Source organism: Litoribacter populi (assembly GCF_007483685.1).
GTDB lineage: Bacteria > Bacteroidota > Bacteroidia > Cytophagales > Cyclobacteriaceae > Litoribacter > Litoribacter populi.
This window is the reverse complement of the sequence record NZ_VMKN01000001.1, coordinates 2,702,235-2,817,577: the sequence shown is the minus strand read 5'-3', so window position 1 is coordinate 2,817,577 and position 115,343 is coordinate 2,702,235. Positions and strand designations below refer to the sequence as shown.

The following is a 115,343-nucleotide window of genomic DNA, read 5'->3' as shown; positions in this document are numbered from 1 at the left end:
TTCTTTGAACAGGAAGAATAGGCAGCGTATATTTACAAAATGGTGCACGCCTGTTGCCATTTTTGGTGCACTCCCATTTACCATTTTTGGTGCATTGTTGGTTACCGCTTACAGATTTACCAATTGAATGGTTATACCTTGAAGATTTACCCCTGTGCTACACTCATGATGTTTGTAGAATACCAGAATATAATCAAAATGGAATTGTAAATAGTTATATTCATAATCAAAGATTCAACTTCCTTGTTAAAAGTGATTTAATTGAAAAAACACTAATAATTCATTGTGCGTCTGAGAATGATGTAAACATGCAAAACATGTTCAATTTAATTGATTCATTTGAGGATAAATTTGGTTTTAAGAGTGTAAAATGTTTAACTGTCAAGGAAATAAAAGATGCGATAGACACTTATAAACCTGACTTTTTAATTATTGACAGCCACGGTAGTTTTGATAAATCTACGCTTTCAAGTTATTTAATTATCGATGATGAAAATAAAGTTTTTCTGACTGGAGATGACATAATTGAAAATAACATTAGTGCCCCTTTGGTTTTATTGTCAGCATGTTCAACTATGCCAAACAATGGCTATGTTAAGTTTCTGTCTGATGCATTTATGCAAGCTGGAGCATTTACGGTTACGGCAACCTTTATGCCCATTGATATGGTAGATGCTGCAAAGTCTATTATTAGATTATTAGGAAAATTAGCACAGTTAAAAGACAGAATAATTCATACAAATTGGCTTGAATTTATTTCACATGTTTTAAGGACAACGTTGATACATGAAACTATTCGGAAAGAACAAATAAAAGCAGGTATAAAAGACACCGATATTGACCACCAAAGTATTGCAAAAATATTAACTGAAACAATGGCGTTTCATAAAAGAAGAGAAGCTATAGAATCACTTAATACATTACTTAAAAAAGTAAACCCTGAATTCAAATTCGACTTTGAAAGTTTAAATAATGAATGGATATCTTATACGGTAATTGGAAGAGCTGATTTATTATATTTTGAAAATTGGATTAATAAATACAGGAAAATTAATATGAATTTTGACACGGATAATAAGAATAATAACACCTAACACCATGTATAAAACATTGGGGTTTAATTGGTTATTTGAAGCATTCTGCCCTGCATTAACTTTTGTAACGGCAGACAGGAACGAAGCCCGAAATCCCCAACGGTTCATATATGTGACCGTTAGTTGAAATTTTAAATTATGGAATATTTTGCACTTAAAAATCCCAACGGAAGTATTCTTCGGTTTGTTCAGTCATATAATGAAAGTAACGCAGTGAAGAGGGAATCAATGGTTTTAGATTGGTTTGACCATCAGTCGCCTGTTATAGGTAAAGCAAAGAAACAGCAAGTATTCAAAAAATATGACTCTCAACTTAATTTTGACATAAATTTAATTGATAAGATATTTTTAGAATTAGGATGGATGACTTATATAGTCAAGCCTTTACTTAGTGAGAGATTTGATGTTTTGGTAAAAAATAGATTATTGAAAGATGATTCTGGTGTAATAAAGCTTACAGAGCTAGGAGAATTTTTATTTCAACAAAATGAATATAACCAATATACCAAGTCGTTGACTTTTAAAGCAAATTTTTGGAAAAAAAACAATGTCAAGATTACTGATAATAATGAAATAGGTTCTGGTGCTTTTATTGGAAAAAATATAATAGTAACATGTAAACATGTTCTAGATGAGTTGAATAAGGAGAAATTAATTATAGAGGATGAATCGAAAAAAAGATACACTGTAAAAAATATATTAAGGCATCCAGACGATAATGTTGATTTAGTAAAAATTTTTACTGTTGAATATTTTGACTTTTTTACTTATGAAATAGAAACTTCAGTTAAACTAATTGAAAGTGTCGTGATATTTGGTTATCCTCCAATCCCCTTAGCAACTGAAGCATTTTTAATTGCAAATTTAGGAGAAGTGAGTAGTGAAGTAGATAATTATTTAGATGGTACGGATTGTATAATCTTATCAGTGATTACAAGACCAGGAAATAGCGGCGGACCAGTTATTAATGAAAATGGAAAATTGATTGGAGTTATGGTTCAAAATAGGCAGCATAAAATGTTAATTACTGGGGAAAATATTGATAATGTAGATTTTAATAAAGGACTTGGTTATGCTACTGCTTTAAAGGCTAAATACATTAATGAGTTTTAAGAATAACTTCAACTAATATTATGTAACAAAGAGCATCTGGTTCGTTGCTAGCGAATCTTTCGGTTTTTTTCGCTGGCTTCGGTATTATTGGATACTTAACTGCTTTAGAATCGCTTCTGTTTTTTATTAAATGTTAAGCTCCTAAATAAATAACTTTAATAAGCTGATTCAAAAATGTCCACCTTCACCCACCTCATCCCTATAGTAGCCGTACAGGAATGGGATATTGATTTACTAATTCTGGAGGAGCTGAAGTTCAATCCGGGTTTTGTCAAATGGATGGTGGGGGAGACTGTTGGGAATGGTGCCGCCATCGATTTTGTCAGTGCCTGGTATTCCCTCTGCCAGGAAAACCTGGGGGAAAGTGATGTGGTGTTTCAGGTGAAGATGGGGGAGGAGGATGTGCTGTTTTATTATGGGAACAATTCTATTAAGAACTTCAGCTACGTTTTCCTACCCTTAGGGTGGTAATGAGGTGAGATGGGCTGACAGTCCTTTTATCACTGAAGTGGTAAGGAAGGGAACCGGAATTAAAATACTGTGAAATGGGTTCAAGAGTAATAAGATTTTTTCGGACAGCAAAATTGTGACCATGAACATCCACCAGCCCACCGACCTCCATCACTTGACCTCTAAAATACCCTGATCAGGGTATTGCGGGGGGAGATTAATTTATGTAATTTTGAATAATAAATACGCAAAATCCTTATTAATTCTATAAAGCTAACCTATTTTCAGTACTAGCAAATAAATAAGAGAGAAACGGTTTTGAAGAAAATAATGAAGAATTTGGGGATTGGAGTGAGGGTGTAGATCACTTAATGATCTTAGAATGTTGCTACATTGAGATTAATTATACAAATTAAATTTTACCTCTATGGCTGTCTTTATATTATTTTGTGTAGCTCTTTTTACTGTTATATACTCGATAGTATACGCTCCAATTTATTTAATTTCTTATGAAATTTTTCATATTGATAGAATAATTAATGATAATAAACTTGTTTGGGTTTTATTATTTTTTGCTTTTCTGATAACCTTATTATTATTCCCCGTTTTCTTCAATTTGATCAAATGGTTCATCATTTGATCTTGTTCTTTTAGCTTTGTTCGCTTCTATGCTGTCTAATAGAATTTGATACTCTGTTTTTCTCCTGTGGCTGTTTTCTAAAAACTCATCTAGTGATTTTAAAAATCCGCCTCCTGACTTTCCTTCAAAATAAATAGAACTTCCTAATTGAATTCTAAGTTCAGGATTGTGGGAAAGAGCAAACAATACTCCAAGCCCTAAAAGCCCTACCGTTGAAATTGCTTTTAATACAAATCTCCCTTTTGACTGAACTTTAATTTTAATATAAAGTTCTTCGGAAAAATTTTCTGAATCGAACTCTAAGCAAAATTCACGGTAGAAGTAAGTTAAGCTATTTAATAATTTACTTAATTCAAATGCATTGATATCCTCGTCCTGGTTAACACTTATTGAAAGATATGCTTTTTCTCCTTTTATAAATAAACTTGAGATGTAACTTTCTATGGCCTCAGAATAATCACTGATGTTTGTAATAGCTTGTCTTGAACTGAATATACCATTGAAATCATTTCTAAAGTAGGATTTTTTTCTCGCAAGAATCCAATTAACCTTTCTTCTTCTTTGAGGAAGCATTTCTATCTTGTCTTTATAAGAAAAACTTCCAGGATTTTTTACTAATTTGACATCACTTTCTATGGTTCCTATTGCTAAGAAATCAGAGTTGTGGCTAGGAATAATTACGACATCATTTATTTTGATTTCATGCTGAAAGTTAATTATCTGGTTAGCCCATTTGGTAATTTCTCCTTTTTCATACGTCGTATGGATTTCTAAATATTTTTTTAAATTTTCTTTAGATTGTTCATTTTCCTTTTTTGCTTCTTGGATATAATTATAAGGAATGTCATTGAAGCCAATGCCGACGTAATTTTTCTGATAGAATTCTTCGAAAGTAATTCCTGAAAAAGTTCTGATAAACCAATAATTCCTATTAGGATTTACTTTCCTAATTTGGTCTACACTAGTTTCGAAATCTATATTCATAATTCGTGATATTAATAGCTGTTGCAATATAGGGAAAAAATCAAGCTATAATATAATGTATTTAAGGATTTCGTTGAATTTAATAGGACGAATTTTCAATGGTCCATTTTTGGGTTAAATTTTAGAAGGTATGCATCTTTCGATTTAAATAAAGGCTAATCCAGTTAGGTGATGAAATTATGTAAAGTTGAATTGTTAATGCCAGCAGATGCCTTTGAGATAAGTTATAGTCATTAAGAACACCGTGTTTATTAATAAATGGAATACCCCCTCAATAATACTCCTTAATATACCCATAAGCCCTATCAAACAGCACCTGGTCCTTGTGCAGCTGATACTTCAACAAGGCCTGGCGTAGGGATTTTTGGACCTCACGCTCGCCTGCGACAGTGTTTTGCCAGCCTTGGAAGCTGACGATGCGGACGATGGAGTCAATTTCGGTGACGATACGTTCCACTACCGCTGGGGTCTGGTCCGTTTTGAGTTCTAAGAACAATTCTGTCAATGCCGCTTTCGGGGTCTTGACGATTACCTCTTCCATCAGCTCCTTTTCGGCTTGCACGGTTTCTTTGGCTATCTTGCAGAGCTCCTTCACAAACTCTATGGAAGTAATCAAACCCAACTCTGCTTTGTCTCTCAATGCCTCCAGTCTTTCGCTCAGGGATTTGAATTTTGGCAGCCCTTCATGTTTCTTGAACCGCTTGATCAAGGCCTTTTCCAGCTTCTTGGTATTCTTGGGGTCCGGGTTATGGAAGATTTCCTCAATTACGTCTGCATCCAGGATAAATTCCTCCAAATGGTGCACCTGGCCTACGTGGATGTTCTCATGGATGAGTTTGGTGGTCTGGGCGCCAAGGGTAAACCAAAGTAGTTTACCTACTGTGTCTGATGCCGGCTTGACGGATTCGAAAACCTGGGACAGCCATTTGTAGTCCTTTTGGTAGGGGTCCAAAACCCGGTCAGGGGATAGGGACTCCCACAACTTCGACAGGTATTTGTAATCCTTGGCAAAGGCATCCTTCTTGTCATTGGTATTGATGGCATTCTGGGCTGCTTCCAGACCTTCAAAACCAACCATATCCCTGTCCACTCCTTCAAAGTGGCTCAATGCCTCCGCCATGGCTGCGGGTACTTCGGCCTTCAACTCCGATAGGTTGGAGATTATCTGCTGCATGGTCTTTTCGTCAAACTCCAATGCCTTGGCCGTGTCATCAAATACCCCAAAGTAATCAACTATCCTCCCGAATTTTTTCTGTGGGTAAAGTCGGTTGGTTCTACAGATGGCTTGAAGCAGCGTATGGTCTTTTAGTGACTTGTCCAAGTACATGGTTTGTAGGATAGGAGCATCAAAACCGGTCAATAACTTGGCGGTAACGATAAGGAATTTTAGATCGGAGTGGGCATCATTAAACTCATCGACGACTTTTTCCTGCTGACTTTTGTCCAATGCCCATTTTTGCTTGAACTCAGGTTTATCGTTGGCTGTGGTGGAGATCACCACCCTGCTGGCTTCAGTGGGAAAGTATTTATCGAGCTCCTCTTTGTATTGCACACAGGCATACCGGTCGGGCGTGACGATCATTCCCTTAAAGCCATGTGGCTCCACCTTTTCCTTAAAATGGGTGGCGATGTCTTCCACGATTTTGGCCACCCGCTCAGGGGATTTCAGGAAGGCGGCCATTTTAGCTGAGCGCTTGTTCAGGGCATCAGCATCTTCATCGGAAAGTGCCGCTTCTTCTTTAAATTCCTCGAATAACTTATCGATGGTTTCCTTGTCCACGTGCACATCCACCAGCCTTGGCTCAAAGTGGAGTGGGAGCGTGGCTTCGTCACGGATGGAGTCATGGAAGGTATAGCGGGACATGTAGCCCCCCTCATCCTCCTCTGAGCCGAAAGCCCAGAAAGTGTTTTTGTCCGCTTTGTTGACCGGGGTGCCTGTCAGGCCAAACAAAAATGCATTGGGCAATGCCGCACGCATTTGTCTGCCGAGGTCTCCTTCCTGTGTCCTATGGGCTTCATCCACCATCACGATGATGTTGTCCCGACCGTTCATGTTGGGTTGGGCATCCTTGAATTTATGGATGGTTGTGATGATGATTTTACGGGTATCCTTTAGCAGTAGGTCTTGCAGCTCCCTGATGCTGTCAGTAGTTTCGACATTGGCAATATCCGCGGCATTGAATGTGCCGGTGATCTGGGTGTCCAGGTCGGTTCTGTCCACCAGAATTACTACCGTGGGGCTTTTTAATTGAACAGAACGCCTTAGCTTTTGCGCCGCAAAGACCATGAGCAGGGATTTGCCGGACCCTTGGAAATGCCAGATGAGACCTTTTTTGATGTCCCCATCGATGACCCTTTCCACAATCTTGTTGGCACCCTCGTATTGCTGAAACCTGCAGATGACTTTGATGCGCTGCTTCTTTTTGTTGGTGGTGTATAGGGAAAAGTTCTGGAGGATATCCAACAACCTTTTGGGGTGGAGCAGGTCGGAGAGTTCATTGCCGATTTCACTCAGGCCCAATTGCCGGGCCAACTCACCTTCCTCGTCCTCCAATCTCCATGGGGCCCAAAACTCCAGGGGGGTGCGCACTGCTCCAAAGAACAACTGCTTGCCTTCCGTGGCAAAAGATAGGATGTTGGGGACAAAAAGCTGGGGAACCGCATCTTCATAAATCTTGTGGATCTCATGGGCCCCATCGAGCCAACTGATGGAGGAGCGGATGGGTGTTTTGGCTTCTCCCACCACTACCGGAATGCCATTGATGTAGAGGACAATATCCGGGATTTTGGTTTCCCGATGATGTACCCTCAGTTGGTTGGTGGCATAGTATCGGTTTTCCCGCAGGTTTACAAAATCTATCAGCCTCACCGGAACATGGCGGTGGTTTTTGCCGAAAGGCATGGTTTTCTCTCCCGTCAGCCATTTGGAAAATTCCTCGTTTGCCCTTACCAGTACCATTTGATTGACCGATATCAAAATCGCCCTCAGCTTGTAGATGACTTCATCCGCCAACTCTGGTCTTTCCGCTATTTCCGGATTCAGCCTTACCAAAGCGGCCTTCAGTTCGTCCTCCAGCAGTACTTCATTGACGGTCCTGGATAGTTCCGATGGTGCCCGGTACTCCCAGGAGGTGGTATAGGTGGTGCTTGCCGCAAAATCCGAAAGTTCCCCGTTCAGGTTGGTACCGGTGAGGCGATGAAGGATAAAATGTTCTACGCTGTTGAGCTCGGTAAAGGACATGGAGTAAAAGTTTAATCTTAACCATTAAGTTAAGGTTTTTTGTGAATTGATAAGTAGTAATCGCCAAAAAAAAATGTAAATCATTCCAAGGATGAGTAAATTATGTTGTGAAATGCTTACTAAATGGCAACTGGTTCTTGTTTTGCTTTTTTAATTTTGTCTTGATATTCTTTAATGGGAATAGTATTTTTTGAATAATATAAGTTTTTCCATACTTCCTTTTCTAGAACATTTAAATTGATTAAGTCAGCTATGAAATGGACCCAATCTTTTTGATAAAGGTAGTTGTTGTTTGGTTCGTCATAGTGACAATATTTGGTATTGGTATCAAATGGGTCTTTTGAAGGTTTTGTAGGTCGAATAGAAAATATATAGTATAAACAAGTATGATCATATTGGTTAATTTCTCCCTTAATCTTTTTGTTAACTTTTTCTACCACTTTAGCAGCTTTTAATTTACCTGTGTTTATTACCTCCTTTACTAATGTTTTTTCTTTTATAATCGTGACAATTTTTTTGTAATTTTCTTTTTCCTCATCAGATAGTTGATTCCAATTAACAAACTCTACAGCTAGATCAGATCGATTTGTATTGCTTATTTTGGGAATCGCAATTAATTTTACACTGTATTCTTGTGAATTAAATGTGTTATCATCAATAGAGGATCGATATTTTTCAATAAAATCTTTTAACTCTTTTACTTCTTTTGATAATAAGTTCTTCGATGCCTGTCTTTGTAAGTCAGTTCTAATTTTTGAGAATTGTAAGGCGAACGCTAAGCTCTCATTAAGAGCATATTCCTCTCCAAAGTTATCTATAACAAATGCTTCAAAATTGTTTAGCAATGATTGACATTCTCCAAATATAATTACTCCAATGTCTTCTTTGTTTATATAATGATGTTCAATCTTGTTTCGAAGTTTTATAAAGAAAGTTAAATTGGCTTTTACAGACTCATCTAAGTCTTTATTTTTGTCAATACATGTTTTTAATTCCCATGCTTTTTTCTCACCATCAATTCTAATATAATATCTTCCTCCTTTATCTTTATAAAAATATTTTTCACCAATCGATTGATGGTAATAAGCATGAAAAGCTCGAGTCCAAGCCATTATCATGTGTGTTATAAAAGTTTCTACCCTGAATGGGGCTCGAGGTTTGTTGTAAACTTCTACGGCTAGTAAGGAACAATCTATGGCGCTTTCTATTAATAATTTTGATTTACCTCTTCTTAAACTCATAGCTAAAAAATTTGATTTATAAGGGATTTTTGAAGGGATGTTGAATCAGAAATTCGTGAATTTATTAAGCTTTTACAATTGTCGATACGATCCAACTCATGTATTAACTGAGATTGCTTTGTCCTACTCGGAATGGGAATATTTACCTTCAGTGCTTTTTTTTGTGATATATTTACCATACTTAAATTGGTCCCATTACTGAGTGACTCAATCTGAGATCTAAATTGTTCAGTGGACATATAGTACCAAACTAATTTAGGAAAAATAATTTCTGACCTTATTTGAATTTGCCAAATCAAATCCGGACAATAAATATTAGGCAACTCATTTTCTACAAATTTGGAACTACCCACTAGTGCTTGAGTATTTTTTCTATTGAACAGAATGCTATTTGCTTTAATGTTTTTTTTAAGCTTGGACTCTTGAATCTTTAGAACTGTCTTTACCTCGGATGCTAAAAAATTCTCTCCTGTTATAGCACTAGTTTTTAATATGCCTTTTCCATTTGGGTCATAACCCCCATTATGACAATTTACACTTGAACCAGCCTCGAGACTTTCAATGATTTCTCCTAGGGGAATTTTATCTAGTTTTGAATCTTTGACTAAATTATCTTTTAAATAAGCTTTTAGATTAAAATTTAAACTTTCCTGTAACTCCCTCTCCCGCTCAATCACCTCATCCATCGCCCAAAGCAGTTCGGCCAGTTCGGCTTGCTGATCCAGTGGGGGGAGGAGGAATTTGTAATTGGCTAGGTCTTTCCAATTTACATAGGGATTTACAGAACCTTTTGAGTTCTTTATGGAGTGTTCACTAAATCCATCCGAAAGCATAATAAATGGAAGGAGTCTTTTGTCAAGCTTTTTTTCATTGGCTTTGATGACAAATGTTGTATTACTTGTAATCCCTTCGAAGGGAGCTATAACGACCTTTTTGAGGTAAGTCCTTCTTGAACCATAAAGGATGTCACCTTCTTCAAAATACCTTATAAATGCTGGGCCTAAATATTCATCCTGGAGTTCGCCCCACTCTCGAAGGTGAATATCTTCAGAACCCATATGCTCTCCTTTGACATACTTGGTTAATGATGAACTATCTCTATCAACGGTTTTTTTCTGTTGAATAGCAATCTCACCAAATTTAACAGGTGACCAATTTGATTTGTCTAAATTTAAATGTTTAACTGCTTCGCTGATTATAGCTTCCATTAGTTTATTGCTTTAAATAATTCATCTATTGAAGCCGCTAACTTCTCACTTGATTTTGCCCAGTCTTGATAAGCTTTTTCAAAAGAAATATCGTTTATAGTTTCTTTTTTAATATAAAAGTTAATATTCATGTTACCATTGTTTTCTAATAACCTTTCAATGGATACTACTTTTGAAAAATAATCAATATCACTATATGAACTATATGCATTAAATATTTTATCGATATTGGATTGTGTTAAATAAGCCTGTCCCTTGTTTTCATTTACATCATCCTTAGCATTAATGAATAATACCTTTCCTTTTTTATGCTTGGGTTTGTTGGTGTTGCCTATTAATACCATTGCTTCCATAGGTGAATTGTAAAATAGATTAGGTCCTAAACCAATAACACCTTCAATCCAATCTTCTTTTATCATATTTCGCCGCATTTCAGCCTCCATGTCCCTAAACAAAATGCCATGAGGCCAAAGAATTGCAAATCGACCATTTTCTGGATTTAAGCTTTTGTGAATATGCTGCTGAAAAGCATAATCGGCGCAGCCCTGTGGCGGTGTGCCCCACAGATTTCTGCCGTATGTATCGTTTTCAAAGCCTTTTCTGTCCCAGGCCTTGATGGAGTAGGGGGGATTGGCCAGGATCACGTTGAACTGCTTTAGTTCATCTCTTTCCATAAATGCCGGCCGTGCAAGGGTATCGCCACGAACGATGCTGAATTCCTCTATGCCATGCATAAACATGTTCATCCTTGCGATGGCGGAAGTTATCAGGTTGATCTCCTGCCCATAAAGCTTGAGGGTGCGGTATTCCTTGCCTTCCTCCTTGAGGTGCAGGGCACAGTTGAGCAGCAGGCCTCCCGAACCACAGGTAGGGTCATAGACCGACTCTCCCGGCTGGGGATCCATGATCATGGTCATCAGCTTCACCACCGTGCGATTGGTATAAAACTCCGCTGCGGTATGTCCGCTGTCATCTGCAAATTCCTTGATCAGGTATTCGTAGGCATTGCCGAGTTTGTCATCTGCGATGGCATTGAGGTTCAGCTTGTGTTTGGAAAAATGCTCAACCAGGTTGATGAGCGTTTCATCCGAAAGCCTGTTTTTGTTGGTCCAGCTGGCATCCCCAAAGATACCGTACAGGGTGTCCGGATTGGCTTTTTCGATTTCGTGCATGGCGTTTTGCAAAGCCAGCCCCACGTTGCTGGTGGTTTCCCGCACGGTGTTCCAATGGGCATGTTCGGGCACCTGGAAGTGATGGTGCTCAGAAAAGGCCGCATATTCCATGTCTCCGCCGCTTTCGGCAAGGGCGTTTTCAAACTCCTCGTCATAGACATCACAGATGCGCTTGAAAAACAGCAAGGGGAAGATGTACTGCTTATAATCCCCGGCATCTATGGTGCCCCTCAGTATCTTGGCTGCACCCCAAAGGTATTTTTCTAGTTCTTGTTGGGTCATTTCAGAAGATTTTCATTGAAAGCTTTTACTATGCGATTAAGTAAATTTACTAACCCAGTTAAATCAGATTTATCATTATCAATCGCCTTGAGCTTTTCAAAAGGAATGTTTAGGGAAATTTCATATCCAAAGGAAATGTCAAATTGATTTTTGCCTGAATTCATTATTTTGTCATTCCACTGACAATGCTTTTTCCAGTTATAATCCTGAGTAAATACATTGTCGAACAATACTTCAATTTGTTTCCAGTCTTGGCCTCTTTTTTTTCTTCCGGTATATTGGTTGAAATTTTTCTTTGTATATAAGGGTGAGCTTAAAACTTCCTCGGTGAAAAACAAGCCTGCAAAATACCTTTGGAAGCTTGTGAACTTGATATGATGGATTTGTTCCAGTGGGTATTCGATCCCATCAATTTCAATATGAGTGTTAAATTTGGGGTCATTTTGGAAGATAAAATGACCTTGTGATTTGGTGTTTCCAGGATAAATACTGGCGACTAAACTTCCTTCGTCAGTAATGGAAAATAAGATTTCCTGAGCCCAGGGCTTTTGAAATTGGATTCCTAGGCGATTACTTAATAATGGATGATCATCTATTTTACCTAGCTCTTGTACAGCAGATTCTATTCTTCTTTTAATAGCTTTTTTGTTATCAGAACTTAAAGAAGAGATAGGAGGCTCTGGAAGCCACCTGTAATTGTGGATTTTAATTAAGTGGATAAAATCATATAGGAACCTATTTATGTTCTGAGTAGCCTTTTCAAAACTGAGAATTTTTATTGCTAACTCCATTAATGAAGGCCAGTTTAAATCGATCGGAGTTACAGATTTTTTAAAGTCTAGTTCTGCTAGTTTGTTTTGTCTATGGAGATTATGAGCTTGATTAAAAAGTTGAGCTGTGCAATTCACGCCATTTCTTTTTGCTTCAATAATGATTACAACATCATTTATCCTAATTACTACGTCAACAATAGGGTCATTTTCCGTTCCGGGATGTTGTGACCAGAAATCCTCACAATCCATGAGGCTTTCAGACAAAGAAACCGCAAATAAGTGGTTGAACTCCCCAATTGCATTAACTTTTTTCTGTATCTCTACAGTAATTTCAGAATTCCTATCAATATCTTCAAAAAATTGGTTGTAATAATTTGATTCATTAAATAGGTGTTTTAGTACCTCATGAAAAAAAAGATTGTCTTCCTGAAGGCAAATTGCGAAAGCTCGGGTTAAATCATTCTCTAATTGATAATTTCTATCTTCTTTTGAAAAAAATTTGAATACGTTTAAATGGCGGTTCATCCTATATGAATTTTGTTAATATTTACTTTATAATGGTTCATTCTGAAGCCGAACTTTTTCCCGAACTCATTCCCGAACTTTTCCCCGAACTTCTGGGACGCTCTAAGACTTCGGTAAAAATACTGTCTGTTTTAAATTCCGGAGTTAAAAGGTACCCGGATTTTAAATCAGCATTGTAACCTTCGCCGCTGCGGTTGATGCTCTCTATGTCCTGGCTGGTCAGCATTTATCCTAAGAGGTGAATTTTTGGAGTATGGTAAGAAATTTCTGTTCTGCCTTTTGGCTCTCCTCCCAAGCGGTACGTAAATCCGCCATGGCTTCCTCTACCGATGGAAGGTTGTCTTCGATGATTTTCTCTACATAGAGGGGGATGTTCAAGTTGAAGCCGTTTTCCTCTATTTCCTCAAAGGAGGCTACCTTGACATAGTTTTCCACGTCTCCGTAGGATTTATACCAGTCGAATAGCTGCTTGACATGTATGGGTTCGAGGAAGTTTTGGGCTCTGCCTTGACGGATTTGCTCCGAGCCATCGATAAATAGTACTTTGCCTTTTTTGTCGGCAGGCTTGATTTGCTTGAACACCAATACACAGGCCGCCAGCTGGGTTCCGTAAAAAATATTTGGTCCAAGGCCAATCACCGCCTCCAGCAGATCCTGCTTCAACAGTTCTTCCCGGATTCTGCCTTCGGCACCTTTGCGAAAAAGGGCTCCATGGGGAAGTACCACGGTCATCCTGCCGGTACTGTTCATGGACTTGATCATATGCTGCACCCAGGCCATGTCGCCATTGCTTTTGGGAGGAACGCCGGCGATGTTTCTGCCATAGGGGTCATTGGCCCAGTTTTCATGTCCCCAGTCATCCAAAGAGAATGGCGGGTTTGCAATGACACAATCAAAGGTCTTCAGTCCATCAGCTGAAAAGTAAATGGGATTCCGGAGGGTGTCGCCTCTGTTGATCTGAAAATCTTCTATGCCATGCAGGAACATGTTCATCCGTGCAATGGAGCTGGAGGTAAGGTTTTTCTCCTGTCCATATAGGCTCAGGGTTCTGTAATCCTCCCCGGCCTCCCTAAGGTGATCGACACATTCCAGCAGCATTCCGCCCGTACCGCAGGCGGGGTCATAGATGCTTTCCCCTTCATGCGGGTCCAAAATCAATCCCAAGAGATGGACTACCGAACGGGGGGTATAGAATTCCCCGGCCTTTTTGTTGGTCAGGTCTGCAAAGTGCTTGATGAGGTATTCATAGGCATTGCCCAGCATATCCGGGTCTACCAGTTCGTTGGAAAGGGTGTACTGCGAAAAATGCTCCACCAAGTCTATGAGCAGCCGGTCGGAAAGCTTGTTCTTGTTGCTCCACTGGGCATCCCCGAAGATTCCGTATAGGTACTCCTGGTTGGCCTGCTCAATGCACCTGAGGGCATTTTCTATTTTCTGGCCCACGTTGGTGGTACTTTCCCTGACGTCATTCCAGTGACAGCCCTTTGGGATTTCGAAACGGTGGAATTCTGGAAGGGAAGCATATTCCTCATCCCCACCGGACTCCTCCAGCGCCTGTCGGTACTCCTCGTCATACACATCGGAGATCCTTTTGAAAAACAGGAGGGGAAATATATACACCTTAAAGTCAGAAGCATCCACCGGCCCCTTGAGTATCCAGGCAGCTTTGGAAAGGTACTGTTCGAGTTGGGAGAGGGTAATCTTTTTTTGGGACATGCTAAAAGCGGTAATCGGTTTTTGGGATTAAAGGGGTAAATATACGATTCATTTTGAATTGGAGTCCGGTGAGGAAGGGGCCTCAAGGGGTTTTATTTCGGTTAATCCGTTAATAATGCAATAGGTCACAAAATCATTTATTTGATCCAGGGCGCAGTCTGCATCTGCGAAGGAGGAAAGAGGGTAGGATTTGGCGACCAAAATTCCATACTCAAACACCTCAACTATTGGCCTCGCCCCTTTTTTATAAATCTTTTCAAAACCCTTAATATCATCAACCCATCCGTTTTTCCCGTAAACCAAAATCAATTTTGTTTCAGAATCATTTGGCTCGTTGTAATTTATCAACTTCTTTTTATTTTGATGATTGGGATTTGTTTCAAAATCATAAAAGCCTGTATCTGAAACTAATATAGCTGAGAATCTAAATGTTTCATTTTCTGAAATAATTTTATCCTTAAAGTTGAACCCGTAGCAATATATATTGAGCCAATCCCAGGCCCAGTTCTCCAAAGTTCCTTTCCCACTTCGTGGTGTCAGGTCACTGTATTTTGGGTGCCCGCCTTGATATGTGAAATTTAGCTCATTTCCGATAAATTTGATAATATCCAATACTCTGCTTTGGTAGGCAAAGAGTAGTCTATAAGCTTTGCGGACGTCCAGGAAAATGGTTTCTAAATCTTCTTTTGAGTTTTTCATTGTAATACATTTTCTGTAAAAGAGAGTGGATATAATTTAGAAGGGTCAGAACCTATTGACCTAAAAGGTTTAAAATTTTCATCAACCAACCATTTTCCCGTGTTGTATCCATGGATTTCAAAAGCCAGCATAATTTCCTCTAGTATGTTCAGCACTGAGTCAATGGAGTGCAGGTATCCTTTCGTCATATAAAGCCTGTCATGGACGAGGTTAACCTGACTGAGTATGGAGGTCCAGTTGACCTTTTTAACTTTCATAATTAGATCTTTTCCCAGGTCTACCTTTTCCTGCCCATCTTCCTTCAATCCACCTACAGCTAATAAAATCACCGTGCGCTCAGCTTCCTTATGCTCATTGAGGTAAGCGAGGTACTGGTTTCTCCATTGATTAGGGTCTTGTTGGTTTCGATCATACCGCTTGCATTCGACGATCAGGTCCAATTCAGAGGTTCGGATGAATATATCCGGCTCGACATGGCTGGTTTTGTCGGTGCCATCTGCATCCCATCTGGGCCAATATTGTACAGATTCAATATTAGGAGCAGTATGGGTAATGGTTCCATTCAGACAAGCATCGTTGAGGATTTTCCAGAAGAGTTCCTGCGGCAAATGGAACAAGGTGCCAAAGACGGAGCTGGTCAGCGAATCCTCGGAAGCCTTAAACAGTTGCCTCCAATGGACCTCAGCTGCAGCCAGACTGCGGCCCGCTTTGTTGGACGAAATGGCGTGAAGCATGATTAAAAGTTTACTGAATAAGGGATTGGTGTAAACCTACCGAGGGGAGAGGGGAAAAACAATACCGTGATTGGGGTATTTTTATCAAAATGTTTTAAATATTTTATTGTCAGAACCCGCCATCATGAAAATGTTAAAAACTGTTAAAATGTCATGAACTAGAAAATTCCTAGTATTAATTACACTTTTAAGTGAATGAGTGACACTGTGTCAGTGACAGGAATTTTGATCCAGTAAATTTTTTTAAAAAATAATTAGTTGATTATGGGATTATTTCCAGAAATAACTTGGTCCAAAAGAGAGGGTTTCAAGGCTTTTGGAGAATCTTGGGATGAGTGGTGAAAAGGGCGTTTTTTTGGTAATAAAATGGTATAAGTTCTGATGTGTTAGACATACCTTGCCCGATTCAGGAGATAAGAGCTCTCTGAGTTTGGCAATTAAAGGCCAAGGATTGCAAGTCTCTTGGTGCAGAAATTCTGTTTGGCCTCTTGGTCCAGTTTGAGAATGCAAAGGTAATAAGATTTATTTCTTTTGCAACAAAAAAACATGAACCAATTCCTTGTCCTGGACTTGCCGGCAAAAAGCTCCTAATCCGTCAAAATTTTGGAGCCAACTTTAATCCACATTTTACAATGTCTAAAGGAAAAAATCAACATGTTGTCAAACATCCTGATGGATGGGCAGTGAAAGGAGCTGGCAATTCAAAGGCCACTAAAGTAACATCAACCCAAAAGGAAGCCATTACCGCTGCAAGGGTAATTTCAAAAAATCAAAGCTCAGAGCTATTGATTCACGGAATGAATGGAAGGATTCGTGAAAAGAATTCGCATGGTAATGATCCACGAAACATTAAAGGATAGGAAATGTCAAGATGTACAGCACCCGTAAATGGGCATCGCACCGCAAGTGCAGCTGCGGCTTGTCCCGCCTGTAGTAGTCGCTCTCGAAGCTATGGATCATATAATCCATACCCATCCTACACAAGACCTTTCTACTCTTCTTCACCAAGTTCGGGTGGTCGAACTTCTAGGGGTGGATCCGGCAGAACAATTAAGCCTAGCTGGTCTCGTGCAGGTTCATCCATTCTTTATACCTCTGCCGAGGTACGGACGCTTACACCAGTCCGTGAAAACGTGGAGCTACGATCAGCCTTACCTGATCTTAGAGATGTTTTTCTTTGCCATGCCTGGGACGACAGGAAAGGTGCTGCCAAGGAACTTCACGATCTGCTCGAGAGGGAAGGTGTCTCTGTTTGGTTCAGCGAAAAGGATGTACTTCTCGGCTCCACCTTGCTTCGAGAAATTGACAAGGGGCTGGCAAAGTCACGAGTCGGAATCGTTTTGGTGACACCAGCGCTATTGCGTCGCCTCCCGATGGAAGGCATCGCTGACAAAGAGCTTTCGGCGCTTCTAGCCCGTGATCTTCTTGTTCCCATTCTTCATGACACAACCTTTGAGGATCTCCGCGAGGTTAGTCCTTTGCTTGGCTCGCGAAGTGGTCTGAGTACTATAGAGGAACCAATGACTGAAATTGCAGCCAAGTTAGCCGAGTTAGTCACCCCCTAACTCTAATCTATTTCTTAGGAATGATCTAAGAGATATATTAAGGTAAGGGTTAAAGTTACCAATGGCAAAGGTTGCCATCCTTGGTGTACAATAGATAATAATATTATTAAAAGACAGAAAATACAAAATCCCAAAGATTCAAAATCATTTGGGTGCTTTTAGAGATTGGAAAAGGTCATCGCACAAAGGCTCCAGTCATTAACGGCTAGTCAACCGGATTAAAGGAAAGTTAAATCAACAAGTTTAATTGTGATGCGGGAAATTGTCAACCCACGAAAGCGGAGACACAGATCAGTAAAAATTTATAAATGTACAATGGAATTAGAAATCTTCACACTTTGTGATTATGCAGTAGAAAGTCAACCAGGAAAGTTGACTTTTGTTGGAACTTTTGACACAATATTCTGTCAGAATATTCCAGTTATTCATCCTAGTTGTTCTTTAGCCTTGCGGTTAAGGGTAGCAAATAAGGAAGCAGGTATACATGCCTTAGAACTCATATTTCAAAGTCCCAGTGGCAATGAAATTTCGAAAATTGATGGGGAATTAGAATTTAGGGTTAATGAATTCGCTAATTATTCTACAACAAATTTCGTAATTAATTTTGGAAATCTTGAACTTAGTGAATTAGGGACTTATACCTTTGAATTAAGGATTGATGGAGAGTTTATGAGCGGCCTGAGCATGCATGTTACTAAAATTGATCCTTCACAGATAAAGAAAGTAGCATGATGAAAATTGGTGATCAAATTCAAGTAGAAATATCAGGAGGAACCGAAGGAGTCATATTGGGAAATCCTAGTGGTGGATCCATGACTATTGGTCCAGGAGCCTCTATGACTGTTTCAGGCAAAATAATGGCGGATTTGGGATTACATTGGGAAGTCCAGTTAAATATGAGCATAGGTGGTAAAAACATTGTCAATGTTCTTAAATAAAATGATGTAATTCAATAACAATCATAAAAAAAGGCGGGAATTATTCCCCGTCTTTTTTTGTGACTGAAAGGAAATTTTTTTAGTAAAAATTGAGTTGTAGGAGGGTTTAGAGGGGTAATAGCTTTTGCTTAATTCTTTGTTAAGTTACTCCTCCTCTCAATATTCCAACTAATACAATTTAACACCCCTCCATCATTGGCAATCTCATAACTGTCCACAGTTGCAATTTTATGTACGGGGAACAATCCTTCAAACTGCTTCCTCACAGCTTCATCCTCATCCAAACCGTAGGTTGGCAATATGATGGTTTTTTCCATCTGGAGGTAATTGATATAGTCCCCGTTGGCCTGGCTGTTGGATTTGTTTTGGTAGACGTTGTAGGGGATTTTGATGTGGTCCAGGCCGGTGTTGTGGATGGCGGTTTCGAAGGCGCGGTGAAACGATGCCTTTTCCCTGCTGAAATCATTGATGAGCACCGTGTTTTCATCGAGAAAGCGGACCATCCCGTCGGCATGGCCGGTGAAGTCTCCGGGCTGTTCGGGTATGAGTTGGATCCTGTCGACCTCCAACAGTTCGTGAAGGGTGGAAAGGAGTTTTTTCCTTTCATAAGTAGGGTTGTCCTGGAAGATCCGGTCGGTCATAATGACCTGATTGCTCCACTTGACCACATTGCCCCCGTCCAGGATGATGTCGGAAGGAACAGCGGCAATGCCGAGCTGCCTGCAAATTTCCGCGGTATCGGAGATGGTTTTGCGGTGTACGGCGTATTTGGTCAGGTATGGAGGCTCAGATCTGAAGCGGACAAACCTGTCGGTATCAATCTGGATTGGCATATAATCCACTGCCCATACGTCCTTGGTGCCTGGAAGTAGTGCATATTCAATCCCGCAATCCAGGAGGGTCTTCTCCAGGCGGGTGAAAAAAGTAGGGTACTTTTTAGGAAGGGTATCCGCCAGGTAAAGGAAATTAGTTTGGTCGTCCCGTATCAATTTTCAAGTCTTCTTTTCCAGATTTCTTTAATTTTATTGCCTATTTCCAAAAATTCTTCATCAGTAAAAGTGTCAGTTTTGGCGTTGTTGCACCAATAGCAGGCAAAAACAAGGTTCTCAAAATTGTCATACTCTAAATTGGGTTCTTTTCTATCCAATTCTAATTTCCTTCCTCTTGTTGCAAGTCTTTTTGTGGTAAGTCTACCGCTTTCTATCAGCTCGTTTATTTCACTTTCAGTAATTTCACAATAGAAGCATTTTCTTTCTTTGGACATGAACTTGGTGTAAAATTCAGAAAATGGCATAATAAATTTCTTCCTTTTCCAAAGAGTCCGTATAGCGGCAATTTTCAACCTTTCTTCTTTGAGTTCCTCATACCACTTGGATAAGGTGGACTTTTCTACCCCAAGGGTTTTGGAGATTTCATCGTATTTCTGTTGTTCGATAATGCAGAGTCGTAAAAATTCCTTCTGTTGTTGAGTCATATTAAATACTTTTTATTGAAAGTTCTGTGGAATTTATCCGTTTTCTAAAATTAAAAGGATCCGGTTAGCCAAACAATACCGTGATCAGTATTTTCTAGATGTTTGAAGGGTGATTTATGCTAATGGAAGGTTAGATAAAAATTACTTCAATCCTAGTCTTAGGTCACTGGCACATCATTATCTTATCAGTCACATTTTCACTGTTTTAGATTTTGTTTGCTTTAAAGAGTAAATTAGTTAAATTTCATAACTAAACTCGATTTTTCCTCCTTATGACAAAATTTCCACATCTTATTTATACTCGGCAACCGGAGAGAACCACTGGCTTTAAAAGAACCAGGGGAAGGGATCCTGAAAAAGAAGACAAGAAGAAAGAACCAGAAGAACCGATATCGGAGGAAAAGAAACAAAGGCTGGCCGGGAAGCTAAAGGAGTATGTGGAAGCAGTGGAAGCGAGGAAGAGAAAAAAGACCCTGAAAGTTCCAAATCATATCAACCTTATTAGGGTTGACTTTCATTGTACCTTTGATAAGGCATTGGAAAACCATTTTTTTAGTAATTATGGGCTTGAATCAATTGAGAAATCGAATTTTAATAAGAATGTGCTTTTTAGGATTGGAGATAAGGAGCTGTTTAATTCATTTTATGAACAGATAAGAGCAATATCCCAGCTTGAGCCAAGAGAGGATCACAGAAGAAAGTCTTTTTCGAGACTTGCGCTAATAAGTGACTTTTACCTGCTGGATGATATCGGAAGGAAGGGTGTCCTTTCCGGTCAAGAGGGATTCATAGTTAGCTTGTGTGATATAATTGAAAATCCAGAAGCAAAAGTACAGTTTGATTATTTAAAAGAATTTTTAAAGACTGAGAACGTACAGGTATCTGGGATCAATGAGGCAGATAACCTCCTTTTTCTTAAAAATGGATTTGCAGGACTTGATCAATTATTGGTAGATAACTTCGATATAATCAGACTGATTACTTCGGCAAGAGTTCCATTGGTTAAACCCGGAACGGTGGCTACTCCCATTAGATCATATGGTTTTGAATCATTAGTAAGTGATGACCTTCCCATTGTGTGCATAGTCGATACTGGAGTTCATGCTTCTCTAGAACCATTTAAAGGCTTAATTACACCAATTTCGATTGATCATACAGAAACTGCCGCACATTGGGACGAGGCAGGTCACGGAACGGCGGTCGCAGGATTAATTGCTTTTGGGACTGATTTTTTTGATGCCTCAATGAAAGAAATCGAGGCAAAGGCAAAGCTTGCTGTATTGAAAGTAATTCATCAGGAGAATGATGACCTTAATATCGTAGCATTGTTAAATGATATAAGGGATCTTCATCTCAGTTATGGTATCCGAATATTTAACATTTCTCTTAATCTTCCTGGATCAAAAACTTATAATGCATCCATTGGAAAGTTCGCGTACGAATTAGATAAGCTTGCCTATGAGTTAGACATTTTGATCATTAATTCTGTTGGGAATTATAGTTTTAAGGATTTGGACACAATGGTGATTTTGGGAGACTTAGAAATCAACACCCACTACCCCTCATTCTTCTATAAAACTCAGCCAGAGATCGTAGGCCATTCCTGCGAGTTTACTAATCTTCAAGAACCGTCCGAAGCCATGAATATCCTTTCCATTGGAGCTCTTCCGGGTAATTTCGAAGATGATGTGACTGATGGTATCTCTCCGGCCAAAGAGTATCCGGCGTTTTACACCCGAAAATTCCATTGGGATTTAGCTTTACCTATTAATGGGAAAAAGTTAAAAGAAACTCAATCCAATAAGCATTTGGTCAAACCTGATTTAGTCTTTGAAGGGGGAGATTATCTTTCTCAGCAAGCAGGTATGGAAGTGATTACCAGTCCGCTTGATGCCTCTTCTCCGTATTATGGTAGGATGGCAGGTACTAGTCTAGCCACCCCCTTGATTACATCTTTGGTGGCCCAGCTGGTGGGTCAATATCCAGACCTCAGGATGGCTACCATTAAAGCCATTATGATTAATACAGCAGAATCTCCCGCAGGGAAAAAACCGCCTCACTTCCCGAAAGAACAAATAAAAACTTATCGAAAATTGACTGGATATGGAAGGCCAAATCCCTTAAGATTTCTGACTAATAATGAAAATGCCATCTCATTTGTGATAGAGGATAAAATCAATTTTGATGAGTTTTATGCATTTAATCTTTCATTTCCTGATTGGGTTTTGACCACTTCAAATAAAATAGAGGTAACAGGTACCTTGGTTTATAATTTCCTACCCATTCCGAATAACCATTTGGCGTATTTGCCACTTCATATTTCCTTTGGTGTTTTTAAACCCAAAGATATTTCTACTCTTTCCCAGGAAGATTTGAAGAACTACCAATTAAAATCAGGTGTCAGTTGGGCTGAGGATCACTTTGGAGTGGAAGACCGGATCTTTTCCAATGTCCAGAAGATGAGTTTTAACATTTCCAGCCATCATTTTGAGCCTGAGAATCCCAATGTATCCATAGCAATGAGATGTTATGGCAAATCCAATATTCCGGAATGGGCCTCAAGACATTTAAAAGAGCAGGGCCATTCTTTCTCTTTAGTCATAGGTCTACGCGAAATCCCCAAAAACAACAAATCCAAATTGACAGGATCGCTTTATAATGATATCGAAATGCTAAACGGCTTAGAGGCAATAGCTGATTTGGAAGCAGGATCTTCCGTGGAGGGTGGGATTTAACCTTTACCGGAATTTAGAATTGCGGACCTTTCCTCCTCAATCAGTTTCTCCCAGATCGATTTGTCTATTTCTACTTTAGTTGGTACCAAGTCCGTGTTAAGTTGATACAGACTACGTTTCATGGCGGTGATAAGCGTTTTTTGGATGCTGTAGAATGACAACCCCTTGGCTTTCTGGATTATTCTTTTGATACCAGATCTAGATCCTAATGAAAACACACCCCGCTTAAGCGTCAATTGGATAAGTTCTTCTATTTCGGTTTCTCGTGGGAGTTCAAATCCTACCTGGGTATCAAACCTTCTAACAAGAGCGTCATCTAGCATGCCAACTTGATTGGTTGCAGCAATTACGATTGTGGATTGAGGTAGATAGTCAAACAATTGAAGGATAGTATTTACAACCCGTTTCATTTCTCCATGATCCTGGCTATAATCTCTCACTTTTCCCAGAGAATCAAATTCATCTAAGAACAAAATACAATCACCCGATGCGGCCATTTTGAATATCTTCGCTAGGTTTTTACTTGTTTCTCCGAGTTTGGATGACACAATTGCTCCGAGATTGACGACCATAAGCATTTTTTGCAACTCTCCAGCAATGACATAGGAGGCAAGGGTTTTGCCGCACCCAGATGGACCATAAAACAGGATTTTGTGGGCAACAGGAAGATCCAAGGCTTCAAGGAGTGCTTTTTTCCTATGCTCAAGAATAAAGTGGTTCAGGGATTCCTTGATCTGTAAATTACAGATGAGATCTGTTAGGCGATAGTCTGATGTGACTTGGTCAAGGATCAAATCATCTAAACCTTTATTGGATGGAGCATCGAACCGAATTCCGGAGCTGGTTTTTGAGGCTCCTGCAGATGCGTGTTGCCTTATTGCTTCTTTTAATATTGATTGCAGCTGAATTGCCAGGTTGGTTTTTTTGCTTTTTCGCGCATGCTCGATCATATCCTGAAGAGAGTCCTTAAGCCTTTCTTGGTCATTTTCAAGGCCAAAACGGGCAATATCTTTAATGAATTCGAACTGGCTCATATTCAGGTTTGAAAAATAAAAGTTAGTATTATACTAACAAAATAACAACTATTAAACCAAACTCCCATATGGATTACTAACTTTTGTTAGTATTTCGAGTAAAAAACAGGGTACCCAAATCCTTTCCTACATCGGTAATGCCTACATCAGCCACACGTTCTTACGGAAGCGGTTTTTTGGATTTGGATTCTGACATTGATTTATAGCAGGGAGGTTTCCCCCAAGGTCTACCTATCCCCAGCGTTACCCCAGCTTTACCCTAACGTTGCCCCTATACTGGAGGGGCTTTGCTATACCTCCCCTGCGGAGATTGTCGAGCAAAATGGCAGACACTGTCTGCCATATTTTAAAGGATGTAGCAATAGGTCTTTATGATTTACTCGAGGTCATTGTTGAATTTAGGAATATTTTCGATTCACCATCCAAGACCATTACTGAACTTTTTACTTCCCCGGTAACTCCCACACTAACTTCCCCGGTAGCTTCCCCAGGAGGCGTACCTCCGCCGACCCAAAGGACTATATAGGCCCGATCTCCTCCCGATCAGGTCCGCTTCAGGGGTCCATCATATTCGGGGTACAGCCGGCTTGTGTGTGCTCCGTGCCTGTTCCGAAAGAATTTCAAAACGGGACTAGGGTAAAGGGACATATAGGGGGCAGGCATCATTCATCCTACCAATCACATTCTCCCAGGTCCACACCGAAATCTGTCAGGCTGTAGGGGAAGCCTGTGGGCCAGTTGCCATAATGTTTTTTAAATGCCATGAGTGTAGAGCAGGGTTCTTTAACGGAGAGGTTAAAAAACATAATGGTTGCTTCGAGTTCCTCGACTTCTTCTTCTATTCTTTTACGTAGTTTGGTTTCCTTTTCGTTTTTTATACCGGAAATGGCGCGGTTAGGGTCATAGTGTTTGAGTAAAGCCTTATTTAGTCGATTTATCTTTTTGATGGATTTCTTTATATCTGCAGCATAGTAGACTAATTGCTTCTGGTTAAAGCGCCAGGAGTCCATGGGTAGGGCCAAAACCTCAAGCAGTTCAAGTTTCATTCGGGTTTGAGTTCCGAGGGTAAAATCAGGGAGTGGGAAAAAGGAATCTAAGTTTTTGTTGGCGATGTTTTTCATAATTAGTTTTTGCTGAAAGGCAGTCTGATGAATTTTATTGGGTATGGTAATTACCCCATCAAAGTTTAATGGTTGCTGCTTATAAGTAAGCTCAAGAGTCAAGAAAATATCGGAAATTGACTCCACCAACAGGAAATATGGTGAGGGGAGGATGTCTGACATAATTTCCTCCAGATAAAAATCTTCCATCTCCTTACCTTTCTGGCCCAGAGTTAGGTCCTTAATTAACAGCTCTGCTAGGGATGTAGAGTAAGTTTTTTTCAGGAATTTGATGTGTGCTATATTTCTTGCCCTGAATAGGACCTGGAATTTTTTTATTTTCCTCAGGAGCATGGGATAATAGGGAGACCCTTCAAATGATTCGGGAAAAACTTCTTTAATTACGGTTGAGGCTTCCTTGAAAAGCAGGGGGAGGATTTCGTTTTCGAAAACAGGAGGCAGTGGTTTGGAGTCAGTTGTCAACATGATGCATTGCTTTTCAGGAAATTAAGAAAAAATAAATAAACGTATGGGTTAGGTGTGAAAAATATAGTTCAGGTTAGCTTTCGTTGGGTTGCGAAGTTGGAGACATTCGGGCAACATAAATAGGAAATAGCCCGACATCCGACCCGCCCCGGCGGGCAAGCATCCGACATCCCGACATCGGACATCGGTCATCGGACACCCCTACATCGGACACCTAAAAATACCCCGATCACGGTATTTTTTAATTATAATTAATTCCTTAATGTTGGTGGTGGCTTAGAGGCTATGGTATAAGTCTTTTTGCGCCTGTCTACTTTTTGGTGATGCCCATGTGGTCTCTGGTCAATTATCTAAAGCAGTAAAAATTGAATTGAGGGAGAAGTGAAGTAGGGGAGAAAAAACGAAACCCGGAAGTTTGACTTACGTCAGGGACGACCGGGAATTAGATAGGGTAAATATAATGAAATAACTTGATTTCTCGCCCCATCAATATAGGGCAGGTGGACAAACTTTATTGGCTATTTTTCCAGCTAGGCCTACCAGTAGCCCCCAGATTCAATATAATGCAAGTTATGTTTTTAATCATTTAAAGAAGGTCAATGACCTCCGTAATCGCATAGCACATCATGAGCCGATATGTTTCTTAGCCGGTCAGCCAATTAAAAACACGTGCACGACAGCATTATATTCTTATACTAGAGTTTTTCCAATGGATGAACATCAATGAGTCAGGCCTACTTTATGGTCTTGACCATATTAATACAGTTTGTGACCAAATAGATGCTTTATAACGAGGGTGTAAGGATAAAAAGAAAGACATCCCTACATCGGCAATCTATTTCTCCGAGATCCACACCTCCTATATCCTCCAGGCCCAAATAAAAATCCCAGAAAACTATAACTATTTATTTAAAAACTTGTCTTTATCACCAATCTCCTTGCAATATACCCCGATCTTGGTATTTTTTTAATGTAATTAATTTCTTAATCTTGGAGGAGGAAGGGCCTTGTTAAGTAACTGTAGAGATTCTAGCACTGGAATTTAATGGCTAGCCAATAATCTGCTAGGGCTCATTGTAAATGCATTACTCTCGGCATCTTTCAAAAGAGGGTCGAATTCGAGCGGCTCACTGCCTGTGGCTAAAATAAGATCATAAGTAGGACAAGTTCCAAAAGGGTTAATAATTTATTTTCATTAAAACAATACCCTGATCAGGGTATTTTCTTGCCAAATATTATTTGGCAAGAATCTCGGCTTGAATAAATACTCTATTTTTTAAAAAAATTCCAACTACAAATTACTTTATAGAAAAACCTGGGAGGTGACGATAAGATACGTTAGTGCTTGATAAAGCCAATAGAATCTCGAAATTCTTCAAGTTGGTTTTGGGTGTGGGTTTGGAAAAAAGAAATTTTAGGTAGATAATTGAATAGTTGTTTTACGAGATTTTATGAAAGAAATTTTTCCTGCTGCTATAGTGAAAAGTACCACTGAGTACTACCAACAAAAGATTACAGTAAGGTCACAAGTCATCTACCTGTCTCTAGTTTTTGGACTCTTGACTTTATTCTTGATGTTACCCATTGTCAAAGTTGATATTTCTGTTCAGTCTCCCGGGGTTTTTCAGTCCGCTCTTAACCGGAATGAGATTATCATTCCGATGGGTGGCAGATTATCGGCTATGCATGTGTATGAGAACAAATATGTTCAGAAAGGCGACCTGGTTGCTACAGTTCGGTCTGAAATGATCGACTTAGAGATAGTAGGTGTTAAAGAAAGGAAAAGAATGGTGGATGGGTTTCTTCATGACCTGCGCCAATTGGTTTCCTTTGATTGGGATGCTGACCCTGATATAGCTCTGTCTGCTTTCCAAAGTAAATTTTACCAGGCTGCCTATTTTGAATTTTTGACCGAATATGCAAACCATCGCTCAATGTGGGAAAAGCAAAAGCGGGATTTTGACAGGGCTCAAATTTTATACGAATCCCAAACCATACCATTTGCCGAGTATGACGAGGCCCTGATGCAATACCAGCAAGTGGAGGGTAGGTATAGATTGTTTGCCAAAAAGCAGATAGCTTCTTGGCAGCATGACCTAAACACCTACGAAAACGAATACAATGGGCTTCAAAATAAGTTGAGCTTGCTGAAAGAACAGCTTGAACAGTATAAGGTTTATGCTGGGGTTTCAGGAACCGTAATGAATGTACCGAATTTAAGAGTTGGAGACTTTATGGGGAGCAATCAAAGATTGGGAGAAATCTCACCTGATTCTACACTGCTTGCGGTAACCTACCTCAACCCGGCAGATATAGCACTGATAGAAAAAGGGCAGAAGGTTATTTTTCAGGTCGATGCTTTCAACTACAATCAGTGGGGGACCTTGGAAGGGGAGGTTTTGGAAGTCTCCGATGATCTTATGACCATTTCTGAGAGTAATGTAGCTTTTAGGGTTATCTGTAAACTAGAAGACATGACCCTTTCCTTATCTAATGGTATAGAAGGAACTGTCAAGAAAGGGATGACTTTCAATGGGAGATTTGTCATAGCCAAACGCTCCCTTTTCCAATTGCTTTTTGATAAGGTTGATGATTGGGTAAACCCAACTGTGAAATAAAAATTTTATGGGGATCAAATTTAAACAACGGGATATCACAGATTGTGGGGCGGCATGCCTTGCCTCTGTAGCTGCTTTTTACAAATTACAATTGCCGGTTTCCAAGATCAGGCAATATGCTTCCACCGACCAAAAGGGCACCAATATATTGGGACTTATCGAGGCTGCGACAAAAATGGGCTTTTCTGCAAAAGGAGTCAGAGGGGAATTTGACGCGCTTTATGAAATTCCCAAACCTAGTATCGCACATGTGATTGTGAACAAAGTCTTGCATCACTACCTGGTCATCTACAAAGTGACCAAAACCTTTGTGGAAATTATGGACCCGGGAGATGGAAAGGTTCATAAATATACGCACGAAAAATTCAAGGAAATGTGGACCGGGGTATTGGTAATCCTGATGCCCAATGATGAATTCAAAGCCATGACCGAGACGGTGAGTGTTTCGAAGAGGTTTTGGTACCTGATTAAACCACATAAGTCTATTATGCTTCAATCCCTCCTAGGAGCTGTAATTTATACAGTCTTGGGACTTTCCACCTCCATATATGTCCAAAAGATAGTTGACCACGTATTCATTGGCAGAAATACCAACTTGCTCAACTTGATGAGCGTAGTGATGATTGTGTTGCTGATTTTCCAGATTTTTATCGGCACCTTCAAAACCCTTTTTGTCATCAAAGTTGGGCAAAAGATAGATGCTAAACTGATACTGGGATATTACAAGCATTTACTAACTCTGCCACAGCGGTTTTTTGACACCATGAGGGTGGGGGAAATCATTTCCAGGATCAATGATGCAGTGAAGATAAGAGCCTTCATCAATGATGTTTCCATTAATCTGATAGTAAACGTCTTTATCGTATTTTTTTCCTTTGCCCTGATGTTCACGTTTTATTGGAAGCTTGCGGTCATCATGCTGCTTATCATTCCGCTCTACCTGGTGATTTATTGGGTCACCAATAAGCTGAACCGGAAGATGGAAAGGAAGTTAATGGAAAATTCCGCGGAACTGGAATCCCAACTGGTGGAGTCCATTACGGCAGCCGGCACCATCAAGCGCTTTGGAGCTGAAAACCACGCCAATATCAAGACCGAGACTAGGTTTATTACTTTATTGGACTCTGTCTATCGTTCAGGTTTGAATAATGTTTTTTCCAGTACTTCAAGTGAATTTGTATCCAGATTGTTTACAATCATTTTATTGTGGGTAGGAGCCGGGTTTGTACTTCAAAATGAAATCACACCTGGTGAGCTGCTGTCTTTTTATGCCCTTATAGGATATTTGACAGGGCCTATTTCAGGTTTGATTGGAATGAACAAAACCATCCAAAATGCGCTCATAGCGGCAGACCGACTTTTCGAAATTATGGATCTCGAGGTGGAAGCCAGCGAGAATGCATTTACCATAGAAAAGGAGGATATTGGGGACATTGCTTTCAAAAATGTTGCCTTCAGGTATGGCTCCCGGGCCAATGTGTTCAAGGATTTTTCCATGGTGCTTCGCAAAGGCAAAATCTCGGGAATAATAGGGGAAAGCGGTTCAGGAAAAAGCACCCTCATTTCCTTGTTACAGAACCTGTACCCGCTCCAATCGGGGAGAATTATGATTGGAGATTATGACATTCAGTATATTGAGAATTCATGTCTCAGAAGGATGGTGTCTGTAGTTCCCCAGAAGGTGGATCTGTTTGCGGGAAATGTAATCGAAAACATTGCTTTGGGAGATTATCAGCCGGACATGCAGCGCATTGTAAAGATCTGCAATTCCATCGGAATCATGAAGTTTATAGAGTCGCTCCCCAATGGTTTTGGGACTTATTTGGGAGAAAATGGAGCGACCCTGTCCGGAGGGCAAAAGCAGCGAATAGCCATAGCCAGAGCACTTTATCGGGATCCCGAAATCCTGATTCTGGATGAAGCTACAGCTTCCCTGGATCCTGGATCAGAGGAGTTTGTCCAACAGACGATCCGTAACTTGGCCAATGCAGGCAAGACCATAATCTTCATCACGCACCGTTTGGCGGCTGTAAAAGATTTTGATGAGCTTTTTGTGCTGGATAATGGAGAATTGGTAGAATATGGCTCCCATGAATCGCTTTTGCTGAGGAAAGGCAATTATTATAGCATGGTGCAAAAGCAGATGCTGGTATTGAATTGAATTTAGAGAGTTGAACTTTTAAATATTTGGATTTATGAACTTTATCAAGCAAATTGAAAGAATGCAGCTACTTGTGAAACTGGTTAAATCACGAAGAACAGGAAGCCCGGATGATTTGGCCGATAGGCTAGGTATAAGCAGAAGACAATTGTATGTGTATCTTGACTATTTAAAGGATTATGGATTGGAAATCTGCTTCTCCAGAACAGAGAACAGTTTTGTATATTGTGACGAAAAAGAAATTGTAATAGATTTAAACATTAAAGTTCTTGATGTAAGGGAAATGCACAGTATTGTTGGAGGAAAAAAACAAAAAATATTTTTTCCGTGCTATTTTTCCGCACGGAGCAGGCATATCTTAGTAGCATGATCAGAAAGTTACTCATGATGCTAGCTAAAAGGTGACTGGATGAGATTGGGAATACTAACGCCCGAGGTTAGATGTAAAAAATGATTAAAAAATGAATAATTTAGAAAATTTGAATCTGAGTGAGCTCTCCCTAAACGAAATGGTAGACATTAATGGTGGGGAAGATAAAAAAGGTTTTTGGGATACCTTCGGTGGAAAACTAGTGATGGCCGCTTGCGTTGCTCTCGTCGGTTCATTAGTGAAAAAAGCTGTTGATGAGATTTGGTAATTTTATTTAGGTTTTTATCCTCACACCATTTGGAGTGAGGATAACTTTTATTTAATACAAAATATTTATTTGATGGTTATGTTCAAACTGCTGATATTTCTTAATCTTGTACATATACAGTTTACAGAAAAGGTTGATTTCTTTCTTGTTGATGCTGAAACAAATGCTGCAATTGCTTATGCTCATGTTTTTATTGACGATCAACCGCAGTTAAGTGTTACTAATTCAGATGGTATTTTTAGGATGAATAGTCTCCCTCTTGGGAGTGTTTTGACTATTAGGCATTTAAATTATGGGACAGTCAAAGTGATTGTTACTGAGGAAATTAAAAACAATAAGCTAATTTCCTTAAAAACCTCATTTATAGAACTGGACGAGGTAACATTTAATAGTGATTTTAGATCTGGAATTTTAAAAGAGATTGAAACGGGATTGACTTCTTTAGTGAAAAATTTTACAAACGAGAATGGTCATAGCCTATATTATTTGGAATATGTCCAAGGAAATGATTCTTTTGAAAAGTTTGCAGATGCTATTTTTCATTTAAGCAAAAATAATAAAAAGGGTTTAATTGGAACTGCTTCTGAATGTAGAGCATACGAATTTGTGAATGAGAATAAAGCATTGTTTGAGGTTTTTAATCCAATTAAGCCTAGTTTAATGTTCGAAAGTTTGGATGGTAAATTCTATACTGGTTTAATTAATAAATTAAATGAATATATAGTAGATGATATTACTGAGAGCGGGGATTTAAAAATTGTGACACTATTACCTATGGAGGTGGAAAATAATTTATACAAATACACATACGTGTTGGATGGAAATGGTAAAATAGTTGAGATTTTGAATGAATTAGTATCTGGTGGTTTAATTCAGAAAAAAGCCCCATTTGTAAAAGTAGATGTAAATAGTGTTCAGAGGAGATACTTAATTAAATATGACAAAGATAAAACCATTGGTTATTTTGCTAGGGCTGAAATAAGTTTAACAAGTGAAATTAAAGGGAAGATGCAGGAGAATAAATTCGTTAGTCAATTCAATATGATTAATATGGATAAGAGTTATAAAGACCCTGTGAAAAAAGGGAAATCCTTTGACAAATCTATATATAAGAATTGTCATGGAAGTACGAATCCATTTTGGGAGGAGGTTCATAATTTGTCTTTGACAAAGAAGGAACAAGAAATGCTGGAGAAACTTGAAAAGTATTATTAGGTATGGATAAATTGTTGATTTTAATTATATTTTTGGCTATGCCTAAAGCAAATTTTGCCCAATGTAATGCTTTGTTTTTTAGTGTCAATGGGAATGATATGGAAAAATCTGTGTCATCAGTACCAAAATATTTTTCCAATATCAAAACCCTTAATTATGAACAATCAGGGGAAAATAAAAAGATAAATGTCTTACCCTATGATTACCTGGTCTTTGTCAGTGAGGTGGACACCATCATGCTGGAGCAGAAGAGAATAAGCAATAGGCAGGTATGGCTTCGTCAGCTCACCGATGGGGAGGAAAGGCTGTATAAGCGCAAAAGATTTAATTTCCTGCCCAAATTCGGTTTTGTTACTGGGATGACCTTTGCCATCAGTGCCTTTGCCGGTTTTGAATATGGCATACCAATCGGTGTGCCTTTGGGAATAGTATTCATGAATGAGGTGGTCAATTCCGAAAGCTATTTCCTCGAGGACGATGCGGGGCTGAGGAAAATCTCTGCTAGAGAGGCAAAGGGGTATATAGAGAGTGAAGTGCCCTTTCAGCCTCAGGTGGAAAGACTTAATGATTGTTAAGGGTGGATAAAAAGTATAAATGAAGAGAGAGTTTTAATATTACCTTCCCTCGAATGGCGATAATTCCATGGGGATTTTAAGCTATCCGGATTATTTCGCTTAAACCTTAATCATATTTAAAGTTTTGGGTCCCTACAGGGGACAATCAAACCAGCGTGAACCAGTCTTTTTTCCGGAAAACCATCGTTGGCTCCTATAACAATACCTGCTGCATCACCGGCATCTCCCATCCGGATTTCCTGATCGCCGGCCACATCAAACCCTGAAGCATGGATGAGAAGAACCGCATGAACCCCAGAAACGGCATCACCATCAACCCGCTTCCTGATAAGGCTTTTGAAAACAGCTACATCACCATAACCCCGGATTACAAGGTCAAGGTATCAACCGGCATTTCAAAAAATATGAATTTGACCAACCATGCAGATTTCTTTTTGAAATATGACAATGCAACGGTCATTCTTCCCAATCGTTTTTACCCTGATCCGGAAAAACCTGTGTGAAAGCAATATTTCCTCTGCCCAATGGGAATGCAACGGTAATTATGGCTGCCAGCGTAGGGTCAAAAGGTGAACTCCGCCTAGATTCATCTGGCGAAAAGTTTGGTGATCCAGGATTTTATTTCTTGCTTAAAGATTCAAAGGGTGGCTTTTGGTCTCAGTATATTAGCTCATTCCGGGATAAATTAATTGTTTCCTGCCCAGAAGGAAAAATCAGGGCTGAACAAACACTGACCTTATGGAATTGGCCTGTGCTCCGGTTTTATTATGAAATACATCGTAAAAACCACAACTGCAACTTACATAACGCATGCCGTTGACCTCTCTGATTAGGCTAATTGCCCACCAGAACCTATCCGGAAATGTTTGAGTGATTGTAGGAGGGGAGAGCGGACACAAGCCTAGGCCTATAAATACCGGCAGGGTGCTGGATATCTTAAAACAACGTGAAGAAGCAGATAAGGGGCAAAAAAATAATAAGAAGGTAGATAGGGAGGTCCACGGCAGGACGCATGATGATGCCGGGGATGGAGCTGCAAATTTTTAATCAGAAATTAAGTATATGGAAAAGGTATTGAAAACTTTGATTTTTGTGACTTTAGGGGCTTTAGGACTTTACCTTGTGGTTATTCAAGATTGGTTGGGAGCTTTTAGTTTTTTGATTTACCTTCCTTTGGCCTTTCTTTCTATTGGTGCGGTGGCTTTGTTCATAATGCTAATCGTGACTGGGTTTAAAGAGGTCAAACTGCCTGATTTCAAGTTGCTTTCCATCTTATTTATTTCAGGAGGCTTGTTTCTTGGTATTTATGGTGTCCGCATTGGTCTATTTTGGAACAAAACTCTGGAAGCGGTATTTATAGATGAAAGAAGCCGAATGGACCTGATGTTGTTTGAGAATGGGACTTATATCATTTTTGCTAACTGGTTGCTTGGGGAAGAAAGGTTTGGTGGCAGGTACGAAATTAGAGGAGATACCTTGCATTTTAAAAAATCACCTGTTACTGACAATAATTTTATAAATACTGAATCCATCATTGATTATAAGGCCGGTAAGATCTACTTTAGGAAAGGGAAGGATGGGGAATATGACACCACTTATTATTATTTCAAAATAATTTTAGATAAATAAGGCATCCTTGATCAAATCAAGCTCAATGGTTTGAGCTATACTAACCCACTCCCAACAACTATTTTCACGTATGGTATCCATGAAATCAGTTGTTGAATTCAGGCAGTGCATCTGACATCTGACTGCCCCACATCGGACATCCAGACATCGGTCAACGGACATCGGGCATCCGACATCACCCACCAGACATTCCAACATTTTCGTAATTATATTATCCCACTTTCACCATAGCTGTGTTCGATTCGCTAGTCATAAACTTAATAGATGAATCAACCGAAGAAGATGAGTTAATAATATACAGAATAATTTGGATATGGCTCGTAAGTCATAATAATAATAATAATAATAATAATTTGGTTAAATTTTCATATATCACCTAAAATACTACTTTGGAGGTATTTTTTCGGGATAATTTTTTATTGAAATTTGGTGAAGATTCGATTTTTGATTCACTAAACCTATTTTTCATGTACAAAATCCGTTCCCTCGGCGGAGGAGGGGCGTGGTCCATCATTCAGCTGGAAGCCCTTCGTGAGATTTCAAAGCAGAAATCGGCTACTGGCTTGGATCCTGTTAAGATACAAGCGTAGGAATCAATAACTGCTCTTGGATTATGCAGGAAATGCATGGTATTTCCACCCGATTGGATGCAAAAGTCCAGTGTCAAGAGATTCAAACTGAAACGAACCCTATCCTCTGAAGTGGATGCAGAACAGGAAATTCCTCATGGGGGATAATATGATTAGCAGTTATAGAGGAGGCCCTCTTGCCTTAATTTTTTAGGCAGGTTTAATTGGTCTTGAGATATTTTTCCCTGATAAACGTTGGCTCTTAGTCAAGTTTGCCCCTCCTAATAGGGCGGATAAGCCTCATAGAACTTATGGAGAAATACGAGTTAGGCAACATATAAACAACAATAATGAAAAACACACTTTGGATAATATTCACTTTTTTCATCACGATTTCTGTATTCGGACAGAATAAACCGAAAAAAGTAAATTTTGGAAAACAGTTTTTAGATACAATAAGTTTGCCATCTAAATATAATTATATTGACTCTGTAAAGTTATATCCCATAAAGGAAAAACATTCAAAGAAATATTACAACGACCCAACATTTAATTATTCATTGGACTCTTCAAGAGTTAAGAATATTATAGTCGAGAGTAGAAGTGATAACTTGAATGTTATACTAATTCCACCACTTAAACCAAACCGATTTTACAAACTTGAAATTACATATGTTGGAAGAGAAGACCTATATGGGGCTTTCAGAGATATGCACATAGAAGGCATTGATTATGAAAAGAAAACAAATTGGATGAAAACAATTGATTTTCTAAACAATGAAAAAATTAGAAGTAATGAACCTTTTTGGTATCTCTATCATCCAATGAATAAGGACCTGATTATTTTAAAAGAAGAATTACAATATATAAATTTTAATTCTACAATTGACACAACTATTGTTTCAAATATTCTTTATAAAAATCTTACTGGTTTGAAAGTAAGGCAAGAAGAAATTTCTAAAGTTAAAATTATTGAATTTTGTAAATGGCTTTCAACCTTTAATAATTTCCAACCAAATACAGGCTTAGAGATAATCGAGTATTTTGGAAGAATCCCAGACAATCAAAGATTATATGATTTTTTCTTAAGATATATAAAAACTGAATTAGATAATAATCCCACAAAATATTTAATCCATACAAATTTTGAAAAATTAGTCGAAAAATCTGTAGAAATAGAAATGGAGTACATAAAGACTAATTTTGTTGGAACAGAACCTGTCCCTAATTATTTAAAATTCATTAAAGCAGCCGAGGTTTATTCTCTAAATCATAAATTAAGTTCCTACCCTGACCAATACGAAACAAGCTATAAAAGAACACTTGTACCTGATTTTGGTTATATTACATATGTTCCATACGAAGGGAGTATTAAAGGTGGTTCTCCATATATAGGTGTCCATATATCTTTAACTCCGGTTAATAAAGATATTCCCTTAAAACTATCAAGATTATTATTTAGTCAAAGATTTTCAATCCATACTGGTGTTACTCTAAATTCATTAGAAAAAACTGGATTTAGAGAAGATTTTTTTAGCAACTATTCACTTATGTTAGGTGGGGGATATAAAATCTTAACTCAATCAACAAGATTGAACTTTGGAGGCGTATTTTTCAAGAAAATAGATGCAGTTTCTGGAAATTCAAGTTTAGCTATTCATCCTTACTTTGGGCTATCAATCGACATTGAAATAAGAAAATGGCTTGAAGGAATAATTCCAACTTCTACAAAAAACTTAAAATCACAGTAATTATGAAAAATAGACTTCTTTTTTCTTTATTATTACTATTATTATTAAACTCTTGTTATAATGAGGATGATTATTCTCCAACGAAACTTTCTAATATTATGATTTTGAGGATAGTTAATGATAAACAGTTAGCAGATGGCTTAAGCAAAATCACAGCTATTGCCGAGTTTCCTTCTAATTTTTCAACAGAGGATAATAATAAGGTAATATTTGTTATTGATGGAATTGAGAAAGAAGCTAATATACGGCTAGTTGAAATTGATAAAGTAAATAAAAAGATAGCAAACTTAGACATTGCCTCTAATAGAGTTAAAACGGTAAATATTAAAGCTATAATTTCAGTATTGCAATCAGAAATTTCCAAAGAAATAAACGCAAGTTTCAAACAAGCTCTTTGTGAATCAATTAAATTATCATCATCATCCTTAACAATAGCACCTGATTCCTCATTTACTGAAATTACATTGACGACAAAGTTATTAAGAGGAAGTGGTAAAGTAAGCACTGGGACAGTTGCAAATACCAAAGTTGTGGATATAGATGGTATTAATAGAGGTATTTTGGTGAATTATAACTTTAAGACTGATTCGCTTGGAATAATTACCAATCAATTTACTATGGGGAATGACAGTTATGAAGGTCAACTTTATGCAATATCAGAATCCTTAGATGAAACCAATAATCTTAAAAAGGACACTTTAAAATTATATTCTCAAAAATAAATAACCATGAAAGAATTCAAAGAAAATCTCGATAAAGTAGACAAAGGGTTATTTGAAAAAATAAATAAACTCTTAAAGGAAAATGGTATTAATGATGCAGAAGTCACAAGCCTAAAGCTTAAAAATACTAATCCTCAGCATTTATCTTGTCCTCCTGGTAAAATATTATACTGCTGGACTGATATTAATGGAAGAAAATATTGTAAGTGTATATAATTACGTTGCCTGACATTTTATAAAATCATTAGCGGGTTAAGTCGTATAATCAAAGTTTTTGTATTTAATAAATTTTTGTGATGGCGGACAGGTAATTGCCGAAAATTCGCTACTGCTCTTATACTTGACTGTTTGCATAACGTTTTAAAATAATCCAAACAATGATAGACTTAGACAATCTTACAGAATATTGTTGACAGACATGTGGAAAAAAGCAGAAGTTGTTGACAACTATAACGAATCAACCTCCGACAAATATATTGGTACTGGATATCCAGGAGCAATGCGAGGAGTCCGGATTCGCCTTCTTCTTCAAGCAATGGGTCGGCAAAAACAAAAAGAAGGCAGGAAGGGAGCTCAACAGTCGTACCTGTGATAAAATGCCGGAGATAGAGCTGCAGAGGAGTGTTTAGTATATTGGATTCTGGTCCCCAAAACCTAAATAAGCCCCCGATCCCTCGGTGGCCTATTTACTACTTACAGGGTGGTATCAAAGGTGTTTATGCCCTTCTAAATTACGAGGAATAATTAGTTAATTCCAATCACCGAAGCGAATCCTACTTAAAATCCCAATTACTGCTGGGTTTTCCGTTTCAATCTGTGCCACCTGTTTCGGTTTAAACTGTGCCGGAATTGGTCTTAGAGGAGGAGGGACAGCTTTTACCCCCCTGGAATTTTTCTAACCAGAATCAAGCATCGGGCATCCGTCACTCTAATCCCCTCATCCGACCTCCGGCTTCCATGCATCCCCATCCCACAAAATAAAAAATCCAAGAAAACTATAAATATTCCTTTAAATACTTGCCTTTTTCACCAATCCCCTTATAAAATACCCCGATCTAGGTATTTTTTATCTGTAATTAATTCCTTAATCTTGGAGGAGGTAAGGTGAGTGGGCTGTAGATGGCTCAGGAGATAACCCAATCCTGGAAAACGTGGAGTTTCTTGCAATAGAATTCAATGACTGGTCCCTGGATTATGCAAGTAATGCTACGGTACATCCCACGAACTATGAAATGGAGATGGTTGCAGGGAAGGGGATTTTGAGGGTGAAATAATAATTGGGTGCAAATAAGGCCTGAGGGGGCACTGCTCTGAGCATAAGCATAAAGCAAAAGTCTAATCCTGTTTTCTAAATCCGATTTAGTACGGACAGTCTCCCTCAGTCATCGGTCTTCCTGCATCTGATTACCGACCTCCGGTAATTAGGCATCTAATAACGAAAGCGTGGAGAGAAGGGGACTGACATAGTAAATCATCCTCCGTTTGGATTGATAATTTTAACGGTTTATTTATAAATTTTAGCATTGTTAGAAAAATGATAGAGCAAATAGAAACCAATAAAATATTCTTAGATACCTCGATATTTATCAAGGAGAATTTCTTTGCAGGTGAAAAATTGAAGGCCTTCTTTAAACACGCCAAAATTTCTAATATTGAATTAATCATTACACCAATAACGCTTAATGAGTGTCTTGCTAATATTGAAAAATCTTCATCTGATGCAAATTCTAGTTTAAAGAAAATTTTTAAGGATCTTGATACTAAATGCAAGATTTTAAAGAACGTAGTTTCTTTGTCTTCTCTTTTTAACCTTAGTGATGAGTTCAAATATGATGAAGAAGTTAATGTCTTAAAAGAGCAGTTTGTAAAACAGGTTGATGATCATTTTACAAATATTCCAATTAACAGTGAAGTAACTTCTAAAGTTATAAATGATTATTTTAATTCTAAACCTCCATTTAAAGACCTGAAGAAAAAACATGAATTTCCTGACGCTTTTGTTTTGAACTCATTGGATACTTGGTGTAAGAGGATTAAGGAGAAAATATATGTAGTTACAGGTGACGAAGATTTAATTTCATTTGAATCTAAATATTTGATTCCTGTAACAAAATATGATAAATTGCTAGAACAAGTTAGTTTCACTTTCAGTGATGCAAATATGCTTCCAAAGGTTCATGATTTGCTTGAAGAAAAAGAAAAGGAAATAGTAGATAAAATAATTGAGGAATTTACTTTTGAGTTTCCTATGGATGGGTTTGATAATAGAAATGGTTATGAATACGATGTTCACATCCTTGATAAGGTTGAAGGATATATTTCAGAACATTTTGTACTTTATTTTTCCGACAATACGGTTTCAATTGAACTTACGGTTCCAATAAATTATTCAGCAGATGTTTCTTATGAAGATACATCTACTGGATGGTATGATAAGGAAGATGACATATGGTATAACGTAGAAAAAATTGAGACAAAAATAGATGGGGAAACTATTCTAAAGGTCAGTAAAGAGTGTAATATAGAATTACCTGGAAAACCTGTAGAATGGGACGACTGGGAGTTAAAAGAGATATCTTCTGGAATTCCTGATTCAATCTATATAGAATAAGAATGCCTAACATTATGTTTGAAATTATTTCCCTCAAGGTAAAAACTAGGGGCCAAGGCTATGTCCATACATTCACCTTTGTGTTAAAATAATAGTTGGCACAATTTTGCCTAATTGGTAGCTAGAAATATAGTGTTTACATTAAAAGCTTATTTCTACTATAACCTTTGAACTTGAGGCTAGTGTCTCAATAACTGCATGGTTCAAAAGAAATAAGTAATGCAACTTTTGAAGTTGAAATGGTTGGGTATTAAAGGTCAAGGGAATATGATTTTGGTGGTTCAGAGAAAGTCAGGATATTTTTTGGGAATTATTAACCCTTTCAAAACCAATAATGCTTTATAATTATAAATTTTCTACTAAAATTTTGCTTTAATACTGGTTGTCTTGTATAATTCCCCGCTCGGTGTTTTTAAAGCGGAATTTATTTTTAATTTTGGAGGAGCTACTAGAGACAGCCTGTGTGGTCCCAAGAAGGTAAGGAAGGAGCTATACGACTGCTTTAGCTCCAACCGAATTGGGGAATTAGGAATGCCTTCAATAGGTCTGGTGAAAAGGATCTAAGAAGTCCGTCGAAAAAAATGGATATGACAAAGTCCACGCGGAACCGCCACGGCCGTTTGCCAACGGGTTGCTTCCATACAATTATTACAAAATACTTAATATATATGTTTAGAGGATTTAATTTAAAAATACCAGAAGGTTTAAATGATAAGTACTATCAAATTGGCCTAAAAATTTATGATGGACACAAAATAGAAACAAAATTTGTCCTTGATGATTTTTTACTAGGAAATAAATCTTTAAGCGGAACTAAGATTATGGATAATTGGTTTCCAATGATTGATGCTCATTTATTCTTATCTCATTCACATGCTGATGAAAAAAAGGCTATAACTTTAGCTGGAATTTTATATGAAAAATTGGGTGTAATTACTTTCATAGATTCTTGTATATGGGGCTATTCGACGAATTTGCTGAAACAAATTGATGATAATTATTGTTTAAATTATAGTGGGGAGTCATATAACTACTCGAAACGAAATTATTCGACAAGTCATGTTAATTTAATGTTGTCTACTGCACTTAATCGAATGATTGATAACTGTGAATGTATATTCTTTCTAAACTCCCCTAATTCCCTTTCATCATCAGATGTGGTTTCAAGAACTAAATCACCTTGGATTTTTTCAGAAATAGCAACGACACAAACGATTAGAAAAAAGACACCCAGCCGATTAAAACCGAGGATAAAAATGTTTTCTGAGGGAGGTCAACTTAATGAAAGCAAAAGAGATCTTTTAATTATAGAATACGATTTAGAGCTGTCTCATCTATCAGATCTTAACATATCAGATATAAAAAAATGGATAGGGAAATCTTGCTCCTCAGCTAATGACGCTTTAGATATTTTATACCGTTTAAAACCAATTGATGATAAATTTATTCTGACAAACTATGGATAATCATAAAATTAAGCATTTAGAGTTTATTCAAAATGTTATTTCTAGAATGAATAGTAACTCTTTTTTAATCAAGGGTTGGAGTATTACTCTAATATCGGCTTTGTTTGCATTAGCAGCAAAAGATGCGAATATTAATTATGTCCTTGTTGCATATATTGTTATACCTGTTTTTTGGGTAATTGATGGTTTTTTTATTTCCACTGAACGAAAATTTAGAGATTTATACAAAACTGTTGCTGTAAAACAGGAAAGTAATATTGATTTTAGCATGGATACCACTCAACATGAGGAGGGGAATTCTTGGATTTGTGGGGTTTTTTCTTGGACTTTAATTCCATTTTATTTGATTTCAATTTCTTCAACATTAATTATTATGTTTTTAATTAGATAGAGAATAAAGGAGTTAACGATGGCTTAATCGAAATATGCCTACCTCAGACGCAACATATGCACAAGCAATTGGGTGGCAAGAATAAAAAGTAAGCAGGAAGGGAGATAAATGGCCGTACCTAAGATGAGATGCCGGAGATGGAGTTGCATAGGAGTGTTTAGTATGGGATAACGGTCTCCTAAACCCTAAATCCTCGGAGGCATAATTTCTACTTACAGGGAGGTAACAATTTTTTAAATCGTTTATGCCGGAAATAATTTAGGTAATCCCGATGATTGAATCGAAGCCAGGCTCAAGATCTAAATACTGCTTTGTCTCCCATTTCTGCAGCATATTCTGGAACAGCACCCATAGGGGGGATCATGCTCCGAATTCTTTTACTGCTTCTAAATTTTAGGGGGGCAGCATCCGTCGGAATGGCAGGCGTTTTAAGCCTGTAAACGGACATCGGATAATACTATCCCAGTATTGGGAGGGTTAGTATGGGTCGGATTATCCAAACGGTTGATGTCGGGTTCATATTTTCTGGATCTGGTCACCGCTGACTTAAGGTTCGGTTGATAGGAATTTAGAGTTTTTCAGGACATGGTTTAGAAATCGTTTAGCTGGACATTTGGCTGGCAGACCAGATGCTTTCTGTACCTGACATCCTGCTAAGCTCCATGGGTCCGTCAAAAGTCCAATAGAGTTGATAGGGATAGCGGTTCTGACTGGAGATAAGGTCATCTGGCTAAAACATTCACCAAAATTGACGAAGAACCCATTATACTTCGGAATCTTTTTCTGCATATTTATTTTCGAGGTTCAGTCCCGATTAAAAAAATCGGGAGCGGAAAGGCAGGCACTTAAAGTCTGTAAATATATGGGATAATGGTATCCGAGCTTTTGGGGAGGGGCAGCTTGGTTCGAATTATCCAAAATTGAAAAAGCATTTTATTTAGGTAAATTATCAGACAATTCATGACCGGACTTTCATATTTAATTAAATTGTCTTTAAATTCAACCACAAGGAATCATTATAGTGTTGAAGTCCTCATCTAATAGAAATGAATGATTAGATAGGGGTATACAGATAAAAATAATGACCATTTGAATAGTTTTCTGTAACTTTACTATTCATATCCTTGGTTTTACAGTATTAATACCCATGTAATCAATGACTTACGTAGATTTCTTTTCTGATTTAGGTTTTGACTTCAATGTTGATTTGAAGCCAAAAGTTATTGATATTGAGAAAGAAGCTACTCTATCTCGAAAACTTAAAAATTCGATTTTTTTTTATAAAAGTCCAAATAACACCAATACCTCTTTTTATCTTGTTACTTCTTCGTTAGAAACAACAGAACTCGAACAGTTTAGAAAATATGTTTGGAATAAAAACGATGCAGATATAATTTTCTATTATCCTAATGAAGCTGATGAAGTAAGAATGTTGTATGCCAAATATTCCCCTAAAGTTTCAAATAACGACAGTGTTTTACAGGTCTTTTCAACTACCAAAAAAGATTTAGATACTATTGAAAAAATTAGACACTGGCAGTTTGATAGTGGAGTATTTTGGCTTAACTATCATTCGTTTATTGACAAAGCCAAATATAAAGGTATTGATAAAGAGTTAGTTTATACTTTAAAGGAGTTAAAAGATCAATTAAGCAAATTATTAATTAAATCAATTTATGATGACAATAAGAGAAATGAGGTTGTTCAGGCATTAATTGATAGAACGCTTTACATTAAGTATTTGGAAGACAATCACATTATTAACTCTTATTTTTTTAGTCATTATTTTAATAACGATGAACTTAATTACGAAAAATTATTAGAAAACAATTCTAATACGAACATCAACAAGCTATATAAAATCATTCACGAATTATTTAATAATGCACTATTTGACCAGCCAACCATAGATGATAAATATTTGACAAAGGAGGTACGTATACTGATAGCAAGCTCTTTTAATCACAACGTAATTTCAGGTCAATTAAGGTTGTTTGATTTTAGGTTTGATGTTTTACCTGTTGAGTTTATAAGTTACATTTACGAAGTGTTTTTGTCTGAAAAGCAGAAAGAAAATGGCATATACTATACTCCAAAGAAATTAGCACAGTTAATTGTAGATGATGTAATAAATGAAGATAAAATAGGTTCGATTTTAGATCCGTCGAGTGGTTCTGGAATGTTCCTGATTACAGGTTATCAAAGGCTTTTAGAAATATCACAAAGACAAAATTTAGAACCACAAGATAGTATTGAAAAGATAAAGTACAGAATACAACTTTTATCTGAAAATATATTTGGTGTTGAAAAAGAATTAACAGCCCAACGGTTCACGTTATTTTCTCTTTCACTTCAGATATTTAATGGGATTGATCCGAAAAAAGTAAAAGAATTTATAGCAAATGAACTAAAAGAGAACAAAAAAATCAACTTGTTTTCGGAATATTCATTTTTTCAGAATATAAAACACGCCAATACACTTAATACATCTGATAAACCTTTTGAAGACAAGGTGTTTTCTTATATAGTTGGAAATCCGCCATTTTTTGAAATATCAAATACAGAGGAGTTTCAAAATGAAATTTCTTTTTTAAATTCTTATCAGGTTGCTATTTCTGCTGATTCTAAAAAAGTTGCAAAGAACATCGTAGGCAAATCCCAAATATCTCAATGCTTTTTTTTGAAAATCAAAGATTGGAGTAAGGAGAATACAAGATTTGGATTTGTTTCAAACAGTTCTAATTTCTACAATGATTATTCGGAGGTTTTTCAAGAGTATTTTTATTCTCATTATGGAATTGAAAAAATTTATGAGCTGTCAAGGGTAAAGAAGATATTATTTGAAAAGGCGAAAGAGAGCGTTGTGGCTATTATTTTCACAAATAATCTTGAAGATAGTATAATTGATTATTATCCTGTGGATTTGGGGCTGTTTTCAGAAAAACCCTTTGAATTACTTATAATTCAGGAGGACAAAGCAATTGAAATTGCTCAAAGTGACCTTGTACACAGGGAAATAAGGTTGAGGGATTTTCTTGTAGGAAATGAATATGATAACCTATTAATAAAGAAACTCTCTAACTCAAACTCGTTACAGGAATATATACTAAAGAATGATGATTTCTTTCTTCATCGAGGTATTCAACTTGTCGGGTTTGAGGAGATGGAGAAAGAATTTGGTATAAAAAAAGAGAGATGGAAGTCATTAACACAAAAACAAAGAGATGATTATTATGTAGCGTTTAAAAGCCTGTATTCAAGCCAGGAACAAACCAATGATTTCCCTATTCCTTTTATCAAACCGAGTAATATTGAGAAATTTAAAACAAAATCCTATAGCTCCTATTTAGGAAGTGATATATCAATGTTTCACCGTCCAAGAAATAAAGAATTATATCTAGGCCAACGAATTGTTTGGAGTAGAATAGGCAAATCACTAAAGGCTGTTTATTTAGATAAATATATCTATTTTGATTTTGACTTATATGTTTTAAAATTAGAAAACGAAAGTTATTATCATTTAATTGTCGCTATTTTAAACAGTGACTTGATCAATTACTTTAGCAACATCCATTTAAAAAAGAGGATAGATAGTTCATTCCCTAAAATTGGAATGGATGACATAAAAAAAATACCCGTTCCTATAGATTTAGATAACGAGCTGGTAACAAAAGTTTCAGATTTAAGTAAGCATTTATCTGAGGGTAAGTATGAATATACAGAAAAGGAACCCCAACTAAATGAGCTGATTTTCGATTTATACGAGTTGTCATTTTGGGAAAAGCAAAGAATTAAAGATTATTTTCTTCCTAAATCAAGAATTGGAAGAAAGAAAAAGGCTTTGGATAGCTATAAAAATACTTTAAAAGAAATAGTGCGGTTTTACTTTGAAAGCCCTATAACCATAGATGAAGCTCCAGCGGGTTTCAATTTAATTGTGGTAAAAATTTCTTTTGATAACGGTTCTAACAGCCCAAAAGTTGCTAACACAAAGAATTATTTACTTAATGAGATTTTTGAGCAAAATCCTAATGCAAACTTTTTAGCGAGTCAGGAAAAAATATTTGGAAAGGACTGTGTATATATTATTAAAGAGGATATAAATAAAAACTGGACAGAAACAAAAGCCTTTGAAGATGGACATGATATTTTAAAACACTTAATACCTAATGAGAATGGAGAGAGAATACATTAGGATTAAGAAACCAGCTCCATTATCATTTGATACTCGCCAACTAAAGACGTTAGATGATGAGTTTTGGAAAAATTGGGTGTTTTATTATTTGCTTTACTTTTATAAAAACTATGATAGTGCTGAATTAAAGTTTAAAATTGAAGAAGAAAAGAAAAAGCAATATCCACGAACCGAAAGAGAAATCGCAAAATTTGTACGTCTCAAATTGAAAGCAAACAGAGATTTTGGTTTAAATTTTTCTGTAAAGGGAGAAGAAACAAATGATGAAAATGTGGAGGGTAATTATGATATTACCATTCATAATACATATTGGAAAAATCAGGATTTCTATTTTGAATGTAAAAATTTGGATGGCAGTAAAGATTTGGTAAATAAATATGTTTGCTACAATACTTATAAAAAAAAACCTAACAATGAAAACATCTTCGATGGTGGAGTTCTCCGCTATTTCAATGGAAAGTATGCTCAAAATCTAACCTTTGGCGGAATGATTGGTTTTATTATAGATGGCGACAGTAATAACATAAAAACTGCAATTCTGAAAAAGTTAAGTGATAAATTTCCTATTTCTCCGGAGGGCGATTTAATTAGTACGAAGGATAAGTCAATAGAAGAAAATCCATTTACTTTTGACAGCCTGCATTTACGTCTGAATACCGAATTTACAATACACCATTTGCTTTTTGATTTACTTCCCAAAAGTACCTAACGTTGGTAGATACTTTAAAAAACCTTTATAATATCCCTTTCATGGAAAAGGATTTTCCGTTCATGTTTGATATAAGGTATCAATCTGTCATCCCTGTACTGTTGCAAAGTTCGTTTGCTGATGTGTTGTCTAAAAAAACGGATGTCATCGGGCCATGGCTTCCGCTGATACTAGGCTAGGCATTCCAGAAATCAATGGGCAAAAAAAAATCCTGAGGTCATTGGGCCGTTTTGTTCCAGTAACTCCTTCCGGTTCCGAAGGTCATTGACCCACTTTCGATGATCATTTGCGCAGCATACCTACCTAGGTGAATGAGGGAAGAGGTGTGGAAGTTTATAATTTCTTTGGTATAAAAAAGCCCCCGATCTCTCGAGGGCCTCAAATTACTCACTGGAGGGTGGTATACAACTTATTCGCATTTACTTATTTCCAAATGAATATAGGTACAAAAGCCTTGAATCGCAATTATTGGAAAAGGAAATTTTTCTGGCTTTTTAAATTTGAAATCCCATATTTCTAAGTTTCTTAAGGCATCTCTCAATACCGTCATCATTGCCAACATTGATATAGTTGAGTGTTATATCTATTGTCGAAATTATTCCTCTTCCCTTTGCAATTCGGTCGTAGGGTAGCTTCTGCCAGGAATAGAAGCTTTTCAATTTAGCTTCACATCGTGACTTTAGCTCAATTAGCTGTTCCTGGGTATTCATAATCAGATGTTTATATTATTGACTTTTTTTATCTATAATATAAACATATATAATGACCTTCAAATTTCATGATAAAAAATTCTCCAACTGCTCCATTTTTCTCTTTCGATCTTAGATTAGACTATCCAAAGAGGTTCAACTTTTTAAAATTCGGTTCTAAGAATCATTTGAGTGACAATCTCCAATCTAAAAGAGTAGAAATCATAGGTTTGCGGCCAATTTAAAAATTGCATATAATTCAGACTTGAGAATTAAGAAGAACTACTATTCCTTGAAAGGATTGATTTTATAGATATAGACAGATTTTGTTCCGGCTGGATCTTCTCTTAATAAATAATTCTTTTTCACTAGCTGTTTTAGCGCATTGGATACTTGTTTACTTGTAAGCCTAGCATTAGGGAATAAAGTTAATATTTCTGAGACCGTCATGCCTTTTCTCATCTGGGGATGCTCTTTTAAGGTTTCGCTTAAAAGCTTTGGGATTGATTTATTTGATAAGAAATAGGCTTTGGTTGTTATGTTGTTCTTTTTAAATTTATCCAGGAAAGTGGGAGCCGCTCCTAATTTAGCATTTTCCTTCATAGTTAGTGAGTTATAGCTCACATCGTATAAAGTCAAAAAAGCTTGTATAGTGGAAGAGTTAGGAGAGATTTGGTTTTCTATTTTTTCCAACCTTCGAAGGTGATCTTCGGAAATCCTAGTAGCAGCATGAACGCCTGAAATGGTCAAATTGGCTTCTTGCCTCAATTTTTTGAGGTTTCTGGCGAGTCTCGAGGTGTCAATTTTATTTCTTCCATCTTTCATAAAACAAAGAGGAAGAAAAATTTGTCCTCATTTTTCGACATTTATGTTGTTTATTTGAGGACAAGTATTTATTTTAGCATTGTATTTCAGATGTTATTAAAATTAATTGGCATCTAGTCAGAGTCTTGTTGTAGAAACGTAGGAAATTTCTTGAAACGCAGGACTGAGAGTAGAAGCCCATCCACTATATTTGTGAATATAGAGGTGGGCTCACTCTTGGCATTGCGTTTCAGATTAAGGCTAGTTATAGTCTTAATCAGGTTCTCCTACGTACCTTACAACGTGTCGGGAGTAGCCCACCTCATTATTTTTTGAGGTCCTTCATTGACAAGACTCTTTCAGAAAAATTAGATTATGGAAGAGCGCTTCGTAAAATCCCACAGAATTAAATTAAACACTTCCGTTTTGGATGGTGTGGGACACTGCATTGCTTTTCTTGAAAAAAACAAAATTCTACACCTGCGCTTCGGCCTCTTGGAACAAGTCGAATGTCGCTGCCCCAGTTCCTTCTATCAAAATCCTAAAGTAACCAATAAGCAATTACAAAAGAATCTGATTAAGTCACCGGACTGAGCGAAGCGAACGCTTCGCGGTTTATTTGGCTTCGCCGGTTAAGGGTTAATGGTTAAAGGTTGGATCCAGACCTGAACTCTGAACCCTGAACAATTAACCGTTACCGGTTAACGGTTAAACTTCCGGTGGTGAATTCTTAACATTTGATCTTATGAAAAAAAAGAATGCATCAATTCTTCGGGGGAGAGGTATGCCTTTTTGGCTTCGCCGTTTATTGGCTTCGCCGCTTACGTAGCTACGCTGTTTATGGGCTGCGCCGCTTACGAGCTTCGCTGTTTATGGGCTTCGCCGCTTATATGGCTTCGCCGGTTAAGGGTTAACGGCTCACGGTTGGATCCAGGCCTGAACCCTGAACCCTGAACCCTGAACTAGAAACTTTAACCTTTCCCCGCAGGGGAAAAAGTAAACTTTAAACCACTTCAACTATGAAACAGATAAAGAAACTATTCGATGGCATCCTGTGGCTGCTGGTGGGGGATAGGGGGCTGGAGGTGGGGATGCTCAGTAAGGGGAAACCTAACTGCACCTATGTACCAGACCCCAAGCCGAAGCCCATGAGCCGGGAACAGCAGGAGGCAATATTGCTGTGCAAGGCGATAGGGGTGATATTGAAGGAGGAGGGGATGAGGAATCAGCTGGACGTTCGGGTAGAGGTGAGGCCTTTGAATAGGTATCCACCGGAGACGCAGTAGGTTTATGGGCTTCGCCGGTTACGGGGCATCGCCGTTTATGGTTTATTTGGCTTCGCCGCTTAAGGCTTAAGGTTTAATGGTTTAAGGTCCCGCTGGCATAATTGCCTTGGATGCCCAGCGGGGACTGATTATAGGATTAAGGAGAAATAATGGGGGTAATGTTTTACGTAGCTACATCCCCCTAACCCCTCCCGAACGCTTCCCTTACCGGGACTAGCGCTTCAAAGGGGGAATTATTCACGGTAAATATTAACGATTAATACGATGAAAAAAAGAATGATCTTTTTCTTCCTGGGACTGGTATGTCTAATGGGGAGAGTGGAAATAGTAGTAGGGCAGGAAGTTGCCGCTCACCCTGACAGCTCCGCCGAAAAGGTCGGCGGGGCGCCGGTGGTGGTCCATGGCGTGATAAGATCAGACCATGAACCCGACAATCCTGTTTTGAGCTTCTTTAAGACTTATACATATAAAAGCCGGTATGCGCCAGGAGTACAGACGGTGGAATTGCCTGTGATGGAGGGATCCATTTTGGAGGGCAGGGGAAGGAGAGAGCGCATATTCGAATATGTCCTGCCCGACATGGATAGCCTGGGATACCTGAGTGTGGGCTTGGGTAATGACCTTCCAATTATCGACAGGTTTATTGTACTGCCGGGGGATACCCTAATCCTTTACCTGGATTTACGATTTGGAGGGGTCTATTTCGAGGGGAATGCAGTGGAACGGATGGAGCTGCAGCAGCAGCTGGCATGGATGGATCGGACGGAAAAGGCTTTCCGCCAAGCCACCTTGGTGATTGATGACCACAGTAAGATAACCGAAGATCCAATGTATGTGGAAAGGTATAGGGATCTGGTCACCAGGAATGCCCCTAGGATGCTGTTTCTTCGTCCTGGTGAAGAGGAAACTGCCTACCTCATGCAGGATCTGCCCCATGCTGATGATCCTGCTTTGCTCAAGAAACTCGATTTCATCTCTCAGTCCGGTTTGGACGCAAACCTGAAGCGGCTCCTTTCGGACAATGTAAGATCAAATTATTATGCTGATTTCATTCACCGATTCAATGGCGCCTACAAATTGGCCGAGCTGAGGAAGGATACGGCCCAAACCAATCGGCTCCAGGATATCATGGAATCAGACTTAAAGGGAAAGATGGAGGCCATGTTGGGAGAGGAGTGGCATCCAGAAGCTTTTGGACCGGTTGACCTCTTCGGCAAATGGAGCATATTCCTACGACGTGCGGAGGGAATCAGCCAATTTGAAGCCCTAAGGCGAATCCACCCTCCGTGGTTCCGGGAAAAAGCCATGGTGGCCTATTTTTCCACTCGATATGAATATGTAGTCGAAGCAGGGGATCAGCTGGAGGCATATTTGGGGGAGGTTCAAGATCCCTATCTTAGGAGATACCTTTTTAATCTGCTTAGCTTAAAACAGGAAGGTGGAAGCCTGCAGCATTTTGATTTTGTGGATGAGCATGGAGAAAAATTTGATCTGGACCGGCTCAAGGGCAAGGTGACCCTTTTGGATTTTTACATTACCGGTTGCAGGGCCTGTTTGGGGTTTTTCGAAAAGACCATCAAGCCCCTTCAGGAGGCTTACGGTGATAGGGATGACTTTCAGATTTTGGCTATTTCGGCAGACAAGTCGGAAGCTATGTGGCGGGAGAGTGTAGCCTTGGAGCGCTACAGTACCCCAGATATGATCAACCTCCATTCTGAAGGGAAGGCAAAGGGGCATCCATTCTTTGTGCATTACAATATTTCTGGTTTTCCAAGGAAGATGATACTCGACAGGGAGGGGAGGATCTATCAATTCTCTGGAATTCCGTACAGCTACCCGGAGATCAGTAAGGTGATCGAAAGCGCCTTGAATAAAAACGGCACTCCCAGTGCCGGCCAGTGATAAAATTTACAACCAATCCAACCAAATTTATGAAAAAATCTATACTGATGGGGTTTTGCTGTGCTGCTATGTACCTGGCACCAGCCCCGGCCATTGCCCAAGAACGCATGACCGCCAGGATCATTGCGGTAGAAGACAGCCTTCCCCTGCCCGGAGCGGTAGTGAAGGTCAAAGGTACTTCCCAGATAACCGTCAGTGACGGGGAGGGAAAGTTTAGGATCAACTTGGATCCGGGAAGCTATCGGCTACAGTTCAGTATGCTGGGCTATGTTGCCCAGGAAGTAGATATCCGTATCCCCTTTGAGGGAATCCCCTTGTTTGTGCTGGAGCAGGAGAGTTACGGTCTGGAGACCGTGGAGGTATTGAGTACGGGGTACCAACAGCTTCCGAAGGAGCGGGCCACGGGTTCTTTTGTTCATGTGGATCAGGAGCTAGTGGACCGTAGGGTGAGTACCGGTATTTTGGAAAGGCTGGAAGATGTGACCAGTGGTCTGATTTTCAACCAAAGGGGAGGGCCTAATGACCAGATAAACATAAGGGGGAGAAGTACCTTGTTTGCCAATAGCCAACCCCTGATCATCGTGGACAATTTTCCCTATGATGGGGATATCCAGAATATCAACCCCAACGATGTGGAAAGCATTACGGTGCTCAGGGATGCGGCGGCAGCGTCCATCTGGGGAGCTCAGGCTGGTAACGGAGTGATAGTCATCACTACCAAGAGCGGCAAGAAGGGGCAGCAGCCCCGTGTCAGTATCAATGCAAACAGTACTTTCGGTGAACGTCCGGAGGCCTTTTATATACCGGTGATGAGTTCTGCCGATGTCATTGGAATGGAAAGAGAGCTTTTTGGACGGAACTATTACAACAATCAGCTTAACAACATCAATCGGCCGCCGCTGACACCGGGTGTGGAGGCTCTTTTTGAAAACCGAGACGGGCTGCTTAATGATCAAGAGCTGGAGTCTAGACTTGGCCAGCTGGCAGCACATGATGTGCGGTCGGATTTTGACCGTTACTTCCATAGGCCAAGCCATTTGCAGCAGTATTCCGCCAATGTGCGTGGGGGAAGTGAAAACCATTCCTACTTATTTTCTGTGGGCTATGACCAGAATCGGGAAAATCTGGTGGGTAATGAGAACAGCAGAGTTTCCCTTCAGGCCAGGAATGACTGGAGGCTGTGGAATGGGCGTTTGAACATCCAGTCTACGGTTTATTATACCCAAACAACCTCCAACAGGAGTAATGATGGGATTGGGCAGGTGTATTTCAATAGTGCCAACCCCACCTATGCCTATGCTATGATGAGTGATGCCGCTGGCAATCCCCTGCCTTTGGTGCGGGATTACAGGAGGAGTTTTGTGACCCAGGCGGAGCGGGATGGCTTACTCAATTGGGAATATTTTCCTTTGGAGGAAATACACCGGAATCCACAGCAAAACAGGGGGGATGATCTGCGGATAAATACCGGATTGTCCTATAAGGTGTTACCTGATCTGACGGCAGAAGTTCAGTATCAATATTGGACAAACAGGAGTTCGGCCGAGCAGCATTTTGAATATGAAAGTTATTTTACCAGAAACCTGATCAACCAATATACCCAGGTGGACCCACAGGGAAACCTATCATTTCCCATACCGAGAACGGGTATACTGGATGTTGGAAATCAGATTGCGCAGACACACAATGTGAGAGGCAACTTGCGGTACCACAAGATAATTGGCTCGAGGCATGAATTTAACGCTTTGGCGGGTATAGAATTGAAGGATTATCAGCTTCAGGGCAATACCAATAGACTGTATGGCTATAATCCCAATCTTGCAGCCTCTGTTCCGATGGATTTTCTGACCCGGTTGCCCATGTATTATAATAATGGGTCGTTGATGGCGGTGCCATTCAGGGGAGGGTTGTCCGATTTGGTCGATAGGTTTTATTCTTACTATGCGAATGCTGCCTATAATTACGACAAACGGTTTGACTTAACGGTGAGTGCCCGAAGGGATCAGTCCAACCTCTTTGGAGTGGATGCCAACCAACGTGCGGTACCTTTATACTCTGCTGGTGCAGGCTGGCTGATCAGTAATGAGGGTTTTTACAACTGGGAAGGGATGCCTTATCTAAAACTGCGTTCTTCCTTTGGTTTTAATGGTAATGTCGACAAATCCCTGGCGGCGGAGACTACGGCTTTGTATTTGGCCGGTGGTGGTGCTTCCATCAATCCAGGTATGCCCTATGGACGTATAATGAATCCACCAAACCCAGAATTGAGGTGGGAGCGAATAAGGATTGTGAATATGGGGATTGACTTTGAGTCCAGAACAGGCAGATTAAGCGGAAACCTGGAATATTACTGGAAGGATGGTTTGGATCTCATAGGTGATGCCATGATGCCTCCCTCCTCTGGTGTCACGCAGTTTAGGGGCAATACCGCCCAAACCAAAACTGAAGGATTGGACTTGGTACTCAATTCGCGCAATCTGCAAGGGAGAATTAAATGGAATTCCACTTTGCTTCTGAGCACCAATCGGGAAATTGTAGACGAATACCTTTTGGACCCTCCGGTCAACAATATATTGGCTAATGGGGAGGGAGTTTCCGGATTAGTAGCACCGGTGGAGGGGAGACCGCTGTTTTCCATATTCAGTTACCGATGGGCCGGCTTGGATCCCGACAATGGGAATCCTAGAGGTTACCTCAATGGGGAGGTTAGTGACAACTTCGTGGGGATAGTCAATAATAGCAGAGTGGAAGATCTGATTTATCATGGTTCTGCGAGACCGACGGTATTTGGCGCATTGAGAAACGATTTGAGTTACGGCGGATTCACCCTTTCTGTCAACATCAGTTATCGTTTGGGATATTTTTATAGAAGAGAATCTGTGTTGTTCAATCCAATATTGACTGGGGCAAGAGGTCATGGGGATTTTGCTCAGCGTTGGCAGCAACCGGGGGATGAGTTGATTACCAACGTACCGTCTTTGCCTGCAGGCGCCAATGTCAATCGCGATAATTTATACAGGTTTTCAGAAATGCTGGTTGAGCGAGGAGATCATATTCGCCTACAGGATATTAACCTCACCTACGATTTTCCGGTAGGGAGGATGAATTTACAATTCAGCAGGCTTCAGGCATATATTTATGCCAATAATCTTGGGATTTTATGGAAGGCAAGTGATGATCCCCTGGATCCGGACTTTAGGACCATGCGCCCATTGAGGAGTGTATCTGCTGGTGTAAGACTGGACTTCTAAAATTGCCTTTGCCCCGACCCACCGCTTTCTTCATAAGGTTTAGTAGCACGGTAAAAGGTGGGCGGGGCATTTTGGAAGTTCACAGTTCACAGTTCAACAAAATATTCAACTGTTAACCGTTAACCGTTAACCCTTAACAAGTAACATTTACTATAATGAAAAAACATATAAACTTTATAATGACCGTCCTGTCTGTCGGAGTGCTGATGGGATGTGAGGGTTTTTTGGATGAGAGGCCTGATAAAACCAGGCTTATCCCAGACTCTATAGCTGACCTTCAGGCCTTGCTGGATAATGAAGAGGAAATGAACAGGGTTCCTGCCATTGGAATATTGAGTTCCGATGATATGGTAATGAATGATATTGGGTATAATAATTTTAGAAACCCTACTACCCTTAATGGATACATTTGGAATGCTGACATTTTTGAAGGTACCCCTTCGGTGGATTGGAATATTCCATACAGGGCTATTTTTATAGCCAATGTTGTCTTGGAGAAGGTAACTGAATTTGAGGAGCATGAAAGGTATTCGCAGGAGGAATTGGCACCATTGAAAGGAATGGCCTTGTTTTTCAGAGCGCAAAATCATTTTCAATTGGCGCAAATATTTGCCAAGGCATATGACCCTAGTACGGCTTCATCAACATTGGGTGTACCCTTAAGAGTAAACACCAACATTTCTGCCTTTGAGCAACGAGCCTCCTTGGAGAAGGTATATGAGCATGTAGTGGCTGATTTGATAGAAGCCCAAGGGCTTCTGCCTGAATGGCAGGCTGTGAAAACAAGGCCGTCCCGTAAGGCTGTTGAGGCTTTGTTGGCAAGGATATACTTGACAATGCAGAATTACGTGCAAGCGGAAGCCTATGCCGACCTAGTACTCGGCTCTTCAGCTTATCAGCTGATGGATTATGCTCAGCTAAATCCTACGGTTAACCATCCCTTTCCTCCTTATAACTCAGAGGTTATTTGGCATTCGAGACAGGTCAATATTGATTTTAATGTAGCCAACCCCAATACCTTTATCCATCCGGAAATTTTCGAAGCTTATGATGATAGGGATTTAAGAAAAAGCCTGTATAGTACCCAAAGGGCGGACGGATTTAATTTTAGGGGGAGTTATACCGGTACATTTTGGTTTTTTGGAGGGATAGGTCTTGACGAGGTTTATTTTATTGGAGCCGAGGCTAAATATAGAAACGCGAAAACCGAAGAAGCGATGGACCTTATGGATGAGATAATGGTAAACAGGTTTGAAGTAGGAGCTCATGAGTCGGTCTCGGGTGATATGGAAGATGGATTGGCATGGATCCTGAAAGAAAAGCGTAAGTCTTTGATTTTTAGAGGGACTAACTGGATGGATCTAAGGAGGTTAAATCTGGATCCTTCCACAGCACGTAGGCTTAGCAGAACGGTAAATGAAAAAGGGTATATTTTAGAACCCAATAGCAATAGGTATGTTTTTCCCATTCCTCAGAATGAGCTGAACTTGAATCCAATGGAGCAAAATATTAGAGATTAATAGGAGGGGCGTTTGCCCCTCCCTTTTGGTTACTCCATCAGTAGAAATGTGCCGGTTTTGATCACGTTGCCGTTTGGAGCATCGTAGGTACAATCACCTTCATCATCACACTGATAGTCCCTGCCTTCCACAAGTCCGGATAGGGGAATCCAGTTTCCGTTTTCAGGGTGGATGGCATATTCTTCCTGATTACTAGGCATATTAAAAGCAAATGCCATGGTTGCTGCCAGCGCCAATCCTAGGGCTGGGAGCGATTTGATTAACTTTTTCATAATTCATGCGTTTAGAAATTATACATAAATGACAGCCTCTACAGCCCAGTTTCCGTGAGCATGCTCCCATCGTGTGGGATTTGTTCTACTGAGCAGTAGAGGCTTTTTTGGGTAATACCTCCCAAATTCGACTGTATTGGAGAAAACTAATTACATGTCTAGACTTCTCCGCTCCGGTCGAAGTGACGGGGAGATACCGCTTCGCTGTACAGGGCTCCACCGTTCAACTGCGCTGTTCATGGCCACGCCGTTCAATGTTCAGGATCGTGTGCACCTGATCAACTGGACATTTAACATTTGAACCATTGAACAGCTGAACATTGAACAACTGAACCTTGAACAACTGAACAATCCTTGGCTTCGCTGGTCAACGTTCAGGATCACGTGCACCTGAACAATTGAACCTTGAACACCTGAACTTTCAACCCCCGCCTGGTATAGTGAGCTTCTGACCCTCACTTTCAGAAGAAGCGGAATGTTTATTGTCCGCTGTGCGGACGATTATGGTTTAAGGTTTATAACTTTCCGTTGTTAAACTTTAAACGTCCGCTTTGGCGGACAATAACCCTTAAACCCACTCATTGCTTTACGTTAATCCATTCATCCTCCGCTTTAGCGGAAATTAAACCTTTAAACCTGTCCCCACTTTCCTGATGACCTTCACCAGGCATTGTGGTGGAGAGGTAGATTCCTACAGCGCTGATGGCTACGAATGCCAAGTTTACTACCAAATGTGCTCCCCAGCTCATGGAGTCGAAGATTCCGGCGCAACCGCAGGGAACCCTAGGAAAGCTGCCAATCCAGATCAGACCTACATAGGTGCTGAATACTGAGAGTAATGCTAAGGATCCTATAAAGCCCCAGATTCTTGTTTTCTCCCAAAGTAATAATCCCACAAGAAGCATCTCTACCAGCGGTATTGCCCAAGCCAATTGCCTCGCCCAATCCAACGGAATCTCCTGGTTTTGCATCGCTGAGCGGAAACTGGCAAAGTCAGTTAGCTTGGCTACTCCTGTATATCCCAAAAGTATGATAAGTAGGAGAGAGGCGGCCAAGGGAAGAAAGTTTTGAATCCTGTTCATAATTTTTGCATATATATATAGCTGATAATGAGTGCTATTGAATTTGTGTGAAAGTTAGGGATTATTAAATTTCCATGCTTCCCAAACCGCCAAACGACGGGTTTTGGGGGGTGAAGGGAGCTTCGCTGTTTATTTGGCTTCGCCGCTTATGGTTTACTTGGCTGCGCCGCTTAACGGCTTCGCCGGTTCACTTTTCAATGTTCACGGTTTATTGCGTATCCAGATCTCTCCGCTTCCCCTTCCAAAAAGAATTGGCAAACCTGTACCAACCCTTGGCTAAAGTTGGGGTAAAGCTGGGGTAAAGCTGGGGATACTTTGGTTAAACTTTCTTCTGCACTCACCATCTCTTTCCTTTATGGTTATTTAATTTTTGAGAACGGCTGCTGTTCAACCCTTTCAGGGTTGGAGACCTACTTTCGGTCCCTGATCCCAGGGCTACACCCTGGGTTACTATAGTTGAATCCCTTCAGGATGCTTTGAGCCGTATAGTCCACCTATATCCCGTTAATTTACCAACCCTGTAAGGGTTGAATAACAGTAACCCAGGGTCCGCCTTGCTGCGACAGCAGAAAGGTGGACCCAGGGAGGTTATGATAATGGTTTTTTCCGACCCTGGAGGGGTCGAATATCGTCCTTTAAGTCGCTGCCGTTTAAGTTAAATATCGCCACCAACCCCTCTGTCTTCCCCCAACTTTTCGATCATATTTACATCAAAAATAAAACTTATAATTGGCGATTAATACTTATCTCTGTCCTAATTGTACCTAAGAATCCGTATAGTCCGTATAGTCCGCCAACATTTTGACAGTCAATTATTTAGGGTAATATTTGGGCATGTTAAACAAATAAAACCATAAATAAATGGCAAGACAATCGAGTTTTATAAAGCTGGAAGGTACCATCGGGGATGTTACTTTTTTTAAGGGGAAAAACGGATACCACGCCCGTCAGAAAGGTGGTATCAGCAAGGAGCGAATCATGAACGATGATGCTTTTGAAAGGACCCGGGAAAATTTGGCAGAATTTGCCAGAGCCGCCTCTGGAGCCAAACTTCTCAAAGATGCTTTTAGAGAGATTACCGTCAGGGCGCGTGACCTAAGGACGCACAATAGGCTATATAGCCAGGCGCTGAAGGTACTGAAAACCGACACGCTATCGGATAGAGGGGAAAGAAGAATTGAAAACGGGGAGATGGGACTCTTCACAGGTTTTCAGTTTAGCAACAACTGTATGTTTGAGGCTACCATCTACGCCAAATTCAATGTGGAGGATGAAGGGGCTGACCTGAAAGTAGCCTTCGACGCGTTTTCGCCGAGGAAGTATCTGTCAAGACCCAATGGGGCCACTGATTTCCGGATGTTTTTGGTGGGTACGGGAGTAAACTTCCAAAATGGTGAAAATTCTTCCCAAATCATGATCAGCCCGGTACATAAACTGAGTATTGATGCCCTGGAGGGCTTGGAGCTCACCGTAGCCAAAAGTGAGGGAGGCGGGGACTTCCAGTTCTTTGCCCTTGGAGTGGAATTTCTCCAGGAGGTCAACGGCAAAACCTATACGCTGAACAACGGCGCCCACAATGCCGCCAAAATAATCCAGGTAATCTAATGGCGCTGCAACTTCATCTGGAAAGGGAGTATTGGCCGGCCGGTACCAATGGTACGCTGACGTTGGACGACTATAAACTGGGAAAGTTTATTGAGTTGCCCTGGCGGCGCAACCGGCCCAATGTGAGCTGTATTCCTGAAGGGGTGTATAAATTGACAAAGCGGTACAGCGAAAAGTGGGGTTGGCATGTCGAGGTGAAGGATGTGCCCAACCGCTCGCTGATCCTCATCCATCCTGCCAATGATGCGCTGCAGCACCTGAGGGGATGCTTGGCGCCGGTGAGTAAAATCACCGGGGAGGGAAAGGGGAGCCAAAGCCGGGTTGCTTTTGAGAAGTTCAAGGAGATGGTTTATGCAGCAATAGACGGGGGAGAGGAGGTGATTCTGGAGATAAGGAGCTATCCAGACGCTGCTCTCAATCTGTCGCAGTATGAGCTGTCATGGATGGATTAAATCTGTCCATTATGGTAGGGGGGATTATATCCCTCCTCCTTTCTGTCCTTGCCTATTTTCTCCATCTGCTGATTTTGGATTTCAGGAAGATGCGGGAGGAGCAAAGGGAGCTCAGGGACCTGTGTGTCTACCTGAAAGCGGAACAGCGCATTATCAAAGAATGGCTCCGCCCTGAGCGGGTGCGCCGTCAAGACTAAAGAGGGGCGACTGACACCATCTGAATCATGAGTACGGAGCAGGGAAGTCGGAGAGTCCATAAAACGGGTGCGAAGTCGGAGACGTTCCTACAACGGTGCGCTGGGCACTGAGCACTGAGTATTGTGCGCTGTGCACTAGTACTGAAGGTTAAAAAACCGAATGGGCAAAATTGGCTACAATGGCCCGCCAAGATGCTCGATCTGACAACCATGACAACAGCGCCTTTCGATGCGCAGCATCGGAACAGCGGACAACAATGACAACCACGTAATCAGAAACTTTAAACAAACTAGATATGAACGAAATACAACAAAGATGGAATGCCCCTACACCTCCCTTTTTTAAAAAGGTGCAGAAGATAGGGATGGTATTAATGGGAGTGGGTACTGCGATATTGGCAGCCCCCGTGAGTTTGCCAGCCACTGTTTCGCTGGTGGGTGGGTATATCCTTACAGGAGGTACGGTGTTATCAGCATTGGCCCAATTTGCCAAGCAGGATGGCGATAATTCCGGTAATTTGTCCGGTAACAAAATTATTGACTAAATGTTTGGAAATATAAGACGTAAATTTTAATTTGTAAGTACTAACCTTAACTTTATTATATGAAGAAAGATTTAATTGCATTGATGAATTCAAACGCCGGGGAAAAATCATCGGCACAACATCTGGATTTTAAGATCGATTGGATTGGAGGGTATGGGACGTAGAGTAATCCACGCCCAGGACATCATGGAGATAACAGGAAAGGGCCGAACTTACGCCTATGACCTGTTAAGAAAAATAAAGGAATTTTTCAAGAAGTTGCCCCATCAGGTGGTTACTTTTGAAGATTATGCCGAATACCATGGAGTGTCTCTGGCTTCACTACAGGGTTACATGAGTAAATAAAAAGAAAAGTGCAGCTGGTGGAGAGCTTTCCTCCAAGGCTGCACTTTTTTGCTATTGGGTTTCTAAACCCAACCGGAGGAATATCCGGTGTTTGGAAAGGTCCACGACCATCCTAAGATGAACCATGGGTTACTGTTTTAGATCCGTTACCTGATTATACTGGGTTTGCATGGAGTAAAAAGACTATAGGCTACTTTTTGCCTTTGGTTGGGGATTTCAGCAATCATGTTGATCAATGTGGAGCTTCTGGCTTCTTTTCTCGTAATGGAGAATTGCTTTGCTTGTGAATTAGTTATCATAATTTTTAAATTTTAATTGTCCTCAAGTATATGGATTTAATCAATGGAATTTCTTCGAGATCTGTCAACTACAGGTTTCACCGGGTAAACGACATGCTGTATCTGCTATATGTTAAGTTTTGGTATCTACATATTTTGGGATGGATGTTTTATATCGTAAGCAGTTACCTCAGTACCCCATATTTTGGGGAGGAGTATCTGCCCTTCGATTATGTGTTGCTCAATCTTGCCTTCCTGTTTGTGTTTTTCTATGGGATCAGCTTTATCGTATTTATTTGGCTCTGTGTAAGGAGCTCACCATTAAAGAAACTGTATGGTACTATAATTTTCTACACCTTTTTTATCATGAGCAAAGTGTGGGTGGATCAAATTTGCCTGGGTTTGGACGAAGGCTTTTGGGCGCTTTGTGTCCACGAATACTGGAGGTTTCAGCAGTTGGTGGGGTGGGCAGGAGGCATCACCCTGGCGGTGATCATCTTTGTGGCCGATTATCACATGGCCGAGATGATAGAGGAAAGGAAGCGGATAGAAATAGACCTGCTGTGCAGCAGGCTGGACCCGCACTTCATCTTCAATTCCCTGCAATCATTTGGTGCTGAGTTGCTTCCTTTTTCGGAAAAACTGTATAAGAAGATGACCAATCTGGCCGGAATATTTAGGTATACTGTGGAGGCACAGGGTCAGCAGTCCTATCTGTGGCAGGAGATCAAGCAGGTCAAGAAACTCATCAAGACTGCCAGATATGCCCAGCGGGGTACATTGTATATAAACTTGATAAATACCGTAGACAAAGACTTGAGCAAGCAGTTGTTTTTTCCCAAAAGGGTGCTGCCTACCTTAATTGAAAATGTGTTTAAGCATGGCTTATTAAGTGATTCTTCAGCTCCTGCCAATATCTCCATAGCTTGTAATATTGAGGAGGAGTGTGACTGTGTATTGCAAATTCGGATAGCCAATAAGTTGAAACAAGGTGAAAAGCTTAGGTCCTTTAACCTTGGGCTGAAGGCGTGTAAAGAGATTCTGGAGTATCATTTTAAGGGGGATTTCAGGCTTGATGAAAGGGTAGAAAATGATTTATATGTGTTGGATTTAAGTGTATATTATGGAAAAGAAGATGAAGGTAGGGATAGTTGATGATGAAATCGGCTCCCTGGAATTATTGGAGACATTGGTGGGCAGGTTGCCCTATTTTTCGGTGTGCCTCACCAGCACAGACCCTGTAGCAAGCTTGTCGCAAATACAAAAGGCAACGCCTGATATCATGGTATTGGATGTGCAGATGGCTGGACTTGACGGTCTTGCGTTTGCCGCCGAATTGCAGGCCATGCATATTCCGGTGATCTTGGTAAGTGGCAAAAAGCTCGAAGCCCAAGATCCTTTTGATCTGGAGGTGGTCGATTTTGTTGCCAAACCTGTCAAAATTGGTAGGCTTACCAAGGCCTTGCACAAAGCAAAGGAATGGGTGGAGCTTCGCCAGCTGAAAGAGACTATTGCTACTCGTGGCAAGCTCAATCAGGATGAGTTTCTTATGGTGAGGCACTTTAAATACAAGGGATTTACCAAGCTGAATGTGAGCCAAATCGATTTCATAATGGGAGGGGGTGACCGGCCTGAGGTTATGGTCGAGAACGAAAAATATTACAGTGACAAAAGCTTAAACCAACTGGAGGAGGAGCTTAGGAATTATCATTTTATAAGGGTTCACAAGTCTTATTTGGTTAATCTGAGAAAAATCCAGTCTGTGGATCAGGAGCATGTTTATTTCCAGCAGAGCTATTATGATAAGATACCTATAGGGAGAACGTATAAGGAGGGTTTTTTGGAGTACTTCCGGGAGAGATACGTGTTTTAAAATTTAACCACAGATTTCACAGATAGCACTGATAATTAGTAAAATTCTAATTTTACATCTCGGGTACTCTGGTCTGGCGTTCGCTGCAAGGCCGCTAAAGAAACTCTATAACGTGTACCTATTCAACCCTTTCAGGGTTGGGGAATTTGTTTCGGATTATTGCCCAGGGCTAGCCTTGCAGGCTCCACCCTGGGTTATTATTATTGAATCCCTTCAGGATTCATTGAGGACCTATGGTCCATTATAAATCAACCCCTGTAAGGGTTGAACAACAGTAACCCTGGGTGGAGCCCAGGGGAGGGGCAATAGAAGATATTCTTTCCGACCCTGAAGGGGTCGAACTGCGACGTACAAGGCAAGATAAATTGCGAGTCTCCTAGGCTCTGAGATGTATGCATTTTTTTAGGTTATTATTGTTTTCTCAACCCCTGTAAGGGTTGAATAACAGTAATCCTGGGCCCTACCAAAAGTGTGGAACCCAGGATATAGATTAATGATATGACTCCGATTCGCCCAATATTTATTTGGGCTCCTCGGGACAAGTTCTGCGGTCAAAAAAATGTTTTTTTATTTGACCTCACAGGGTGGGGATGGGGCTGTGGCGGTAATCCAGCACTTTTCTATAGAGGGTGTACCATACCAGGGGCTCGATGTGGCTGTGGTGGGACAGGAAAAATCTATTTATCATCATGTGGAAATGGTGGTTGAAAAGCGGTACAAAGTTGTTTTTGTCATATAGAAGGGGATGCTCCAGGAAGAAGGATATGTATTTTTGCACAAAGCCCTGGTCGTGGACTGAGTGACACACTTTCTTACTTCGCAAGCTCTCCTCATATACTTTTTTGAATTTAGATTTCTGGGAGTTTTTCAAGTCCTTCATCAGGCCATTTTCAGTTTCTTGCTGCCATGCTCTAAAGTGCCCGCTCCGCTTCAGGAGGGCCAAACCTAAATTGGCAATCAATGAGATCTTTTCGAGTTCTGGCTGAAGCAGTGTGGGAAGGTATGGTAGCTGGCTGTTCACGTTGCCATATACAGCCATGACGGATTCAAGCTTGAACAAGTCCTCGGATGAAAATATGCCCCGATTGCCATACTTGGCAAGTTCAGGATAATAAGTGGCTTTCTTAAAGCTAGTGATATAGTCAGCTTGTGACAGGAAGTGCAACAGTTCCTTTTCAAAAGAGACCCTATCATTCCCTATACTGTTAGGCCCAATGCGAAGCCGGATGTGAAATGCGCTGTCAAAATGAATCAGGTAATACCATTGATGTATGGCGTCGGATTTTAAATTTTGATCCAGCCAGGGGCCAATCTTTTCGGTTAGCCACAATTCCGCTTCCAGTGGATCTACATAAATGTGATAGCAGATCCAGCTGCGGTCCACATGCTTTTTGGGATTGAAGAAAACATGCTTATAAGGAGATTGGTAAGCGATGTTTTGAATTGAAAGGGATAGTTGTGGGTAAGATGGATACTGACTGTCTTCGATCCATAAGCATTCCGACAGCACAATTGAAGGTTTGTTATTTATAAGTTCCATTAAGACTTCTACACTCTCACTGTTGTGGGTGTCTATTACCATTTTTTCATCATCCTCCCCGTACAAGCAGTATCTGGGAATTTCGAGCTCTTTTGTTTTTGCCAAAAAGCGTTTGGAGGTCCAGGATTCCCCCTCATCAGTCCTTACATACCATGCGGCAGGCTTGAGTATCACCTCACCCCAGGTTAACCGAGGGATAGCCGGTGCTCCTGAAATAGGCATAAGATCTTCGTATACGGGATATAGGGAGCCTTGAGAGGCAACTTCATATAGCAGCCTGCTTATGGGGTGAGTAATGTATTGTGGGTTTAACGCATGTTGGATCGAAGGCAGGATCACCTGTTGGGTATGTGACGAGTAGATTACAAATCTGTCATTAACTAAGCCAAGGTAAAGGGATTTGTAATCGATATCATAAGAGGATTTTGATGGGGTAAAGATCCTGATCGTATGTTGTAAGAGATTTTTATGGCAGGCAATGTGGTTTGACTGATCGCTTTCCCATATTTCAAAATCCGCATGGAGCACATTGGTAGAGGAATCCAGGAAGTGCTGGATATCTTCATGAAAAGAGGCCTTTGGTACAGCCAAAGATATTTTTGCCCAAGTGGCAGCCGGTCGGTTGGTCACCACATGGTCTATCAATAGGCCCCTTTCGGTGATCCGACACAAGTAGGAAGTGGCGGGCTGTTCCAATACCTTTCGGGATTTCACCAGTGTCTTGAGGTTCATGGTTTTTCTCCCTGAGTGTGCCAGGATAGCGGAATTGATAGGGTTGGGAGGTGTGTTTTCCCTGGAAAACAGCCAAACCTGATTTTTGAAAAAGCGGGCTGTGGCGCTGCCGGGATTTAATAGCTGGTGGAGGGGTACAAACCTATCGTCATGCTCTTCAATGAAAATGCTTTTCAGTTCCCGAATAAAATCAGAAGCCTGGGTATGCAGTAGGTTTCCGATTTCCTTGTTCAACTTTTCAAGTTTGCGGTAATGCGTTTTTTCCAGCTGAAAGGGTTCCTTACTGCTGGTTATGTGGATGGGGTAGTCCTGTGAGTCGTTGGGGAATTCGCTCCTTGGGTCATTTAACACGACGGAGTTGATTTTTGAAAGTTTGGGCGGATACTGGTTTGTTAGAAATCCGCAATTGATGATCTCTCCCCATATTTGTCGGATCTCTCCATCTTCCACATTCAAAAACCAGCTTTTGAACTTCGGAAAGGAGAGGTCGGGCTTACTGTGAAAGTGATTATAGATTTTTTCCAAAATGGCATTGGACTCGAGTGTGACTTGGTTCCAGTTCTTATCTTCATCCATTTTCCAAAAAGTGAACTGATCGGTTTGCCGATAGGTCTGGGCCGGCAAGTGGTATTTCCCCTTTACATGTTGGGCTTTGAGGTCAAAGGTTTGAAAGGTAAGCTTGTATTTGGTAGGACTAGGCAAATCACTGAAAAACCCCAGGCCGACCCCTGCCCAAAGTCCGAAGGGAGTGGCGCGGTATTTACCCCTAATGAGGTATTTCAACACGGCGATTTGTTGATTGTAATCGAGGTGCGAGTAGGGTGTATCCTTAATCTGCTCATACAGGTGGGGAGAGGATATTTTAATGGCTTCCAAAATGTACTGATAATTGTACCCCACTTCCTTGGTATCAAAAATATCAAAGTTGAGCATTGGTGTTCTGTAAATAAAGTTCATAGTCATGTAGGTTAAGTTGGGAGCAATTGTAATGTATAAAACCTAATGTATCAATTGGGCAACCGTTGGAATCTGTGAACTACGGGTTTTGGGGGGTGAATGGAGTGGGGGGTTATGGTTTATTCGCCCTGCGGGCTGGTTTAGGGGGTTAGAAACCGCGAAGCGGCGAGGAGGATGAGGCGTGGGGTTCACGCGGCAGTTTCACGCCCACCTCCCGAAGGGCAGGCGAAGGGCGCAAAGGGAAAGCGCAAAGGGCGGGGCGTTCCCTACAGCTCTGTTAGGAGCGACCGATATAATAACCGCCGGTGACAACCGGCGGGTAGCAAGCACCTACCACATCATAAGTCCCAGAGGGGCGCACCATATAAATTCCTGAGTGAAGCCGCAGGGTGGGGATGGCGTAGTTTGCTCTAACCTCCTAAACCTCCCGATCAGCGAAGCGGATATCGGGAAATAAACTTCTAAACTGCGTGGTTTAGGAGGTTATACGGCCTGCGGCCTGGTTTAGGGGTTTAAAAATCGCGAAGCGGCGAGAAAAACTTCTTCTTAGGAACAACCGACCTTTTACTTATCACTTACTACTTCTCATCAATCTCCTTGGCGCTTCTTCAACTCTTTGCGGTGGTATATTATCCGATACCCGAGTCAGGAGACTCCTTACCCAGGGTGCGAAGTCTGAAGACATTCGCACAACGACATACGACAACAGTTGCTATTGTAAGCTTCCATAATTTAGAAGAATTAACTTTTTGGTGATTAAGTCGGGTTTGATAAATAATAATTAATCTCTATTATTACAGTATCAGAATAATATATTAAAGATTAAGAATATAATTGTAAACATAATTTTTACAAATAATGATCTTAGGTGTAATTTTTTATTAGATTATCATTCCCGATATCCCTATGTCCAAATGAAAAATATAAATTTTAGAAAAGTTGTATTGGTGGTCAAATACTTGATGATCTACTACTTATCTGCGAAAATGATTTGCTTTGCAATCCCAAAGTTCTTTTTTATGCAGTTTAGAATACTACATTGGGAATCATATCTTCCTTTGGTGGAGATTTCAAAGTCCCTTCATATGTGGTCGTTTTTTGGGAGGTCATATAATTATAATATTTTTATTGGGCTAGCAGAATTCATGATTGGGGCACTTGTTGTTTTTAAGAGGACTAGGCTTATAGCTTTATTGATTTCCGCGGGGGTTTGTTCCAATATAATTATACTCAATATTGAATTTGATATTGTTTTTGCTATTCAGCATGTCCTGCTGGATTTCGCCATTACACTCATCTTGCTATCCGCTTATTCCAAGGATCTGTACCACTTCTTTATAGAGCTGGGAGGGAAGTTTCACCGTTCAAAACCAATTGAAAAATTGAGTAGCTATAAAGTTTACCTGCCTTTTCTTTTCATTTTAGTCCTTTCAGTTTCTTATTCCATTTTTGCCTATACTCTTAAGTCTACTGTTTATAAAGATATTGTTGGAACCTATGAAATCAGGAGCCTGCATCTTAATGAGGATGATATTCCCTTATCAAAAGGAAAACTAGGAAGTCAGCCTATGATGTTTTTTGAGCACAATAATCAAGTAGTATTATCTGTGAATGAAGAGCTGTATTTCGGTTATTATTATGTGGATAGGGATACTTTAAAATTCAGTTACAAAGATCCTGCTGGTTCGGGAATTCAAACAGCCAAAGGATTAATAAGTACAAATTCCTTAGAAGGTACTTTAAATGAGGAAATTCCATTTAGGTTTATGTTTCAGAGGGTCGATGGTAAGAAAAATTACCTAAATGACCTTTATAAATGAATTACGGGTGGATACTCATCCTTCATGGTATTCAATCCCGAAAAAGAAATATCAGTGATAATCCTTTCCAATGTTTCTGGACTCAGTCCAAAAAAGGAAAACATTGATAAACTCAGTTTTGAGTTATTCTCCTTACTGTCTAATGCTGGCCTGTCTGGCTTGAAGGAGCAGGTGGATTGATTATGCTCTGAATGGGCCTACAATAACAGTAAATTCCTTTTCAATAATATACCCTTGTCCTCCCTTTGATGCACATGCCAGGGAGGGTTTCCTTCCTTGGTGGCAAAGAGTTCGATCATATAAGAAAGTGATTTGGGGGGGCGTGGTTGTCATGGTTGTCACGCCGTTTTTGCCCCGGCTCGGCGGGCAAGTTCGGCAAAAACGAGCTGTTGTCAGGGTTGTCATTGTTCTAGGGATTTCTAACTTAAGGCTTACTAACTGAGAAAAAGAAGGGTGCGAAGTCGGAGACATTCGCACAACGGTGCGCTGGGCACTGGGCATTTAAAAATCAAAAATCCGAAAGGCAAAAATTGGTACAATGGCCCGCTGAGAGACTTAGGCTGGTTGAGATTTGCAATTTAGATCTCTGATAGGGGGATTTGTAATCCTGGTTTGAGTTAATTATACTCTGGGGATTGCAAATCCCCTTTATCCCGACCGCTGGGCTTATCGGGACCACCGAAAATGGTGGTCTGCCAAATATCGGAATTGCAAATTCCGAAGAGCCGGGAGCCGGAAAAAATAATTGGTAGTATTATGTAAGGATTTTAATGTTTCTGTTAGAATTGGGAGGGTTTAACACACCAACTTATACCCATACCCCCTGATATTTAGAATCTGGATATTGGAATCCTTTTGGAGTTTTTTGCGGAGCTTGGTAATGAATACGTCCATGCTGCGGGCGTTGAAGAAGTCGTCGCTGCCCCAGAGCTTGTTTAGGATTAGGGATCGGTCGGTGAGCTCGTTTTTGTTGAGGAAGAGGGCATGAAGCAACTGGGCTTCCCGGTAGGTGAGGGGATGTTCCTCGGTGCCGTGTTTTAGGAGTTGCTTAGTTAGGTGAAATTTAAAAGTGCCGATCTCCAGCCATTCTTCGATTGGGGGTTTTTGTTGTGGGCGCTTGACCAAAGCTTTGATGCGGACGATTAGCTCTTCCATGCTAAAGGGCTTTTTGAGGTAATCGTTTGCCCCATGGCCAAAGCCTTCTACTACATCCTCTGTCCGGGACTTTGCGGTCAGGAAGATGATCGGGACGTTAGGGTTTTCCTTTCTGATGTCCCGTGCCAAGGTAAAACCATCCTTTTTGGGCATCATAACATCCAGAACTAGCACATCGGGGACTTCCGCCCGATAGGCTTTCATCACCTCTTCACCATCGTGATAGAGGTCAACTGCGAAATTCCGACTTTCCAGGCTTTCCTTGATAATGATACCCAGGGCGGTTTCGTCCTCCGCCAATAATACTTTGATAGGCTCGTTCATGGAAGGTGGATTTTGAAGGTGGTACTGTCGCCCGAAAGGTCAAGATGAATGTTTCCTCCATGCTTTTCAACGATTTTCTTGGTATAATATAGGCCAATACCAAACCCCTTGACATCGTGCAGGTTGCCTTTGGGGATGCGATAAAACTGCTCGAAAACCTTATCTTTTTGGTCAACTGGGATGTTGCCACCATTGTCACTGATACTTATTTGGGTGGACCCGTTGACAAAAGCGCTGACCAGAATTTTGTCCCCTCCGTATTTGATGGCATTATCGATCAGGTTTGAAATGGCATTTTCCAAATGGAAAGGATCAGCGTACATTTCTTTTTGTCCTTCGGGCAGGTCCAGGATGAAAGCCTTGTCGGTTGAGGATTTGTATTTTTCTACCAGGTTGCTAAGCAGCTGTTTCAGGTCAAGGGTTTCCTTTTGAAGCATCAGATGTTCGCTGTCCATAGTGGCCGTTTCAAGGAGTTTCTCCACCATAATGTTGAGCTTGAGCAACTGCTGGTTGGAGATGTCCAGGTAACGCTTGGTCTTTTCGGGGTTGTTTTCCCGGTTGAAGTGTTCTATTCCCTCCAGTGCGGAAGTGACTGTGGCGATTGGGGTTTTAAACTCATGGGTTATGTTGTTGATCAGGTCATTTTTAATGGCAGCCAGTTCCTTTTGAGAGCGAATAGTACGGTACAGATAGCCAAAAGAGCCTGCGACTACTCCAAGGAAAAGTAGGGAGATCAACAGGTCGGCCATTCCTCTCTGTAGCACCTGAAGGGCCGAGTTTTCAAAATGCATTTCCAGTCGCTGGAACTTGGGGAGTAAGGTGGATTTGGAAAGGGTATGCTTAGGTAGGGTTTCCAGTTGCTCCCGGTTGAACCCACCGGATATCTTTTCCCTGTTGTAGTGCAAAAGAGCATAGTCAATGCTGATTTTCTGTCTGTCTAGTTCCTCCTGCAGGTAGCCGTTGAGCTTGCCAAAATCGAGAGTGTCCCGGCTCAGGGAGATGATGATGCGGTTAGTCAGTTCCTTGATTTCCTGACTCTGCATATCCCCGGGGCCTTTTGTGACTTTTATGGTATTGATGTGATGTGCCGGAAGATCGAGACTATCAAGAAAAAGGGCCTTGATTCCGAAAATGCTGTCGCCTAAATAGTCAAAAGGAGGCAGGCCATTGGAGTTGGTAAACCTGGTCACCTGGGCTGTCTCTGTGCTTTTTATAATCATTTTTCCGCTGTCCGGTCTGGTCCTAATGGAACTGAAAAATATTTTGCCAGTATCGAGTTCGGTCTGGGTAAAAGTGACGATGTCAGATTTGGCCAGCTCTGCATAATAGGCTTCCACGCTATTGTCCAGACATAGTTGTATGTCGCTTTGTAACTGCTTTTGGTTGAGTTGGTAATTTTGGTAATTGCGGTACACCTGAATGCCGATGGTCAGCATCAGGGTAAGTACGATCCAAAAGCCCGTTTGGCTGAAACTTTGCCTATTCATGATCCAAATATACCATCTTAAATTTTTTAAAATCAATGGTTAACACTCGTTAACACAGGGCACTGATTGGCCACAAAGTCGGGCAAAGTTTAAAGGAGGTCGAATATGGGCACAATGGGCACCAAGGGGTGAGAATTAGAATTGAAAAGGTCACTAAGTCGAGGAAGTTTTAAATGAAGTCGCACTAAGTTTAAAGGAGATGGGAAATGGGCACAATGGGCACCAAGGAAAAGAAGGGCACCAAGGGGTGAGAATTAAGAATTGAAAAGGTCACTAAGTCGAGGAAGTTTCAAATGAAGTCGCGTAAAGTTTAAAGGAGATCGAATATGGGCACAATGGGCACCAAGGAAAAGGAGGGCACCAAGGGGTGAGGATTAAGAATTAAAAGGGTCACTAAGTCGAAGAAGTTTCAAATGAAGTCGGGCAAAGTTTTAAGGAGGTCGAATATGGGCATGATGGGCACCAAGGAAAAGAAGGGCACCAAGGGGTGAGAATTAAGAATTAAATAGGTCACTAAGTCGAGGAAGTTTTAAATGAAGTCGCACTAAATTTAAATGAGATGGGAAATGGGCACAATGGGCACCAAGGAAAAGAAGGGCACCAAGGGGTGAGAATTAGAATTGAAAAGGTCACTAATTCGAGGAAGTTTCAAATGAAGTCGCACTAAGTTAAAAGGAGATGGGAAATGGGCACAATGGGCACCAAGGAAAAGAAGGGCACCAAGGGGTGAGAATTAGAATTGAAAAGGTCACTAATTCGAGGAAGTTTTAAATGAAGTCGCACTAAGTTAAAAGGAGATCGAATATGGGAACAGATGGGCACCAAGGAAAAGGAGGGCACCAAGGGGTGAGGATTAAGAATTAAAAGGTCACTAAGTCGAGGAAGTTTTAAATGAAGTCGCGCAAAGTTTAAATGAGATCGAATATGGGCACAATGGGCACCAAGGAAAAAGAGGGCACCAAGGGGTGAGAATTAAGAATTAAAAGGGTCACTAAGTCGAGGAAGTTTTTAATGAAGTCGCACAAAGTTTAAGGGAGAAGGAAAATGGGCACAATGGGCACCAAGGAAAAGAAGGGCACCAAGGGGTGGGAGTTAAGAATTAAAAGGGTCACTAAGTCGAGGAAGTTTCAAATGTAGTCGCACAAAGTTTAAAGGAGATCGAATATGGGCACAATGGGCACCAAGGAAAAGGAGGGCAACAAGGGGTGGGAGTTAAGAATTAAAAGGGTCACTAAGTCGAGGAAGTTTTTAATGAAGTCGCACAAAGTTTAAATGAGATGGGAAATTGGGCACAATGGGCACCAAGGAAAAGAAGGGCGCTAAGAGTTGTAGGAAGGTTGTTTAGAGGTTAATGTCCCGGCGCTGGCGCGCTGCGGGAGGGTTAGGGGGGTAGGGATGAGTGTGGGCCTTCGTATTTCGTACTTAGTACCTACTACTCCCTTAACACTCGTTAACACTGCTTAACGCTTTATTTTCTGGGAATGGATTTGATTTGTGAAACAATAAATTCAATCCAGATGAAAACAATCTATACATTTCTCAGCGCACTATTTTTAATGGGTTTGGTAATCGCCCCGGCTTTTGGACAGCAGATCAAAGGGGTGGCCACTTATAAGACCTCTTCAACTGTCAAACTTCAAATGGACAGCAGCCGGATGAACCCAGAAACCATAGCTCAGATGCAGGCCCAGCTGCAAAAACAGATGCAGAAGGAATTTACCCTCACTTTTGACAATGTCAGCTCTTCCTGGAAAGAAGTGGAATCTCTAGGTGGTGGTCCGGCAACAGCTGAGGCGGGAGGAGCAAAGATTATGATCATGGATGGCAGCGGCAATGCGCTGCTTTATAAAAACACCCAGGAGGGCAAGGTGGAGCAGGGCACTGAGCTTATGGGTAAACTTTTTCTTGTCAAGGACGAGCTGCCGCAATATGAGTGGCAACTTACCGATGAAACCAAACAGATCGGTCACTATAACTGTCAAAAGGCGGTTTATCAGCGGGTAGCAGATTCCCGACAGTTTTCCCCCGGCATGAAGGAGATGGAAGTAAGTCAAGATACCATTAAAGTGGAAGCCTGGTATACCCCAGAAATCCCCGTAAGCCATGGTCCTGAAAATTATTGGGGTTTGCCAGGGTTGATCATGGAATTGAGCACTGGCAACCGCACCATGATCTGTAGCAAGATCGTGCTCAATCCCAAAGATGACGTCAAGATAGAAAGACCTAAAAAGGGCAAAGTAATCAACAGAGAGGACTTTCAGGCCCTTCAGCAAGAGAGGATGCAAGAGATGATGAACAAGTACCGTGGCGGTCAGGACGGGGAGAGGATGCAGATTAGGATAGGGGGGTAGAGGGAAGGACGAAGTACGAAGTACGAAAGGAAAAACCACTAATTCACTTAAAGTTGATATGAAGAAATTTTACCTAATTATCTGGCTACTTTTCGCCATTTCTTTAAAAGCCTCAGCCCAGCAGGTATCTTTTTACGGTGAGGTGCGGGACAGCGTGGAGAGTCCGGTGGCTTTTGCTAATGTGGTGGCGCTGAATCCGGAGAATCAGACCATTGCTTCCTTTGGTGTCAGCAGTGGGGAGGGGAAGTTTAAGCTGAACCTCAAGCAGGGAGAAAGTTATTTGCTACGGGTTTCCTATTTGGGATTTGCTCCCTATGAAAGAGAAATCCAGGCTTTGGAAAATGCCAAGGATCCTTTGATTGTTCATTTGGAAGCAACAGCCCTGGAGCTGGATGCTGCAGAAGTGGTGTATGAGATGCCGGTCACCATGCGGGGAGACACTTTGATCTATAAGGCAGATGCATTCGTAAATGGCCGGGAAAGAAAGCTAAAGGATGTGCTGGAAAAGCTACCCGGATTCGAAGTGGATGAAAATGGGGAGGTGAAAGTGCAGGGTCAGAAAGTGAACAAGCTAATGGTGGACGGCAAGGATTTCTTTGATGGTGATACTAAAATGGGTACCAAAAATATCCCCGCCAACGCCGTAGATAGGGTACAGGTGCTAAAAAACTTCAACGAGGTGGCACCGATGAGGGGGTTGGACAATGATGATAACCTTGCCCTAAACATAGAGTTGAAAGAGGGTAAGAAAAATATGGTGTTTGGGGACCTGACAGCAGGTGGTGGACCCGAACATCGCTATCTGGGGCATGTGAATGCATTTTACTACTCCCCCAAACTGAGTTTGAACCTGATAGCCGATGCCAATAACGTAGGCGAACTGGCCTTTACCATGCAGGATTATTTTAGGTTTAGCGGTGGACTGTCGGGTTTGGCTTCCAGGTCCGGCGGCACCGTTTCCCTGACTTCTGATGATATTGGCATCCCAATGGCGCAAAGAAACAATGCTGTGGATCTGCAGACCAAACTTGGGGCCTTGAATTTCAACTACCGTCCGGACCAGAAGTGGATGCATTCCGGTTTTGTCATTGGTTCCCATACCAATAACCGGTTGGCAAGCATTTCTCAACGGACTTACCTAAGGACAGAGGAAAACAACCAGGAAATATTGACTTCTAGCAATAATGTGGGCCAACAATCGGGGCTTTTTAAGTATTCTGCCACTTATACCCCAAGAGCTGAAACACATGTCAAATACAGTGCTTTTGGGAAGTTGGCCCAAATCAACAACCAAAACCTGCAGCAATCAAGGTTTGCGGATTTTGAAAACAGCATCCAAAACGGACTTCGACAACTGCCATATTCTTTGGAGCAGCAGTTGCAGGCCTTCTATACCCCGCAAGAAAAGCATGTTTTCAGCTTCGAGTCAGGATTTCAGGTAAAGATGCAAGACCCTTTGGTGGATTTGCTGACCACCCAAAGCCCGTTTAATGGGATCATTCCGGTGATTGATCATGAGCTTTTCCAGCTTTTTCAATTCAAGGAAATTTTTACTCGACGACAAGAAACTTTATTCAATTATTACCATATCCTTAATCCAAAAAACCACCTTAATTTTTCTCTGGGAAATCAATGGACGGGTCAAAGTATGGATTCTCGGATAGAACAGGTCTTGGCACCCAATGAGGTGGTGAAATTTGATCAGGATGCATTACTGAATGCGGTAGGATTCGATTTTCAGGATTATTTTGCTGGTATTTCATGGAAGAGCAGGTTCAAAAAACTCATATTTAGTCCAGGAGCCAACCTCCATTATTTTCGGTTGTCAGAGCAGCAGTTGGGTTCTGACAACCTGATGGAGCGTGTAATGCTTTTGCCTAACCTTTATGCTAAATACCAGTTTCGCAATACCCAAAGTCTAACCTTCAACTTCAAGACTGAAGCCAACTTCATGGATGTGCAACAGGTGGCTGAAGGCATTGTCATCCGGGATTACAATGCGCTCTTTGCTGGAAACCGTGGACTTGAAAATGGATTGTATCAACAGTACCAGCTGAATTATACCCATCACAATATGTTCAGCGCCTACACTGTTTTCGGGAACCTCAATTATCAGCGTAGGCTCAACGACATTGCCCCCACGGTGGACTTTATCGGTCTCGACAGGATCAACAGTGTGGTGAACGTGGAGCCCATCAACGAATCCTTCACAGGTATGCTGCAGGGAGACAAAAGGTTTGATAAATTCAGAATAAGGGGTTCGGCAAACATGACCGCCCTTTCCACGCACAACTTTGTCAATGAAGTAGCCAACCAAAACAGGTCCTTTACCCATAACTATACTGCGACATTTTTGACCACCCTTTTAACGAAGTTTGATCTGGAAGCCGGGTATGCTTTGACTTATAATTCCTATCGAAGTGATCAGGTGCAGAACAGTTTTGTCAATGAGCGGCCATTTGTCAAGATCCATTATTCAATTCTAAAAAGCCTGATGCTCAGTGCTGATTATGAGTACAACCGCTACCGCAACAAAGCCACCATGACCGATAGTACTTTTGATTTTCTGAATGTTTATCTGGCCTACCAGAAAAGCGGAAGCCCTTGGGAATTTAAAACTTCCCTGTTCAATGCCCTCAATACCCGCAGCATTCAGCGGGACAGCTTTAACGAGAGCATGATCAGTACGTTTGAATATTTTGTGCAGAAAAGGTATATGCTGGTGACGGTGAAGTATGATTTATAATCCATGCACATCTGCGAGCTTGCCGGTCCCTGAGCGAAGTCGTAGGGAAGCCGAAGGGCAAAAGTTTCCGCTTCTCGACCGCAGCGAAGCTCATACCTAGGACCTTACTAACTAAGTATAATTAAAGGTGCGAAGTCGGAGACATTCGCACAAGGGGATATCAGTAATGTGAACTATTCGTGCGAATTCAGAGACATCAGAATAAGAAGAGCCTAGTTTTCATTATCATTAGTACGGGCAGCTATATGGTGCCAATTAGAGTGAAATTTAGAAAGTTATTTGGGCTAGGGGGGGTGGAAAATGCAGAAATTGGTATCAATTATGCTAAACTATTTGGCATATGGAAAAAATAATTCGTCATAAATCTGGTCATACCATTACTTTTCAGGAAACCTCCGCAGAGACTTCGGGGGAATTGACGAAAATGAGGGTCAAATTGTACCCAACTTCTAACAACCCGCTTCATTTCCATAAGAGATTTACGCAACAGGTAATACCGGTCAAGGGAACAGTTTGTATCAAACTTAAAAATGGAGAAAGAAATTTTTTAAGTGATGGGGATACATTTTTTGCCGAAAAATTGATACCTCATTCCGTGATCAATCCCGGGGCAAGTCCTATTGAATATGAAGTTGTATGTAAGCCGGGGCAGCCCAATTTGGAAAAAGGGTATAGACTAAAGTTTGAGTTGGACAACCAAAACATCAACCCCACTTTACTGGACAGCTGGCTGCTATTGGACATGAGGGGAACCTATCCCATTGGATTGAGATATAAAATATTCAGTTTCCTAAAGAGATTTTTTCTGTTTAAATGGTTGCTGTACAAACGCCTACAGCAATTAGAGAAAAAAGTCCAAACCACATCGGCCTCTCAACGGACAGTTGTGATGACGGAGCAGATAGAAAAATGAATTTTGCAGGGCACCTGTGGTTCCGCTGTTCCCTTTCTTTCTATTGTGTTTCGATCTCGTTATAATTTAGTATTAACAAAGGGAAACTTCCATTGGCTAAGAGCCTTTTATAATGCCCAATTCCAGGCCTCTGAGCTCCGCCAGACCCCTCAGGCGGCCAATGGCTGAATAGCCGGGATTGGTGGTTTTGTTGAGGTCATCCAGCATCTGGTGGCCATGGTCGGGGCGCATGGGCAGTCGTCTGTCGGGGCGGTTTTGGAGGATTCTTTTCTTTTGCTCTTCCAGTATTGCCTTTACCACATTGTACATGTCCACGTCACCGTCTAGGTGGTCGGCTTCATAAAAGCTTCCATTGGTATCCCGGATAGTGCTGCGAAGGTGTATGAAATTGATCCGGTGGCCAAGGCGCCGCACCATACCGGGCAGATCGTTGTCGGGTCTGACTCCGTAAGAGCCCGTGCAAAAACACAGTCCATTATGGGGACTGTCAACTACAGCAAGCAGATCCAGGGCATCCTGCTCGGTGGAAACCACCCTTGGAAGGCCCAGTATTGGGTAGGGCGGGTCATCCGGATGGATAGCCATGAATATTCCCGACTCTTGGGCAACAGGGATGATCTGGGTGAGAAAGTAAGCCAAATTGGCCTTCAGGTCTGAAGCACTGATGTGGTTATAGGTATCCAGGGTTTGAAGGAAGTCCTCTAGGGTATAGCCTTCCTCAGCTCCTGGAAGTCCGGCAATGATATTGGTGACCAACAATTGCCTCTGCTCCCCCGAGAGACTTTGAAAATGTGCTTTGGCCTTTTGTTGTAGTTCTTCGGAATAAGTTGCCTCCGCACCGGGCCTTTTCAATATGAAAAGCTCAAAGGCTGCAAATGCCACAGCATCAAAACGCAAGGCTTTGGATCCGTCTTCCAGCTCAAATTCAAGATCCGTCCTTGTCCAGTCCTGCACGGGCATGAAATTGTAGCATACTGTGTCTATTCCGCATTTGCCCAAGTTTTGAATGCTTTGCTTGTAGTGGTCGATGTAGGTTTGAAATTTACCCGACCGGGTTTTGATATGCTCGTGGACTGGTATGCTTTCCACCACTGACCAGGTGAGGCCCACCCTTTCCAGTTCGCTTTTTCGTTTTTGGATCTCTTCTATTTCCCATACCTCCCCGTTGGGAATATGGTGGAGGGCGGTGACCACTCCGGTTGCACCGGCCTGCTTGATGTCCCAGAGGCTTACCGGGTCATTAGGGCCGTACCAGCGCCAGGTTTTTTCCATGCTCATAGATAGCTTGTTTTTAGGAAGGAAAGTTAAAATAGTTTTTGGCATTGTGGTAGCAGATGTCGCCGATGATCTTGCCCACCCACTTTTCATCAGTCGGAAGCTGTCCCTTTTCCATGTCTCTGCCAAACAGGTTGCACAAGATCCTTCTGAAATATTCATGTCTGGGAAAAGAAAGAAAGCTTCTCGAATCGGTCAGCATTCCAACGAAACAGGAAATCAGCCCCATGTTGGAAAGGGTGTTGAGCTGCCGCTCCATGCCGTCTTTCTGGTCGAGAAACCACCAGCCGGAGCCAAACTGGATTTTTCCTTTGACAGATCCGTCATTGAAGTTGCCGGTCATGGTGGCAAATACTTCATTGTCCCCGGGGTTGAGGTTGTACAGGATAGTTTTGCCCAACTGATCGGTGGAATCCAGCTCATTGAGGAAACCCGAAAGTGCATCGGCTTGCCCGAAATCTCCAATGGAGTCAAATCCGGTATCGGGTCCCAATTTTTTGAACAGGCGGCTGTTGTTGTTCCTAAGGGCACCCAGATGGAACTGCTGTGTCCATCCTTTGGTATGGTACATCCGGCAAAGCTCCAGAAGTGTTCTAAATTTAAAGTATGCTGTTTCTTCCAGGGTAGCGCTTTTTCCACTGAGCGCTTTTTGAAAGATCACATTCGGATCAGCCACCTGCCTAGAGAAATGTAAAAGGCTTTCCAGACCATGGTCGGCCAAGCGGCAATTGTTCAGATGGAAGAAATCCACCCGCTTTTGCAAGGCCTGCAGCAGGTCGTCGTAGTTTTTGATTTCAAATCCTGCCGCTTGAGAAAGTTTTGTAATGTAGTTGGTATAGGCAGTCTGTTCAATGCTAAATGCCTTGTCGGGTCTGAAAGCTGGGAACATTCTCAGAGTTGAGGTGGTGTTTTGGAATTGCCTATGGGCGGATAGATCATCGGCAGGGTCATCAGTGGTGCAGATCACCTCTACATTCATTTTTCGAAGCAGGCTTTGAGTGCTGAATTCCGGGCTGTTGGTCATTTCCGATGTGGTGCGATAGATATTCTGGGCATTTTCTGGGTTGAGCAAATCCTTGATGCCATAGTACCTCCTCAGTTCCAGGTGGGTCCAGTGATAAAGCGGGTTTCTTAGCGTATAGGGGACTGTAAATGCCCATTTTTCGAATTTCTCGGCATCAGTGGCATCACCTGTAATGTATTTTTCCTGTATGCCCAAAGTCCTCATTGCCCTCCATTTATAATGGTCACCTGAAAGCCAGATCTGGGAGATGTTTTCAAATAACCTATCTTGAAGAATGTCATCAGGGGGCAGGTGGTTGTGGTAGTCGATTATGGGCTGGTGTTTGGCAAAGTCATGATAAAGTTTTTTGGCAAATTCCCCCTCAAGGAGGAAATCCTCATCCATAAACCCTTTTCTGTTGCTAAAATTCATAACATCCATAGTAGTAGTTGTCGTTTAAGTAAGTTTACTGAATTCAACCTTCAGTTAGTAAGGAAAAGAGGCTTTTTCATAGAATCGATTCCCTACATGGTGATTTATATTTAACTTGGAACAGAAGAACCTATGTGTGAGGAGAAATCTTCCGTCTCCCGTCTTCGGTCTTTCTTAATAAAACTATACATGCCTGATATAAACATAAAATACCTTGCAAAAAAGCTGAAGCTTGCCCCATCAACTGTTTCCAGGGCTTTAAACGACAGCTATGAAATAAGCCAGGCCACCAAGGAAAGGGTAAGGGCTTTGGCCGATTCCCTTAATTACCATCCAAATCCCTATGCCCGGAGCCTCAGGGAGCAAAAGAGCAAGACCATAGCAGTGATCATCCCCGAAAGGATCAATAACTTCTTCGGTCAGGTGATTGACGGTATTGAGGACATTACTCAGCAACACGGCTATCACCTGCTGATCTACAATACCCGTGAGGAAGTGGAAACCGAACGAAGGATTGTGTCCTACCTCCTCAACGGCCGGGTGGATGCCATTGTGATGTCGATATCTGGACAGGCCTCAGACATTGATCATTTGAAATCCATTCACCAGAAGGGCCGTCCCCTGATATTTTTTGACCGTATTTGCCCGGAAATCCCCACCACCAAGTATATCACCAATGATTATGAAAGTGGGTACAATGCCACCAGCCATTTGATTGCAAAAGGCTGCAGGAAGATTTTCTTCCTCCAGCTATCCCAGGAACTCTCAATCGGAAAGGAGAGGCTAAGGGGATATCAGGAGGCACTCAATGCCAATGGAATTCCTTTTGAAAAGGATTGGATAGTTCCCTGCAGCCATTCCGATGAGGAAAATATCCAGTTACTTTCTGATATCTTGTACCAACTTGACCGTCCTGATGGGATCCTGGCCGCCGTGGAGAAGTTGGCCATCGCCACCTACCATGCGGTAGGGAAAACAGGCCTGAATATTCCCCACGACGTGAAGCTGGTGAGTTTTTCAAACATGAAAATTGCCGAACTGTTGGCCCCTCCCTTGACCACCATCTCCCAGCCGGCTTATGAAATCGGTTCGGAGTGCGCCAAACAGCTCATGGCCAAACTTAAAAACCAAAAACCTGCCTTGGAAGACAAGGTTATTACCTTGCCATCACAGCTCACGATAAGGGAATCTTCAGGAGGTTAAAGGGCAGATTGCTAGGTTCTCCTCCCAACCTGCAAGCCAGGCTCCCAACCTTTTTCATATTCCCTCGACCATAAAGCCTCGGCCTTGGGATTGTTCAATATGTGCCCGTTTGAGGGGTCACATTCGAAGTTTTCATTGACTCTTGAACTTATGTTTGCCAGATGGCAGAGCAGGGAGCTTTTGGCACCCTCGTCTATTGGTGAGTTGGGCCTGGCTTTGCCCCTGATGGCCTCGAAGAAGTTGACCACATGGTCGGTGCTGGTGTCTCCGCCGCCTCCGAGGTTGGTGCTGCCTTCCACACTTCCGGATTCCACTTCCCTGACCATTTTTCCGCTCCTGTCGAAGAGTTGGTATTTGCCACGGTCCACAAAGACAGAACCTTCAGTGCCGTAAATGACGGTACCCCGGTCAGCTCCGTAAGTTTTATAGTTGTTCCGGCTCTTGCCGTCCCATTCAATGGTCTTGTCATCCTCAAACTTGAAAGTTGCTTTCATGGTGTCGTACATGGTCCAGCCGTCGTCGACAAAATGGTATTTGCCGGAGTCCACCATGACCTTGTTGGGGAAATCGGTCTGAAGGGCCCATCTTGCCACATCCAGCTCGTGGGTGGCATTGTTGCCGGTTTCGGCAGTGCCGTAATCCCAACCGTACCAGTGCCAGTTGTAATCCCAGGTGTCGTGCATGTAAGGCTTTCTTGGAGCAGGGCCCTGGAAAAGCTCCCAGTCCAGACCTTCAGGTACAGGAGCCTCCGTGGCCACAGGTACCTCCCCACGGGCATTGGTGTAAAAGGCAGTGGCCAGATACGGGTTTCCTATCACTCCGTCGTGGATCTGTTGGATGATTTCAATGGTATGGTCCGAACTTCGTTGTTGATTGCCCATCTGGACTACTTTCCCGTGCTTTTTTTGGTATTCCACCAGCAATTCCCCTTCACGGGGGTTGTGGCTGCAGGGCTTTTCGACATAAACATGCTTGCCCGCCTCCATGGCCAGCCAAGAACCCGGGCCATGCCAGTGGTCCGGAGTGGCATTGATGATGGCATCTACCTCCTTGTCTTCGATGACTTTGAAAAAGCTGTTTTCCTGCTTCGGAGTGTAATCTATATGTTCGGCAAAATTGACGGCCGCTTTTTCTCTTTGGGATTTCATTACATCACAGAGGTAAAGGAGCCTGACATTGCTGCCATCCATGGCGATGGGCTGGTAAAAAGCCCCCAATCTTCTGCCAAGACCGATGATGGCTATGTTTAGCCGGTCGTTTGCACCCAGGATGTTTGCATAACTTTTGGCCGAAAAGCCCACTGCCCCCAAGGTGGAAAGGCCTACGGTGGCTAGTGAGGATTTTTTGATGAAATCCCGTCTTGATTTATCTGGTTTTTTCATGAGTTAATTAAAAGGTTTGATCTTAATATTTTTGAAGTGCACTTCATCGCCATGGTCCTGAAGCAATATATGTCCTTCTTCAGCCTCACCGAAATTTTCCCAGTCTTTATATTTGCTCTTGGCTACTAAGTCGCGAAACTCCTCCGATCCCCGGTTGTATTCAAGTACTTTGATGCCGTTCAGGTAGTGCTCCACCCTGTTGTCGGGATGGACCACGACCCGGCCCCTGTTCCATTCACCTATGGAATTGATGAAGCGGGGCTGCTTTTCGGCTGTGATCAGGTCGTACAAGGAGGCAAGGGTCCTGTTTCCGTCCCTTCCCATTTTGGCGTCAGGGTGCCTTTTATCGTCGAGGATCTGATATTCAAGACCAATGGCAGAACCTACATTTCCTTCTGTCAGGGTCACGAAATACTTTACTCCGCTGTTAGCGCCTTCGGTCATCTTGAAATCAAATGCCAGGTCAAAAGCGCTGTACTTTTCCTCAGTGACGATATCCCCGAAGTTGGTGGATTCTCCGCCGTCTGCAGCTTCCACCCAAAGCACCCCGTCTTCAATGTGCCAGCCCTCTTCGGGAAAGGACTCTTTATAGGCACCGATCCAGCCATCGGGGCTTTCACCGTCAAAAAGCAATTTCCAGCCCCAGTCTTCTTCATAATCTGTCAATTCATTGCGAAGGGTGCTGACTACAAACACTTCTTTGTCAAATGGTTTTGGGTTTAGATTTTTCGTTTGGATTCTGACATTCCGAAAATAGGTCTTGTTGCCTTCATCTTTTGGATCATTGATGCTGTGTACCTGAAGCCCGATATGACCCCTGGCGTCTTTGTCGTCCACGACGTAAGCCACTTCCTGCCCATTGATCCAGGATTTGATCTCATTGCCAATGGCTTCGATCCGGTAACTGTTCCATTCACCCATCTTGAATGCGGACTTGGCCTCTGGGTTGAGGTCCAAGGGATAGAGCCAGCCACGACGGGCTTCATCATAAAGACCGCCCGACCATGCCCGGTCAGTAGGGTCGGCCTCAATCTGGTAACCGTAGACAAGTCCACCTCCGTTTCTCCCTTCGGGGTCAAATTGCCCTCTGACCATTATACCGGAATTGCTGGAAAGGTCTTCGATTTTAAGATCCAGTTCTAGGATGAAATCACCATATTCCTCTTCTGTTATTAGAAAAGTGTTGGGAGTGTTGGCTTTGGCATAACCGATAATAACCTCATCGACTACTTCGAAATCAGCCTCTCCCATCACGGAATGCCAGCCCTCAAGGGATTGCCCGTCGAAAAGGGTTCTCCAGTTTGCTTTATCCTGTGGTGGGGAAGGAGCACAAGCTAAATACGTGAGGGAACAGGTACAAATAAGTGCCAGGTTTTTGAATGTTTTCATATAGGTAAATCTTGGGTTATCCTTAAAACGATTTTATAATTTAAGCCATTTGAGAGGAAAAACTCAAGAACCTGGAGGGTTTATTTACGGAAACGTTTGCGGGGCATTTATCCTTTTTAAAAAGAATGGTTCAAAAAGGAATAGAGGGTTTTTATAGATTTTTACGCTTATTTGGTTTTTTTCAAAAGGGGTGTTTTCACTTGCCTATACTTCTATTTGAAGGGAAAATCCTGGTTCAATAATTTCCTTTCCACAGGAAAGTTGATTACTTTATGTCCACATTAGCATAAAAAACTTACTCAGTTTGAAAAGAAGAGAGTTTATAAAAGCAGGGGCAATGTTATCCGCTGCATCAGTAATTGCTGTTCCTTGGGCGTCAGGTTTAACTATTGACGGGAAGGTATATAAAGTTGGCATAATAGGATATGGGGACCGGGGCTCCGGACTTCACCGGATCCTGGGGGAGATGCCTGAAAAATTCCAAGTAGTGGGCATCTGTGACAACCTGGATTTCAGGCTGGAGGACGCCAAAAAGGCTCATTCAGGAAAGTCCATTAAGTATTATAAAGATTACCGGGAGCTAGTGGAGCAAAAGGATTTGGATATTGTGGTGGTTTCCACTCCTCTGTCCTTTCACTACAACCATGCAAAGGCTGCCCTGCAGGCCGGGTAGCATCTGTATTTGGAAAAAACCATGACCTTTACCACGGACCAGGCTTTGGAAATCAGTCGACTGGCGAAGAAAAGGCCCAAACAGGTAGTTCAGGTGGGGCATCAATACCGGTATTCACCTTTATATTTTAGAGTAAAGCAAATGATAGACGACGGCTATCTGGGCAAAGTCACAGCTATAGATGCCCGCTGGGACCGAAACCATGACTGGAGAAGACCGGTCCAAGCCCCTGAATTGGAAAGGCAGATTAACTGGCGTATGTACCAGGATTATTCCGGTGGACTGGCCGCCGAACTGCTTTCTCACCAAATGGATTTTGTACACTGGGCATTTGATTGCCGGCCGACTTCTGTGTATGGGGTAGGTGGGATTGACCATTATAAAGATGGAAGGGAAACATTTGACAACATACAGCTCAGTTTGCGATACGAGGAGGAGGGAATGATCGGCAATTTCGGTGCGACTTGTTCCAATCAGCAGGAAGGCTACAGCTTTAAAATCAAAGGAACCAAAGGTATGGTTTCCCTGCTGATGGACGATGGCATATTTTATCCTGAAGAGGATATTAGGGCTGAACTTCAGGATGTGGATGGTGTTTCAGGCGCGACCAGACTAACCTGGACCGATAACAAAGCTGGGATAAAACTCACTGAAGGCACACTCAAGGACGGTACTTATTATGCCCTGGAGGATTTTTACAGTTGCCTTCAAGAGCAAAGGTTGCCGTATTCCAATGTTTTCAACGGTGGGGAAACGGCTATTGCGGTAGCGCTGGCCAATCAGTCCCTTTACAATGGCAAGGTGGAAAAGTGGCAGGGGAAGTTTGACCTGAGCTAAAATTCCAAGGTGCGTGCGGCTAATTGATTTATATCGAAAACGATTGCGTGGATTTTGAAGGAGTTTGTTTTAAAAGAATTATTTACCGGATACTTTTAGCTATGGCAAAGAAAGTGGTTACTTTGGGGGAAATCATGATGCGGCTTAATACGTCTGGAAATGACAGGTTTTCCCAAGCCCGACAATTAAGTGTTTTTTACGGAGGCGCAGAAGCCAATGTGGCGGTTTCCTTGGCCCGGTGGGGCTTGGAGGCAGTTCACGTAACTGCACTGCCCGACAACGCCATCGGGGAAGCTGCAGGGCGTGATCTGCAGCAGTTTGGTGTTTCCGTCGAACAGGTATTTTATATCCCGGGAAGAATGGGACTGTATTTCATGGAAACGGGCAGTATGCAACGCTCTTCCCAAATTATTTATGACCGCTTTAACTCTGCCTTCTCCAATTTTGGAGGAGAGGAAGTGGACTGGGACCGGGTATTTGAAGGCGCAGATTGCTTTCATTGGACGGGAATCACGCCGGCACTTTCCCGAAAGGCAGCTGATCTTACCCTAAAGGCTATAAAAGCAGCCTCGGCAAAAGGACTGCTGATAAGCGGAGACATTAATTATAGAAGAAACCTCTGGAACTTTGGAGTGGATCCTCTTGAGGTCATGCCGGAGTTGATCAGCTACAGCAATCTGATAGTAGCAGGAGCCACGGATTTGTATAATTGTCTGGGCATAGATGAAGAAGATTATGAAGTGGCCTGCAGGATGGCAATGAGCAAACATGCTGCTATAAAATTTATAACAAATACCGAAAGAAACCATATTTCTGCCACACATAACAAGCTCAGGGGGCAGTTATGGGACCGGGAAAATATGATGGTTTCCAAAACATATGACATGCCACAGATTGTGGACCGGGTCGGAGGTGGGGACGCTTATGTGGCCGGTCTGATCTATGGACTGCTCCATATGCGGTCAGATGAAGCTGTGGAATTTGCCACTGCTGCTGCGGTACTCAAACATTCTATTCCTGGAGACAAAAACCTGGCAAGCCTGGAAGAGGTACAGGATCTTGTAAAGGGAGAGAATGTGGGGAGGCTGTTGAGATAAAGAGTGTAGGAAATGGGACACAGAGTTTCACAGAGTTGAGTACGGAGTTTCACAGAGTCTCCTTCGCGGATAAAAAACAGGAGCGATAAAAGAGCTAAGCAAAAGAATAAGTACCCATGGAGGAAAAGAATCAGGAGATATTAAAGGCAATGAAGGAGACGGGGATGGTGCCGGTGTTTAACCATCCGGATTTTGAGGTGGCCAAAAAGGTTTTAGATTCGGCTTATAGTGCGGGGGTAAGGGTTTTTGAATTCACCAATAGGGAGGAAAACGCTCTGGAAGTATTCAGGCAGCTGAAGATTCATGCATCCCAGTACGGAGGTCTCTTCCTAGGGATAGGTACGATTTTCACCTCGGTGCAAGCAAAAGAATTTATAAATGCTGGAGCGGATTTCGTGGTATCACCCGCTTTGGTTCCCCAAGTGATCATTGCATGCAAAGAGGCCGAAGTTCTGTCTATCCCCGGCTGTGCGACTGTCACAGAGGTATTTCATGCTACGGAATTAGGGGTAAATATGGTAAAAGCTTTCCCAAGCGACTTGCTCGGGCCGACATTTGTCAAGTCCGTACTTTCTGTAATGCCCGATGTCAGGATTATGCCCACAGGTGGAGTGGCACCTGCTTTCCCCCTTTTGGAGGAATGGTTCCACTCCGGAGTGCATTGCGTGGGGATGGGCTCACAGCTTTTAAAAAAGGAGTATATTAAAGACGAAAAATACGGGGCATTGCAGGAAGCCATATCAGGTTGCCTGGATATGATCCGGCAGATCAGGAGGGAAGGAGAATGTTTAACATGAACCAACGCTTCCTTCTATTCTTCCTTCTGATTTTGATCTGCGGCTGCCGGCAGAAAGATGCTGTCAGGGTGATCAAGATGGGACACGGATTGGGAACATCACACCCTGTACATGAAGCGATGGTGTTTTTGGCCGAAAGAGTGGAGAAAAAGTCTGCAGGACAAATGCAGGTGAAAATTTACCCAAACCAGCAATTGGGCACAGAACGTGAACTGATGGAACTCCTTCAGATCGGGAGCCTGGGCATGACCAAGGTCAGTATTGCGGTCATGGAAAGTTTTGCGCCCAAATTGGAGATGTTAAGCCTTCCTTATCTTTTTAGAGACGATGAACACAGGCATAATATCCTGTTCGGGGAAATTGGAAAAAGGCTTTTGCTGGAAGGGGAGGATTACTGGTTGAGAGGCCTGACTTTCTATGATGCAGGCAACAGGAGTTTTTACACCAAAAATGGACCCGTGGAAAGCCCTGATAATCTCCGTGGGAAAAAGATCAGGGTAATGGAAAGCAACCTGGCCTCCTCCATGGTTAAAAACTTTGGAGGTTCTCCCACTCCTGTATCTTACGGGGAGCTTTATACAGCCCTGCAGCAGGGAGTAGTGGACGGAGCGGAAAACAACCCCCCGAGTCTTTTTACCTCAAGGCATTACGAAGTCTGCAAGTACTATTCAATCAATGAACATGTGGCCACACCGGACATTGTGCTGGTGAGTACCAAGATTTGGAACAGACTTTCTCCTGAAGAGCAAAACTGGCTGCAGGAGGCCGCCGAGGAGTCTGCCGTCTACCAGCGGAAAATATGGGCTGAAGCCACCTCCCATGCCCTGAAGGAAATGGAAAAGTCAGGGGTGACCATCACCTACCCGGACCAGGAACCTTTCCGTTCTGCTGTGGAACCTATTTACCACTCTTTAGAGAATTTCCAACCGCAACTCTTTGATCTAATCCAAGAAATCAGAAATCATCCTTAAGTTTTACGTAGAGCCAAAATATGATCTTTTCTTCTCATTTTGTAACAAAACTCGACAGGCTGGTGTCAGGAGCCTTGATGCTCCTAATGGGGCTGATGGTCCTGAACGTGACCTGGCAGGTGGTATCAAGATACATTTTTCAGCAGCCTAGTCCCTTTACCGATGAACTTTCGAGGTATATGCTGATCTGGCTTGGGATGCTGGGGGCAGCCTATGTGGCCGGCCAGAACAAGCATCTGGCCATTGATGTGCTGCACCAATATTTGAGCGGTAGAAATAGACATTATTTGGAAGTTATCATTAAGGCTTTGATCCTGATTTTTGCCGCGACGGTGATGATTGGTGGAGGATCCAATCTGGTATATATCACCTTTTTACTGGAGCAAAAGTCAGCGGCCCTGCAGGTTCCCCTTGCCTTCGTATATGCCGTCATTCCTTTCAGCGGCTTGCTGGTAGTCTACTACCAGCTGGTACAGATTATTCATTCTTATAAAACCTCTTCCAATCCTTTATAATGGACCAATTGAGCATTTTAATTCTAATATTGAGCTTTTTGATTTTTCTGGGAATAGGTGTACCCGTTGCCTGGAGTTTGGGTATATCAAGTCTGCTGACCTTGCTGGTATCAGTTGCCGCAGGAACATCAGTTACTACCATTGCCCAGCGGATGGGGACAGGATTGGACAGTTTTACCTTGTTGGCCATACCGTTTTTTATCCTGGCAGGTGAGATTATGAACCGTGGAGGAATAGCCAACCGTTTGATTGACCTGGCAAAGGCGATGATGGGCAGGCTGCCGGGCGGATTGCTTTACGTCAATGTGATTGCCGCGATGCTATTTGGGGCCATTGCCGGGTCTGCAGTAGCTGCCGCTTCTGCCATAGGAGGAATATTGGGCAAAAGAATGGAGAAGGAGGGCTATCCCAAGGAGCTTGGTGCCTCGGTCAATATAACGTCTTCAACTACCGGCTTGATCATTCCTCCTTCCAATATTCTTATAGTGTATTCCCTGGCTTCCGGTGGGGTTTCAATTGCGGCCTTGTTTATTGCCGGCTATTTGCCCGGGTTGTTTATCGGCCTGCTTCTGATGCTGACAGCTGCGGTTTTTGTTAGGAAGAAGAATATCAAGGAAGGGGAAAAGGTGCCGTTGAAGGTCCTGGGAAAAAGTTTCCTCAATGCCTTCCCCAGCCTGATGCTTTTGATCATCGTCATCGGGGGAATAGTTGCCGGCATATTTACGGCAACGGAGGCCTCAGCTATTGCGGTGATTTACACGCTTTTGCTTTCCTTTTTCTACATTGAGCTAAAGATAAGGGCGATTCCCTCCATATTGTTGAAATCCTCTGAGACCACAGCCATAGTCATGCTGCTGATCTCCACCTCCATGAGTATGTCCTGGGTGATGTCGGTGGAGGAGATTCCCCAGTCCATTAGCAATTCGCTCCTTTCGCTCAGTGACAACATGTTCGTGATCTTGATATTGATCAATTTGATATTGCTGTTTGTGGGGGTGTTTATGGACATTACGCCTGCGGTGCTGATTTTTACACCGATATTTTTGCCTATAGTGGTGGAAATGGGCATTGACCCGGTGCATTTCGGGATAATTATGATTTTGAATCTCTGTATTGGGCTCTGCACCCCGCCAGTTGGGTCAGTGCTGTTTGTCGGCGTGGGGGTGGCCCAAACAAGTATACAGAAAGTGGTGTTGCCACTCTTACCATTCTTTCTGGCCATGATAGTTGGCCTACTGGTCATTACGCTCTTTCCCGGTATTACCCTTTGGCTGCCGTCTCTTTTCGGCCTTTAACCACCTAAACTACTTAACCTATGGATAACCTGTTTGATATCAAAAGAAAAAACATCCTCATCACCGGTGCCACCGGCGTACTTGGGAAATCAATAGCACATTACTTGTTGGGCCAGGGAGCCAGTATTTTTCTGCTGGGGAGAAATGAGCAGAAACTTGAAAAGGCGAAACAGGAATTGACCTCCGGAAGCGGAAGGGTGGAGGTCATTCTTGCAGATGTGACCAAGGAGCAGGAACTTGCTCAAGCGGCTGACAAGCTGGAAGGAATGGTCGGACAGGTGGATGTGATGATCAACATGGCGGGAGGCAATGTGGCCGGAGCGGTAATCACGCCAGAGCAGACGTTGGAAGATCTGTCCCCCGAAGCCTTAGACCAGGTGATGAAGCTGAACTATCAGGGTTCCCTCTTACCCATCAAGGCATTTTTGCCTCTGCTCACTCAGGGCCACCCCGTCAGCATCATCAATACCTCCTCAGTAGCGGCAAACAGACCCCTGACAAGGGTATTGGGCTATGCGGCGGCAAAAGCCGGTATCGAAAATCTTACCAAATGGCTGGCTGTGGAGTTTGCCCAGAAATATGGAGAGTTTATGCGGGTAAATGCCATAGCGCCCGGATTCTTCCTTACTGAGCAGAACAGGAATCTGTTGATGGAAAATGAGCAACAGCTTTCTGAAAGGGGAAAACAGATTATCTCTCATACACCCTTGGCCCGCTTTGGCCAACCGGAGGATCTACATGGGGCTATTCATTGGCTCTGCAGCGATGCTTCCCGATTTGTGACCGGCACGGTGGTGGCGGTGGACGGCGGGTTTATGGCTTATTCGGGGGTGTAGGTTTAAATTTCACAGGACACAGGAGGTAAATACCACATGTGCGGGATGGCGGGGTTGTCATCCCATGGTTTCACCCCCTTTGAAAGCTTTTAAAAGTTTCCGGTTTATATTTAATATACGGATAAATCACTGAATAATAATGCATTTTCTTTTGAGTCCCGAGCACTAAACCGACTGGGGAAAATCAAGGCTAAGAATAAGTAGGGAGCGAAGTCTGAGACGTTCGCACAACGGGACAACGAAAACATTAGACATATATACAAGGGGTTTAATGCTACTTTTTTCTGATAATCAACCATCCGACAATTATCAGGATGAATGAAAATATCAGAAAACCGAGGTTCCAGAGTTCGGGGTTTGGGTCTATTTCCTTTACGTTGTGGAGTGAGAACAGGTAATGGTTAAAAATGCTGTCCATTGAATTGAAAATCCCCCATCCCGCCAGAAGGCCGCCAATGAATAAATTGTTGGTGAATTGGAGGTTAGGCTGGGATCTGGAGTGCCAAAGCAAGGTAATGCCTACCATGGTAATAATCCAGGTAACTGCTTCAAACATGCCGTCCCAAAACATGTTAATGCTTTTGCCTTCAAAATTGGTGAATGAGATCTGGTTGGAAAGCATTTGGTGCCACTGTAGGATCTGGTGTAATGTAATGGCATCTACAAATCCCCCCATCCCGATTCCGAGAGTGAGGGTAGCCATAATTACTGGGATTCTCTGTGTCGTGCTACGGTCTCCTGACTTCAAAGTCTTGAAGTATATGATTAAAAGTGGAACCAGTATAATAATCGGTAAGATTACCTTTATTAAAGTAGGGATGAAATCCCCTGTGAATATGCCGTCCTGCACCTCTTGGTTGCAGGCAATGCAAAGAAAAACTGAGTGGGTCATGGCGAAGTCATTTACGTTTTTCAGTTATTACTATCAAAAAACGCGCAAACAGACGATAGGGGGGCGAAGTCGGAGACATTCGCACAAGCCCTTTGATTTTGTCGGAATCACCCTACTAAATAGGCGTATATGCCCTATTCATTCCATCATTAGACTGAGTACCTCCTATGTTGAAAATCAAGGAATAAGCTATTTTTTTGCATACTTTTCCTGTATTTATCTTTTTCCTCTTAAATGCGGTTCTCAGTTCTGGACGGGTTCCTGTCAAGGCCGGCGCCCCAGCGCCGTTCATTTCAGCCTTTACAGGAATTCGGGAAGAACTATCTTTGTATTTAGGGGGAAAAGATAAATCCCGTATTCCTCATATACATATAATTTGACCTTTTGTAACCTCTTCAATTAATCTCCTATCAGCAGTCCGTTTCGGCCGCAATGTATTTTTCATTTTAAAGAGGAAGGGGACGTAACCTTTGTGTAACGGTCCTCCCTTACGGGTGCCGCAGGCACACACTACCGTTTATTCCCCGTCCAATTTTCCAAGATTACTCGGTCATTATTGGTTTTTTAAAATTCCTTAACCCGTTACACCGGTCACATACTCTGTCTTATGGCGGAGCATGTGGCGGATTCTGTTGAGCAGGCTTTTGGCGATCCTGATGATTGCCTTGTTTTTATTCATCCTTTTGCTCAGTTCGTTAAACTTTGCCATCAGGGCAGGATCCTTTCTTACGGCTACCCAAGAGGCCTCAATGAGCAAGATCTTAATTTTCTTCCTGCCTCTTCTGGTTATCTTGCCGGTGGCAGTTTTTTCACCGGAACTCCTGGTGTTCGGCACAATACCGATATAATGGCAAAGCTCATCCAGTGTTTTGAACCGCTCTATATCGCCCAGCTGGGTCAGCAGGTTCATAGCCGTAACCAGCCCCACACCGGGTATGGTTATTAATCTATCGCAATTATCCCGATACCTGTCACTTTCGGCAAGTTCGCGTATCTGACGGGTTATATTCAGAATATTTTTTTTCAGCGCCATGCCGCTCTCCACCAAGGCGGCTATAGTCTGCCTAATACTCGGATGTAGTTCTTCAAGCCCCAGAACCCATTCCATATAAACCTTTGACCATGACCTAGTCTGCACTGCCGAAAAGCGGGCAGGGATCTCTACCCCAAACTGCATGAGGATAGATTTTACCCTGCTTTTGTTCCGGGTCATATCCTTGACAAGAGTATCCCGGACCCGACACAGCGTACGGTCAGCCTCTAGAATGGTATCTGGGACATGGATGCCCTCAAGCTCACCGCCACGGAGCATTCTGGCCAGCTTCCTGGCATCGACCGAATCGTTTTTCTGAAGCCTTTCTTTTTGGCTCGTCGGCACATCGGCCGCATTGAGGACCATACATTCAATACCAAGTTCGTTGAGCCTCCTACAGGTGCCGAATCCGCTGAAACCCGCTTCATAAACAGCTTTGTATGTCCCTCCCGGAAAGCTCGCATTCATGTAATCGGCCAACTGGTCGGGATTTCTGTCCCTGCTCATGGTCTTGTGTTCATAAAGCTCCCCGAAGATGGAGACCAGCCAGTTTCTTAAGTGGTCATCGATTCCGATATAGAAGCATTGTCCTTCAAAGGATTTCTGGTTAACTTTAGTGCGTGGCATAAGCTATGTTCTTTTAAAGTGATAAGTAGGATTATACCTTTAATTTAAGAATTTTAGCTTATGCTTTACTTTTCAAACATAATACCTTTGTAATGGGCTGGTTAAAAGTCTAGTTACTTACTGTAAAGCAATAATGACCTTGAATGTATGGAAACTAAACAAAAATTAATTTCTCAATTTAAAAGGGTTAGTGATGAGTTGCTAAGGCTGTTATCATCTCTAAGCAGCGAAGATTTGAATGCAACTCCTATTACAAAGGGTTGGTCCGCTGGGCAGATAGGAGAGCATCTATACAATTCTTATGCAGTGGTGGAAACTCTGAATGGTTCGGTAAAGAAAACCGAAAGACCTCCAGCAGAAAAAGTAGAGAAAATAGAAACTCTTTTTTTGGACTTTGACATCAAAATGAAATCGCCGGAAGCTATACTCCCCCGCGAGGATTACATTGAAAAAGAATGGCTGCTTGACTCCCTGAAGGAAAGGATTGATCAGCTCAAAGCAGTGATCATGCATAAAGATCTAACGGAAACCTGCCTTGATGTCATCATCCCTGAGTATGGAGAATTCACGAGGCTTGAGTGGACACATTTCAATATTGTGCATACCCAGCGTCATATTCATCAACTGAAAAATATCATCAAAAATCACCCTTATGCCACATATTGAATTGTTGCAATATATAAATGCACCCCGAGAAATAGTTTTTGAAGCATTGACAACCCAAAAAGGTCTTTCGGAAGTCTGGACACAAAAGCTTAAAGTAAAACCTCAACTAAACTTTCTTAATGAATTTGATTTTGAAGACGGGTATGCTACAATAATGAAAGTAATTGAATTTGAGCCTGATGAAAAATTAATTTGGCATTGTGTAGATTCAGATCCTCAGTGGGTCGATACCACTGTAGAGTTTAATCTTAGTGGTGAAGATGGTAAAACCACCGTAAAACTCAGCCATAAGCACTGGGGAAAGACTACTGATTTTTATAGGTGGTGTAACTATAATTGGGGTTTCTTTTTATACAGCCTAAAGCAGTATTGTGAAGAAGGCGAAGGGATTCCATTTCAGAAAAGGAAATTCTGACTCGACTTTAACCGGGTAATCAGGGTTCTATTGACTGGAAGGATTGGGTGGGGATCTCAGCTGGCATCTTCTTACAGAGTCCTGGTCAGCAAACCGTAACAAAGGGAGGTAGCCGTGCGAAGTCAGAGACATTCGCACAACGGAGGAAGTCGGAGGAATTAAACTGCAGGGTGCGAAGTCGGAGACGTTCGCACAACGGAAAGCCGTGCGAAGTCGGAGGAATTAAATTGCAGGGTGCGAAGTCGGAGACGTTCGCACAACGGGAATTAATAACAACAGTAATATGAAACCAAAACAAATCTGGGCAAACTTGGGAGTTGAAAATATCAAAAGGACGCAAGAGTTTTATTTACAATTGGGATTCAAACTCAATGGGAGCCCCAATGGTGAATTGGTAAGCTTTTTATTTGGGGATGATGCCTTTGTAATTCATTTTTTTGAAAAGAAAAAACTGGAATCAAGTCTTGAGGGTGCAACATCTGATCTGAGTCAGGGAAATGAAGTTATGTTTTCTTTATCCGCAACTAGTAAAGAAGAATTTGATACATGGATAGGGGAGATAAAGGAAGCAGGTGGAAAGATCTACTTTGACTCTAATAGCGATCGGAAAAAATACTATGACGAAAATGGATATTATGTCTGTGTATTTGCTGACCCAGATGGTCACAAGTTTAATTTACTATACAATGCGGATATGTGAATGCTTTGGGATGAGAAGGAATTAAATTGTAGATAGAGAATAAGAAGGGTGCGAAGTCGGAGACGTTCGCACAACAGATACTTTTGGAGTAGGCGGTATTAAACTGCAGCAGGAGAATAAGGAGGGTGCGAAGTCGGAGACGTTCGCACAACGGACAACGGACGTTCGCACAAGGGGAGACATTCGTACGAGGGGTTATGGGAGGATTAATGTAGTGGTGGTAATTGTTCTAATTTTTAATTGATTAATCATATTTTTTTACTAATTTCAATTTTTGTTTTTAAAAGTAAACCCTTAAGTATGGAGTGGATAACGGTTTTGGGGCTTTTTGCGGGTGCTTGCACATCTGTTGCTGTATTTCCCCAATTAATAAAGGCATTTAAGAGTAAAAGTGTAGAGGATGTTTCCCCGGGGATGTTTACGGTGATGATTATTGGTTTTTCTATGTGGCTCATTTATGGAATTATACAAGAAGATGTCGCAATTATAGCTACTAATGGGCTTTCTTTAATATTGAATGGAATCATGGCTTATTTTTTAATTAAATATAAAAGGTGACTGACGTATCTTGAAAGGACAGCAGCATATTTTAATACTAGAGTAAACTATTACCTCTATGATCAACAGAAATTATTTTATTTCCATCTTTTTTCTTTTATTATTTCCATACTTTTTATCTGCCCAGGATAATTCAAATGAATACTGGTATAAGAACAGTGTAATTTATAATCTGGATGTGGATTCCTTTTATGATTCTGATGGTGACGGAATTGGCGATTTTAAAGGATTGACAGAAAAGCTGCCTTATTTGAAATCACTTGGAATAGATGCTTTGTGGCTTGCTCCTTTTCAAAAATCCCCCCTTAAGGATAATGGATATGATATAGAAGACTATTATATGATCCATCCTGATTATGGTACTGGAGGGGATCTAGTCGAGTTTATGTATGAGGCTAATAAGTTAGGAATTAGAATCATTACAGATTTAGTGATAAATCATACTTCAGATCAGCACATTTGGTTTCAGGAGGCAGTAAAGGATGAGAATTCCATCTATAGGGATTATTATGTATGGTCAAAGGAGCGGCCAGATGATTATAATGAGGGTATGGTTTTTCCGGGAGTTCAAGAGCAAACATGGACGTTTCATCCGGAGGCAGGGGAATATTATTATCATCGATTTTACGAATTTCAACCCGATTTGAATAATCTGAATCCGGCAGTTCAGGAGGAAATGAGAAAGGTGATGGGGTATTGGCTGTGGATGGGAGTAGCCGGCTTTAGATTAGATGCTGTTCCCTTCATAATAGAAGACCCCTATACCGGAGTAGAAGACCCAGAACTGCATTATGATATGGTAAAGCAAATAAGGCAGTTTATTCAATGGCGAAGATCGGATGCCTTATTATTAGGCGAAGCGAATGTGATGCCTGATGAAAACAAAAATTATTTTGGGGACGATGGGGATGGCATGCAGATGCTGTTTAATTTCTTTGTGAATCAGCACCTTTTTTATTCCTTCGCTACAGAAGAAGTATCGAGGCTAACGGCTTCGTTGGAAGCTACCAAAGATATCCCTGAAAATTCCCAATGGGCCCATTTTTTAAGAAACCACGACGAACTTGATCTGGGAAGGCTATCGGATGAACAGCGGGCCGTAGTATTTGACAATTTTGGCCCAGATGAAGATATGCAGATTTATGAAAGAGGGATAAGGAGACGGTTAGCGCCAATGCTGGATGATACCAGGCGAATAAAAATGGCCTACAGCCTTATGTTTTCCTTGCCGGGTACACCGGTAATCAGATATGGTGATGAAATCGGAATGGGGGATGACCTGAGTTTGCCAGAAAGGGAAGCTGTCCGAACTCCCATGCAGTGGTCTGCGGTGAAAAACGCAGGGTTTTCCACCGCAGACCACCTTGAAAATCCCGTAATTGATAAGGGCCAATACAGTTACCGGCAGGTAAATGTTCTCCAACAGCAGCAAGACCCCAATTCATTACTTAATTGGACCTCTCGATTGATAAAATTGAGAAAGTCCTGTCCTGAAATAGGCATGGGTGATTGGGAGTTAATATCCACAGGCTCTCCCCACGTATTAGGAATCAAATACGAATTTGGGAGCCGATCTCTGTTGGTCTTACATAACCTAAGTGCTGCTAGTCAGGATATAGTTTTGCAAGATAATTTCCAAGGGTACCGAATCAGTAATTCCTTAGAAAATAGCAAAGAGAAAACAGGTATTAGGGAGCTACAGGAATTTTCAATCAAAGGATATGGATATGAGTGGTATCAATTAGAGAATTAACTGTGCGAAGTCGGAGACATTCGCACAACGAAGACGTGCGGACAACGGCTCAATTTCTCCTCATTCTTTCGTACCTTCGTGGCAAACAATGTGATCCTCACTTCTTCAAATCAAATTTGATACGTTTTATATGAATGAAGACTTTATTGAACTCCAAATATCAAGGGGAATAAGAAAGTGACGATGAATGCCCAGATAATGTAAAAAGGTAAGTAGTTTGCGGTAGCCTTTCCTACTCCATATAGTTTTTCTTTTTTAAAGGTAGCCTTATAGAGCTGTGAGGTCACCAGCAGTAAGTTGATTAGAATTAGCACATTGGCACCTAGGACAGCCACCCGGTTAGGGGTAAAACCCCATTCTGCAATTCGAAACAATATGGCCGACAAGGCGATTCCATTGACCACTATAGTTACAATGGATAGCACCAGCAGAATCAAAATTTCGGGACGGCTTTTGCCCACTTTTGAACTTTCGGAAAGAGAAAAGAAAATGATAGCCATAACTCCAATCAAAAGGACATTAAAGATCAGCAAAAACTCACGGTCGTTGTATGGATCTTTTCCTAAATAGGCCATTGCAATCAAATAAATCACCAACATAACTAACACCAAGGGGCTGAAAATTCTGGCTAGGGCAGGGGAGACCTTTCCCACTAGTTGGGGATTGGCCTGAATAAGGTAGGTGCCTACTATTGGGACAGCGGGGAGTCCGAAAATGACGATGTTTTGGAAGTAAAATTTTTCAATATTGAGGCCTATAAGTGAAAATAGCCCTATGGTGACTCCCGTCATCACTACCCCAGCTATACAGATCAGCGCTGAAATGACTATTAGGTCACCATTAAACTTTAAATAATCTAAGCGCTTTTCCACATTAACCCGCCAATCACCGACAAAGGCAAACCCTACCATGGCCCAAAGTAGGATGATTAAATGGAGGCATGACAAAATTAAGGTGTCGGATTCGGGAACATCAGGAAGGAAATTGATAAATAGTACAGCTGAAAATGTAGCTATAATTACTAAAGCTGCCTTTCCCTTCGATAAATTTCGCTTCCATGCAAAAAAGGCGGCTAAGGCTGGAAAGATAATGAAGCCTATGTTTCGGGGGTAGAAAAACTCTTCGCTTATGGCTAAAATTGATGGAAGTTTAGCTAACAGACCTGCAGTCAATGCTAAAAGCAATACAAAGAAAAGCTCCTTTCGAGTGCCCCAATTCAGTTCATCTGTTTCGTAATTTAGCCTTTCATTCCAAAAGTCTGCTATTGGGTTGCCCTTTAGTTCGGGATATAAGATGTTGAATTCGCGAGTGAAAGCCATCTTATCGGTTCTAAACATTTTCTCCAGTTGCCCGGGATCATTTAGGTGAGGAATAATTTCATTTTTCATTTTAGGTAAGTTTTAATGTTAAAGGTCATTGTTTTATGGAAAGTGCTTTGTGTTTCAAAGTGAATATTCAAAAAAAATATCCGGTTACTTTTGGCTCTTGATGAGGGCTTCCAGAGCGTTCAAATGTTCTTCAAAGGCCAGTCTTCCGGCCTTCGTTATAAAATACATGGTGTTGGGTTTTCGGCCTACAAATGATTTTTTCATGCCTACATATTCTTCTTTTTCGAGAGCCTTCATATGGCTGGCCAGGTTTCCATCCGTGACATCAAGATATTCTTTGAGAGCGGTGAAATCCAGGGTATCATTTACCGCAAGTGCAGACATGATCCCCAACCTAACTCTGCTTTCAAAAGCTTTATGTAAATCATTAATGATCGTCTTCACTTCTCGTAACTCAGGTGCATGTATATTCCATATATTATGTGCATGATGCCAAACCCAATGGCCCAGAAAAGAAGCCCATACCCTATAAAATAGGCGGCTATAAGTCCAAGCACAATTTCTGTCAAACCCAAATATTTAACCTCTTCATAGGTGTATTTACTTCCTTGGAGCAATGCGAGGCCATAAAATATCAACGTCAAAGGAGCTATCAGGGTGAACAATCCCTGGGCGAAAAGTATGAAAACCAAAATGCCTCCTGTCACGAGTGGAATGCACATGTTGATGACAAACCTTCTTGAGGCCGAGGTCCACAATTTTTCGCCACTTTCTTTAGCTTTTTTATAAGGAAAATAGATGGCTGTACTTATGGCTAATACGAGAATCAATAGTCCTAAAATAAAGAGGTTGTTGACATTACCTGAAAACTCCTGCTTGCCTAAGGTATCGTAAAGGGATTCAGATGAGCTTGTGTAAATCGTTCTATAGGCAATATATGCACCTATCAATGCATACATCCCGGCCAAAATACCTGGCCATCCCGTAAGGGTCAAAAACTTGGTGGATCGCTCCATCATGGAACGGATCTCGGTGAGGTCCTTAATGTATTCCTGCTCTGTCTTCATAAAAAGTACTTTGTATTTCAAAGTTAATATATTATTTTAAATTTTTATCAATTTGAGAAGTTTTTTTTGGGGGGAGCCTTGTAGAAGTGCGAAGTCGGAGACGTTCGCATAACGGAAGAAAGTGGAAATCGAGGACCAGGGCTCTAAACAGAACAGCTGGTCCTCGGGCTTCTATATGTCAAGGATGGGATACTCTATAAATTACACCATTGGTGTCATCTGAGACAAGTAAAGAGCCATCAGAGTGGACTGCGAGACCGACTAAACGTCCAAAATGCGCATTATTGTCATCAACAAGAAATCCAGTTAAAAAGTCCTCAAAACGAGCAGGTTGCCCATTTTCAAAAACAATTCTACTGACTTTATATCCTGAAGGTGTGCTCCTGTTCCAAGAACCCCTAAAAGCTACAAAGGCATCTCCATTATAATTGGATGGAAATTGGTCGCCAGAATAAAAGACCATTTGCATAGGAGCGGAATGAGCTGTGTACATAAGTTCGGGAAATGTAGACATGGCACTATATTCTTGATAAGTCATATCTTCTGGTCTCGGGAAAGCATTGTATTTACCTTCATCATAAATGTGCGGCCACCCGTAATTGGCGCCATCGACGATGTGGTTAAGTTCTTCATGTGACTCATCATCCCCAAGCATGTCAATACCGTGATCCATTCCCCAAAACATATCTGTATCGGGATGCCATCCGAATCCGATGGTGTTGCGCAGCCCCTCTGCATATATTCTTAAACCACTTGCGTCCGGATTGGCCTGAAGCATAGTTGCATGAAGTTCATTCGGTTCAATACAAGCATTACAAGTACTGCCTACCGAAACGTACATCATTCCATCAGGGCCAAAGCCGATGGTCCTATTTGGGTGTTGCCCTCCATCTGGTAAACTGGAAGTAAGGAGTTCAGGCTCCCCTAAAGTACCATCTCCATTGATAGTGGCGGCAAAAATTTCTTGGATAGTAACTATATAAAGTCGGTTATTATATATGGCCAACCCATGCGCTTCCTCAATAGTGGATACCACTTCTCTACGGTCTGCAGCTCCATCTCCATTGGTGTCCTCAAGAAGAATTACCTCCCCACCTTCCCTGTTGGTAACATATACATGCCCCGCGTTATCGGCGGCAAGAATCCTAGATTCTCCTAAATCTTCTGCAAATTTTTGAATTGCAAACCCTGATGGAACCCTCAGTTGCTGAACACGTTCATCGGTGGCATCAACCACAGCAGGTTTGAAGACATAGGTATTGATTTGGGTTTGTGTATGATGGTCATCAGTTTCAGGAATGATGGAATCCCAAAAATCGGTAAGGTCATCTGTGGAACAGGAAATGGCCAACCCAATAAATCCTATTATTAAAACTAGTGGAAGTAAGAGCTTTTTCATGGAAGTTGTGGTGTAGTTTAAAAATTCAATGATCAAAACACAATCCAAAAGAAACTAAAATTTAAAATCAGACTATCTTTTCAATGTGAAGGTAATTGCAATACTGTAATTATGGTTTTCTTTATATTTTAAACCGCTCCAAGTAAACAGGGGTGTTGCAAATTTGGTACAGTCTGGGGCAAAAGTAGGTTAAATGGGGGCGGAATACCAAGAGGGAGTTCATAAAAAAGCCCCTGGGTTTCCAGAGGCTTGATTATTTTACCAGATCAGGACTTCTTTTGGGTTTGTCCTTTCGTTGGATTTGAACAACCTGAAGGTGGCCATGAATTCATGGGTGGTGTTGGGTAGGAGATATGACCTGTTCATCGGGGTTTCATATACATAACCTATACTCATTTTATTGAGCAGGAATCCCAATTGGAAGTTGTTGGCATAATTTACCCTATGCCCAGCACCGATCCAAAGTTTATCCATTAACAAGGCTTTAACATTAAACTCCGTATTATCGGGCAGGTCTTCTTGGGACCTATACATGAAATTGGTGATAACTGCTACATCTTTAGACAGGGCCTGCCTAAAACCCGCTTGAATAATTGAAACTGTTGGCTTTCTTTCCATGAAGACATCTCCTGAACTGAGAGCGCCCTTATTCACATTGTGGGCACCGTAAGAAACGTAATAATTTGCATGGGTAATGGCCAAGCCAATATTGAAGTCCAGGACATTCATATTGGCAAAGTTATTCAAGTATTGGCCCGTGGTAGGGTCATTTGATTGCTCGGTATTTAGCCTGTTTCCGTCAAGTCTCACTGTGTTATAATTTACACCAGCTCCAAGCCTAAGGTTGGTGCTGGCCGAAATCCTGATACGTGATGCATAACTGGCTATAATTTCAGTTTCCTGAAAAGGGCCATACTGATCATGCAAGATGCTTAACCCAGCGGCATTTTTTCCCAACAGTGCTGGGTCTGCACTTTGGCCAAACTCGGCAAAGTCAACTTCTGCCGAAACGAAAACCGTTTTTGGGGCACCTTCAAAACCTACCCATTGATTTCGGACGAATCCTCTTGCAACAGAGCCCTCATATCCGGTCAGTCCTGGGTTGTAGTAATTCTGGAAATGACTGAACTGACTGATGTATTTTCTGGATTGGCCATAACCTTGGTCAATCGAAAGCCAAGAAAGAAAGATGGCGTAAAATACGTATATGTAAATTTTTTTCATATCTGTGTAAGGTAAGGGGAGGGGAAGCCCTCCCCGTTTTAGATTATTTTTTCAAGATGGTTAGCATTCCTTTTCGGACTCTGTTGAGTTCTTTAATTTCCACAACATAATAATAAGTGCCTGAGGCCAAACCGATATTATTGAAAGTTCCGTCCCATCTTTGATCCGGGTCTTCGGTGTAAAACACCCTTTTTCCGCTTCTTTCAAAAACTGAAATGCTGACTCCAGAATAGAATCTTAAGTCATTGATTCCCCAATCGTCATTGACGCCATCCCCATCAGGAGTGAAGGAGTTGTAAATAGTGATTTCATCAACCTCCATTCTTGTTCTGTCGATCACAAAGGTTTTCACTAGCTCGTTACCATCCCTGTCGATAACCTTTATCTGTATCCTGAATTGTGTTTTGCCTGGAACCCTCTCTGCGCTGCTCCAGTAAAGGCTATTGTCAATAATCTCAAAATAACCATTGTCATCAGCTCCCTGTACCAATTCTAAAAGGTGGATGTCATCCAGTGGATCGATCACCTCCAAATGGCCTATATGGATGAAAAACTCCTTTATACTTCCCTTAAAGGTGGTGTTAGATATTACAATATCCTCTGGTGAGCCCTTAGGTAGAACTGTGAAGGAGATTGTGCTGGATAGCTTATTTGGATTGGTAATCCCCTCCAGTGATTCCAGCTGTCCTGTAACTGGATACACTCCACGAGCTAAATTATTTGCTTCGGAGAAATCCCATGTTACGGGTATTTCAAGGAACCTACCGTCCTGGCTCATTACCACCAGGTTTTCCGGGATCTCTGGATAATGGCCCCAAGCAGCTTGTACATCTGCCGGATCCATGATTGTTTCTACTGTAATGGCAGTAATATGATAGAACTCCTCTTTGTAATTGACCTGGTAATTGCTGCCTGCATCAAGGGTTCCTAGGGTTATTTTGTAATCCCCTGGACTTTCTCCCTTTTCACGGTTTAATGTGCCATTGAATATTTCATATCCATCATTAGCTTGGAAACCATCTGCGTTAAACTCAAAACCTCCATCCTGCTGACCATAGATTTTCCCTTGGCCTGATAGGGCAAAAACGGCAAGTTGAGCTGGTGTAATTTCGAGTTTAGCACCTTCCAGAGTTATCGCATAGTTCTGGTCTTTTGCTTGAGCTAGGGTGATGTCGTAGATACCTACGTTTGAACCTGAGTCAGCATCAGTAGAGATTACTGGAATTACCTCACTTTGGGTGTCTCCATTAACCAATCCTTCATATACGAAAGTCAGTTCAGGGTTATCTTGACCGTAAACCTTGGACTTGTCCTCTGCCTTAATGGTTAGTGGAGCCTGGGTGATTTCCAGTTTCGCACCTTCCAGGGTTATTTCATAGTTCTGGTCCTTTGCCTGCGCTAGCGTGATGTCGTAAATACCTACGTTTGAACCTGAGTCAGCATCAGTAGAGATTACTGGAATTACCTCAGTTTGGGTGTCTCCATTAACCAATCCTTCATACACGAAAGTCAGTTCAGGGTTATCCTGACCGTAAACCTTGGCCCTGTTCTCTGCCGTGATGGTAAGAGGAGCCTGAGTGATTTCCAGTTTAGCACCTTCCAGGGTTATTTCATAATTCTGGTCCTTTGCCTGAGCTAGAATGATGTCGTAGATACCTACGTTTGAACCTGAGTCAGCATCTGTAGAAATTTCAGGAATATCCTTAGTATGGTTATCCCCATTTACCAATCCTTCATACACGAAAGTAAGTTCAGGGTTATCCTGACCGTAAACCTTGGCCTTGTCCTCTGCTTTGATGGTAAGAGGAGCCTGGATGATTTCCAGTTTCGCACCTTCCAGTGTTATTTCATAGTTCTGGTCCTTTGCTTGAGTTAGCGTGATGTCGTAGATACCTACGTTTGAACCTGAGTCAGCATCTGTAGAAATTACAGGAATATCCTCAGTATGGTTATCCCCATTTACCAGTCCTTCATATACGAAAGTCAGTTCAGGGTTATCCTGACCGTAAACCTTGGCCTTGTTCTCTGCTTTGATGGTAAGAGGAGCTTTGGTAACCTCAAATTCACCAGCAGCAAATTTAAATGTGTAGTTGTTGTCTTCTCCATCGGTAAGGGTAATCACATCTTTGTGACTGCCTACTTGAGTGGTTTTGTCAACAGTTGTACTGATGCTAGGAGGGGTGTCAATGATTTCCTCACTGTTAACCCATCCGCTGTACTGAAATGTAAGTTCCGGATTTGTTTCGCCATAGACTTTTGTCTGCGGGTCGGCCGTCACCGTCAACACTGCCTTGGTAACCTCAAAAGCAGCTGATACAAAGTCAAACGTGTAGTTGTTGTCTTCTCCATGGCTCATGGTAATCACATCCTTATGAGTTCCTACCCCTGTGGTATTGTCAACAGTTGTACTGATACTAGGAGGGGTATCAATGGTCTCCTCACCGTTAACCCATCCGCTGTACTGGAATGTAAGTTCTGGATTTGCTTCGCCATATACTTTTGACTGCTCGTCGGCCGTCACGGTCAACACTGCCTTGGTAACCTCAAAAGCAGCTGATACAAAGTCAAACGTGTAGTTGTTGTCTTCTCCATGGCTCATGGTAATCACATCTTTGTGACTGCCTACTTGAGTGGTTTTGTCAACAGTTGTACTGATGCTAGGAGGGGTATCAATGGTTTCCTCACCGTTAACCCATCCGCTGTACTGGAATGTAAGTTCCGGATTTGCTTCGCCATATACTTTTGACTGCTCGTCGGCCGTCACCGTCAACACTGCCTTGGTAACTTCAAATGCACCAGCGACAAAATCAAACGTGTAGTTGTTGTCTTCTCCATCGCTCAGGGTAATCACATCTTTGTGAGTGCCTACTTGAGTGGTTTTGTCAACAGTTGTACTGATGCTAGGAGGGGTGTCAATGGTCTCCTCACCGTTAACCCATCCGCTGTACTGGAATGTAAGTTCAGGATTTGCTCGGCCATAGACTTTTGTCTGCGGGTCGGCCGTCACCTTCAACACTGCTTTGGTAACCTCAAAAGCAGCTGATACAAAGTCAAACGTGTAGTTGTTGTCTTCTCCATCGCTCAGGGTAATCACATCCTTATGAGTTCCTACCCCTGTGGTATTGTCAACAGTTGTACTGATACTAGGAGGGGTATCAATGGTCTCCTCACCGTTAACCCATCCGCTGTACTGGAATGTAAGTTCTGGATTTGCTTCGCCATATACTTTTGACTGCTCGTCGGCCGTCACGGTCAACACTGCCTTGGTAACCTCAAAAGCAGCTGATACAAAGTCAAACGTGTAGTTGTTGTCTTCTCCATCGTTAAGGGTAATCACATCTTTGTGACTGCCTACTTGAGTGGTTTTGTCAACAGTTGTACTGATGCTAGGAGGTGTATCAATGTTCTCCTCACCGTTAACCCATCCGCTGTACTGGAATGTAAGTTCAGGATTTGCTTCGCCATAGACTTTTGTCTGCGGGTCGGCCGTCACGGTCAACACTGCCTTATCTATTGTTAAAGTCTGTACGACTTCTGAAGCTGCAAAATGCAGGTCATCTCCCTCTTGGCTTGCGGTGATTTTTGTACTTCCTGCTTTTAGGATCGTGGCTTGGTTTCCGACTATTTGTATAACCTCAGGGTCTTCGGCTGTATAGGTAATAGGTAGTCCTGCAGAGGATTTGGCTTCACCTAAGGTAAAAATGTCTTGTCCATATCTCTTAGTAGGCAATTCCTCAAAGTCTAACATTTGACTTGATTTAATACCAATAGAAATAGTAAAGCTATCTTCACAGTTGCTAGAAGCAGCGGTGATGGTGTAGGGAGTTTTGAGTGAGGATAGTAATGGTGTACCACTGATTTTCCCTGTATTGTTGTCAAAGTGTAAACCTTCTGGTAAGGTAGGGGATATGGACCATCCTCCAGAAGATACTTCTCCACCGGTGTTTAACGGAACCACATCTTCCATCCTTACATTTTGGGCTAATTCAACCTGTTCATAAGAATAAGAAATCACAGGATATTGAATTACCTGTACTTGGAATGTTTTGGTGGTTGTAGCTCCTTCGGAATCTGCTATTTCAATAGTAATATCAGCAGAACCAAATTGGTTTTCGGAAGGTGTTAATGAGATGTTCCGCTCATTTTCAGATCCAAAAATTTTGAAGGATTCGTCCGGAAAAAGCATTTTGTTGGAGGAGCTAATATTCACTGTAAATACATTATTGCCCGGGAATTCATCAGAAATATTCAGATCAAACGAAATGGAATCATTCGCGCATATTATGAAGTCATTTAAATCTTCGTATTCGGGAGAGTCATTAGTAAGAGTTGTGAAGTTATATTGGTTAATATCAGAAAAAACCACAGATCCTCCATCTTCATACTTGAAAACCACATATACATCATAGCTGGTACCATAATCCAAATCAGAAAAAACAATACTTTGATCCTGATTAGCAACTACTGCATCATTCCCGCTGTTAATCACATTTACACCCCCGTAATTTTGGCCGCTTTCAATTTGAGCGGATGTTGGTGCAGGAGATCCCGCAGGGACTAATATGTAATGAACTGTACCATTTTGATTAAACTTGTAATTTAATTCTGCCTGATCGTAGGTGTTGTTTGAAACACTTGCTGACAAAGCAGAGGCATAATCCAAAGCCGCGGGGATAACTTGTTGTACCCAAACTGAATTAAACTGAGGACAGGTAGGGCCGGTGTTGAAAAAATCAAAGCCCATAAATATCACATAACCACTACCAAATTGAATTACTGCTACTACGGCATTATCATCAGTTCCCCACATGGATTTAAAGTTTGGAACCGAATTGCGCCTGATAGCATCTGTAGCACTTAAATTAGGTAAGCTGGGTGCTGTTACAAATTCAAAAGGTGTATCAGTCGTATTGGCGATATTCTTTGACCAGCTGGATCCATTTACTGTTCCTAAATCCCAACCAAAGATCAAATTTAAGAAATCAGTATCATTAGCTCCTGCAGTTCCGGTCATTACCATAACACCACCATTATTCACCCAATTTCGAAAGACTTCTCTAGAAGCAACTGGCAAAAATGATAAATCATTTGGACCTTTAGTTTCCATATCGGTCATAAAGAAAAAGGTACTAGCTTCCAGTTGGTCCGAAAGTAGGGATTGGTCGGCAAAACTGACAATACTTGCGTCTACCTCATATTCAGGTAAAAGATCTATAATACTGATTAAATTATAATTTTCATGACCACATGCAGTCCCGGTTCCATTTAAACCAGGATAATTAAATACGGAGACTCGAGTGGTGCTTTGAGCCAACAGAGACTCTGCGGTTACCAAAAACAATCCTAGCAAAATTATTTGCCAGCTTTTTGGATTAATTAGATTAGTAAAATTTTTATTCATATTCAACGGTTAGTTTCGCTTTAATTAATTATTTGGATTTCAGCAGTGCAATCCTGCATTTCCCCCCCCATTTGATGACCGATAAGCTTATCGACATTTCCAAAGCCCCCGTTATTTTGAATGGTACCTGAGGCTGAGCAATTTTGGATTGATGCACTGTTAGCGAAACCAACTAAACTTCCCATGAAAAACTGGGAGTCGTCCGAAGAGCCTTCCATTTTAACTGATTCTAGTTGAAGGTTTTTAAGGCTTCCTCCCTGAATATGGGCAAATAGCCCGATATGGTTGTGAAAGGAATTTCGTGCTAGAGAAAGGTTCTTAATTGCATGCCCATTACCATTATATGAACCAGTAAAAGGAACCTCCCAACCTACTGGAATCCAGCCTTCTCCATTGTTCCAATTTTCAGTGTTGGTAGCATCAATGTCATTCCCTTGTTCAAAGTGCTTATCCCAAGAAGATGGAGTAATTGCCATCCAATGTAGATGTTCCAGATTTTCTATTCTAAATGGATCTCCTAGAGTTCCATTTCCCAAAGGTTGGGTTATAGTTTGAGCACTAAGGGATAAACCACTGATTAGTAGAATCAGGCAAAGAATTTTCACCTTGATTATTTCTTTGTAATATTTTAACATAAGCTAGTTGATTGATTTGCAATTAAATGTTTTTATATATTTGTTCTAATTAATTTTTTCTAGATTTACACGATTGATTCTGATTACAAAGTCCTAGTTGTCAGAATGTTAATAACTAACTCAATTGATGATCTTGCGAGACCTTTTTTTGAAAAGTCACTAATATCTCGCTCCATTTTCGAGTAGACATTTACTCTCCAATACTCAGAATTAAAGTTTACAAACTTACTACAGTAATTTTATTGGTTTATAATGGAATAGTGATATTTGTAATCTGTTGATTTTTTGGTGTTTATATTATCTATGATTCTAAATTAGTTAAGAGAATTAGTAAATCAATAAAAACCTGTGTAAATACACACGAAGCAAAAAAATATATTTATAAAACCTTTAATGAGTTATGAAATGCCATATAGAAATGGGAGACAATTGACTTTTTTAAAATTTAACTTTGAAAATTATGTATTTGTATTGCTTTTATGAAGGTGCAAAATTGTACTGAAAAATTTAAAAAAATATTAATAGTCTTAAAATTGAATGTGTTAGATCTGTTTTGTTATGTGCTATAGGGAAAAAGTTACATTGATAAGTATTTGGTACTTAATAATTAAAGCTCTTTTTACAAAAGCCTTATTACTTGTGATTATGAGAAGACATTGGAATTTCGAGCCTTCGTGGAGTATTTAAGACATCGTCACTGCTCAACTCTTTTTTTAACCTCTCATACTACCTCGGTGCGCCGTGCTGGCCTTCTGATTATTTTGGTAGGGTATCGCCAACGCTTACGTTGTTCGAGATTTGCAATCTCGAACCGCAGATCGGGGGATTTACAATCCCCATTAAAGTATAACCCGTACTCCGGGGATTGCAAATCCCCATTATCCCGACCGCTACGCTTCTCGGGACCGCCGAAAATGGTGGTCTGTCAAAGATCGGAATTGCAAATTCCGAAGAGCCTAGAGTAGCTGTGCGAAGTCAGAGACGTTCGCACAACGGGAAGTGAGCGACATTCACACAACGGATCCTGCGAAGTTGGAGTTGTTCCCGTAACATATTACCTTGGGCTAGGCAGGGGAGTGGTCTAGGCCTCTCGGTGCGCCGTGCTGGCCTTCTGATTCTTGAGAGGGGATATCGCCAAAGCTGAGGATTCTAGGTTAGGGGAGATAGGATTTTTCTTATGGTTTAACCATTTTTCTATTGATAATAAGGTTTTTCTTTTTCCAAGAATAATAATTTTTTGATTGTAATTATGGATAAATATCTGATTATAAGCAGGTGTTGGTTTCCCTTTAACTGTGAACTTTATATAGGTATTCCGGATTTCGGTAGATTTTTGATATCCTTGGTCCTGTAAATGATCAGCCACTTCATGAAATAACAAATCAATGTCTGGGATATTTTCAATCGTAATTTGATAATGCCTCAAAAACACTGAAATAATTACAATAGATGTCATCAAGCTGAGAAAAACATTGACCAGGAAAAAGGTTTTAGCTGATTCTAACCAAAAAAAATCAAAGATTATAAAATAAAGAAAAGGTATACCCAGCCATAAGATAACATTATCGAAATATCGATAATTGAGACTTTTATAGGTTGAGTGAATTTTCATCTACGGTCTTTTTGAAAATTTTTACAAATATATGAATTTCAGTTTGTTATAGGGTATGTAGTCCATATTTGGTTATTAAGTGTGATAAAAGGTGTTTTTTGTATACGGTTTTTTGCCGTGTGTAATGGTCGGAAAGTGGGTAGTAAGTCTCCAGATTATTCATTAACTTTTCAATTACATTCATCAAACCATAAATCAAATGAGAATAGGTCTAATTGGGTACAAATTCATGGGTAGGGCACACTCAAACGCCTGGAAAAAAGCTCCTTTATTTTTCAATTTGCCTTCAACACCAGTTTTAAAAGCAGTCTGTGGTAGAAATGAGGAACAGGTGAAGAAGTTTGCCCAACAGTGGGGGTGGGAGACCTATGAAACCAATTGGCGCATAATGGTTGAAAGACCAGATATCGACATTATAGATATTGCAGTTCCCCAAAACCTTCACTATGAAATTGCCATTGCAGCAGCCAAGGCCGGTAAACATATCTTTTGCGAAAAGCCTATGGCCATGGACAGTTCACAGGCAGAGGAAATGCTGAGGGTGTGTGAGGAAAACGGGGTCCGACATTACCTTAATCATAATTACAGAAGGGTACCGGCCATCGCTTTGGCAAAAAGGATAATAGAGGAGGGAAAGGTTGGGCAAATCTACCATTGGAGGTGTGCATACCAGCAAGACTGGATTACAGATCCTTCCTTTCCCCTCAGCTGGCAACTTCAAAAAGAGGTGGCCAAAGCAGGACCTCAGTGGGATCTCAATTCTCATTGTGTTGACCTGGCCCTTCATTTAATCGGTGATATCAGCAGCGTATCTGCCATGATGAAAAGTTTCGTGACTGAAAGGCCAATTGCTCAGGAATCTGGTTCGGGAAACCTAAAGGCTGAAGCCAGTGGTCAGGGAATGGCCAAAGTAACGGTAGAGGATGCCGCCCTAATGCATGTAAGGTTTAAGAATGGGGCTATTGGATCCTTTGAAGCGACCCGATTTGCAAATGGTAGAAAGAACAGGTTTACCTTTGAGATATATGGAAGTCAGGGCAGCATCACTTTTGATCTGGAAAGGATGAATGAACTTCAGGTGTATGACCATATGGATGAATCAGGATACAAAGGCTTTAAAACGGTCTTAGCCACTGAAGAAAACCATCCCTATGTCGGTAACTGGTGGCCAGCTGGACATATTATAGGTTATGAGCATACTTTTGTTCATGCTGTCTCAGATTTCGTAAAGGCCATTCATGATCAACTGCCCATTGAACCCAATTTTGAAACAGGTAAAACAGTCATCCAAATATTGGAGGCAGGGCTACAGTCTGCTTCCGAAAAGCGGGAGATTGAAGTGTAGAAGGATAACTTCGATAATTTGATGGACTATGGATATGGATTTGCATTATGAGCAGCTTTACCTGAATGCAGTAGATAAAATTAAGAAGGATGATTATTACCTGGATAAGCTGATCCATGATAATACTGATACTAGGTATGGACTTTCGCTGATCATCAAACCTGATGCTCAAATCTGCAACAATATGCTGGACTTATTGAATAGCCTTAGAGAGGTTGAGCCACAGCAGTATTATTATCCGCTCTCAGACATTCATATTACTGTTTTATCTATTATTTCCTGCTACAGTGGGTTCAGACCTGCAAATCTCAATTTACAGAGTTATGCCAAGGAGATATCTGAATGCGTTTCCGCCTTCAGGAGTTTCCCTGTATATTTTAAAGGAATTACTGCGTCACCTTCAGGAGTAATGGTCCAAGGGTTTTGTGAAAATGATATACTAAATAATATTCGGGATAGGCTAAGAAATAAATTCAGAAATTCGAACCTTCAACATTCCATAGATAAGCGATACGTTATTCAGACTGCTCATACTACGATAGTAAGGTTCCAGAGCCCCTTTCTGCAAAAGGACAGGTTTTTGGAAATCCTTCATCAATTTAGAAACAAGAATTTTGGTCAAATGGAGGTTGGGCAAATGCAGCTTGTAGGAAATGATTGGTATCATAAGCGTGAAAAGGTTCAGGTAATTGATACCTTACCTATGAAGACATAGCTGATACGCTGTTCGAGATTTGCAATCTCGAACCCAGATCGGGGTTTATAATCTCTTTTTCAGCTAATACTAAAATGGGGATTGCAAATCCCCTTTATCTGACCTCGGAATTACAAATTCCGAGGAGCGGTGTTGTGGTGCTGTTCGAGATTTGCAATCTCGAACTCAGATCGGGGGGTTTGTAATCACTGTTTCAGTTTAATGTGTACAATGGGGATTGCAAATCCCCTTTAACTGACTTCGGAATTGCAAATTCCGAAGAGCCGAGCCTTAACTACATCTCCGCCAATTCAATCAAGCTCTTTCTCAATCCATAGAATTCACCACAGCTGCTGTAGAGGTATTCTTCTTCTTTCTCGACTATGCCTGCCCTGACAGGGTTCATGTGGATGTAATTGATTTTGCTATCCATAAATTTTCTGGTGATGATCTCTTCACCATGATATCCTTCTTCCCAGAACCAGATATGGTTATCCTTGGTCAAAAGCCACAAAAGCCATTTCCTCCTGCTTTCCTTTTCATTGTTCCTTATGGCTTGCACAATCTTCTTGGCGGTGTGCTTTTTCAGGTCCCGGATGATGTCGCTGAGGGGAGTCTTTGAACTGCTAATGACCAAATGACAATGGTTAGTCATTACGACCCAAGCATAAACATTCAGACCTTTGTGTATTTGACAGTATTTGATGCTTTCTAGTAGTATTTCAACATAAACCTGCCGGGTAAAAACATCTGCCCACTGATGAACAGTGAAAGTCACAAAATGCACTGCACTTTGGTCTTTGATAGAATAAGAAAAAGCCATAGTGAAAAAGTAAGTGTCTGATAAAAAGTAGAATAAGTTAATAAAAAATGTTTAAAGTGGTGAGGGTGAAGGTGATTTTTAATCACTGTTTCAGTTTAATAGGTGCAATGGGGATTGCAAATCCCCTTTATCTGGCTTCGGAATTGCAAATTCCGAGGAGCGGTGTTGTAGTGCTGTTCGAGATTTGCAATCTAGAACCCAGATCGGGGGATTTATAATCCCTGTTTAAGTTTAATAGGTGCAATGGGGATTACAAATCCCTTTTATCTGGCTTCGGAATTGCAAATTCCGAAGAGCGGTGCTGAAGTGCTGTTCGAAATTTGCAATCTCGAACTCAGATCGGGGGATTTATAATCCCCGTTTCAGTTTAATAGGTGCAATGGGGATTGCAAATCCCTTTTATCTGTCCTCGGAATTGCAAATTCCGAGGAGCGGTGCTGAAGTGCTGTTCGAGATTTGCAATCTCGAACTCAGATCGGGGGATTTATAATCCCCGTTTAAGTTTAATATGTACAATGGGGATTGCAAATCCCTTTTATCTGGCTTCGGAATTGCAAATTCCGAAGAGCGAGGGGCTTAAGAGGTCTTTTGATAATCTTTGGGTAGTTCGCCGAATTGCTTGGCGAAGCACTTACTGAAGTAGGAGGGAGAGTTGAAGCCAACCAGGCTGCATATTTCTGTAATTGTATGGGTGCCTGCCTGAAGCATTTCAGCTGCTTTTTTGAGCCTTACTAATCGTATGTATTCATTTGGGGTCAGCTGGGAAATTCCCTTTATTTTCCTTAATAGGCTTGACTGACTCGTGTTCATGGCCTCAGCTAGTTCATTAACTCCAAAAATCTCATTAGAAAGGTTATCCAAAATGATTTGATTGATTTTAGTTAAAAATTGCTCATCGGCATGGGTATGGGCAATCGTTTCAGCTAATACTAAGGGTGAATTAGCGAAAGACTGCCTAATTTGATCTCGGTAGTGCAGCAGATTCTTAATCTGTAGTGTCAGGTAATCCATTGAAAATGGTTTTTCAATGTAGACGTCCGCACCCATCTCCAAGCCTTCAATTTTAGATTGTAGATTTTGTTTGGCAGTAAGGAGAACTACTGGAATATGGCTGTAATCCACTTGACCTTTTACCGCTTTACATAGGTCAAACCCGTTCATAACTGGCATCATTATGTCACTAATGATCAGGTCTATAGGTTTGCTGTCCAGGAGATTAAGAGCCTCTTGACCGTTCTCAGCTTTAAAAACGACAAATTCCTTTTTAAGGTGGTTGTATAAAAAGTGTTGAAGCTCCTTATTATCTTCTGCAATAAGAATAGCAGGCTTGCTTTGATCGGACTTGCCGGCAGGTTTCACCAGGGATTCCTCCAATATTGGCTCAAGCATCACGTCCAACATTACCTCATCTTCTAAAGCGAGAGAGTTTTTCTGACTGATAGGTAAGGTCAGTACAAAACAATTGGTTTTGTGTTCATGATCAATAATTAGGTCAAGCTTGCCTTCGTGAAGTTCGGCTAAAGACCGGGCCAAAGGTAAACCCAAGCCGGTTCCGTTTACCTTTTTGATGTTTTGGGTATCTGTAATTTGATAGAAGGGTTCAAATATTTTTTCTACCAAATGATCTTCAATAAGTTGGCCATCATTGCTGACTATCACTTCCAATTCATTATCTGTAAATGAAGACAACCTGACCCTTACATTGGTGTCAGCATTTTTTAATGCGTTGGAAATCAAGTTGCTCATGATTTTGGTGAAGGCCTCCTTGTCTACATCGGCATAGAATCTATCATTGTCCAAATCTAAATCAAACTCAATTTTACTTTGTGCGGCTTTGGATTTGAATCTAAAATGTAACTCTTTAAGGAGAGTAGCAATATCCGTTTTAATGAAGTTAAGGCTGAAAACCTTTTGTTCGGTTCTTCTAAAGTCAAGCAATTGGTTACTGAGAGTTATCAGACGGGTGGAATTTCTATCCATAATTAGCAGGTTCTCCTGAATCTCAGGACTGAATTCATCCTTACTTTTAATAATCTCCTCCAGTGGACCTTTTATAAGGGTAAGGGGAGTTCTAATTTCATGCGTGATATTGGTGAAGAACTCTATCTTAGCATGGTAAATTTCTCTTTCCTTTTCGTTTTCAAGTTCTCGGAGGTTTTCCTGATGGTTGATGTGAATCTGCCGCTTATATCGATTAATGAATAGATAAATTAATCCTATTGCAGTAAGGAAATAAAGAAAGTAAGCCCAATGGGTTTTGTAAAAAGGAGGCAAGATTTCAATCAAAAGGTTAGCCTCTGCCGTGGGATTAGCCTCTGTAGCATGACTGGTTTTGACACGGAATCTATATTTTCCTGGAGGTAGGTGGGAATAGCTGATTTCCTGGTTCTGATCTAGGGTTTGCCATTGCTTATCAAATCCTTCAAGCTGATAGGCGTACGTCCAAGAATCCATTGCGGTAAAGCCTAATGCTGCAAAGGAAAAGCTAAGGGAATTTTGCTCGTGATTTAATTTGACAGCCTCAGCTTTTGTAATAGACTTGTGTAGGGGTGAATCCTTCTGATCAATTGGTATATTTTTATTGAATAACTTAAATCCCGTCAATACAACTGGAGGGTTAAATTTCTTTTCAGTGAAATTTTTAGGATCAAAAGCTATAAAGCCGTTCAGGGAGCCAAAATACAAGGTGCCATCACTAGCTTTTAATCCTGATTTGTAATTGAATTGATCGGAAAGGAGACCCGTTTTTTTATAAAAGATTTTAAAGGTTTCTGACTTCGGCTCAAATTGGATTAACCCATTGCTGGTACTAAGCCAAAGTCGGTGTAGGTCATCTTCCAATATCTTATAAACCACATTGCTGGGAAGTTCCCACTCCGGTCCATA

96 protein-coding genes (2 of these 96 cut by a window edge) are annotated in these 115,343 nt (G+C 41.4%); 59 read left to right on the top strand and 37 right to left on the bottom strand.

Annotated features, from left to right (window positions below):
- The 4 genes from istB to FPL27_RS12125 form a co-directional block, all read left to right on the top strand.
- A protein-coding gene (istB, locus tag FPL27_RS12140) for an IS21-like element helper ATPase IstB (RefSeq protein WP_143959469.1) crosses the window boundary here: on the top strand, positions 1 to 21 show its end. It extends 735 nt beyond the left edge of the window; the window shows 21 of its 756 coding nt (coding positions 736-756); the start codon falls outside the window, past its left edge; it ends in the stop codon at positions 19 to 21.
- 68 nt (positions 22 to 89) lie between these two features.
- Positions 90 to 1,094, top strand: a complete 1,005-nt coding sequence (locus tag FPL27_RS12135) for a CHAT domain-containing protein (protein WP_143961344.1) — start codon at positions 90 to 92, stop codon at positions 1,092 to 1,094.
- A 138-nt stretch (positions 1,095 to 1,232) separates the two neighbouring features.
- Complete coding sequence (locus FPL27_RS12130) at positions 1,233 to 2,207, top strand: S1 family peptidase (RefSeq protein ID WP_143961343.1); 975 nt, start codon at positions 1,233 to 1,235, stop codon at positions 2,205 to 2,207.
- 174 nt (positions 2,208 to 2,381) lie between these two features.
- Positions 2,382 to 2,678, top strand: coding sequence for a hypothetical protein (locus FPL27_RS12125; protein WP_143961342.1), 297 nt, complete (start codon positions 2,382 to 2,384; stop codon positions 2,676 to 2,678).
- 574 nt (positions 2,679 to 3,252) lie between these two features.
- Here the strand turns inward: FPL27_RS12125 and FPL27_RS12120 are convergent.
- From FPL27_RS12120 to FPL27_RS12080, 9 genes are all read right to left on the bottom strand, one after another.
- Positions 3,253 to 4,281 carry a hypothetical protein gene (locus FPL27_RS12120; RefSeq protein ID WP_143961341.1) on the bottom strand — a complete coding sequence of 343 codons (1,029 nt, stop codon included), beginning with the start codon at positions 4,279 to 4,281 and terminating at the stop codon, positions 3,253 to 3,255.
- A 271-nt stretch (positions 4,282 to 4,552) separates the two neighbouring features.
- Positions 4,553 to 7,522, bottom strand: a complete 2,970-nt coding sequence (locus FPL27_RS12115; protein ID WP_143961340.1) for a type I restriction endonuclease subunit R — start codon at positions 7,520 to 7,522, stop codon at positions 4,553 to 4,555.
- Positions 7,523 to 7,641: 119 nt separating this feature from the next.
- Positions 7,642 to 8,763, bottom strand: a complete 1,122-nt coding sequence (locus FPL27_RS12110; RefSeq protein WP_143961339.1) for a DUF3644 domain-containing protein — start codon at positions 8,761 to 8,763, stop codon at positions 7,642 to 7,644.
- Between the two features lie 2 nt (positions 8,764 to 8,765).
- Entirely contained in the window at positions 8,766 to 9,971 is a 1,206-nt protein-coding gene (locus FPL27_RS12105) for a restriction endonuclease subunit S (RefSeq protein ID WP_143961338.1), read from the bottom strand.
- Positions 9,971 to 11,425, bottom strand: a complete 1,455-nt coding sequence (locus tag FPL27_RS12100) for a type I restriction-modification system subunit M (protein ID WP_143961337.1) — start codon at positions 11,423 to 11,425, stop codon at positions 9,971 to 9,973. Before FPL27_RS12100 ends, FPL27_RS12105 begins: the two co-directional genes overlap by 1 nt.
- Entirely contained in the window at positions 11,422 to 12,723 is a 1,302-nt protein-coding gene (locus FPL27_RS12095; RefSeq protein WP_143961336.1) for a hypothetical protein, read from the bottom strand. The genes FPL27_RS12100 and FPL27_RS12095 overlap by 4 nt, the downstream gene beginning before the upstream one ends.
- Before the next feature lie 231 nt (positions 12,724 to 12,954).
- Complete coding sequence (locus FPL27_RS12090) at positions 12,955 to 14,439, bottom strand: type I restriction-modification system subunit M (protein ID WP_143961335.1); 1,485 nt, start codon at positions 14,437 to 14,439, stop codon at positions 12,955 to 12,957.
- A gap of 48 nt (positions 14,440 to 14,487) precedes the next feature.
- Positions 14,488 to 15,138, bottom strand: a complete 651-nt coding sequence (locus FPL27_RS12085; RefSeq protein WP_143961334.1) for a hypothetical protein — start codon at positions 15,136 to 15,138, stop codon at positions 14,488 to 14,490.
- Positions 15,135 to 15,872, bottom strand: coding sequence for a hypothetical protein (locus FPL27_RS12080; protein WP_143961333.1), 738 nt, complete (start codon positions 15,870 to 15,872; stop codon positions 15,135 to 15,137). The genes FPL27_RS12085 and FPL27_RS12080 overlap by 4 nt, the downstream gene beginning before the upstream one ends.
- A gap of 488 nt (positions 15,873 to 16,360) precedes the next feature.
- Between FPL27_RS12080 and FPL27_RS20055 the strand changes: the two genes are divergently transcribed.
- The 4 genes from FPL27_RS20055 to FPL27_RS12060 all read left to right on the top strand — a co-directional run bounded on the left by FPL27_RS20055 (position 16,361) and on the right by FPL27_RS12060 (position 18,375).
- Positions 16,361 to 16,732 carry a DUF2188 domain-containing protein gene (locus FPL27_RS20055; RefSeq protein ID WP_235893427.1) on the top strand — a complete coding sequence of 124 codons (372 nt, stop codon included), beginning with the start codon at positions 16,361 to 16,363 and terminating at the stop codon, positions 16,730 to 16,732.
- 3 nt (positions 16,733 to 16,735) lie between these two features.
- Positions 16,736 to 17,437, top strand: coding sequence for a toll/interleukin-1 receptor domain-containing protein (locus FPL27_RS12070; protein WP_143961332.1), 702 nt, complete (start codon positions 16,736 to 16,738; stop codon positions 17,435 to 17,437).
- Positions 17,438 to 17,752: 315 nt separating this feature from the next.
- Complete coding sequence (locus tag FPL27_RS12065; protein ID WP_143961331.1) at positions 17,753 to 18,169, top strand: DUF6941 family protein; 417 nt, start codon at positions 17,753 to 17,755, stop codon at positions 18,167 to 18,169.
- Positions 18,166 to 18,375, top strand: coding sequence for a hypothetical protein (locus tag FPL27_RS12060; RefSeq protein WP_143961330.1), 210 nt, complete (start codon positions 18,166 to 18,168; stop codon positions 18,373 to 18,375). The genes FPL27_RS12065 and FPL27_RS12060 overlap by 4 nt, the downstream gene beginning before the upstream one ends.
- A gap of 128 nt (positions 18,376 to 18,503) precedes the next feature.
- Here the strand turns inward: FPL27_RS12060 and FPL27_RS12055 are convergent, their stop codons facing one another.
- Positions 18,504 to 19,364: an agmatine deiminase family protein gene (locus FPL27_RS12055; RefSeq protein WP_143961329.1), complete on the bottom strand. Its 861-nt coding sequence runs from the start codon at positions 19,362 to 19,364 to the stop codon at positions 18,504 to 18,506.
- On the bottom strand, positions 19,361 to 19,849 hold the full coding sequence (locus FPL27_RS12050; RefSeq protein WP_143961328.1) for a hypothetical protein: 489 nt from the start codon (positions 19,847 to 19,849) through the stop codon (positions 19,361 to 19,363). The genes FPL27_RS12055 and FPL27_RS12050 overlap by 4 nt, the downstream gene beginning before the upstream one ends.
- A 272-nt stretch (positions 19,850 to 20,121) precedes the next feature.
- Between FPL27_RS12050 and FPL27_RS12045 the strand changes: the two genes are divergently transcribed.
- Entirely contained in the window at positions 20,122 to 22,584 is a 2,463-nt protein-coding gene (locus tag FPL27_RS12045; protein ID WP_143961327.1) for a S8 family peptidase, read from the top strand.
- On the opposite strand, the gene FPL27_RS12040 is transcribed toward FPL27_RS12045, so the two are convergent.
- Positions 22,581 to 23,618 (bottom strand): AAA family ATPase, encoded by a 1,038-nt coding sequence (locus FPL27_RS12040; RefSeq protein WP_143961326.1) that lies wholly within the window; start codon positions 23,616 to 23,618, stop codon positions 22,581 to 22,583. The two genes, FPL27_RS12045 and FPL27_RS12040, sit on opposite strands and share 4 nt — an antisense overlap.
- 671 nt (positions 23,619 to 24,289) lie before the next feature.
- Positions 24,290 to 25,204: a hypothetical protein gene (locus tag FPL27_RS12035; protein WP_143961325.1), complete on the bottom strand. Its 915-nt coding sequence runs from the start codon at positions 25,202 to 25,204 to the stop codon at positions 24,290 to 24,292.
- A 1,451-nt stretch (positions 25,205 to 26,655) separates the two neighbouring features.
- Here FPL27_RS12035 and FPL27_RS12030 point away from each other — a divergent pair.
- The 20 genes from FPL27_RS12030 to FPL27_RS11955 all read left to right on the top strand — a co-directional run bounded on the left by FPL27_RS12030 (position 26,656) and on the right by FPL27_RS11955 (position 46,454).
- Positions 26,656 to 27,822, top strand: coding sequence for an HlyD family secretion protein (locus FPL27_RS12030; RefSeq protein WP_143961324.1), 1,167 nt, complete (start codon positions 26,656 to 26,658; stop codon positions 27,820 to 27,822).
- Between the two features lie 7 nt (positions 27,823 to 27,829).
- On the top strand, positions 27,830 to 29,983 hold the full coding sequence (locus tag FPL27_RS12025; protein ID WP_143961323.1) for a peptidase domain-containing ABC transporter: 2,154 nt from the start codon (positions 27,830 to 27,832) through the stop codon (positions 29,981 to 29,983).
- 34 nt (positions 29,984 to 30,017) lie between these two features.
- A complete protein-coding gene (locus FPL27_RS12020; protein WP_143961322.1) occupies positions 30,018 to 30,353 on the top strand; it encodes an HTH domain-containing protein in 336 nt (111 codons plus the stop codon).
- 91 nt (positions 30,354 to 30,444) lie between these two features.
- Positions 30,445 to 30,621 carry a hypothetical protein gene (locus FPL27_RS19820; protein ID WP_185974368.1) on the top strand — a complete coding sequence of 59 codons (177 nt, stop codon included), beginning with the start codon at positions 30,445 to 30,447 and terminating at the stop codon, positions 30,619 to 30,621.
- Positions 30,622 to 30,699: 78 nt separating this feature from the next.
- Positions 30,700 to 31,836: a carboxypeptidase-like regulatory domain-containing protein gene (locus tag FPL27_RS12015; protein ID WP_185974367.1), complete on the top strand. Its 1,137-nt coding sequence runs from the start codon at positions 30,700 to 30,702 to the stop codon at positions 31,834 to 31,836.
- Between the two features lie 38 nt (positions 31,837 to 31,874).
- Positions 31,875 to 32,411 carry a hypothetical protein gene (locus FPL27_RS12010; RefSeq protein ID WP_143961320.1) on the top strand — a complete coding sequence of 179 codons (537 nt, stop codon included), beginning with the start codon at positions 31,875 to 31,877 and terminating at the stop codon, positions 32,409 to 32,411.
- Between the two features lie 269 nt (positions 32,412 to 32,680).
- Positions 32,681 to 32,914 (top strand): hypothetical protein, encoded by a 234-nt coding sequence (locus tag FPL27_RS19815; RefSeq protein ID WP_185974402.1) that lies wholly within the window; start codon positions 32,681 to 32,683, stop codon positions 32,912 to 32,914.
- Positions 32,911 to 33,231: a hypothetical protein gene (locus FPL27_RS12005; RefSeq protein WP_221936601.1), complete on the top strand. Its 321-nt coding sequence runs from the start codon at positions 32,911 to 32,913 to the stop codon at positions 33,229 to 33,231. Before FPL27_RS19815 ends, FPL27_RS12005 begins: the two co-directional genes overlap by 4 nt.
- Positions 33,232 to 33,281: 50 nt before the next feature.
- The gene (locus FPL27_RS19810) at positions 33,282 to 33,458 is read left to right on the top strand and encodes a hypothetical protein (RefSeq protein ID WP_185974366.1); all 177 of its coding nucleotides are present in this window, start codon (positions 33,282 to 33,284) and stop codon (positions 33,456 to 33,458) included.
- 15 nt (positions 33,459 to 33,473) lie between these two features.
- Positions 33,474 to 34,040, top strand: coding sequence for a hypothetical protein (locus FPL27_RS12000; protein ID WP_143961319.1), 567 nt, complete (start codon positions 33,474 to 33,476; stop codon positions 34,038 to 34,040).
- Positions 34,041 to 34,507: 467 nt separating this feature from the next.
- Positions 34,508 to 34,630 (top strand): hypothetical protein, encoded by a 123-nt coding sequence (locus tag FPL27_RS20160; protein WP_262712085.1) that lies wholly within the window; start codon positions 34,508 to 34,510, stop codon positions 34,628 to 34,630.
- Between the two features lie 329 nt (positions 34,631 to 34,959).
- Positions 34,960 to 36,360 carry a hypothetical protein gene (locus FPL27_RS11995; protein ID WP_143961318.1) on the top strand — a complete coding sequence of 467 codons (1,401 nt, stop codon included), beginning with the start codon at positions 34,960 to 34,962 and terminating at the stop codon, positions 36,358 to 36,360.
- A 2-nt stretch (positions 36,361 to 36,362) separates the two neighbouring features.
- Positions 36,363 to 37,082, top strand: a complete 720-nt coding sequence (locus tag FPL27_RS11990) for a hypothetical protein (RefSeq protein ID WP_143961317.1) — start codon at positions 36,363 to 36,365, stop codon at positions 37,080 to 37,082.
- 6 nt (positions 37,083 to 37,088) lie between these two features.
- Positions 37,089 to 37,298: a hypothetical protein gene (locus tag FPL27_RS11985; protein WP_143961316.1), complete on the top strand. Its 210-nt coding sequence runs from the start codon at positions 37,089 to 37,091 to the stop codon at positions 37,296 to 37,298.
- 224 nt (positions 37,299 to 37,522) lie between these two features.
- A complete protein-coding gene (locus FPL27_RS11980) occupies positions 37,523 to 37,711 on the top strand; it encodes a DUF5131 family protein (protein WP_185974365.1) in 189 nt (62 codons plus the stop codon).
- Positions 37,712 to 38,616: 905 nt separating this feature from the next.
- Positions 38,617 to 39,693: a PIN domain-containing protein gene (locus tag FPL27_RS11975; protein ID WP_143961315.1), complete on the top strand. Its 1,077-nt coding sequence runs from the start codon at positions 38,617 to 38,619 to the stop codon at positions 39,691 to 39,693.
- 668 nt (positions 39,694 to 40,361) lie between these two features.
- Positions 40,362 to 41,159 (top strand): hypothetical protein, encoded by a 798-nt coding sequence (locus FPL27_RS11970; RefSeq protein WP_143961314.1) that lies wholly within the window; start codon positions 40,362 to 40,364, stop codon positions 41,157 to 41,159.
- Entirely contained in the window at positions 41,152 to 41,550 is a 399-nt protein-coding gene (locus tag FPL27_RS11965) for a hypothetical protein (RefSeq protein WP_143961313.1), read from the top strand. The genes FPL27_RS11970 and FPL27_RS11965 overlap by 8 nt, the downstream gene beginning before the upstream one ends.
- 1,156 nt (positions 41,551 to 42,706) lie before the next feature.
- A complete protein-coding gene (locus FPL27_RS11960) occupies positions 42,707 to 45,745 on the top strand; it encodes a TaqI-like C-terminal specificity domain-containing protein (RefSeq protein WP_143961312.1) in 3,039 nt (1,012 codons plus the stop codon).
- On the top strand, positions 45,726 to 46,454 hold the full coding sequence (locus tag FPL27_RS11955) for a hypothetical protein (protein WP_143961311.1): 729 nt from the start codon (positions 45,726 to 45,728) through the stop codon (positions 46,452 to 46,454). Before FPL27_RS11960 ends, FPL27_RS11955 begins: the two co-directional genes overlap by 20 nt.
- A gap of 974 nt (positions 46,455 to 47,428) precedes the next feature.
- Here FPL27_RS11955 and FPL27_RS11945 read toward each other — a convergent pair.
- On the bottom strand, positions 47,429 to 47,836 hold the full coding sequence (locus FPL27_RS11945) for a hypothetical protein (protein WP_394348504.1): 408 nt from the start codon (positions 47,834 to 47,836) through the stop codon (positions 47,429 to 47,431).
- 1,130 nt (positions 47,837 to 48,966) lie between these two features.
- Here FPL27_RS11945 and FPL27_RS11940 point away from each other — a divergent pair.
- From FPL27_RS11940 to FPL27_RS11925, 4 genes are all read left to right on the top strand, one after another.
- Positions 48,967 to 49,233 carry a hypothetical protein gene (locus FPL27_RS11940; protein ID WP_143961309.1) on the top strand — a complete coding sequence of 89 codons (267 nt, stop codon included), beginning with the start codon at positions 48,967 to 48,969 and terminating at the stop codon, positions 49,231 to 49,233.
- A gap of 264 nt (positions 49,234 to 49,497) precedes the next feature.
- Positions 49,498 to 51,135 carry a TlpA family protein disulfide reductase gene (locus tag FPL27_RS11935; RefSeq protein WP_143961308.1) on the top strand — a complete coding sequence of 546 codons (1,638 nt, stop codon included), beginning with the start codon at positions 49,498 to 49,500 and terminating at the stop codon, positions 51,133 to 51,135.
- A 29-nt stretch (positions 51,136 to 51,164) separates the two neighbouring features.
- A complete protein-coding gene (locus FPL27_RS11930) occupies positions 51,165 to 54,386 on the top strand; it encodes a SusC/RagA family TonB-linked outer membrane protein (RefSeq protein ID WP_143961307.1) in 3,222 nt (1,073 codons plus the stop codon).
- 155 nt (positions 54,387 to 54,541) lie between these two features.
- Positions 54,542 to 55,906 carry a RagB/SusD family nutrient uptake outer membrane protein gene (locus tag FPL27_RS11925; protein ID WP_143961306.1) on the top strand — a complete coding sequence of 455 codons (1,365 nt, stop codon included), beginning with the start codon at positions 54,542 to 54,544 and terminating at the stop codon, positions 55,904 to 55,906.
- A 29-nt stretch (positions 55,907 to 55,935) separates the two neighbouring features.
- Here the strand turns inward: FPL27_RS11925 and FPL27_RS11920 are convergent, their stop codons facing one another.
- Both FPL27_RS11920 and FPL27_RS11915 read right to left on the bottom strand, forming a co-directional pair.
- Positions 55,936 to 56,178 carry a DUF6520 family protein gene (locus FPL27_RS11920; protein WP_143961305.1) on the bottom strand — a complete coding sequence of 81 codons (243 nt, stop codon included), beginning with the start codon at positions 56,176 to 56,178 and terminating at the stop codon, positions 55,936 to 55,938.
- Positions 56,179 to 56,756: 578 nt separating this feature from the next.
- Complete coding sequence (locus FPL27_RS11915; protein WP_143961304.1) at positions 56,757 to 57,260, bottom strand: MauE/DoxX family redox-associated membrane protein; 504 nt, start codon at positions 57,258 to 57,260, stop codon at positions 56,757 to 56,759.
- Positions 57,261 to 58,121: 861 nt separating this feature from the next.
- Here FPL27_RS11915 and FPL27_RS11910 point away from each other — a divergent pair.
- Positions 58,122 to 58,865 carry a hypothetical protein gene (locus FPL27_RS11910; RefSeq protein ID WP_143961303.1) on the top strand — a complete coding sequence of 248 codons (744 nt, stop codon included), beginning with the start codon at positions 58,122 to 58,124 and terminating at the stop codon, positions 58,863 to 58,865.
- Entirely contained in the window at positions 58,865 to 59,317 is a 453-nt protein-coding gene (locus tag FPL27_RS11905; protein ID WP_235893426.1) for a DUF5675 family protein, read from the top strand. Before FPL27_RS11910 ends, FPL27_RS11905 begins: the two co-directional genes overlap by 1 nt.
- On the opposite strand, the gene FPL27_RS11900 is transcribed toward FPL27_RS11905, so the two are convergent.
- Positions 59,314 to 59,574, bottom strand: a complete 261-nt coding sequence (locus tag FPL27_RS11900; protein WP_143961302.1) for a hypothetical protein — start codon at positions 59,572 to 59,574, stop codon at positions 59,314 to 59,316. The two genes, FPL27_RS11905 and FPL27_RS11900, sit on opposite strands and share 4 nt — an antisense overlap.
- A gap of 236 nt (positions 59,575 to 59,810) precedes the next feature.
- Between FPL27_RS11900 and FPL27_RS11895 the strand changes: the two genes are divergently transcribed.
- Together FPL27_RS11895 and FPL27_RS11890 are read left to right on the top strand one after the other, a co-directional pair.
- Positions 59,811 to 60,059, top strand: coding sequence for a hypothetical protein (locus FPL27_RS11895; RefSeq protein WP_143961301.1), 249 nt, complete (start codon positions 59,811 to 59,813; stop codon positions 60,057 to 60,059).
- A 153-nt stretch (positions 60,060 to 60,212) separates the two neighbouring features.
- Complete coding sequence (locus tag FPL27_RS11890; RefSeq protein ID WP_143961300.1) at positions 60,213 to 60,404, top strand: hypothetical protein; 192 nt, start codon at positions 60,213 to 60,215, stop codon at positions 60,402 to 60,404.
- Positions 60,405 to 60,550: 146 nt separating this feature from the next.
- Here FPL27_RS11890 and FPL27_RS19805 read toward each other — a convergent pair whose 3' ends face one another.
- Positions 60,551 to 60,703, bottom strand: coding sequence for a hypothetical protein (locus FPL27_RS19805; RefSeq protein ID WP_185974364.1), 153 nt, complete (start codon positions 60,701 to 60,703; stop codon positions 60,551 to 60,553).
- Positions 60,704 to 60,733: 30 nt separating this feature from the next.
- Between FPL27_RS19805 and FPL27_RS11885 the strand changes: the two genes are divergently transcribed.
- Both FPL27_RS11885 and FPL27_RS11880 read left to right on the top strand, forming a co-directional pair.
- Positions 60,734 to 61,837 carry a histidine kinase gene (locus FPL27_RS11885; protein WP_143961299.1) on the top strand — a complete coding sequence of 368 codons (1,104 nt, stop codon included), beginning with the start codon at positions 60,734 to 60,736 and terminating at the stop codon, positions 61,835 to 61,837.
- Positions 61,806 to 62,555, top strand: a complete 750-nt coding sequence (locus FPL27_RS11880) for a LytR/AlgR family response regulator transcription factor (protein WP_143961298.1) — start codon at positions 61,806 to 61,808, stop codon at positions 62,553 to 62,555. Before FPL27_RS11885 ends, FPL27_RS11880 begins: the two co-directional genes overlap by 32 nt.
- Positions 62,556 to 63,132: 577 nt before the next feature.
- On the opposite strand, the gene FPL27_RS11875 is transcribed toward FPL27_RS11880, so the two are convergent.
- Complete coding sequence (locus FPL27_RS11875; protein WP_185974363.1) at positions 63,133 to 65,784, bottom strand: thiopeptide-type bacteriocin biosynthesis protein; 2,652 nt, start codon at positions 65,782 to 65,784, stop codon at positions 63,133 to 63,135.
- Between the two features lie 914 nt (positions 65,785 to 66,698).
- Between FPL27_RS11875 and FPL27_RS11870 the strand changes: the two genes are divergently transcribed.
- Positions 66,699 to 67,604 (top strand): hypothetical protein, encoded by a 906-nt coding sequence (locus tag FPL27_RS11870; RefSeq protein ID WP_143961296.1) that lies wholly within the window; start codon positions 66,699 to 66,701, stop codon positions 67,602 to 67,604.
- A 795-nt stretch (positions 67,605 to 68,399) separates the two neighbouring features.
- Here the strand turns inward: FPL27_RS11870 and FPL27_RS11860 are convergent.
- Both FPL27_RS11860 and FPL27_RS11855 read right to left on the bottom strand, forming a co-directional pair.
- Positions 68,400 to 69,083, bottom strand: a complete 684-nt coding sequence (locus tag FPL27_RS11860) for a response regulator transcription factor (protein WP_143961295.1) — start codon at positions 69,081 to 69,083, stop codon at positions 68,400 to 68,402.
- Complete coding sequence (locus FPL27_RS11855; protein ID WP_143961294.1) at positions 69,080 to 70,570, bottom strand: sensor histidine kinase; 1,491 nt, start codon at positions 70,568 to 70,570, stop codon at positions 69,080 to 69,082. The genes FPL27_RS11860 and FPL27_RS11855 overlap by 4 nt, the downstream gene beginning before the upstream one ends.
- A gap of 1,517 nt (positions 70,571 to 72,087) precedes the next feature.
- Between FPL27_RS11855 and FPL27_RS11850 the strand changes: the two genes are divergently transcribed.
- The 3 genes from FPL27_RS11850 (at position 72,088) to FPL27_RS11840 (ending at position 76,580) form a co-directional block, all read left to right on the top strand.
- The gene (locus tag FPL27_RS11850) at positions 72,088 to 72,921 is read left to right on the top strand and encodes a GLPGLI family protein (RefSeq protein WP_185974362.1); all 834 of its coding nucleotides are present in this window, start codon (positions 72,088 to 72,090) and stop codon (positions 72,919 to 72,921) included.
- Positions 72,922 to 72,979: 58 nt separating this feature from the next.
- On the top strand, positions 72,980 to 75,667 hold the full coding sequence (locus FPL27_RS11845; protein WP_143961292.1) for a carboxypeptidase regulatory-like domain-containing protein: 2,688 nt from the start codon (positions 72,980 to 72,982) through the stop codon (positions 75,665 to 75,667).
- Positions 75,668 to 76,007: 340 nt separating this feature from the next.
- Complete coding sequence (locus tag FPL27_RS11840; protein ID WP_143961291.1) at positions 76,008 to 76,580, top strand: cupin domain-containing protein; 573 nt, start codon at positions 76,008 to 76,010, stop codon at positions 76,578 to 76,580.
- A gap of 96 nt (positions 76,581 to 76,676) precedes the next feature.
- On the opposite strand, the gene uxuA is transcribed toward FPL27_RS11840, so the two are convergent.
- Positions 76,677 to 77,858, bottom strand: coding sequence for a mannonate dehydratase (gene uxuA / locus FPL27_RS11835; RefSeq protein ID WP_143961290.1), 1,182 nt, complete (start codon positions 77,856 to 77,858; stop codon positions 76,677 to 76,679).
- Positions 77,859 to 77,871: 13 nt separating this feature from the next.
- The gene (uxaC, locus tag FPL27_RS11830; protein ID WP_235893425.1) at positions 77,872 to 79,290 is read right to left on the bottom strand and encodes a glucuronate isomerase; all 1,419 of its coding nucleotides are present in this window, start codon (positions 79,288 to 79,290) and stop codon (positions 77,872 to 77,874) included.
- A 189-nt stretch (positions 79,291 to 79,479) separates the two neighbouring features.
- Between uxaC and FPL27_RS11825 the strand changes: the two genes are divergently transcribed.
- A complete protein-coding gene (locus tag FPL27_RS11825) occupies positions 79,480 to 80,493 on the top strand; it encodes a LacI family DNA-binding transcriptional regulator (protein WP_143961288.1) in 1,014 nt (337 codons plus the stop codon).
- Positions 80,494 to 80,504: 11 nt separating this feature from the next.
- Here the strand turns inward: FPL27_RS11825 and FPL27_RS11820 are convergent, their stop codons facing one another.
- Positions 80,505 to 81,875, bottom strand: a complete 1,371-nt coding sequence (locus FPL27_RS11820; RefSeq protein WP_143961287.1) for a Gfo/Idh/MocA family protein — start codon at positions 81,873 to 81,875, stop codon at positions 80,505 to 80,507.
- Positions 81,876 to 81,878: 3 nt separating this feature from the next.
- On the bottom strand, positions 81,879 to 83,264 hold the full coding sequence (locus FPL27_RS11815; RefSeq protein WP_143961286.1) for a 3-keto-disaccharide hydrolase: 1,386 nt from the start codon (positions 83,262 to 83,264) through the stop codon (positions 81,879 to 81,881).
- A gap of 304 nt (positions 83,265 to 83,568) precedes the next feature.
- On the opposite strand from FPL27_RS11815, the gene FPL27_RS20050 reads away from it, so the two are divergent.
- From FPL27_RS20050 to FPL27_RS11780, 8 genes are all read left to right on the top strand, one after another.
- Positions 83,569 to 83,937, top strand: coding sequence for a Gfo/Idh/MocA family protein (locus tag FPL27_RS20050; protein WP_235893424.1), 369 nt, complete (start codon positions 83,569 to 83,571; stop codon positions 83,935 to 83,937).
- 21 nt (positions 83,938 to 83,958) lie between these two features.
- On the top strand, positions 83,959 to 84,774 hold the full coding sequence (locus FPL27_RS11810; protein WP_235893423.1) for a Gfo/Idh/MocA family protein: 816 nt from the start codon (positions 83,959 to 83,961) through the stop codon (positions 84,772 to 84,774).
- Between the two features lie 101 nt (positions 84,775 to 84,875).
- Positions 84,876 to 85,871, top strand: a complete 996-nt coding sequence (locus FPL27_RS11805; RefSeq protein ID WP_143961285.1) for a sugar kinase — start codon at positions 84,876 to 84,878, stop codon at positions 85,869 to 85,871.
- 116 nt (positions 85,872 to 85,987) lie between these two features.
- A complete protein-coding gene (locus FPL27_RS11800) occupies positions 85,988 to 86,668 on the top strand; it encodes a beta/alpha barrel domain-containing protein (protein WP_143961284.1) in 681 nt (226 codons plus the stop codon).
- Entirely contained in the window at positions 86,665 to 87,639 is a 975-nt protein-coding gene (locus FPL27_RS11795; RefSeq protein ID WP_143961283.1) for a TRAP transporter substrate-binding protein, read from the top strand. The genes FPL27_RS11800 and FPL27_RS11795 overlap by 4 nt, the downstream gene beginning before the upstream one ends.
- Before the next feature lie 20 nt (positions 87,640 to 87,659).
- Positions 87,660 to 88,154: a TRAP transporter small permease gene (locus FPL27_RS11790; RefSeq protein WP_143961282.1), complete on the top strand. Its 495-nt coding sequence runs from the start codon at positions 87,660 to 87,662 to the stop codon at positions 88,152 to 88,154.
- Positions 88,154 to 89,449 (top strand): TRAP transporter large permease, encoded by a 1,296-nt coding sequence (locus FPL27_RS11785; protein WP_143961281.1) that lies wholly within the window; start codon positions 88,154 to 88,156, stop codon positions 89,447 to 89,449. Before FPL27_RS11790 ends, FPL27_RS11785 begins: the two co-directional genes overlap by 1 nt.
- A gap of 20 nt (positions 89,450 to 89,469) precedes the next feature.
- On the top strand, positions 89,470 to 90,285 hold the full coding sequence (locus FPL27_RS11780; RefSeq protein ID WP_143961280.1) for an SDR family oxidoreductase: 816 nt from the start codon (positions 89,470 to 89,472) through the stop codon (positions 90,283 to 90,285).
- Between the two features lie 274 nt (positions 90,286 to 90,559).
- Here the strand turns inward: FPL27_RS11780 and FPL27_RS11775 are convergent, their stop codons facing one another.
- Positions 90,560 to 91,177: a DUF2243 domain-containing protein gene (locus FPL27_RS11775; RefSeq protein WP_143961279.1), complete on the bottom strand. Its 618-nt coding sequence runs from the start codon at positions 91,175 to 91,177 to the stop codon at positions 90,560 to 90,562.
- Between the two features lie 574 nt (positions 91,178 to 91,751).
- A complete protein-coding gene (locus tag FPL27_RS11770; RefSeq protein ID WP_143959643.1) occupies positions 91,752 to 92,837 on the bottom strand; it encodes an IS110 family RNA-guided transposase in 1,086 nt (361 codons plus the stop codon).
- Between the two features lie 147 nt (positions 92,838 to 92,984).
- Between FPL27_RS11770 and FPL27_RS11765 the strand changes: the two genes are divergently transcribed.
- From FPL27_RS11765 to FPL27_RS11745, 5 genes are all read left to right on the top strand, one after another.
- Positions 92,985 to 93,503, top strand: coding sequence for a DinB family protein (locus tag FPL27_RS11765; protein ID WP_143961278.1), 519 nt, complete (start codon positions 92,985 to 92,987; stop codon positions 93,501 to 93,503).
- Positions 93,490 to 93,918: an SRPBCC family protein gene (locus FPL27_RS11760; protein ID WP_143961277.1), complete on the top strand. Its 429-nt coding sequence runs from the start codon at positions 93,490 to 93,492 to the stop codon at positions 93,916 to 93,918. Before FPL27_RS11765 ends, FPL27_RS11760 begins: the two co-directional genes overlap by 14 nt.
- 283 nt (positions 93,919 to 94,201) lie before the next feature.
- Positions 94,202 to 94,618, top strand: a complete 417-nt coding sequence (locus FPL27_RS11755) for a VOC family protein (protein WP_143961276.1) — start codon at positions 94,202 to 94,204, stop codon at positions 94,616 to 94,618.
- Between the two features lie 300 nt (positions 94,619 to 94,918).
- Positions 94,919 to 95,176 (top strand): SemiSWEET family sugar transporter, encoded by a 258-nt coding sequence (locus FPL27_RS11750; protein ID WP_143961275.1) that lies wholly within the window; start codon positions 94,919 to 94,921, stop codon positions 95,174 to 95,176.
- Between the two features lie 58 nt (positions 95,177 to 95,234).
- Positions 95,235 to 96,929: an alpha-amylase family protein gene (locus FPL27_RS11745; protein ID WP_143961274.1), complete on the top strand. Its 1,695-nt coding sequence runs from the start codon at positions 95,235 to 95,237 to the stop codon at positions 96,927 to 96,929.
- A gap of 143 nt (positions 96,930 to 97,072) precedes the next feature.
- On the opposite strand, the gene FPL27_RS11740 is transcribed toward FPL27_RS11745, so the two are convergent.
- The 8 genes from FPL27_RS11740 to FPL27_RS11705 all read right to left on the bottom strand — a co-directional run bounded on the left by FPL27_RS11740 (position 97,073) and on the right by FPL27_RS11705 (position 109,595).
- The gene (locus FPL27_RS11740) at positions 97,073 to 98,317 is read right to left on the bottom strand and encodes a hypothetical protein (protein ID WP_143961273.1); all 1,245 of its coding nucleotides are present in this window, start codon (positions 98,315 to 98,317) and stop codon (positions 97,073 to 97,075) included.
- An 84-nt stretch (positions 98,318 to 98,401) separates the two neighbouring features.
- A complete protein-coding gene (locus FPL27_RS11735; RefSeq protein WP_143961272.1) occupies positions 98,402 to 98,701 on the bottom strand; it encodes a winged helix-turn-helix domain-containing protein in 300 nt (99 codons plus the stop codon).
- Positions 98,698 to 99,324 carry a hypothetical protein gene (locus FPL27_RS11730; RefSeq protein ID WP_143962150.1) on the bottom strand — a complete coding sequence of 209 codons (627 nt, stop codon included), beginning with the start codon at positions 99,322 to 99,324 and terminating at the stop codon, positions 98,698 to 98,700. Before FPL27_RS11730 ends, FPL27_RS11735 begins: the two co-directional genes overlap by 4 nt.
- Before the next feature lie 178 nt (positions 99,325 to 99,502).
- Positions 99,503 to 100,723: a PQQ-dependent sugar dehydrogenase gene (locus tag FPL27_RS11725; protein ID WP_143961271.1), complete on the bottom strand. Its 1,221-nt coding sequence runs from the start codon at positions 100,721 to 100,723 to the stop codon at positions 99,503 to 99,505.
- 258 nt (positions 100,724 to 100,981) lie between these two features.
- Complete coding sequence (locus tag FPL27_RS11720; RefSeq protein ID WP_143961270.1) at positions 100,982 to 101,947, bottom strand: PorP/SprF family type IX secretion system membrane protein; 966 nt, start codon at positions 101,945 to 101,947, stop codon at positions 100,982 to 100,984.
- Between the two features lie 43 nt (positions 101,948 to 101,990).
- A complete protein-coding gene (locus tag FPL27_RS11715; protein ID WP_143961269.1) occupies positions 101,991 to 107,348 on the bottom strand; it encodes an MBG domain-containing protein in 5,358 nt (1,785 codons plus the stop codon).
- A 20-nt stretch (positions 107,349 to 107,368) separates the two neighbouring features.
- Complete coding sequence (locus FPL27_RS11710; protein WP_143961268.1) at positions 107,369 to 107,983, bottom strand: GLUG motif-containing protein; 615 nt, start codon at positions 107,981 to 107,983, stop codon at positions 107,369 to 107,371.
- A 1,081-nt stretch (positions 107,984 to 109,064) separates the two neighbouring features.
- A complete protein-coding gene (locus FPL27_RS11705; RefSeq protein ID WP_143961267.1) occupies positions 109,065 to 109,595 on the bottom strand; it encodes a hypothetical protein in 531 nt (176 codons plus the stop codon).
- Between the two features lie 199 nt (positions 109,596 to 109,794).
- Between FPL27_RS11705 and FPL27_RS11700 the strand changes: the two genes are divergently transcribed.
- Together FPL27_RS11700 and FPL27_RS11695 are read left to right on the top strand one after the other, a co-directional pair.
- The gene (locus FPL27_RS11700; RefSeq protein WP_185974361.1) at positions 109,795 to 110,940 is read left to right on the top strand and encodes a Gfo/Idh/MocA family protein; all 1,146 of its coding nucleotides are present in this window, start codon (positions 109,795 to 109,797) and stop codon (positions 110,938 to 110,940) included.
- Positions 110,941 to 110,968: 28 nt separating this feature from the next.
- Positions 110,969 to 111,655, top strand: a complete 687-nt coding sequence (locus FPL27_RS11695; protein WP_143961265.1) for a mutarotase — start codon at positions 110,969 to 110,971, stop codon at positions 111,653 to 111,655.
- 274 nt (positions 111,656 to 111,929) lie between these two features.
- Here the strand turns inward: FPL27_RS11695 and FPL27_RS11690 are convergent, their stop codons facing one another.
- Together FPL27_RS11690 and FPL27_RS11685 are read right to left on the bottom strand one after the other, a co-directional pair.
- Positions 111,930 to 112,457, bottom strand: coding sequence for an REP-associated tyrosine transposase (locus tag FPL27_RS11690; protein ID WP_143961264.1), 528 nt, complete (start codon positions 112,455 to 112,457; stop codon positions 111,930 to 111,932).
- 576 nt (positions 112,458 to 113,033) lie between these two features.
- Positions 113,034 to 115,343, bottom strand: the 3' portion of a protein-coding gene (locus FPL27_RS11685) for a two-component regulator propeller domain-containing protein (RefSeq protein ID WP_143961263.1). The gene runs 1,740 nt beyond the window's last position; only the last 2,310 of its 4,050 coding nucleotides appear in the window; the start codon falls outside the window, past its right edge — the gene reads right to left on this strand; it ends in the stop codon at positions 113,034 to 113,036.

Excerpts from the sequence above, each read along its gene's own strand:
- FPL27_RS12130 (WP_143961343.1), top strand. The coding sequence starts at position 1,233 with ATGGAATATTTTGCACTTAAAAATCCCAACGGAAGTATTCTTCGGTTT.
- FPL27_RS12125 (WP_143961342.1), top strand. The coding sequence starts at position 2,382 with ATGTCCACCTTCACCCACCTCATCCCTATAGTAGCCGTACAGGAATGG.
- FPL27_RS12120 (WP_143961341.1), bottom strand. The coding sequence starts at position 4,281 with ATGAATATAGATTTCGAAACTAGTGTAGACCAAATTAGGAAAGTAAAT.
- FPL27_RS12115 (WP_143961340.1), bottom strand. The coding sequence starts at position 7,522 with ATGTCCTTTACCGAGCTCAACAGCGTAGAACATTTTATCCTTCATCGC.
- FPL27_RS12110 (WP_143961339.1), bottom strand. The coding sequence starts at position 8,763 with ATGAGTTTAAGAAGAGGTAAATCAAAATTATTAATAGAAAGCGCCATA.
- FPL27_RS12105 (WP_143961338.1), bottom strand. The coding sequence starts at position 9,971 with ATGGAAGCTATAATCAGCGAAGCAGTTAAACATTTAAATTTAGACAAA.
- FPL27_RS12100 (WP_143961337.1), bottom strand. The coding sequence starts at position 11,425 with ATGACCCAACAAGAACTAGAAAAATACCTTTGGGGTGCAGCCAAGATA.
- FPL27_RS12095 (WP_143961336.1), bottom strand. The coding sequence starts at position 12,723 with ATGAACCGCCATTTAAACGTATTCAAATTTTTTTCAAAAGAAGATAGA.
- FPL27_RS12090 (WP_143961335.1), bottom strand. The coding sequence starts at position 14,439 with ATGTCCCAAAAAAAGATTACCCTCTCCCAACTCGAACAGTACCTTTCC.
- FPL27_RS12085 (WP_143961334.1), bottom strand. The coding sequence starts at position 15,138 with ATGAAAAACTCAAAAGAAGATTTAGAAACCATTTTCCTGGACGTCCGC.
- FPL27_RS12080 (WP_143961333.1), bottom strand. The coding sequence starts at position 15,872 with ATGCTTCACGCCATTTCGTCCAACAAAGCGGGCCGCAGTCTGGCTGCA.
- FPL27_RS12070 (WP_143961332.1), top strand. The coding sequence starts at position 16,736 with ATGTCAAGATGTACAGCACCCGTAAATGGGCATCGCACCGCAAGTGCA.
- FPL27_RS12065 (WP_143961331.1), top strand. The coding sequence starts at position 17,753 with ATGGAATTAGAAATCTTCACACTTTGTGATTATGCAGTAGAAAGTCAA.
- FPL27_RS12060 (WP_143961330.1), top strand. The coding sequence starts at position 18,166 with ATGATGAAAATTGGTGATCAAATTCAAGTAGAAATATCAGGAGGAACC.
- FPL27_RS12050 (WP_143961328.1), bottom strand. The coding sequence starts at position 19,849 with ATGACTCAACAACAGAAGGAATTTTTACGACTCTGCATTATCGAACAA.
- FPL27_RS12045 (WP_143961327.1), top strand. The coding sequence starts at position 20,122 with ATGACAAAATTTCCACATCTTATTTATACTCGGCAACCGGAGAGAACC.
- FPL27_RS12040 (WP_143961326.1), bottom strand. The coding sequence starts at position 23,618 with ATGAGCCAGTTCGAATTCATTAAAGATATTGCCCGTTTTGGCCTTGAA.
- FPL27_RS12035 (WP_143961325.1), bottom strand. The coding sequence starts at position 25,204 with ATGTTGACAACTGACTCCAAACCACTGCCTCCTGTTTTCGAAAACGAA.
- FPL27_RS12030 (WP_143961324.1), top strand. The coding sequence starts at position 26,656 with ATGAAAGAAATTTTTCCTGCTGCTATAGTGAAAAGTACCACTGAGTAC.
- FPL27_RS12025 (WP_143961323.1), top strand. The coding sequence starts at position 27,830 with ATGGGGATCAAATTTAAACAACGGGATATCACAGATTGTGGGGCGGCA.
- FPL27_RS12020 (WP_143961322.1), top strand. The coding sequence starts at position 30,018 with ATGAACTTTATCAAGCAAATTGAAAGAATGCAGCTACTTGTGAAACTG.
- FPL27_RS19820 (WP_185974368.1), top strand. The coding sequence starts at position 30,445 with ATGAATAATTTAGAAAATTTGAATCTGAGTGAGCTCTCCCTAAACGAA.
- FPL27_RS12015 (WP_185974367.1), top strand. The coding sequence starts at position 30,700 with ATGTTCAAACTGCTGATATTTCTTAATCTTGTACATATACAGTTTACA.
- FPL27_RS12010 (WP_143961320.1), top strand. The coding sequence starts at position 31,875 with ATGCCTAAAGCAAATTTTGCCCAATGTAATGCTTTGTTTTTTAGTGTC.
- FPL27_RS19815 (WP_185974402.1), top strand. The coding sequence starts at position 32,681 with ATGGATGAGAAGAACCGCATGAACCCCAGAAACGGCATCACCATCAAC.
- FPL27_RS12000 (WP_143961319.1), top strand. The coding sequence starts at position 33,474 with ATGGAAAAGGTATTGAAAACTTTGATTTTTGTGACTTTAGGGGCTTTA.
- FPL27_RS20160 (WP_262712085.1), top strand. The coding sequence starts at position 34,508 with ATGTACAAAATCCGTTCCCTCGGCGGAGGAGGGGCGTGGTCCATCATT.
- FPL27_RS11995 (WP_143961318.1), top strand. The coding sequence starts at position 34,960 with ATGAAAAACACACTTTGGATAATATTCACTTTTTTCATCACGATTTCT.
- FPL27_RS11990 (WP_143961317.1), top strand. The coding sequence starts at position 36,363 with ATGAAAAATAGACTTCTTTTTTCTTTATTATTACTATTATTATTAAAC.
- FPL27_RS11985 (WP_143961316.1), top strand. The coding sequence starts at position 37,089 with ATGAAAGAATTCAAAGAAAATCTCGATAAAGTAGACAAAGGGTTATTT.
- FPL27_RS11975 (WP_143961315.1), top strand. The coding sequence starts at position 38,617 with ATGATAGAGCAAATAGAAACCAATAAAATATTCTTAGATACCTCGATA.
- FPL27_RS11970 (WP_143961314.1), top strand. The coding sequence starts at position 40,362 with ATGTTTAGAGGATTTAATTTAAAAATACCAGAAGGTTTAAATGATAAG.
- FPL27_RS11965 (WP_143961313.1), top strand. The coding sequence starts at position 41,152 with ATGGATAATCATAAAATTAAGCATTTAGAGTTTATTCAAAATGTTATT.
- FPL27_RS11960 (WP_143961312.1), top strand. The coding sequence starts at position 42,707 with ATGACTTACGTAGATTTCTTTTCTGATTTAGGTTTTGACTTCAATGTT.
- FPL27_RS11955 (WP_143961311.1), top strand. The coding sequence starts at position 45,726 with ATGGAGAGAGAATACATTAGGATTAAGAAACCAGCTCCATTATCATTT.
- FPL27_RS11940 (WP_143961309.1), top strand. The coding sequence starts at position 48,967 with ATGAAACAGATAAAGAAACTATTCGATGGCATCCTGTGGCTGCTGGTG.
- FPL27_RS11935 (WP_143961308.1), top strand. The coding sequence starts at position 49,498 with ATGAAAAAAAGAATGATCTTTTTCTTCCTGGGACTGGTATGTCTAATG.
- FPL27_RS11930 (WP_143961307.1), top strand. The coding sequence starts at position 51,165 with ATGAAAAAATCTATACTGATGGGGTTTTGCTGTGCTGCTATGTACCTG.
- FPL27_RS11925 (WP_143961306.1), top strand. The coding sequence starts at position 54,542 with ATGAAAAAACATATAAACTTTATAATGACCGTCCTGTCTGTCGGAGTG.
- FPL27_RS11920 (WP_143961305.1), bottom strand. The coding sequence starts at position 56,178 with ATGAAAAAGTTAATCAAATCGCTCCCAGCCCTAGGATTGGCGCTGGCA.
- FPL27_RS11915 (WP_143961304.1), bottom strand. The coding sequence starts at position 57,260 with ATGAACAGGATTCAAAACTTTCTTCCCTTGGCCGCCTCTCTCCTACTT.
- FPL27_RS11910 (WP_143961303.1), top strand. The coding sequence starts at position 58,122 with ATGGCAAGACAATCGAGTTTTATAAAGCTGGAAGGTACCATCGGGGAT.
- FPL27_RS11905 (WP_235893426.1), top strand. The coding sequence starts at position 58,865 with ATGGCGCTGCAACTTCATCTGGAAAGGGAGTATTGGCCGGCCGGTACC.
- FPL27_RS11900 (WP_143961302.1), bottom strand. The coding sequence starts at position 59,574 with ATGGACTCTCCGACTTCCCTGCTCCGTACTCATGATTCAGATGGTGTC.
- FPL27_RS11895 (WP_143961301.1), top strand. The coding sequence starts at position 59,811 with ATGAACGAAATACAACAAAGATGGAATGCCCCTACACCTCCCTTTTTT.
- FPL27_RS11890 (WP_143961300.1), top strand. The coding sequence starts at position 60,213 with ATGGGACGTAGAGTAATCCACGCCCAGGACATCATGGAGATAACAGGA.
- FPL27_RS19805 (WP_185974364.1), bottom strand. The coding sequence starts at position 60,703 with ATGATAACTAATTCACAAGCAAAGCAATTCTCCATTACGAGAAAAGAA.
- FPL27_RS11885 (WP_143961299.1), top strand. The coding sequence starts at position 60,734 with ATGGATTTAATCAATGGAATTTCTTCGAGATCTGTCAACTACAGGTTT.
- FPL27_RS11880 (WP_143961298.1), top strand. The coding sequence starts at position 61,806 with ATGGAAAAGAAGATGAAGGTAGGGATAGTTGATGATGAAATCGGCTCC.
- FPL27_RS11875 (WP_185974363.1), bottom strand. The coding sequence starts at position 65,784 with ATGAACTTTATTTACAGAACACCAATGCTCAACTTTGATATTTTTGAT.
- FPL27_RS11870 (WP_143961296.1), top strand. The coding sequence starts at position 66,699 with ATGAAAAATATAAATTTTAGAAAAGTTGTATTGGTGGTCAAATACTTG.
- FPL27_RS11860 (WP_143961295.1), bottom strand. The coding sequence starts at position 69,083 with ATGAACGAGCCTATCAAAGTATTATTGGCGGAGGACGAAACCGCCCTG.
- FPL27_RS11855 (WP_143961294.1), bottom strand. The coding sequence starts at position 70,570 with ATGAATAGGCAAAGTTTCAGCCAAACGGGCTTTTGGATCGTACTTACC.
- FPL27_RS11850 (WP_185974362.1), top strand. The coding sequence starts at position 72,088 with ATGAAAACAATCTATACATTTCTCAGCGCACTATTTTTAATGGGTTTG.
- FPL27_RS11845 (WP_143961292.1), top strand. The coding sequence starts at position 72,980 with ATGAAGAAATTTTACCTAATTATCTGGCTACTTTTCGCCATTTCTTTA.
- FPL27_RS11840 (WP_143961291.1), top strand. The coding sequence starts at position 76,008 with ATGGAAAAAATAATTCGTCATAAATCTGGTCATACCATTACTTTTCAG.
- uxuA (WP_143961290.1), bottom strand. The coding sequence starts at position 77,858 with ATGAGCATGGAAAAAACCTGGCGCTGGTACGGCCCTAATGACCCGGTA.
- uxaC (WP_235893425.1), bottom strand. The coding sequence starts at position 79,290 with ATGAATTTTAGCAACAGAAAAGGGTTTATGGATGAGGATTTCCTCCTT.
- FPL27_RS11825 (WP_143961288.1), top strand. The coding sequence starts at position 79,480 with ATGCCTGATATAAACATAAAATACCTTGCAAAAAAGCTGAAGCTTGCC.
- FPL27_RS11820 (WP_143961287.1), bottom strand. The coding sequence starts at position 81,875 with ATGAAAAAACCAGATAAATCAAGACGGGATTTCATCAAAAAATCCTCA.
- FPL27_RS11815 (WP_143961286.1), bottom strand. The coding sequence starts at position 83,264 with ATGAAAACATTCAAAAACCTGGCACTTATTTGTACCTGTTCCCTCACG.
- FPL27_RS11810 (WP_235893423.1), top strand. The coding sequence starts at position 83,959 with ATGACCTTTACCACGGACCAGGCTTTGGAAATCAGTCGACTGGCGAAG.
- FPL27_RS11805 (WP_143961285.1), top strand. The coding sequence starts at position 84,876 with ATGGCAAAGAAAGTGGTTACTTTGGGGGAAATCATGATGCGGCTTAAT.
- FPL27_RS11800 (WP_143961284.1), top strand. The coding sequence starts at position 85,988 with ATGGAGGAAAAGAATCAGGAGATATTAAAGGCAATGAAGGAGACGGGG.
- FPL27_RS11795 (WP_143961283.1), top strand. The coding sequence starts at position 86,665 with ATGAACCAACGCTTCCTTCTATTCTTCCTTCTGATTTTGATCTGCGGC.
- FPL27_RS11790 (WP_143961282.1), top strand. The coding sequence starts at position 87,660 with ATGATCTTTTCTTCTCATTTTGTAACAAAACTCGACAGGCTGGTGTCA.
- FPL27_RS11785 (WP_143961281.1), top strand. The coding sequence starts at position 88,154 with ATGGACCAATTGAGCATTTTAATTCTAATATTGAGCTTTTTGATTTTT.
- FPL27_RS11780 (WP_143961280.1), top strand. The coding sequence starts at position 89,470 with ATGGATAACCTGTTTGATATCAAAAGAAAAAACATCCTCATCACCGGT.
- FPL27_RS11775 (WP_143961279.1), bottom strand. The coding sequence starts at position 91,177 with ATGACCCACTCAGTTTTTCTTTGCATTGCCTGCAACCAAGAGGTGCAG.
- FPL27_RS11770 (WP_143959643.1), bottom strand. The coding sequence starts at position 92,837 with ATGCCACGCACTAAAGTTAACCAGAAATCCTTTGAAGGACAATGCTTC.
- FPL27_RS11765 (WP_143961278.1), top strand. The coding sequence starts at position 92,985 with ATGGAAACTAAACAAAAATTAATTTCTCAATTTAAAAGGGTTAGTGAT.
- FPL27_RS11760 (WP_143961277.1), top strand. The coding sequence starts at position 93,490 with ATGCCACATATTGAATTGTTGCAATATATAAATGCACCCCGAGAAATA.
- FPL27_RS11755 (WP_143961276.1), top strand. The coding sequence starts at position 94,202 with ATGAAACCAAAACAAATCTGGGCAAACTTGGGAGTTGAAAATATCAAA.
- FPL27_RS11750 (WP_143961275.1), top strand. The coding sequence starts at position 94,919 with ATGGAGTGGATAACGGTTTTGGGGCTTTTTGCGGGTGCTTGCACATCT.
- FPL27_RS11745 (WP_143961274.1), top strand. The coding sequence starts at position 95,235 with ATGATCAACAGAAATTATTTTATTTCCATCTTTTTTCTTTTATTATTT.
- FPL27_RS11740 (WP_143961273.1), bottom strand. The coding sequence starts at position 98,317 with ATGAAAAATGAAATTATTCCTCACCTAAATGATCCCGGGCAACTGGAG.
- FPL27_RS11730 (WP_143962150.1), bottom strand. The coding sequence starts at position 99,324 with ATGAAGACAGAGCAGGAATACATTAAGGACCTCACCGAGATCCGTTCC.
- FPL27_RS11725 (WP_143961271.1), bottom strand. The coding sequence starts at position 100,723 with ATGAAAAAGCTCTTACTTCCACTAGTTTTAATAATAGGATTTATTGGG.
- FPL27_RS11720 (WP_143961270.1), bottom strand. The coding sequence starts at position 101,947 with ATGAAAAAAATTTACATATACGTATTTTACGCCATCTTTCTTTCTTGG.
- FPL27_RS11715 (WP_143961269.1), bottom strand. The coding sequence starts at position 107,348 with ATGAATAAAAATTTTACTAATCTAATTAATCCAAAAAGCTGGCAAATA.
- FPL27_RS11710 (WP_143961268.1), bottom strand. The coding sequence starts at position 107,983 with ATGTTAAAATATTACAAAGAAATAATCAAGGTGAAAATTCTTTGCCTG.
- FPL27_RS11705 (WP_143961267.1), bottom strand. The coding sequence starts at position 109,595 with ATGAAAATTCACTCAACCTATAAAAGTCTCAATTATCGATATTTCGAT.
- FPL27_RS11700 (WP_185974361.1), top strand. The coding sequence starts at position 109,795 with ATGAGAATAGGTCTAATTGGGTACAAATTCATGGGTAGGGCACACTCA.
- FPL27_RS11695 (WP_143961265.1), top strand. The coding sequence starts at position 110,969 with ATGGATATGGATTTGCATTATGAGCAGCTTTACCTGAATGCAGTAGAT.
- FPL27_RS11690 (WP_143961264.1), bottom strand. The coding sequence starts at position 112,457 with ATGGCTTTTTCTTATTCTATCAAAGACCAAAGTGCAGTGCATTTTGTG.